This window comes from Pseudomonas sp. FME51, assembly GCF_014897305.1.
Window position 1 is genome coordinate 1 of record NZ_JABUYN010000012.1, and the last position, 115,343, is coordinate 115,343.

98 protein-coding genes, 3 tRNA genes and 4 pseudogenes (1 of these 105 running past the window's edge) are annotated in these 115,343 nt (G+C 56.3%); 65 read left to right on the forward strand and 40 right to left on the reverse strand.

The features are described 5' to 3' along the window. Positions 1-388 precede the first annotated feature (388 nt). Positions 389-691: a hypothetical protein gene (locus INT39_RS17800; protein WP_193075355.1), complete on the forward strand. Its 303-nt coding sequence runs from the start codon at positions 389-391 to the stop codon at positions 689-691. A 116-nt stretch (positions 692-807) separates the two neighbouring features. Further along, entirely contained in the window at positions 808-1,179 is a 372-nt protein-coding gene (locus INT39_RS17805) for a hypothetical protein (RefSeq protein ID WP_193075356.1), read from the forward strand. 478 nt (positions 1,180-1,657) lie between these two features. Here the strand turns inward: INT39_RS17805 and greB are convergent, their stop codons facing one another. From greB to gmtY, 4 genes are read right to left on the reverse strand one after another with little or no spacing between them, the layout of a single operon-like run. After that, positions 1,658-2,131: a transcription elongation factor GreB gene (gene greB, locus INT39_RS17810; RefSeq protein WP_193075357.1), complete on the reverse strand. Its 474-nt coding sequence runs from the start codon at positions 2,129-2,131 to the stop codon at positions 1,658-1,660. Further along, positions 2,128-2,733, reverse strand: a complete 606-nt coding sequence (gene gmtX / locus INT39_RS17815) for a gamma-mobile-trio protein GmtX (RefSeq protein ID WP_193075358.1) — start codon at positions 2,731-2,733, stop codon at positions 2,128-2,130. Before gmtX ends, greB begins: the two co-directional genes overlap by 4 nt. A gap of 13 nt (positions 2,734-2,746) precedes the next feature. Further along, positions 2,747-5,512: a VPA1269 family protein gene (locus INT39_RS17820; RefSeq protein WP_193075359.1), complete on the reverse strand. Its 2,766-nt coding sequence runs from the start codon at positions 5,510-5,512 to the stop codon at positions 2,747-2,749. Continuing rightward, positions 5,512-6,828, reverse strand: coding sequence for a gamma-mobile-trio recombinase GmtY (gmtY, locus tag INT39_RS17825; protein ID WP_193075360.1), 1,317 nt, complete (start codon positions 6,826-6,828; stop codon positions 5,512-5,514). Before gmtY ends, INT39_RS17820 begins: the two co-directional genes overlap by 1 nt. A 399-nt stretch (positions 6,829-7,227) precedes the next feature. Between gmtY and INT39_RS17830 the strand changes: the two are divergent. Further along, positions 7,228-7,563, forward strand: a pseudogene (locus INT39_RS17830) (GreA/GreB family elongation factor); the annotation flags it as partial. A 734-nt stretch (positions 7,564-8,297) separates the two neighbouring features. Here INT39_RS17830 and INT39_RS17835 read toward each other — a convergent pair. Together INT39_RS17835 and INT39_RS17840 are read right to left on the reverse strand one after the other, a co-directional pair. Then, positions 8,298-10,799 carry an ABC transporter permease gene (locus INT39_RS17835; protein WP_193075361.1) on the reverse strand — a complete coding sequence of 834 codons (2,502 nt, stop codon included), beginning with the start codon at positions 10,797-10,799 and terminating at the stop codon, positions 8,298-8,300. After that, a complete protein-coding gene (locus tag INT39_RS17840; RefSeq protein ID WP_193075362.1) occupies positions 10,796-11,476 on the reverse strand; it encodes an ABC transporter ATP-binding protein in 681 nt (226 codons plus the stop codon). The genes INT39_RS17835 and INT39_RS17840 overlap by 4 nt, the downstream gene beginning before the upstream one ends. 14 nt (positions 11,477-11,490) lie before the next feature. Here INT39_RS17840 and INT39_RS17845 point away from each other — a divergent pair, with 14 nt between their 5' ends. Genes INT39_RS17845 through INT39_RS17855 form a run of 3 tightly spaced genes read left to right on the forward strand, consistent with a single transcriptional unit; the run spans position 11,491 to position 13,399 of the window. Then, the gene (locus INT39_RS17845) at positions 11,491-12,105 is read left to right on the forward strand and encodes an arylesterase (RefSeq protein WP_193075363.1); all 615 of its coding nucleotides are present in this window, start codon (positions 11,491-11,493) and stop codon (positions 12,103-12,105) included. Between the two features lie 31 nt (positions 12,106-12,136). After that, positions 12,137-12,466, forward strand: a complete 330-nt coding sequence (locus tag INT39_RS17850) for a hypothetical protein (RefSeq protein WP_193075364.1) — start codon at positions 12,137-12,139, stop codon at positions 12,464-12,466. Positions 12,467-12,469: 3 nt separating this feature from the next. Beyond that, entirely contained in the window at positions 12,470-13,399 is a 930-nt protein-coding gene (locus tag INT39_RS17855) for a L,D-transpeptidase family protein (RefSeq protein WP_193075365.1), read from the forward strand. 58 nt (positions 13,400-13,457) lie between these two features. Here INT39_RS17855 and INT39_RS17860 read toward each other — a convergent pair whose 3' ends face one another. After that, the gene (locus INT39_RS17860) at positions 13,458-13,715 is read right to left on the reverse strand and encodes an Lpp/OprI family alanine-zipper lipoprotein (RefSeq protein WP_090272469.1); all 258 of its coding nucleotides are present in this window, start codon (positions 13,713-13,715) and stop codon (positions 13,458-13,460) included. A gap of 203 nt (positions 13,716-13,918) precedes the next feature. Here INT39_RS17860 and INT39_RS17865 point away from each other — a divergent pair, with 203 nt between their 5' ends. Both INT39_RS17865 and INT39_RS17870 read left to right on the forward strand, forming a co-directional pair. Next, positions 13,919-15,319 (forward strand): GntP family permease, encoded by a 1,401-nt coding sequence (locus INT39_RS17865; protein ID WP_193075366.1) that lies wholly within the window; start codon positions 13,919-13,921, stop codon positions 15,317-15,319. A gap of 85 nt (positions 15,320-15,404) precedes the next feature. Beyond that, on the forward strand, positions 15,405-15,677 hold the full coding sequence (locus INT39_RS17870; protein ID WP_193075367.1) for a GNAT family N-acetyltransferase: 273 nt from the start codon (positions 15,405-15,407) through the stop codon (positions 15,675-15,677). Between the two features lie 45 nt (positions 15,678-15,722). Here the strand turns inward: INT39_RS17870 and INT39_RS17875 are convergent, their stop codons facing one another. Beyond that, a complete protein-coding gene (locus INT39_RS17875; RefSeq protein WP_193075368.1) occupies positions 15,723-16,802 on the reverse strand; it encodes a 3-deoxy-7-phosphoheptulonate synthase in 1,080 nt (359 codons plus the stop codon). 250 nt (positions 16,803-17,052) lie between these two features. Here INT39_RS17875 and INT39_RS17880 point away from each other — a divergent pair, with 250 nt between their 5' ends. Continuing rightward, positions 17,053-18,012, forward strand: coding sequence for a putative 2-dehydropantoate 2-reductase (locus INT39_RS17880; RefSeq protein WP_193075369.1), 960 nt, complete (start codon positions 17,053-17,055; stop codon positions 18,010-18,012). A gap of 135 nt (positions 18,013-18,147) precedes the next feature. After that, positions 18,148-19,122, forward strand: a complete 975-nt coding sequence (gene cysB, locus INT39_RS17885; RefSeq protein ID WP_193075370.1) for an HTH-type transcriptional regulator CysB — start codon at positions 18,148-18,150, stop codon at positions 19,120-19,122. A gap of 32 nt (positions 19,123-19,154) precedes the next feature. Here the strand turns inward: cysB and INT39_RS17890 are convergent, their stop codons facing one another. Further along, complete coding sequence (locus tag INT39_RS17890) at positions 19,155-19,889, reverse strand: phosphoadenylyl-sulfate reductase (RefSeq protein ID WP_193075371.1); 735 nt, start codon at positions 19,887-19,889, stop codon at positions 19,155-19,157. 208 nt (positions 19,890-20,097) lie between these two features. On the opposite strand from INT39_RS17890, the gene thrH reads away from it, so the two are divergent. Next, positions 20,098-20,715 carry a bifunctional phosphoserine phosphatase/homoserine phosphotransferase ThrH gene (gene thrH, locus INT39_RS17895; protein ID WP_193075372.1) on the forward strand — a complete coding sequence of 206 codons (618 nt, stop codon included), beginning with the start codon at positions 20,098-20,100 and terminating at the stop codon, positions 20,713-20,715. Between the two features lie 183 nt (positions 20,716-20,898). On the opposite strand, the gene pabB is transcribed toward thrH, so the two are convergent. The 3 genes from pabB to INT39_RS17910 are packed head-to-tail and all read right to left on the reverse strand — an operon-like array spanning position 20,899 to position 24,785. Then, a complete protein-coding gene (pabB, locus tag INT39_RS17900; RefSeq protein ID WP_226944878.1) occupies positions 20,899-22,233 on the reverse strand; it encodes an aminodeoxychorismate synthase component I in 1,335 nt (444 codons plus the stop codon). Further along, the gene (locus INT39_RS17905) at positions 22,230-23,246 is read right to left on the reverse strand and encodes an alpha-L-glutamate ligase-like protein (protein ID WP_193075373.1); all 1,017 of its coding nucleotides are present in this window, start codon (positions 23,244-23,246) and stop codon (positions 22,230-22,232) included. Before INT39_RS17905 ends, pabB begins: the two co-directional genes overlap by 4 nt. 9 nt (positions 23,247-23,255) lie before the next feature. Further along, positions 23,256-24,785 carry an inactive transglutaminase family protein gene (locus INT39_RS17910; protein WP_193075374.1) on the reverse strand — a complete coding sequence of 510 codons (1,530 nt, stop codon included), beginning with the start codon at positions 24,783-24,785 and terminating at the stop codon, positions 23,256-23,258. 242 nt (positions 24,786-25,027) lie between these two features. On the opposite strand from INT39_RS17910, the gene INT39_RS17915 reads away from it, so the two are divergent. The 5 genes from INT39_RS17915 (at position 25,028) to prpF (ending at position 31,735) form a co-directional block, all read left to right on the forward strand. Beyond that, positions 25,028-25,738, forward strand: coding sequence for a GntR family transcriptional regulator (locus INT39_RS17915; RefSeq protein WP_193075375.1), 711 nt, complete (start codon positions 25,028-25,030; stop codon positions 25,736-25,738). Continuing rightward, positions 25,735-26,619 (forward strand): methylisocitrate lyase, encoded by an 885-nt coding sequence (gene prpB, locus INT39_RS17920; protein WP_193075376.1) that lies wholly within the window; start codon positions 25,735-25,737, stop codon positions 26,617-26,619. Before INT39_RS17915 ends, prpB begins: the two co-directional genes overlap by 4 nt. Positions 26,620-26,709: 90 nt before the next feature. Continuing rightward, entirely contained in the window at positions 26,710-27,870 is a 1,161-nt protein-coding gene (gene prpC / locus INT39_RS17925; RefSeq protein ID WP_193075377.1) for a 2-methylcitrate synthase, read from the forward strand. Beyond that, on the forward strand, positions 27,870-30,479 hold the full coding sequence (acnD, locus tag INT39_RS17930) for a Fe/S-dependent 2-methylisocitrate dehydratase AcnD (protein ID WP_193075378.1): 2,610 nt from the start codon (positions 27,870-27,872) through the stop codon (positions 30,477-30,479). The genes prpC and acnD overlap by 1 nt, the downstream gene beginning before the upstream one ends. A 56-nt stretch (positions 30,480-30,535) precedes the next feature. Continuing rightward, positions 30,536-31,735, forward strand: a complete 1,200-nt coding sequence (prpF, locus tag INT39_RS17935) for a 2-methylaconitate cis-trans isomerase PrpF (protein ID WP_193075379.1) — start codon at positions 30,536-30,538, stop codon at positions 31,733-31,735. A 321-nt stretch (positions 31,736-32,056) separates the two neighbouring features. Here prpF and INT39_RS17940 read toward each other — a convergent pair. Then, positions 32,057-33,516 (reverse strand): annotated as a pseudogene (locus tag INT39_RS17940) (catalase). Positions 33,517-33,671: 155 nt separating this feature from the next. On the opposite strand from INT39_RS17940, the gene INT39_RS17945 reads away from it, so the two are divergent. Continuing rightward, positions 33,672-34,460, forward strand: a complete 789-nt coding sequence (locus INT39_RS17945; RefSeq protein WP_193075380.1) for an SDR family oxidoreductase — start codon at positions 33,672-33,674, stop codon at positions 34,458-34,460. 45 nt (positions 34,461-34,505) lie between these two features. Here the strand turns inward: INT39_RS17945 and folD are convergent, their stop codons facing one another. Continuing rightward, positions 34,506-35,360, reverse strand: a complete 855-nt coding sequence (gene folD / locus INT39_RS17950; RefSeq protein ID WP_193075381.1) for a bifunctional methylenetetrahydrofolate dehydrogenase/methenyltetrahydrofolate cyclohydrolase FolD — start codon at positions 35,358-35,360, stop codon at positions 34,506-34,508. Positions 35,361-35,602: 242 nt separating this feature from the next. Here folD and INT39_RS17955 point away from each other — a divergent pair. From INT39_RS17955 to INT39_RS17970, 4 genes are all read left to right on the forward strand, one after another. Beyond that, a tRNA-Arg gene (locus INT39_RS17955) sits at positions 35,603-35,679 on the forward strand. A gap of 51 nt (positions 35,680-35,730) precedes the next feature. Next, positions 35,731-35,806, forward strand: a tRNA-His gene (locus INT39_RS17960). Positions 35,807-35,862: 56 nt separating this feature from the next. After that, positions 35,863-35,947: transfer RNA gene (locus tag INT39_RS17965), tRNA-Leu, on the forward strand. Positions 35,948-36,111: 164 nt separating this feature from the next. Further along, positions 36,112-36,549, forward strand: coding sequence for a YqaA family protein (locus tag INT39_RS17970; protein ID WP_193075382.1), 438 nt, complete (start codon positions 36,112-36,114; stop codon positions 36,547-36,549). A gap of 34 nt (positions 36,550-36,583) precedes the next feature. On the opposite strand, the gene INT39_RS17975 is transcribed toward INT39_RS17970, so the two are convergent. Continuing rightward, the gene (locus tag INT39_RS17975) at positions 36,584-37,978 is read right to left on the reverse strand and encodes an iron-containing redox enzyme family protein (RefSeq protein WP_193075383.1); all 1,395 of its coding nucleotides are present in this window, start codon (positions 37,976-37,978) and stop codon (positions 36,584-36,586) included. A 357-nt stretch (positions 37,979-38,335) separates the two neighbouring features. Here INT39_RS17975 and tig point away from each other — a divergent pair, with 357 nt between their 5' ends. The 6 genes from tig (at position 38,336) to INT39_RS18005 (ending at position 47,077) form a co-directional block, all read left to right on the forward strand. Further along, positions 38,336-39,679 (forward strand): trigger factor, encoded by a 1,344-nt coding sequence (gene tig / locus INT39_RS17980; RefSeq protein WP_193075384.1) that lies wholly within the window; start codon positions 38,336-38,338, stop codon positions 39,677-39,679. A gap of 135 nt (positions 39,680-39,814) precedes the next feature. Then, positions 39,815-40,456, forward strand: a complete 642-nt coding sequence (gene clpP / locus INT39_RS17985) for an ATP-dependent Clp endopeptidase proteolytic subunit ClpP (protein ID WP_193075385.1) — start codon at positions 39,815-39,817, stop codon at positions 40,454-40,456. A gap of 163 nt (positions 40,457-40,619) precedes the next feature. Then, positions 40,620-41,903 (forward strand): ATP-dependent Clp protease ATP-binding subunit ClpX, encoded by a 1,284-nt coding sequence (gene clpX, locus INT39_RS17990; protein WP_193075386.1) that lies wholly within the window; start codon positions 40,620-40,622, stop codon positions 41,901-41,903. A 179-nt stretch (positions 41,904-42,082) separates the two neighbouring features. Next, positions 42,083-44,482: an endopeptidase La gene (gene lon, locus INT39_RS17995; protein WP_193075387.1), complete on the forward strand. Its 2,400-nt coding sequence runs from the start codon at positions 42,083-42,085 to the stop codon at positions 44,480-44,482. Between the two features lie 212 nt (positions 44,483-44,694). After that, positions 44,695-44,967: a nucleoid-associated protein HU-beta gene (gene hupB / locus INT39_RS18000; protein WP_036992334.1), complete on the forward strand. Its 273-nt coding sequence runs from the start codon at positions 44,695-44,697 to the stop codon at positions 44,965-44,967. Between the two features lie 223 nt (positions 44,968-45,190). After that, on the forward strand, positions 45,191-47,077 hold the full coding sequence (locus tag INT39_RS18005; RefSeq protein WP_226944879.1) for a SurA N-terminal domain-containing protein: 1,887 nt from the start codon (positions 45,191-45,193) through the stop codon (positions 47,075-47,077). A gap of 88 nt (positions 47,078-47,165) precedes the next feature. Here INT39_RS18005 and fabI read toward each other — a convergent pair whose 3' ends face one another. The 8 genes from fabI to gloB all read right to left on the reverse strand — a co-directional run bounded on the left by fabI (position 47,166) and on the right by gloB (position 57,763). After that, complete coding sequence (fabI, locus tag INT39_RS18010) at positions 47,166-47,966, reverse strand: enoyl-ACP reductase FabI (protein WP_193075388.1); 801 nt, start codon at positions 47,964-47,966, stop codon at positions 47,166-47,168. Between the two features lie 24 nt (positions 47,967-47,990). Then, positions 47,991-49,616 (reverse strand): ABC transporter ATP-binding protein, encoded by a 1,626-nt coding sequence (locus tag INT39_RS18015; protein WP_193075389.1) that lies wholly within the window; start codon positions 49,614-49,616, stop codon positions 47,991-47,993. A gap of 1 nt (position 49,617) precedes the next feature. Next, positions 49,618-50,646 (reverse strand): ABC transporter permease, encoded by a 1,029-nt coding sequence (locus INT39_RS18020; RefSeq protein WP_193075390.1) that lies wholly within the window; start codon positions 50,644-50,646, stop codon positions 49,618-49,620. Positions 50,647-50,650: 4 nt separating this feature from the next. Further along, a complete protein-coding gene (locus tag INT39_RS18025) occupies positions 50,651-51,724 on the reverse strand; it encodes a microcin C ABC transporter permease YejB (RefSeq protein ID WP_193075391.1) in 1,074 nt (357 codons plus the stop codon). A 3-nt stretch (positions 51,725-51,727) separates the two neighbouring features. Continuing rightward, a complete protein-coding gene (locus INT39_RS18030; protein ID WP_193075392.1) occupies positions 51,728-53,551 on the reverse strand; it encodes an extracellular solute-binding protein in 1,824 nt (607 codons plus the stop codon). Between the two features lie 19 nt (positions 53,552-53,570). After that, positions 53,571-55,406, reverse strand: a complete 1,836-nt coding sequence (locus INT39_RS18035) for an extracellular solute-binding protein (protein WP_193075393.1) — start codon at positions 55,404-55,406, stop codon at positions 53,571-53,573. 94 nt (positions 55,407-55,500) lie between these two features. Continuing rightward, positions 55,501-56,838 carry a LysM peptidoglycan-binding domain-containing protein gene (locus tag INT39_RS18040; protein WP_193075394.1) on the reverse strand — a complete coding sequence of 446 codons (1,338 nt, stop codon included), beginning with the start codon at positions 56,836-56,838 and terminating at the stop codon, positions 55,501-55,503. Positions 56,839-56,983: 145 nt separating this feature from the next. Further along, a complete protein-coding gene (gene gloB, locus INT39_RS18045; protein ID WP_193075465.1) occupies positions 56,984-57,763 on the reverse strand; it encodes a hydroxyacylglutathione hydrolase in 780 nt (259 codons plus the stop codon). Positions 57,764-57,835: 72 nt separating this feature from the next. Between gloB and INT39_RS18050 the strand changes: the two genes are divergently transcribed. The 7 genes from INT39_RS18050 to INT39_RS18080 all read left to right on the forward strand — a co-directional run bounded on the left by INT39_RS18050 (position 57,836) and on the right by INT39_RS18080 (position 63,931). Continuing rightward, on the forward strand, positions 57,836-58,606 hold the full coding sequence (locus tag INT39_RS18050) for a class I SAM-dependent methyltransferase (protein ID WP_193075395.1): 771 nt from the start codon (positions 57,836-57,838) through the stop codon (positions 58,604-58,606). Beyond that, the gene (gene rnhA / locus INT39_RS18055; RefSeq protein ID WP_193075396.1) at positions 58,606-59,067 is read left to right on the forward strand and encodes a ribonuclease HI; all 462 of its coding nucleotides are present in this window, start codon (positions 58,606-58,608) and stop codon (positions 59,065-59,067) included. Before INT39_RS18050 ends, rnhA begins: the two co-directional genes overlap by 1 nt. Continuing rightward, a complete protein-coding gene (gene dnaQ, locus INT39_RS18060; protein WP_193075397.1) occupies positions 59,060-59,791 on the forward strand; it encodes a DNA polymerase III subunit epsilon in 732 nt (243 codons plus the stop codon). Before rnhA ends, dnaQ begins: the two co-directional genes overlap by 8 nt. Before the next feature lie 118 nt (positions 59,792-59,909). After that, complete coding sequence (locus tag INT39_RS18065) at positions 59,910-60,722, forward strand: crotonase/enoyl-CoA hydratase family protein (RefSeq protein WP_193075398.1); 813 nt, start codon at positions 59,910-59,912, stop codon at positions 60,720-60,722. Between the two features lie 40 nt (positions 60,723-60,762). Next, positions 60,763-62,415, forward strand: a complete 1,653-nt coding sequence (locus INT39_RS18070; RefSeq protein ID WP_193075399.1) for a ferrous iron transporter B — start codon at positions 60,763-60,765, stop codon at positions 62,413-62,415. Between the two features lie 4 nt (positions 62,416-62,419). Then, positions 62,420-63,253, forward strand: a complete 834-nt coding sequence (gene nudC, locus INT39_RS18075) for an NAD(+) diphosphatase (protein WP_193075400.1) — start codon at positions 62,420-62,422, stop codon at positions 63,251-63,253. A 30-nt stretch (positions 63,254-63,283) separates the two neighbouring features. Beyond that, a complete protein-coding gene (locus INT39_RS18080; protein WP_193075401.1) occupies positions 63,284-63,931 on the forward strand; it encodes a hypothetical protein in 648 nt (215 codons plus the stop codon). 31 nt (positions 63,932-63,962) lie between these two features. Here INT39_RS18080 and INT39_RS18085 read toward each other — a convergent pair whose 3' ends face one another. After that, positions 63,963-64,730, reverse strand: a complete 768-nt coding sequence (locus INT39_RS18085; RefSeq protein ID WP_193075402.1) for an SDR family oxidoreductase — start codon at positions 64,728-64,730, stop codon at positions 63,963-63,965. A 190-nt stretch (positions 64,731-64,920) separates the two neighbouring features. Next, on the reverse strand, positions 64,921-65,235 hold the full coding sequence (locus tag INT39_RS18090; RefSeq protein ID WP_193075403.1) for an SCP2 sterol-binding domain-containing protein: 315 nt from the start codon (positions 65,233-65,235) through the stop codon (positions 64,921-64,923). A gap of 204 nt (positions 65,236-65,439) precedes the next feature. Here INT39_RS18090 and sohB point away from each other — a divergent pair, with 204 nt between their 5' ends. From sohB to INT39_RS18170, 16 genes and pseudogenes are all read left to right on the forward strand, one after another. Next, a complete protein-coding gene (gene sohB / locus INT39_RS18095) occupies positions 65,440-66,459 on the forward strand; it encodes a protease SohB (protein WP_193075404.1) in 1,020 nt (339 codons plus the stop codon). A 9-nt stretch (positions 66,460-66,468) separates the two neighbouring features. After that, positions 66,469-67,455 carry a YhdH/YhfP family quinone oxidoreductase gene (locus INT39_RS18100; protein WP_193075405.1) on the forward strand — a complete coding sequence of 329 codons (987 nt, stop codon included), beginning with the start codon at positions 66,469-66,471 and terminating at the stop codon, positions 67,453-67,455. Between the two features lie 120 nt (positions 67,456-67,575). Further along, positions 67,576-68,232 carry a DNA oxidative demethylase AlkB gene (gene alkB / locus INT39_RS18105; protein WP_226944881.1) on the forward strand — a complete coding sequence of 219 codons (657 nt, stop codon included), beginning with the start codon at positions 67,576-67,578 and terminating at the stop codon, positions 68,230-68,232. Between the two features lie 426 nt (positions 68,233-68,658). Further along, positions 68,659-69,237: a lysozyme inhibitor LprI family protein gene (locus INT39_RS18110; protein ID WP_193075406.1), complete on the forward strand. Its 579-nt coding sequence runs from the start codon at positions 68,659-68,661 to the stop codon at positions 69,235-69,237. Between the two features lie 94 nt (positions 69,238-69,331). Further along, positions 69,332-69,790, forward strand: a complete 459-nt coding sequence (locus INT39_RS18115) for a hypothetical protein (protein WP_193075407.1) — start codon at positions 69,332-69,334, stop codon at positions 69,788-69,790. 100 nt (positions 69,791-69,890) lie between these two features. Further along, complete coding sequence (locus tag INT39_RS18120) at positions 69,891-70,385, forward strand: hypothetical protein (protein WP_193075408.1); 495 nt, start codon at positions 69,891-69,893, stop codon at positions 70,383-70,385. A 123-nt stretch (positions 70,386-70,508) separates the two neighbouring features. Further along, positions 70,509-71,495, forward strand: a complete 987-nt coding sequence (locus INT39_RS18125) for a hypothetical protein (RefSeq protein ID WP_193075409.1) — start codon at positions 70,509-70,511, stop codon at positions 71,493-71,495. A 104-nt stretch (positions 71,496-71,599) separates the two neighbouring features. Continuing rightward, a complete protein-coding gene (locus INT39_RS18130) occupies positions 71,600-71,965 on the forward strand; it encodes a hypothetical protein (protein WP_193075410.1) in 366 nt (121 codons plus the stop codon). Positions 71,966-72,066: 101 nt separating this feature from the next. Beyond that, a complete protein-coding gene (locus tag INT39_RS18135; protein ID WP_193075411.1) occupies positions 72,067-72,651 on the forward strand; it encodes a hypothetical protein in 585 nt (194 codons plus the stop codon). A gap of 38 nt (positions 72,652-72,689) precedes the next feature. Beyond that, positions 72,690-73,235 (forward strand): hypothetical protein, encoded by a 546-nt coding sequence (locus INT39_RS18140; RefSeq protein ID WP_193075412.1) that lies wholly within the window; start codon positions 72,690-72,692, stop codon positions 73,233-73,235. A 134-nt stretch (positions 73,236-73,369) separates the two neighbouring features. After that, a complete protein-coding gene (fosK, locus tag INT39_RS18145) occupies positions 73,370-73,768 on the forward strand; it encodes a fosfomycin resistance glutathione transferase FosK (RefSeq protein ID WP_193075413.1) in 399 nt (132 codons plus the stop codon). Between the two features lie 558 nt (positions 73,769-74,326). Continuing rightward, a pseudogene (locus INT39_RS18150) lies at positions 74,327-74,746 on the forward strand (TIR domain-containing protein); the annotation flags it as partial. Positions 74,747-74,835: 89 nt separating this feature from the next. Further along, complete coding sequence (locus INT39_RS18155) at positions 74,836-75,294, forward strand: hypothetical protein (protein WP_193075415.1); 459 nt, start codon at positions 74,836-74,838, stop codon at positions 75,292-75,294. 190 nt (positions 75,295-75,484) lie between these two features. After that, positions 75,485-76,660, forward strand: coding sequence for an IDC family class C beta-lactamase (gene blaIDC, locus INT39_RS18160; RefSeq protein WP_193075416.1), 1,176 nt, complete (start codon positions 75,485-75,487; stop codon positions 76,658-76,660). A 94-nt stretch (positions 76,661-76,754) separates the two neighbouring features. Next, the gene (locus INT39_RS18165) at positions 76,755-77,348 is read left to right on the forward strand and encodes a GNAT family N-acetyltransferase (RefSeq protein ID WP_193075417.1); all 594 of its coding nucleotides are present in this window, start codon (positions 76,755-76,757) and stop codon (positions 77,346-77,348) included. Between the two features lie 119 nt (positions 77,349-77,467). Continuing rightward, positions 77,468-78,319 carry a PhzF family phenazine biosynthesis protein gene (locus tag INT39_RS18170; protein WP_193075418.1) on the forward strand — a complete coding sequence of 284 codons (852 nt, stop codon included), beginning with the start codon at positions 77,468-77,470 and terminating at the stop codon, positions 78,317-78,319. 78 nt (positions 78,320-78,397) lie between these two features. On the opposite strand, the gene INT39_RS18175 is transcribed toward INT39_RS18170, so the two are convergent. Beyond that, positions 78,398-80,158, reverse strand: coding sequence for an alkaline phosphatase D family protein (locus INT39_RS18175; protein ID WP_193075419.1), 1,761 nt, complete (start codon positions 80,156-80,158; stop codon positions 78,398-78,400). Positions 80,159-80,426: 268 nt separating this feature from the next. Here INT39_RS18175 and INT39_RS18180 point away from each other — a divergent pair, with 268 nt between their 5' ends. Next, the gene (locus INT39_RS18180) at positions 80,427-81,029 is read left to right on the forward strand and encodes a TetR/AcrR family transcriptional regulator (RefSeq protein ID WP_193075420.1); all 603 of its coding nucleotides are present in this window, start codon (positions 80,427-80,429) and stop codon (positions 81,027-81,029) included. 132 nt (positions 81,030-81,161) lie between these two features. Further along, the gene (locus tag INT39_RS18185; RefSeq protein WP_193075421.1) at positions 81,162-82,316 is read left to right on the forward strand and encodes an MFS transporter; all 1,155 of its coding nucleotides are present in this window, start codon (positions 81,162-81,164) and stop codon (positions 82,314-82,316) included. Between the two features lie 73 nt (positions 82,317-82,389). On the opposite strand, the gene INT39_RS18190 is transcribed toward INT39_RS18185, so the two are convergent. The 7 genes from INT39_RS18190 to metH all read right to left on the reverse strand — a co-directional run bounded on the left by INT39_RS18190 (position 82,390) and on the right by metH (position 91,457). Continuing rightward, positions 82,390-82,884, reverse strand: a complete 495-nt coding sequence (locus INT39_RS18190; protein WP_193075422.1) for a DUF934 domain-containing protein — start codon at positions 82,882-82,884, stop codon at positions 82,390-82,392. Continuing rightward, positions 82,868-84,526 (reverse strand): nitrite/sulfite reductase, encoded by a 1,659-nt coding sequence (locus INT39_RS18195; RefSeq protein ID WP_193075423.1) that lies wholly within the window; start codon positions 84,524-84,526, stop codon positions 82,868-82,870. Before INT39_RS18195 ends, INT39_RS18190 begins: the two co-directional genes overlap by 17 nt. A 372-nt stretch (positions 84,527-84,898) precedes the next feature. After that, entirely contained in the window at positions 84,899-85,138 is a 240-nt protein-coding gene (locus INT39_RS18200) for a DUF2970 domain-containing protein (protein WP_193075424.1), read from the reverse strand. Positions 85,139-85,162: 24 nt separating this feature from the next. Further along, positions 85,163-86,512, reverse strand: coding sequence for an MATE family efflux transporter (locus tag INT39_RS18205; protein WP_226944882.1), 1,350 nt, complete (start codon positions 86,510-86,512; stop codon positions 85,163-85,165). A 94-nt stretch (positions 86,513-86,606) separates the two neighbouring features. Further along, entirely contained in the window at positions 86,607-87,131 is a 525-nt protein-coding gene (locus tag INT39_RS18210; protein WP_193075425.1) for an AAA family ATPase, read from the reverse strand. After that, entirely contained in the window at positions 87,128-87,691 is a 564-nt protein-coding gene (gene pnuC, locus INT39_RS18215) for a nicotinamide riboside transporter PnuC (protein ID WP_193075426.1), read from the reverse strand. The genes INT39_RS18210 and pnuC overlap by 4 nt, the downstream gene beginning before the upstream one ends. 73 nt (positions 87,692-87,764) lie before the next feature. After that, on the reverse strand, positions 87,765-91,457 hold the full coding sequence (gene metH, locus INT39_RS18220; RefSeq protein ID WP_193075427.1) for a methionine synthase: 3,693 nt from the start codon (positions 91,455-91,457) through the stop codon (positions 87,765-87,767). A gap of 206 nt (positions 91,458-91,663) precedes the next feature. Between metH and nfuA the strand changes: the two genes are divergently transcribed. Beyond that, a complete protein-coding gene (nfuA, locus tag INT39_RS18225; RefSeq protein ID WP_193075428.1) occupies positions 91,664-92,248 on the forward strand; it encodes a Fe-S biogenesis protein NfuA in 585 nt (194 codons plus the stop codon). 60 nt (positions 92,249-92,308) lie between these two features. On the opposite strand, the gene INT39_RS18230 is transcribed toward nfuA, so the two are convergent. Continuing rightward, positions 92,309-94,255 carry a transglycosylase SLT domain-containing protein gene (locus INT39_RS18230; RefSeq protein WP_193075429.1) on the reverse strand — a complete coding sequence of 649 codons (1,947 nt, stop codon included), beginning with the start codon at positions 94,253-94,255 and terminating at the stop codon, positions 92,309-92,311. 174 nt (positions 94,256-94,429) lie between these two features. Here INT39_RS18230 and INT39_RS18235 point away from each other — a divergent pair, with 174 nt between their 5' ends. After that, entirely contained in the window at positions 94,430-96,343 is a 1,914-nt protein-coding gene (locus INT39_RS18235; RefSeq protein WP_193075430.1) for an ATP-binding cassette domain-containing protein, read from the forward strand. A gap of 19 nt (positions 96,344-96,362) precedes the next feature. Here the strand turns inward: INT39_RS18235 and INT39_RS18240 are convergent, their stop codons facing one another. Beyond that, positions 96,363-96,806 (reverse strand): universal stress protein, encoded by a 444-nt coding sequence (locus tag INT39_RS18240; RefSeq protein ID WP_193075431.1) that lies wholly within the window; start codon positions 96,804-96,806, stop codon positions 96,363-96,365. 103 nt (positions 96,807-96,909) lie between these two features. Between INT39_RS18240 and INT39_RS18245 the strand changes: the two genes are divergently transcribed. The 4 genes from INT39_RS18245 to INT39_RS18260 all read left to right on the forward strand — a co-directional run bounded on the left by INT39_RS18245 (position 96,910) and on the right by INT39_RS18260 (position 102,503). After that, positions 96,910-97,344: a hypothetical protein gene (locus INT39_RS18245; protein WP_193075432.1), complete on the forward strand. Its 435-nt coding sequence runs from the start codon at positions 96,910-96,912 to the stop codon at positions 97,342-97,344. A gap of 232 nt (positions 97,345-97,576) precedes the next feature. After that, positions 97,577-99,724 carry a fatty acid oxidation complex subunit alpha FadB gene (fadB, locus tag INT39_RS18250; RefSeq protein WP_193075433.1) on the forward strand — a complete coding sequence of 716 codons (2,148 nt, stop codon included), beginning with the start codon at positions 97,577-97,579 and terminating at the stop codon, positions 99,722-99,724. Positions 99,725-99,754: 30 nt separating this feature from the next. Next, positions 99,755-100,930, forward strand: coding sequence for an acetyl-CoA C-acyltransferase FadA (gene fadA, locus INT39_RS18255; RefSeq protein WP_193075434.1), 1,176 nt, complete (start codon positions 99,755-99,757; stop codon positions 100,928-100,930). 97 nt (positions 100,931-101,027) lie between these two features. After that, positions 101,028-102,503, forward strand: coding sequence for a flavin-containing monooxygenase (locus INT39_RS18260; protein ID WP_193075435.1), 1,476 nt, complete (start codon positions 101,028-101,030; stop codon positions 102,501-102,503). Positions 102,504-102,565: 62 nt separating this feature from the next. Here INT39_RS18260 and INT39_RS18265 read toward each other — a convergent pair. The 3 genes and pseudogenes from INT39_RS18265 to INT39_RS18275 all read right to left on the reverse strand — a co-directional run. Next, a pseudogene (locus INT39_RS18265) lies at positions 102,566-103,168 on the reverse strand (MFS transporter); the annotation flags it as partial. 37 nt (positions 103,169-103,205) lie between these two features. Continuing rightward, positions 103,206-104,360 (reverse strand): acyl-CoA dehydrogenase family protein, encoded by a 1,155-nt coding sequence (locus INT39_RS18270; protein ID WP_193075436.1) that lies wholly within the window; start codon positions 104,358-104,360, stop codon positions 103,206-103,208. A 63-nt stretch (positions 104,361-104,423) separates the two neighbouring features. Beyond that, positions 104,424-105,287, reverse strand: a complete 864-nt coding sequence (locus INT39_RS18275) for an IclR family transcriptional regulator (protein ID WP_193075437.1) — start codon at positions 105,285-105,287, stop codon at positions 104,424-104,426. A 396-nt stretch (positions 105,288-105,683) separates the two neighbouring features. Between INT39_RS18275 and INT39_RS18280 the strand changes: the two genes are divergently transcribed. After that, entirely contained in the window at positions 105,684-106,919 is a 1,236-nt protein-coding gene (locus INT39_RS18280) for a CaiB/BaiF CoA transferase family protein (RefSeq protein WP_193075438.1), read from the forward strand. A gap of 58 nt (positions 106,920-106,977) precedes the next feature. Here INT39_RS18280 and INT39_RS18285 read toward each other — a convergent pair whose 3' ends face one another. Continuing rightward, positions 106,978-107,469: an Lrp/AsnC ligand binding domain-containing protein gene (locus INT39_RS18285; RefSeq protein WP_193075439.1), complete on the reverse strand. Its 492-nt coding sequence runs from the start codon at positions 107,467-107,469 to the stop codon at positions 106,978-106,980. Between the two features lie 138 nt (positions 107,470-107,607). Here INT39_RS18285 and INT39_RS18290 point away from each other — a divergent pair, with 138 nt between their 5' ends. The 3 genes from INT39_RS18290 to INT39_RS18300 are packed head-to-tail and all read left to right on the forward strand — an operon-like array spanning position 107,608 to position 110,393. Continuing rightward, a complete protein-coding gene (locus INT39_RS18290) occupies positions 107,608-108,870 on the forward strand; it encodes a D-amino acid dehydrogenase (protein WP_193075440.1) in 1,263 nt (420 codons plus the stop codon). Between the two features lie 10 nt (positions 108,871-108,880). Further along, on the forward strand, positions 108,881-109,240 hold the full coding sequence (locus INT39_RS18295; RefSeq protein WP_193075441.1) for a RidA family protein: 360 nt from the start codon (positions 108,881-108,883) through the stop codon (positions 109,238-109,240). A 46-nt stretch (positions 109,241-109,286) separates the two neighbouring features. Next, positions 109,287-110,393 (forward strand): hypothetical protein, encoded by a 1,107-nt coding sequence (locus tag INT39_RS18300; protein ID WP_193075442.1) that lies wholly within the window; start codon positions 109,287-109,289, stop codon positions 110,391-110,393. A gap of 66 nt (positions 110,394-110,459) precedes the next feature. On the opposite strand, the gene INT39_RS18305 is transcribed toward INT39_RS18300, so the two are convergent. Next, on the reverse strand, positions 110,460-110,927 hold the full coding sequence (locus INT39_RS18305) for a MaoC/PaaZ C-terminal domain-containing protein (RefSeq protein WP_193075443.1): 468 nt from the start codon (positions 110,925-110,927) through the stop codon (positions 110,460-110,462). Between the two features lie 202 nt (positions 110,928-111,129). Here INT39_RS18305 and INT39_RS18310 point away from each other — a divergent pair, with 202 nt between their 5' ends. The 3 genes from INT39_RS18310 to hrpA all read left to right on the forward strand — a co-directional run. Then, complete coding sequence (locus INT39_RS18310) at positions 111,130-112,815, forward strand: long-chain-fatty-acid--CoA ligase (RefSeq protein WP_193075444.1); 1,686 nt, start codon at positions 111,130-111,132, stop codon at positions 112,813-112,815. 247 nt (positions 112,816-113,062) lie between these two features. Then, complete coding sequence (gene fadD1, locus INT39_RS18315) at positions 113,063-114,751, forward strand: long-chain-fatty-acid--CoA ligase FadD1 (protein WP_193075445.1); 1,689 nt, start codon at positions 113,063-113,065, stop codon at positions 114,749-114,751. A 90-nt stretch (positions 114,752-114,841) separates the two neighbouring features. After that, positions 114,842-115,343: the start of an ATP-dependent RNA helicase HrpA gene (gene hrpA / locus INT39_RS18320; protein WP_193075446.1), read on the forward strand. The gene runs 3,395 nt beyond the window's last position; 502 of the gene's 3,897 nt are visible here — the first part of the coding sequence; the start codon lies at positions 114,842-114,844; the stop codon falls past the right edge of the window.

The window sequence follows — 115,343 nt, forward strand, 5'->3', positions numbered from 1 at the left end:
GGCCGTGGCGGCCTGACTTAAACGGAATGGCCTCCATAAAACCCGGTGTGATTCAGCCTTGTATAGGTGTGAATCGTGAGCAGTTTTTTGAGTGGACGACAGCGTGCAGGCGTCTATCTCAAAGGTTTTGATGAATTATACCCTGATTATCCAAAGAGGTATAATTGGCTCCTCACTCCAACCGGAGTAGGTGGGTTCGTTTCCGCGATATCTGGTAGATGTTGAAATTAACCACTGTCAGGGGTAGCTTCGACTGGGATAGGTCGTTAGTAATCTTGACGAGAAAAGGGGTAAGAGATAGGAGTCGGTATAAGGGAGCGCATAAACTGATAGATGTAGTCTAGGGCAGTATGCGGAGCTCTTAAAACTCATCTTTTGGAGAGCAGCGATGAAGATTCGTGGGCGAATCGATGTTGAGACTGTTACCGATGTTTTGTGTGATGTATGCGATAGCTCCACCCTGCATGAAAGCGGTGGTCTTCAATACGGATGCCTTGAGGCGCGCTGGGGTTATGGCGCTAAGCACGATAGTGAGCATTATGAGGTGCATCTCTGTGAGTACTGCTTCTTCAAAACGATTGCTTATCTCAAACAGGAGCGAAGGATCGAGAATGTATTTGATGACCAAGTGACAAACAGCAGTCAGCATTTAGGTTTGATCGTTAAGAATGAGTTTTATGGCAGCGAGTAGAACGGGAAGATGATCGTTTGTTGAAGTCCAGTACCAGTCACAATGAGTTCAACCTAGGTGGCCCAGAAAATTGTTACACCTAGAACCTTTAGTGTGCGCTGAGCCATCTCGCAATCTTGCTGAACCAGCCGAGCGTTGAATCATTGATCGCGCAGGCGCTAATAGGCAGTGACACCGGCTGGACAATTTCCGTACATCAAGCGCAGCTGAATCGCTATTACAGTAAGCGGCACACGAAGAATGGCATCAAAGCTCCACCCAACGTGGAAGCTTGCATGGGGCTCGCACTGGCGGAGCGGTGCCGCATAGCAGGTGATACCTCGGGTGTGCTGATGGCGTTAAGTGCAGCAGCAGAGGATTACCCGGAACTCAAACCGCTGCGCCAGATGAAGGAAGAATTCGACCTGAACACACCAATTGATTGGCTTTCAGCAATCTACCCCCGACTGGCGGCGCCGAGGCCGACCCTAGAACTCCATGGCCTTTGAACGCCTCTCTGTTTCAGGAAGTTGAACTGGGAGCTCGGCTACAGACGCGGTGCAGAGAGGTGCTGGCTCTAGTCGCTGAGAAGCATGGGCCATTACATCCAATATTGCGCAACGGCGCGACACACTGACGAGCGTGCTCAGCGGGCCACTCAACAACAACTGTACCACCGACACGAGGTATCTCTATGCAGTTGCTTTTTCCTATATTGGGGGTGCTCAGCTGCCCGGGTACGCAGCGATGGTGGGTATGTTGTGGAATAAGTGGAAACTATCCTGACGGTGTCAAAGGTGTGCTTGAGTTGGTATTACCAGACGGTAACCGTATACTATAACGCTAAATTTTAGCGGCCACCTTGTGTAAAACCTGGACGTATAATCTACGGTCAAGAAAAGATGGCGCTTCACAGACTAAGCTTCAGTGTGGCAAGATTAGAGAGTTATAAGGTGGCTTAGATTATCAGGGTGAGAAGCTAATTTATTAGTTGCAATAGCTAATACTTCTGATTACCCAGTAGGCATCCCCACTTGGTGTGTGAACACATACCTCATCATCAACTGACTTACCTAAGCACGATTTAGCCATCGGGGACCGTAAAGATATGTAATTTTTATTTCCGTAAACCTCCTCTTCACCAACAATTCGAAACCGAATGTGAGCTCCCCCTTCATTTTCAAGAGTGCACCAAGCACCAAAAAAAACTTTGCCCTCTTGTTGAGGGTGATAGTAAACTCTTTCGGCACTCTCTAATATTTTTATTAAGTATCTCGTCCTTCTATCGATTTCTCGTAGCTTTCGCTTGTTGTAAGTATAGTCAGCGTTCTCAGATCTATCTCCTAAGCTGGCAGCCCATGTTACGATTTTTGTGATCGCAGGCCTTTCTTGGCGTGTTAAATAATCAAGCTCATCCTTAAGCTTGTCATAGCCTTCAGGAGTTATTAGATTTCGTTTCATGCTAAATGCTCTAGAGCCTTTTTTAACGCATCAATTGTGGCCATCCTAAACACTACGGCCCCGTTACTATCCACAAGCTCACCAAATTCCGTTTCTTGCAAGTTCCATTTTAGACGAAACTCATTGGAGAGCAAATGCTTTAAAGCTTTGATCTCAAGATCAGAGAGGCGATGTTCGCTTGGTTGAGATGCACCGTAGTCATAAATGTCAACTCGTTGGTTTGGAGGGATTAACTCCGTTATCTTTAGTTTTGCTTCTTTAAGTTCTGATAGCATTATCTCGGTAAACAAGCGTTGCTTAGGATCTTTTATTTCATCAATCCATTCTAACTCGGAATTAGACGGTCTTTTGAGCTTTTTTTTGGGTGATGCGTCTGTAAACGCTTGCAATAGAGCTCTATAATTCACACCAGATCTGTTGCGAATGCTTTGAGCCTTTGGTACGCCTCTGTCTTCACCAAGCCTGGAGATTATGGTGGCCGAGAATTCATATACGCCCCGTTTACGTTGTTCATTACATATATCATAGATTGCTTGAAGCGTCGTTCGGGATTTAGGGGTGGCGGTCTGCATTAGTACTGAGAGGACATCTTCAGGTGTCATGTGTTGCCTATGATTAATCGATTATGTTGTAAGGGTTTGAAGTGTTAGATATGAGCTTTGTGGCTGTTCTCAGAATTATATCTATTTCAGATTTTTCAATGCTTTCCAGGCCGTGAAGCTCGTCCATTTTTATTTCACAGTTAACTAGCTTGTTTATTTGCTTCCATGACTTTAATCTGGTGGTGAGTAGTTTGTTGATTTGGTTTCCTGCAATAAGCTGTTGCTCTGGCGTGAGAAGAAATAGGCTGGGTCTTATATCATTGAAAAGGGCCATTTTATCTAACATTTGAGTGCGGGGGAGAATGGCATCAGTTGCGTTGCAGGATTTGTATATAGTTGCATTGCTGCATACCTCCTGCAGCTGCTGGTAATGGCTTATTTCTTCCAGTTCGAGCTTTAGTTCAGCTTCTTGCATCGAGATAAGTGATATTTCATTGTCAATATTTCCTTGTACTCCAAGGCTGAGAAGTTCTTGGCACTTGTTTATCAGGATGTAGGATGATTGAATGTCACAGAGAAACATGTCTAGTTTTTTTGCAGATAACTCATATTCTGATTCATAGCTTCTTAAGTCTCTTTCGAGGGTGGTTATCTGGCCGTCATATAAAAAAGGATCCTTTTTGAGGCTTGCTATGTACTTTTGTTTTTCAAGAGACCTTATTTGGGCGTTAATTTCATCGACTTGGAGTTGTAAATCTAGGCATAATCCTGATTGGGTGTTGGCTTGCAAGATTATCTCATTGACAATGGCTAAAAGACCGCCAATAAAAGCAGGGCCGGTAATAAAATGTCGGCAACGCAAACAGTTTTGAGTGCCGAGGTAACCATATGGTGTTTGTTCATAAAAGGAGCTGCTAGCTAGTTTGGCTCCCCCATCTTCACACCTCGATGCAGCATATGGGCATATTCCATAATCTCTGAAAATGTAATTTCCAACTGGCGTTGAGTTGTCAAAGGAGTTAAGTATCTCACTGTTCGAGCCTATTAATTTGTTTTTGACTTGATCTATTCTTTCGGATTCAATTATATCTTGTATTGAGGCGGCCTCATTCTTTAGTTTTATCTTTTCCGCATCTTCTAGTCGCTTTCTTATGTCTTGGGAAGTTATCTTGCAATAATATAATGTCATCATGGTTGAGCTGTGCCCGACGATTTTCATCATCATTTCAATAGGCATCCCTTTCTCAAAAACATATGCGGTAATAAGGCTGACGCGCATAGAGTGAGGAGTGTATTTGGTTTTGTAGTTAAATAAGCCGGCTGGGCTTCCTTCTAAAGTAGAGAGTCTTATGCCTGATGGTTGTATGTTGTATAGTGAAGCAGCAAGTCTAGGGGCTAAGGCGTTATGTACATCTCCTGGTTCGTGATCCATAAAGCGCCTAAATAAAAAGCAGTTACTACCTTTGGTCTTTAGTTGTGTTTGATTAAAATGAGTCCGAACGCAGTTCAGCCAAGGAGTTGGCTCAGCAATTGGGTTATATTTTTCCTGCCATTTCCTAAGCTTTATCAGCCAATATGTTAAATCCTCAGGTATCCAAGGTATGCTGTAGCCGCTACCGTTGCTATTTGTTTTGTTTGTGGTGGTGTAAATGCCAAACTCACCATCAGGGTATTTTTTTATAAAAGACTGCTCTTTGGTTTGGCCTGCGAAGATTGAATTGTTTTTTTTCCATACTATATTGTTCTTCTCGTCAAGGTCTGCTATGAACTCATCTGCCTCACCTGAATCATTGTAAGCAATTTGTTTCCCCCTAAGAGGTATCTTCACAAGAGTAAACAGTTGCACCCATTCTGCTGGACACCATATATAAGCCTGTTTGCTTATTATCTTGTATACACAGTCGGGGTCGTTTTTGTCTATCTGATGGATGCTAACCTTTTGCCAGTCCGTATCGTATTTATGTAGGTGCTTTAAGTCTCGAAAATTTTTAGCGTCTTTGGGTATTATCCAATCTTGAGTTTTTTTTACGTAAAAGTATTGAAGGCAAGGTTTCGTTGTCTCAGTTGGTTTGTATGATGTTGTTTTGTATAGACTTAGTGCATAGTGATCTAAAGGGTTTCGCACGTTCCCAATTCTTATGATCTCACCAGTATCTTCGTCTTCAACAGTTAATTCATTGTCGATAATAAACTGTAGAAACTCGTGCGAAGCCTTTATGAATCGTCTTTGAGCTTCATATTTCTCAAAGCTCATTGTGATTTTTTTGAGAGGCCTGATATCAAGTTTTTCTTGCAGCAAGAAATCGTGTGGCGAATTGCTTTTGTCATGCTCCATTATGAATAATCTAACAAATTTACATATGCTGGTTACTTTGGTGCCGCCTCCCTTAGCGGTTTTCATGAATTCTAATATTGCAAAAGTCCATTGTTTATACTGTTTCGGTAGGTACTCAGGCTTATATGGCTCCGGTTTGCCTAGGTAGACATACCAGTTCTCCCATTCGATGGGGTAAGTGTTTTCTGGAGATAAAGGAAGTCCTGAGTTTTCGTTTCTCATGCAATGTGAGCGATACTCCTTCGCATTTTTAAATTTAAATGTTTTAATTAGTTTAAGTGATTCTTTGTATGTGAGGAATGTTGGTATGTCGAAGAAGTCGATCCAGCTCGTCCATTGATCCCGATATAAACGGTTTGGGTTTGCAGGAAGCTTATATGATTTGTAGTTTTCCCTGTATAGCGTGCTGTTGGTTATATTAAGTTCTTTGCATTTTTGTTTCAGTTGGTCATATGTAAAATTCTTGGTTTTTTTATCAAGTGAGAAGGGGGGCTGCTTGATCATTATTCCGCGTCTCTTAACTTTTGTCGTATTTCATCTTGAGTTGGCTTGGTATAAACAACGCACGATAGGGGGTTTTTGTGATGCATTGCTTTCTGAATCTCAAAGTTATTTAGTCCAGACTCGCTTAGTCTGAATCCATATGCGTGTCTGTGCCCATGCTCCGAGGTTCCTTCGCTTAAAGAGCATGCCAATCCAATCCTCTCCACGGCATTTCTATATTGGCGTTGGAAGTTTTTTATAGTTTCAGGATCGCCTTTAGTATTAGTGAAAGCAAATGGGTGTTGGTTGTTTTTTGAGGGCTCAACTCTCTGGTGTTTTAGATAAAGAACCCATATCGAAAGAAATTCTTCTGCTTTTTGAGGAGGGTTGAATATGACCTCAAAATAACCTCTCTTTGAGTTCAATACAGGGTCTTTCCATCCGGCATAGAGCCTCTTGGTATGAAGGTAAAGGTTTCTTGGTACGTAATTTGTGTTGGTGGTTAGATACTCTCTTCTATTTTTTAGTGCTCGATCGGGAGATTCTCCTTCTTCAGGGTGATATATCCTAACCAAAGCTTCTTTTTTGTGATTCGGGTTCAATGTAATGTCAGAGGTGTAAATGTGAAATATTTCACTTTTCCTGAGTCCTCCATAGTTCATCAGCATGGTTATAGCTATCGATTTGTAGTCGATGATGCCGTTTCTTGTGAAGCCCTCATATAATAGTTTTTCTAAATATTTTTCAGGGAATCTGGTCGCGTACTCGTAGTCTATAACGCTTTCTTTGTATCGAGATATAACTCTTGTTTTCTTTAAATATTGCTCGGTTTCTGGTTTTTTTGTCAGGTGATTTAGAAAAACATTTGCTTGCTTATGGTAGTAAGCGCACCAATTGAGCCGCTCTTCATATGAGGTTGCTTTTCTAAAGGGGTTGATTTTGCTTGATCCTTCAGGGTTCGTAAATTCAATAAAGTCAGTGTAGGTTGTTATATGAAACAATAAGTTGTTCACATCTGTAGGCCTGCGTGTGCGCCAGTACAGTTGCAATGGGTCGTTAAGGTTTCTATCTATGGTTCCGATTAAAAGTGACTCAGTAAATGATTTTAGGGTTTTTGTAGCACTAAGGATTTCAGGGGTTGCATTTATGTAGCTTAAAAGAAGCCGTAATGCATAGCAGGAACGCTCTTGCCATGATCTGCTTTTGTATGAAAAGTGAGCCAGATACTTTACATGGGAAACTAGTATTCCTTTCTCTGTAAGAAGTGCAGGTAGCTCATATGACCTACCTGAGCTCACGTCTATATAGTTAACATAGATTTTGTGAACAAAAGCCATGTGAATTACGCAGCTCTCAGCAGGTCAATTTCTTTGCTATGCGCTGACGAAAACTTTAACGACACACTGGGCGCAGAGCTTCCGACAGACACAAACCGAGGTGCACGTTGGATATAGGCGCACCTTTTCAGGTAGCAAAATATGTTTGGGGTGCGCCGTGAGGCGTTCTTTCTTGGTCGATGAGTCACGTGGGCATTAGTCATCTGTGTAGGCTGATGCTTGTCAGAAAGACGCGCAACCGAAGTGCGTGCATTTGCTCGAAGCCACGGTAGTCGCTGGGCTGGGATCGAGGATTAGCGAAGGGCAAGGTAGGCTAAGAAGGGAGTGCCCACGTCGCAGGAGAGATGCGTGAGACACGGGCTTGGCGATAGGAATAGTACCTTTTGGGTGGGGTTATAATATCAATACAATAAGAAGCGCCTGCGGGAGATCGATCGCCGCGTGCGCTATCTGCGTAAATGCCTGGAATATCTCAAGGTCGTCGATTATCGCTCCGAGCAGGAGGGCAAGGTGTTCTTCGGCGCCTGGGTCGAAATCGAGAACGAAGAGGAAAAGCGCCTGCGGTTCCGGATCGTGGGTTATGACGAGATATTCAACCGCAAGGACTACATATCCATCGACTCCCCCATGGCCAGAGCGCTGTTGAAAAAGCAGGTCGATGACGAGGCAGAAGTGACAACCGACGCGGGCACCACGCTTTGGTATATCAATTCGATCGAGTATGAGAAGGGCTGAGCGGAGCCCGCGCTGCGGATGCTTCAGCGTCCGGGCTGGCCGGTCTGCGTGGCTGTGAATCGGGACGCAGAGCGTCCCTGCATGCATTCCCACGCTGGAGCGTGGGAACGATCTAGTGCTGCGGAGTGGGCCGTGAAGGGAGTGCCAGATGAGCGTGGAGCTTGCCCCCAAACCGATGGTCCCCACGCTCCAGCGTGGGAACCGGGCTGTGGACGCTCCAGCGTCCGATCCCACTGTTTGCACAATGCTGAAGCCGCGACGAAGCGTCCCTGCATGCATTCCCACGCTGGAGCGTGGGAACGATCTAGTGCTGCGGAGTGGGCCGTGAAGGGAGTGCCAGATGAGCGTGGAGCTTGCCCCCCAAACCGATGGTTCCCACGCTCCAGCGTGGGAACCGGGCTGTGGACGCTCCAGCGTCCGATCCCACTGTTTGCACAATGCTGAAGCCGCGACGCAGTGCGTCCCTGCATGTATTTCCACGCCGGAGCGTGGAACGATCTAACGGTCGCAGTCAGGCCACTCACGGCGCAGAGGTATGGAGTGGCTAAGGGTTTGAAAACCATCAGCCATACAAATGGTATGCGGAACAGGCTGGTCAATAGGGTGGTGCTGACCGTCGTGTCGCCATGGATGGCGACCGCGAGCTTACAGGGATGTACTTGCAGCGTGTCAGCACCACCCTATTGACCAACCTGTTCCCTACCCCCACCAGCCACAACAAGCTTCGCCTGTTATCACCCACCTCGATTGATCAGTTTCATCGGACTCTGGTTGACCACGGCGCGGGTGCCGAGGGCGCCGGCGATGCCGATCAGCAGTGCGCCGCCGACGGGTACCAGTAGCCAGAGCAGATAGTGCGGTTGCCAGTCCAGGTTCAGGGCGAAGCGGTACAGCAGCCAGGTGATGAGTTCGGCGGCGACGACGGCCAGCAGGCCGGCGAGGGCGCCGAGTAGACTGAATTCCAGGCGGTTGGCCTTGCGCAGGAGGTCTCGACGGGCGCCCAGGGTACGCAGCAATGCACCTTCGTAAAGGCGGCTGTCCAATGTGGATTGCAGCGAGGCGAACAGCACGGTGAAGCCGGCCAGCAGCACGAACACCAGTACATATTCCACTGCCAGGGTGACCTGATCGAGAATGTCGCGCAGCTGCTCCAGTATGGCTTCGACCTCCAGTAGTGTCATGGCGGGAAAAGCGCGGGTCAGTTCGCGCAGGCCATCGCGCTGATCTGCCGGTAGATTGAAGCTGGTCAGCAGGGTGCTGGGTTTGCCATCCAATGCGCCGGGTGAAAACACCATGTAGAAGTTGGGCGTGAAGTTGTCCCAGTTGACCTCACGTATGCTGCTGACCTCGGCTTCCAGTGTTGCGCCGCTGATGACGAAACTCAGTTGGTCGCCCAGGCTGACGCCAAGACTGTCGGCCAATTCCGCTTCCACCGATACCCGATGGCTTTCGCTGGCGGGAAGCTGCTCCCACCATTGACCTGCCCGCAGCTGATTGTCCGCGGGCAGGTCGGCCGCCCAGGTCAGGCTCAGGTCGCGGTTAATGGCGCGCTCACCAGGACTGTCCTTGGTCACGTGCTCACGCACTGCCTCGCCATTGATGGCGGTCAAGCGCCCCTGGGTGACCGGGTACAGCGGAGCGCTGCGGGCGCCGATATCAGCCAATGCCTGGCGGAACGCGGGTTCTTCCGTGGGCAGGATGTTCAGGGCGAAATGATTGGGAGCATCGTCCGGCAGTTGCGCCTGCCAGGTGTCCAGCAGTTCGGTGCGCAGGATGAAGATGACCACCATGGACATCAGGATCAGGCCGAAGGCCAGAATCTGACCGGCCGCGGCTGTCGGTTGTTTCAGCAATTGGCCGCTACCCAGGCGCCAGGCCAGTCCGGCATTGCGCAGGCGCTTCCCGCTGGCCTGTAACAGCAGCCAGGCGAGACTGCCGAGCAGCAGAGCTGCCAGCGCGCCGCCAAAAATCACCGCCAGGGTCATCGGCAGATTGCCGGTGAATTGCCACATCAACAGACTGAGGCCGCTCAGTGCCAAGCCGTAGATAACCCAGGCGCTGCCCGGCAGGGGCGTCAGTTCCCGGCGTAGCACGCGCAAGGGCGACACTCTGCCCAGGCGCAATAGCGGGGGCAGGGCAAAGCCGAGCAAACCTATCAGTCCAGTGGCCGAGCCGACCAGCAATGGCTTGATACCGGCCGGCGGTAAATCTGGCGGTAGCAGCTCGCGTAGCAGATGCACCAGTCCCCATTGCATGAGCCAGCCGAGCAGCAGGCCGAGCACCGTAGCAAGGATGCCCAGCCCCAGCAGCTGGATGAGAAACAGTCGCAAGGTACGTCGGCGGCTGGCTCCCAGGCAGCGCAGCAGTGCACTGGTGTCATAGTGGCGACCGGCAAAGCGGCTGGCGGATAGCGCCACAGCCACCCCCGCTAATACGACGGCGGCGATACTGGCCAATCCGAGGAACTGGTTGGCGCGCTCCAGCGCACTGCCGATCTGCCGATTGTCATCGGCAACGGAGGTCAGGCGCTGATGATCCTGGAGGCGTGGTTCCAGCCATTGGCGGTAGTTCTGCAGGTCCGCTTCGGCACCGCTGACCAGCAGCCGGTAGCGTACTCGGCTGCCCGGTTGCACCACGCGGGTGGCTGGCAGATCATTAAGATTCATCAGTATGCGCGGGGTGAGGCTATAGAAATCACCGGCGCGGTCCGGTTCGTGGGTCAGCAGGGCGGTAATCCGCAACTGGGCATAACCGATCTCCAGTTGATCGCCGACGTCCAGTCCGAGCACATTCAGCAGGCGTGGTTCGATCCACACGGTACCGCTGTCGGGGATGCCGCTGGCAACCTGCTCTACGCCGAAGGAGTGCTGGCTGGTGCGCACCTCTCCGCGAAGCGGATAGCCGGCCCCGACCGCCTTGATGCTGCTCAACTGCATCTCGGATTCGCTTGAGGTGACACTTGAAAAATCAACAATATCAGTGTGTTGAAGACTGTTGTTGATAGCTTCCTGGAGGAGTTCTACCGGCAGCGGCTCGCGCGATGAGATGCGCATGTCGGCGCCGAGAAACTCGGCGGCGCGCGTGGCCATGCCGCGTTGCAGGCGGTCGGTGAAGAAGCTGATTGCAGTGCTGACCAGTACTGCAATCACCAGTGCCAGCAGCATGACTCGCAGTTCGCCGGCGCGCCATTCGCGCAGCAACAGGCGCGAGGCCAGAGGCAGATCGCGACCTATCATGGCTGGTCTTCCTTGAGGCGCCCGGCGTCGAGATGCAGCGCACTTTCGCAGCGCAGTGCCAGGCGCTCATCATGGGTGACCATCACCAGGGTGGTACCTTGTTCGCGGTTGAGTTCGAACAGCAGGTCGGTGATGCGTGCCCCGGTAACCGCGTCGAGGTTACCGGTTGGTTCATCGGCAAACAGGATGGCGGGCTCGCTGGCGAAGGCTCGGGCGATGGCGACACGCTGTTGTTCGCCACCCGACAGCTGTCGGGGGTAATGGCTGGTGCGCTGATTCAGGCCAACGCGCTCCAGCAGTTGCCGGGCCCGTGCAGCAGCGTCCCGACGGCCATCAAGCTCCAGGGGCAACATGACATTTTCCAGGGCACTCAGACTGTCCAGCAGCTGGAAGGACTGGAACACAAAGCCGACATGTTCGGCGCGAAGAGCAGCGCGTTGGTCTTCATCGAGGGCGCTGAGCGATTCGCCAGCGAGAATGACCTCGCCACTGCTGGGCAGATCCAGTCCGGCCAGCAGGCTCAACAGGGTGGACTTGCCCGAGCCGGAAGCGCCGACAATGGCCACACTGCTGCCGCGCGCAATGCTCAGACTGACATCATCGAGGATGGTCAGCCTTGCTTCCGGGGCATCGACGACTTTGCTAAGGTGGCTGGCAATGATAACGCTGTCTGACATGGGTATCGGCCTTGATGAGTGTCTGGAAGAAATGCGCTGCATCCGTTCTGTTCTGCCTGCTGGCGATGCCTGCATCGGCACAGAATATTCTGCTGGTCGGCGATAGTATCAGTGCCGCTTTCGGTCTGGAAATCGAGCAGGGCTGGGTGACACTGCTGGAGCAGCGATTGGCCGAGGAGGATCACCCCCATGAGGTGATCAATGCCTCGGTGAGCGGCGACACCACCGCAGGTGGTCTGGCCCGGCTGCCCGCGCTGTTGGAGCAAGTGAAGCCGGCGCTGGTGGTGATCGAGCTGGGCGGTAATGATGGCCTGCGGGCGCTGCCGACGGCGAATATGCAACAGAATCTTTCTGCCATGGTCGCACTGGCCAGAAATGCCGATGCCGACGTCATACTGCTGGGTATGCGCATCCCGCCAAATTACGGCCCGCGTTACTCGGATGCCTTTGAAAAGGTGTTTATTGATGTTGCCGGTGAGCATGACGTGGCGCTGGTACCCTTCCTCCTGGATGGCGTGGGCGGAGTGGAAGGCCTGATGCAGGGCGATGGCGTGCATCCAACAGCTGCAGCCCAGTCGATTTTGCTGGATAATGCCTGGCCGTCCATCAAGCAGTGGCTTAAGCAGTGATGGCATTTATTCGGTGTGAGGAGCGGTTTGGGTGACGATGTCGTGGATTGCCAGGCGATGGTGTGTAGTTGAGCAGGATGAGCAACAGGACCTGTTTGTGGGAGACCCGTGGCATCACCATCTGGTTGACATCAATTTGCGGCTGGATGCACCTTTGGAACGGTCGCTGTGCGGTGATCTATTACCCTCCAGGCCGGTCTACCAGGAGCTGACCCGGCAATTGCTGAAAAATCTGTGCCCGCACTGCCGGGATACAGCGCAATCGCTGCGCGGCAACGGGCGGCGAGCGGCAACGCGTCGGGGGGCAGCCTTGCCTGCCATGGCGCAACAATTCGATCTGTATGCACCAGCCGGGAGCTGAATCATGAAATACCTGCCAGGCAAGATAGTGGTCGGTATGTTGTCTGCCAGTTTGAGCGCTGCGGTGATCGCGGCGGAATATGTGCTGGATTCGCCGGAACAGCAGATGATTGGGTCGGTGTATACCCTGGATGCGGTGTTCGAGGATACCTTTGCCGATCTGGGTGAAACGCATGGCTTCGGCTTTCTCGAGATGCAGGCGGCGAATCCCGGTGTGGATCCCTGGCTGCCGGGAGAGGGTACGTCGATTCGGATGCCCGGGCAGCAGATTCTGCCCGACACGCCGCACAGTGGCATCGTCATCAATCTGCCGGAGTACCGTCTTTATCATTATCCAGCGGCTGGCGGAGCTGTTAGTACCTGGCCTGTGGGCATAGGTCGCCAAGGCTGGTCATCACCAATAGGCGAGACCCGCGTTGCGCGCAAGGAGGCCAACCCGTCCTGGTACCCGCCGCAATCGATCCGCGAGGAACATGCAGCTGCGGGAGACCCGCTGCCAACGGTGGTGCCACCGGGCCCGGATAATCCCATGGGACCGTTCAAGATGAATCTGGCGATGAGCGGCTATGTGATCCACGGCACCAACAAGCTGTTCGGCATCGGCATGCGTGTCAGCCATGGCTGCTTTCGCATGAACAATCAGGATGTGACCGAACTCTTTCCCCAAGTGCCAATAGGCACCGCAGTTACCATCGTCAATCAGCCCTACAAGCTTGGCGTGCACGCAAACAAGCTGTATCTGGAAGTGCATACGCCGCTGGATGAGCATGGTTTTCCGTCGTCGCTGGACAAGCAGGCAGCGATTCAGGAACTGTTTCAGGCGCGCAGCGAGCTGGTGGCGGGGTACCGCTTGGATTGGCAGAAGATACGCGACATGGTGTATGCCGAAGATGGCGTGCCCGCAGTGATTGGTGAACCTTATGGTTCACTCTGAAGTGCACTGCGAAGGTATCGCAATTGGCGGCGAACCCCTTCGCAGTAACACAGCCTGCTTACTTGCGGCTGGCTTTTTCCAGCATGCGCAGGGCGCGCTCGTTGGCTTCGTCAGCCGTCTGCTGAGCGCGTTGTGCCGCGGCCAGGGCTTCGTCGGCCTTGCGATTCGCTTCGTCAGCGGTGGACTGCGCACGGGCTGCCGCATTCTCATTGGCGGATAGGCGCGTGCTGGTCTCTTCCTGATACTGATTGCTGCTGCAGCCAGCAATCAGCAGGCCGGCCAGAGACAACGCCGAAAGTTTCAGTGCAATGTTCATCGTGATACCCCTTCGTTTAACAATAATGTCGTTTTGCCGACCAGTTCATATTAGCAGTTCTCCCGACGGATGGTGATTGACCCGCGTCATAACCAGCAGGTCTTTGCCGACATTCAGCACATTGACTGAACAACGTCCCGGTTTGTTCCCCAGGGCATCTGAGTTACCGTATTCCCGATAAATATAAAAAGGAACTGCAGCATATGCTGGGATATATCGGGTTGTTTGCAGGGCTTATTCTGCTGATCGGATTTGCACTGCGAGGCGTGAATATCTTTCTTGCTTCGATTGTCTGCGCTTTGGTAGTCGCCATTCCCAATGGCATTCTGCTGCCCGCCGCTCTGCTGGAGCATTATCCCTTCGGTCCGCTGGGGGCCTTTACCTTCGCCGGCAAATTCTTTCTGCTATTTCTCTGTGGTGCCATTTTTGGTAAGGCCATGGCCACCAGCCAGGCAGCCAAGAGTATTGCTGTAGCGATTACCCGCGGGCTGGGCGTAAAACACACCTTGTTGGTCGGCATGGTGGTCTGCGCCTTGCTGACTTATGGCGGCGTCGTGGTTTTCGTGGTGGTCTTCACTATGTATCCACTGGGTATCACGCTGATGCGTGAGGCCAATCTGCCCAAACGGATTTGGTGCGCGGCGACTTCAGTGGGGGCCGGCACCTTTACCATGACCGCTTTGCCGGGTACACCTTCCATTCATAACGTGATTTCTGCCAGTTCTCTGGGCACCGATCTGTTCGCAGGCGGCTGGATTGGTCTGTTTGCGGCAGTGATCATGGCCGGGCTGGGTATGTGGTACGTGGAGCGCGAATGGCGACTGGCTCGAGCCAATGGTGAGGGCTTTGTGGAAAACGCCCAGGACCTGCGTATGGAGCAACTGATCGGTGATCCCAATGATGCGCCGCCCTGGGGCCTGGCGCTGGTGCCCTTGCTACTGGTGCTGGGTGTGATCATGCTGCCGCGATTAATTCTGGGCATGGCGGACTGGTCGGAAACACAAGGCGTATTCGCAGCCATTCTGCGCTTCAGTGCAGCCCAACCCATTATCTGGCCCAGCATTGCTCTGGTGATTGGTGCGCTGTCCTGTGGGGCGCTGTTTGTCAGCGCCCGCAGAAAGCTAGGGCAGGTATTCGGCCAGGGTGCGGAAGACTCGGTCATGCCGCTGCTGAATACCGCCGCGGTGATCGGGTTTGGCGGGGTAGTGACTCAGACGGCCGGTTTCGGTGAGTTTGCGCAGTGGATACTCGGCGTGGACATGCCGCCGCTGCTGTCGGTGTTTACCTCGGTCAGTACCCTGTCGGCGATTGTTGGCTCCTCCTCGGGTGGCCTGCAGATATTCATGCAGACGCTTGCGCCCAGTTATCTGGAGATGGGTATTCAGCCGGAAATCCTCCACCGTATCGCGGCGATCGCGGCCGGCGGTCTGGATTCGTTACCGCACTGCGGGGCGGTGATCGCCACCTTCATGATCATGGGTCTGTCACATAAGGAAGCCTACAAGGACATGTTTGCTGTTACCGTGGTCGTCCCGGTGATAGCCTGCCTTGCGTCCATCGCGTTACTGATGGCGTTGGGTATGGGTGTTACGCCGCCGGCGTAACGGGCTGCAGCAGTGATGGAATCTTATGGCGCTGTCGCAGGTCCATTGTATTCAATCATTTTCGATGCGTTAGAAGGAGGCTGTCATGACCGCCGATGCTCCGGTCCAGCACGACACCGAAGGCAAGCAGTTCTATATCTCCGCCGAGGGCGGGCGAGCCTATCTCGCCTATATGGATCTGGGCAAGCAGACCATGGATATCTATCGTACCTATGTGCCTGACGCCCTCCGTGGTCAGGGGCTGGCGGAAAAGCTGACCGTCGAGGCGCTGAAATATGCCGATGAGCATGGGTATACGGTCATTCCTTCATGCTCTTACGTTGAGCACTACATGCAGCGACAGCAACCCTCGAGCTGATATTAAAAAACCCGCTAAGCGGGTTTTTTAATGCTGCCTGTGACGCTACTGGCCGCGCTTGCGCGTGGGCAGCGTATCCTTGATCTTCGCGTGCATGCTGCGTACCGCCTGAACGGTGGTATCCCAGTCAATACAGGCATCGGTGATGGATACGCCGTATTCCAGCTGCGACAGATCCTTGTTGATGGCCTGGCTACCCCAGCCAATGTGGCTTTCGACCATCAGGCCGACAATCGAGGTGTTGCCTTCAGCGATCTGGTTGGCGACGTTGTCCATCACCAGGGGCTGCAGGGCAGGGTCCTTGTTGGAGTTGGCGTGGCTGCAGTCGATCATGATGTTCGGAGTGATTCCGGACTTTTCCAGTTCCTTTTCACACAGGGACACGCTGACCGAATCATAGTTTGGCTTGCCATTGCCGCCACGCAGTACCACGTGACCGTAACGGTTGCCGCGGGTGGTGACGATGGATACCTGACCTTCGTGGTTGATACCCATGAAACGGTGCGGGCTGGCAGTTGATTGCAGCGCGTTGATGGCGACGCCAAGATTGCCGTCAGTACCGTTCTTGAAACCGACCGCCGAGGATAGGCCGGAGGCCAGTTCACGGTGGGTCTGGGATTCGGTGGTGCGCGCGCCAATCGCTGACCAGGAAATCAGGTCCTGCAGATACTGCGGTGAAATAGGGTCCAGCGCCTCGGTGGCGGTAGGCAGGCCCATGTCGGTCAGATCACACAACAGCTGACGACCGATATGCAGTCCGTCTTCAATCTTGAAGCTGTCGTCCAGATAGGGGTCGTTGATCAGGCCTTTCCAGCCAACAGTAGTGCGCGGCTTCTCGAAATACACGCGCATCACCAGATACAGGGTGTCGCTGACTTCTTCAGCCAGAGCCTTGAGCCGGCGGGCGTAATCCTTGGCTGCTTCCACGTCATGGATGGAGCAGGGCCCGATAACGATGAACAGGCGGTGATCCTTGCCGTCCAGAATATCGCGAATGACCTGACGGCTTTCCACTATGGTGGCTTGCGCAGCGTCGCTCATGGGTATCCTGGCCTTGAGTTGGGCAGGGGTAATCATCACTTCGTTGGAAGCAACGTTAAGATCATTAATAGGTAAATCGGCCATTTTCCATCCCAGCGTGTCTTTCGGCCACCAACCGGTCGGCCTCTGAATAGTGGCCGACAGCTTAAAGCATGCACGGCGGCTACGGCTACCCTGTCGGCTCGGTATTGGTCTGATAGACCCTGTAAATCGCAAGGTTTGCGTCTGGGCTGCATTGTTGCGAATGGCTTTGTCACTTTGCCGACTGTTGCCGAGTGCGCTCAGCGACTAACATGGACGACACTTTCGCGCATCGTTAAAACAAGAGGTACACATGCAAAACGCAAAGCCGCGTATCGGCGTAATCGGCACGGGCGCCATTGGCGGATTCTACGGGTTGATGCTGGCCCGCGCGGGCCATGATGTTCATTTTCTGCTGCGCAGCGAATATCCAGCTGTCCGCGAGCACGGCATTACCGTGGAAAGCCGGGTGCACGGTGAGCTTAATCTCAATCCGGTACAGGCTTATGCCGACGTCGCCGATATGCCGCCCTGCGATTGGTTGCTGGTTGGTGCAAAGTCGACCACCAACGAGACACTCGCGCCCATCATTGCCAAGGCGGCTGCGTCGGGTGCCCGGGTAGTTTTGCTGCAGAACGGATTGAACAATGAACAGCAGCTGCGCCAGCTATTGCCGTCGGATCTGCATCTGATCGGTGGGCTGTGCTACGTCTGTCTGTATCGCAAGGCACCCGGTGTGGTGGTGCATCAGGACAACGGCATGATCGATCTGGCCTACCATTCCGGCCCGGCCGATGAGCAGCAGCAACAGGAGATTATTGCCGCTGGTGCAGCGATGTTCCGTGATGCAGGCCTGAAGGCCCGGGAAATGGGCAACCTGGACGGCGCCCGTTGGCAGAAGCTGGTATGGAACGCACCCTTCAACGGTGTCTCAGTCATTCTCAATGCCGGTACTCAGACGTTGCTCGACAACGTTGCAAGCCGCCAACTGGTCGGCGAGTTGATGCAAGAGGTCGTGGATGCGGCACAAGCTTGTGGCCACAAGATGCCCGAGTCGCTGGCAGAGAAGCTGCTGGCAGGCACTCAGCGCATGCCAGACTATCTGCCGAGCATGTATCACGACTGGTTGCATAAGCGGCCGATGGAGCTGGACAGTCTCTATGGCGAGGCGCTGAAGCTTGCTGCAGAGGCTGGCGTCGGCATGCCCAAGACCGAGGCGCTGCTGCAAATGCTGCAGTTCATTGAGGCAGGTTATTCCGCGCCTGCCGACTAACCGACAGGCGGTGGGACTGATTCCCGTTTTGGATCTTGCTGGTGGATATTCTGGTCTAACCTGAGTCATGTATCTATGAATCTGGTTATAAAGGGTCCATGATGTTTCGCTTGATCCAAGAGGGGGATGGTCTCAATGAAACTGCAGCAGCTGCGCTATATCTGGGAAGTGGCACATCATGATCTGAACGTGTCGGCGACAGCGCAAAGCCTTTATACCTCTCAACCGGGCATCAGCAAGCAGATTCGTTTGCTTGAGGATGAACTGGGCGTAGAGGTGTTTTCCCGCAGCGGAAAGCATCTGACGCGCATCACGCCTGCGGGTGTGAAGATCATTGAGACCGCGGGCGAGATTCTGCGCAAGTGCGAAAGCATCAAGCAGATAGCCCAGGAATTCAGCCATGAGCGCAAGGGCGTGCTGACGCTGTCCACCACGCATACTCAGGCACGTTATGCCTTGCCGCCGGTGATCAGTCGCTTCATGCAGCGCTACCCCGACGTCTCCCTGAACATGCATCAGGGAACACCCACCCAGATCAGTGAAATGGCCGTCAACGGCACCGCCGACTTCGCCATCGCTACAGAAGGGATGGAGCTGTTCAACGAGCTGATCATGATGCCGTGCTACCGCTGGAATCGCTGTGTGATTGTGCCGAAGGGGCATCCCCTGGCGGAGGCCGGCAAGCTGACCCTGGAGGCCCTCAGCGAGCAGCCGCTGGTGACCTATATATTCGGCTTTACCGGGCGCTCCAAACTGGATGATGCATTCAGCCACGAGGGGCTCTCACCCAAGGTGGTGTTCACCGCTGCGGATGCGGACGTGATCAAGACCTATGTGCGTTTGGGGCTGGGTGTTGGCATCGTGGCGAAAATGGCCGTTGACCCGAAGATCGATGACGACCTGGTGGTCATCGACGCCAGCCATCTGTTTGAATCCAGCGTGACCCATCTCGGCTTTCGCCGCGGTACCTTTCTGCGTGGCTTCATGTATGACTTCATCGAGGCCTTCGCGCCACATCTGACGCGCGAGCGTATCGAGGAAGTGCTGAAGTGTCAGAACCGGCAGGAGATCGAAGCGCTGTTCGAGGCGGTAGAGCTGCCGGTGTATTGAGTGGTCGGCCTGATAGGCCGACACCGCATAACTCAATTCTTTGCGATCAGGTTCCCTGCATGCAGCCCGCATTCCTTCTGCGTGGCTTCCTCCCACCACCAACGACCTTCGCGCTCGTGCTGGTTGGGCAGGACTGCACGGGTGCAGGGTTCGCAGCCGATGCTGACGAAGCCGCGTTCGTGCAGACTGTTGTAAGGAATCTCCAGCATGCGGATGTAGTTCCACACATCCTCGCTGCTGTAGTTGGCCAGCGGGTTGAACTTGATCAACGATTTTCCCGGACTGGAAAATGCCCCGTCGACCTCGACTACCGGGACATTGCTACGGGTGCCAGGGCTCTGGTCGCGACGCTGACCGGTGATCCAGGCATCGACGCCGGCCAGTTTGCGGCGTAGCGGGGCGATCTTGCGGATACCGCAGCATTCGCCATGGCCGCTTTCATAGAAGTCGAACAATCCTTTCTCTCTGACATAGGCTTCCAGGGCCTGCTGGTCGGGCGATAATACGTCCAGCTGAATGCCATAGTGCTTTCTGACTTCTTCCAGAAAGCGGTAGGTTTCCGGGTGCAGGCGTCCGGTATCCAGGGTGAAGACCTTGATGTCGGGATTGATCTTCCACGCCATGTCGAGAACGACGATATCGTCTGCGCCGCTGAAAGACAGCCACAGGTCATCGAAATGCTGGATGGCCAGCTTGAGAATATCTTGCGGCGATTTGGTCGCATATTCTGCGGCCAGGGTTTCTACATCGAACAGGTTGGTGGACATCAGGCTCTCCCGCTATGCGGCCCGTGCACGCGGGCCATCTGTAATCGCGGCATTTTAACAAGGGTTGCTTAGTACTTCTGCTTTTGTTTAGTTATAGTTTTATGCTCTGGCGTTATTAAAAAGGCCGCCCGGTCAGCTCGGCGTTGCGCCTGGCTAGCGGACCCGGTAGATTACGGCGCCAGTTCATTCACTGCTTCAGGAGTACTCTGTGGAAATCGCCTGCCTTGACCTCGAAGGTGTTCTGGTCCCCGAAATCTGGATTGCCTTTGCCGAGAAAACCGGTATCGCCGAGTTGCGCGCGACCACACGGGATATCCCGGATTACGATGTACTGATGAAGCAGCGTCTGCGCATTCTCGATGAGCATGGTCTGAAGCTGTCGGATATTCAGGAAGTGATCGGTACGCTGACGCCGTTGGATGGCGCGGTGGAATTCGTCAACTGGCTGCGCGAGCGTTTCCAGGTGGTGATTCTGTCCGATACCTTTTATGAGTTCTCCCAGCCGCTGATGCGTCAACTGGGCTTCCCGACGCTGCTGTGCCACAAGCTGGTCATTGACGAAAATGACCGGGTGGTGGATTACCAGTTGCGCCAGAAAGACCCCAAGCGCCAGTCGGTACTGGGCTTCAAGAGCCTGTACTACCGGGTGATTGCCGCTGGTGACTCCTACAACGACACCACCATGCTGTCCGAAGCCCACGCCGGCATTCTGTTCCACGCCCCGGACAATGTCATCGCCGAATTCCCGCAGTTCCCTGCAGTGCATACCTTCGAGGATCTGAAGAAGGAATTCATCAAAGCCTCGAATCGTCCGCTGAGCCTGTAAGGCTGGTTGCTGGTTTTGGTCTTTGCCCTCCGCAGCTCAAAAGCCTCTGACGGAGCTTGTGGGGCGGGCTAGCGCGACCGTCGTGTCGCCAGGGATGGCGACCGCGAGCTTACAGGGATGTACTTGCAGCGTGTCGAGATAGCCCGCCCCATAAGCGAAGTCCCACACCAGTCCAGCAGCCAGCTACCCCAGGCTCTCCATCAATACCCGCACCTTGGTCAGGCTTTCCTGATATTCCGCTTCACCCTCCGAATCGGCGACTATACCGCCGCCGCCCCAGCAGTACATGCGATCATCCTGATGCACCAGAGAGCGGATGGCGATGTTCAGGTCCATCTGTCCCTCACACCCTATGTAGCCGATGCTGCCGCAATACAGGCTGCGTCGTACCGGTTCCAGTTCCTCGATGATCTGCATGGCGCGGATTTTCGGGGCGCCGGTGATCGAGCCGCCGGGAAAGGCGCCAGTCAGCAGACTCAGGGCATCCTGCCCACTGGCCAGCTGGCCGGTGATACTGCTGACCAGATGATGCACATTGGGGTAGCTTTCGATGCTGAACAACTTGGGCACCTTGACGCTGCCGAAGCGGCAGGCACGTCCCAGATCGTTGCGCAGCAGGTCGACGATCATCAGGTTCTCCGCGCGATCCTTGAGGCTATGTCGCAGTTCTGTGGCAAGCGCCAGATCCTCTTCTGGGGTGTGACCGCGTGGGCGGGTGCCTTTGATGGGTCTGGTTTCCACCTGGCCATCCTGCACTTTCAGAAAGCGTTCTGGAGACAGACACAGCAAGGCGTGTTCAGCGGACTCCAGATAGCCTGCAAAGGGTGTCGGGCATGCTTCGCGCAACCGCTGATAGGCGTTCAGGGGGTCGCCCTGGCAGGGTGCGGAGAAACGCTGGGCCAGGTTCACCTGGTAGCAGTCGCCGGCCTGGATGTAATCCTGGATACGGGCAAAGGCCTGCAGGTAGGCTGGCTGGGACTGCTCTGCGGTGAAGGGGTTGCGCAGGGTGAACGCATCCGGCTCGAGTGCTGAGCTGGCCAGGCGGGCCAGTAGTTCGGCCTGATCGCTTTTGTCGACAATCGGGTGACATACCAGCCAGCGGCGGCGCAGCTGGTTATCGCTGATCAGACTCCAGGGGTAAATACCCATCTGCAGGGCGGGCAGGGAAATATCCGCGCGAGCATGGGTTGGCATCTGTTCCAGGGAGCGCCCAAAGTCATAGCTGATGAATCCGAGCGCGCCGGCGCCAAAGGGCAGCTGCAGGTCTTCAGGCCAGGAGGCGGGGCCAAGCAGCTGAAGCGCATGACGTAGGCGGTCGATGGTTTGGGCGCCGGTTTCATTGTCCTGCGGGGTGATCAGTTGCAGCGGGGCGGCAGCGAGGATGCTGTAGCGACCCAGTGGATCACCGCTGGCAGCGGAGTCGAGCAGGACTGGATTGCCCATGTCGCGAAAGGCAAAAAGCCCTGGCAGCGGGTCGGCTTGCCAGGGCAGTTCGGTCATCTGGTAGGGCGAGGTCATTCGGTCGGTTCAGGCTCGACAGGCGCTTCATCCGCACTCAGGAAGACCGGTTTGCCGAAATGCTTCTGGGAGAATGCCATGCGTTCTTCCACGGTCTCGGTCTTGCCGGCTTTCTTCAGTTCGGCGATATGTTTTTCTACCTTGTGGCAGCGATGCGTCAGCCCGGCGTCGTTGGCAATCTGAATGTTCAGGCCGGGACGGGCGTTAAGCTCGAGAATCAACGGGCCTTTCTTTTCATCCAGCACAAGATCCACACCGATATAGCCCAGACCAGACAGCTCATAGCAGGAAGTGGCCAGACGCATGAAGCCGTCCCAGTCGGGCAGTTGCACACCGTCCACCGGGTTCGCGGTGTCCGGGTGCTTGCTGATCTTGTTGTTCAGCCAGGTGCCCTTGAGGGTGATGCCGGTGGTCAGATCCACACCCACGCCGATGGCACCCTGATGCAGGTTGGCCTTGCCGCCGGACTGGCGGGTTGGCAGACGCAACATGGCCATGACCGGATAACCCATCAGCAGAATGACGCGGATATCCGGCACACCTTCGTAACTGATGCTCTTGAAAATAGGGTCGGGTTTGACCCGGTATTCGATCAGTGCCCGGTCGCGATGGCCCCCGAGCGAGTACAAACCGGAAATGATGTTGGAGAGATGATGCTCGATCTCGTCGTGGCTGATGATCTTGCCGGAGACAGTGCGATAGCGGCCTTCATAGCGATCACCGATCACCAGAATACCGTCACCACCTGCGCCTTGCGCAGGCTTGATGACGAAATCCTTGTGGTTCTCCACCAGCTTGGCGAACTGGCTGATGCCCTTTTCCGTATCAATGATGCCGTACAGATCAGGCACGTTGATCTCGGCGGCGATGGCGCGTTCCTTGGTCAGGATCTTGTCATCCACCACCGGATACAGGCTGCGCTTGTTGTACTTGAGTACATAGTCCGCGTTGCGTCGGTTGATGCCCATGACGCCGTTGTCACTGAGGGCTTTCCAGATGTTCCAGAAAAACATGGTCTCTCCTCAGCCCTGTTTGGTCAGCGCTTTGAAGCGCATCAGTTCGGTGAGACGGTAGCCGCGGTAGCGTCCCATGGCCAACATGAAGCCCACCAGCACCAGCAGGATGGCCGGGAAGGTGAAGACGAAATAGGTCAGCTCAGGGATGCTCATCAGCATGTGCGACAGGGTGGCCGCTATCAGCGTGCCCAGGGCGACCTTGAATGAATGACCGCCGCCACGCTCTTCCCAGTTGATCGACAGGCGCTCGATGGTCATGGTCAGAATCACCATGGGGAACAGGGATACCGACAGTGCGCGCTCGATGCCCAGCTTGTGGCTGAACAGGCTGATAGCGGCAATCACCAGTACCACGAAGGTGAGTACGATCGACAACCGTGGCAGCATCTGCAGTTTCAGATGTTCCAGGTAGGAACGCAGCGACAGCCCCAGCGCGGTGATCAGGGTGAATAGCAGAATACCCCAGCCGACCTGGGTTTCACGGAAGGCGAGGGCGATCAGTACCGGAGTGAAAGTCCCCAGTGTCTGAATGCCGATCAGATTGCGCAGCACCAGGATCACCAGGACGCCGATTGGAATCATGATCATCACCTGATACACCTGCTGCGCCTGCAGCGGCAGACCGTACAGGGAATACTCCAGCAACGCGGAGGGGCTGTTTTCAGTGGTCATCTTGGCCAGTCGCAGCGCATTCATTTCGCTGTTGCTGACAGTGAAGTTGATATTGCCGCCACTGCCGCCTTCCAGGCTCAGCAGTGGCGTGGTGCCGGTCCACCAGACCAGGCGGTTATCGGGTATACCCTGCTGTCCGGTTTCCGGATGAAAGTACAGCCAGCGCTCACCGTTATAGCTGCGCAGCCAGAGTTCAGGTTGCTGGTTGGGGGTGGCCTCAAGGCGGATGGTGTGTACCAGTTCCAGCGGGATGCGTGCGTTGGACAGCAGCACATCGATCACCCGGGCCTTGCTCAGAGCGCTGCTATCACCGCCGAGCAACAGGCGAACGTTGTCATCGGTAATGTCATTCACTCGGCGAATGGTTTCGCTGATGAAGGTCTCGATATCCGCCGAATGCTGGCGTATCGGGTTGATCAGGGCGTCAGCGGCAATCTGCTCCGGGCCATCCAGCGGGATCGGCTGACGGGGCGCGGGCGGTTGAGCTGCGGCGGGTTCGGTGCCATAGCGATTGGTCAGTACCAGGCGGTAATACAGCGTTTGCGTGCCGCTGGCGCGGCGTGCGGACCAGGTCACCCGGCGATTGCCGTCCTGCTGGTTGACGCTCACGCCATAGTTGTTGGAAATGAAGCTCTCATTGAGGCTGACGAACTTCTGATTCAGCGGCGGAATGAATAACTGAGCCTTGACGGGTACGCCGCTGCTGGCGCGGAACTCGATCTTCGCATCCAGGCTCCAGATATCATCGGTTTCATCTTCGCGAACGGGGATGTCGAGTACATATATCTGGTATCCCGTGATCAGCAGGCCCAAGCTGACCAGAAGGGCGATCATAATCTTCAGATGGGTATTGATCGATTGCATAGTGTTCTCAGCTGCAGTGTTGGATTGCTGCTTCGCTCCGTGAACAGGGAGGTAGAGGCAGCGTGAGGCAGGCGGCATATTAGCATGCCAAGCAGACCGGTACCCATAAGCATAAGTTCCCTGGGCCTTTTCCCGTGTAATTGGGTTTTTAATCCAGATTGTTGACAATCCTATTCGGTGGAAGGCATTATTCGTCTCAATAGCGGCTTTCTGGCGATATATTCTAATGAGGTTGTCAACAATTGGCTGGTTTCGAGAGTGTCATCCCCGCTGCAACTTTGTCTGACGGTGCCTTTCAGCGCTTGCAGACAGCTATTGTTAAAGGTGAGATCCCGCCGGGTACGCGCATCAGCGAACAGTTTCTTTCTACTACCTTCGGCATCAGTCGCGGCCCATTGCGCGAAGCCATTCGCCGCCTGGAAGGGCGCCGCCTGGTAGTGCGTATCCCGCATGCCGGAGTGCGCGTGGTGTCGCTGAGCTATGAAGAGTTGATCGAGCTGTACCATGTGCGTGAAGCGCTGGAAGGCATGGCCTGCCGGCTGGCCGCACAGAACATGACAGCCGAGGAAATCGCCAACCTGCGTGATGTGTTGGCCACCCACGAGCGTCACTCCGGGCTCAAGGCCAACGAGTCCTACTATCAGCAGGAAGGTGACCTGGATATTCACTATGTGATCATCCAGGGCAGCAAGAATCGCACATTGAGCGACATGCTCTGCGCCGATCTCTACCACTTGGTGCGCATGTACCGTTACAAATTCTCTTCCACACCGAAACGCCCACAACAGGCGTTCGCTGAACACCACAGAATCATCGAAGCCATCGCCGATCGTGATGGTGAGCTCGCGGAAATGCTGATGCGCCGACATATCAGCGCATCTCGCCGCAACATTGAGCGCCGCATGCTGGAGCAGCGCGACGCCACCATATCCTCAGGAGGGAACACTCAATGAACAAGACCCCAGGCCAACGTTTTCGTCAGGCACTAGCTGAAGAGCAACCGCTTCAGGTTATTGGCGCGATCAACGCCAACCACGCTCTGCTGGCCAAGCGTGCCGGCTTCAAAGCCATCTATCTCTCTGGTGGCGGCGTGGCAGCGGGCTCGCTGGGCCTGCCGGATCTGGGTATCAACACCCTTGAGGATGTGCTGATCGACGTGCGTCGGATCACCGACGTGTGCGACCTGCCGCTGATGGTGGATATCGATACCGGTTTTGGTCCCAGCGCCTTCAATATCGAGCGTACGGTCAAGAGCCTGATCAAGGCCGGGGCTGCGGCTGCCCACATCGAAGATCAGGTCGGTGCCAAGCGTTGCGGCCACCGCCCGGGCAAGGAAATTGTCTCCACCGAGGAGATGGTTGACCGGGTTCGCGCCGCTGCCGATGCCAAGACCGATCCGGACTTTTTCCTGATCGCCCGTACCGATGCCATTCAGGCCGAAGGTGTCGAGGCGGCTCTTGAGCGCTGCAAGCGCTACGTGGAAGCGGGTGCCGACGCCATCTTCGCCGAAGCGGCCTATGACCTGCCGACCTACGAGCGCTTCGTCAAGGAGCTGAATGTACCCGTGCTGGCTAATATCACCGAGTTCGGCGCCACGCCGCTGTTCACCCGTGAAGAACTGGCCTCGGTGGGTGTTGCTATCCAGCTGTACCCGCTGTCGGCCTTCCGCGCGGCGAACAAAGCTGCCGAGAATGTCTACAACGCCATTCGTACCGAAGGTCATCAGCAGAATGTCATCGAGACCATGCAGACTCGCATGGAGCTGTACGATCGCATCGGTTACCACGCTTTCGAGCAGAAGCTGGATGTGCTGTTTGCTGCCGGAAAGAAGTGATTTCGTGACGCCGCCCGGTTATCGGGCGGCGCCATATAAAGACAATAAATGTATGAGCCTGCCCAGCAGGATGATTGAGGAGAACACGCCATGAGCGCCAACGAATCGACCACCCCGACCTTCAAGCCGAAAAAATCCGTCGCCCTGAGCGGCACCGCTGCCGGTAACACCGCGCTGTGCACCGTCGGCCGCAGCGGTAACGACCTGCACTACCGTGGCTACGACATTCTGGATATCGCCACCACCTGCGAGTTCGAGGAAATCGCCCACCTGCTGGTCCATGGCAAGCTGCCCACCGAGGCCGAGTTACGCGCTTACAAGGCCAAGCTGAAAGCCCTGCGCGGCCTGCCGGCGGCGGTGATGACTGCCCTGGAGCAACTGCCACCGTCGGCCCACCCGATGGACGTGATGCGTACCGGTGTGTCGGTTCTCGGTTGCCTGACCCCGGAAAAGGACGATCACAACCATCCGGGCGCACGGGACATTGCCGACAAGCTGATGGCGTCGTTGGGCTCCATGTTGCTGTACTGGTATCACTACAGCCACAACGGCAAGTGCATTGAGGTGGAAACTGACGACGATTCCATCGGCGGTCATTTCCTGCACCTGCTGCACGGCGAGAAGCCGCAGGAGTCCTGGGTGCGTGCCATGCACACCTCGCTGAACCTGTATGCCGAACATGAGTTCAACGCTTCCACCTTTACCAGCCGCGTTATCGCTGGTACCGGTTCCGACATGTTCTCTGCCATCGCCGGGGCTATTGGCGCACTGCGTGGTCCGAAACACGGCGGTGCGAACGAAGTGGCCTTTGAAATCCAGAAGCGCTATGACAATCCGGACGAAGCGGAAGCCGACATCCGTGAACGGGTAGGGCGCAAGGAAGTGGTCATCGGCTTCGGTCACCCGGTCTACACCGTCTCCGATCCGCGCAACGAGGTGATCAAGAAGGTCGCTGCTGAGCTGTCCGACGAGCAGGAAAACCGCAAGATGTACGACATTGCCGAGCGCCTGGAAAGTGTCATGTGGGAAGCCAAGAAGATGTTCCCCAACCTCGACTGGTTCAGCGCCGTCAGCTACCACATGATGGGCGTACCTACCGCGATGTTTACCCCGCTGTTCGTGATCGCCCGTACTGCCGGCTGGTCGGCTCACGTCATCGAGCAGCGCATCGACGGCAAGATCATCCGTCCGAGCGCCAACTATGTCGGTCCGGAAGATCTGCAGTTTGTGGCGCTGAAGGATCGCAAGTGATGAACACCCAATACCGTGAAAACCTGCCAGGCTCCGACCTGGACTACTACAACGCCCCGGCCGCCGTGGACGCCATCGAGTCCGGCGCCTGGGCCAGGCTGCCCTATACCTCGCGGGTGCTGGCTGAACAGCTGGTGCGCCGCTGCGAGCCGGAAGCACTGACCGACTCGCTGAAGCAACTGATCGAGCGCAAGCGTGATCTGGACTTCCCCTGGTATCCGGCTCGGGTGGTCTGCCACGACATTCTTGGTCAGACCGCGCTGGTCGACCTGGCGGGTCTGCGTGACGCCATTGCCGAGCAGGGTGGCGACCCCTCGCTGGTCAACCCGGTTGTGCCGACCCAGTTGATCGTCGACCACTCGCTGGCTGTTGAACATGCAGGTTTCGATCCCGAGGCCTTCGACAAGAACCGCGCCATCGAGGATCGCCGCAACGAGGATCGCTTCCATTTCATCGAGTGGACCAAGACCGCGTTCAAGAACGTCGATGTGATTCCCGCCGGGAACGGCATCATGCACCAGATCAACCTGGAGAAGATGAGCCCGGTGGTGCAGGCCCGTGATGGCGTCGCCTTCCCGGATACCTGCGTGGGCACCGACTCGCATACGCCGCACGTTGATGCGCTGGGTGTGATTGCTATTGGTGTCGGTGGTCTCGAAGCGGAAACCGTGATGCTCGGTCGCCCATCGATGATGCGCCTGCCTGACATCGTCGGCGTCAAACTCACCGGCAAGCGTCAGCCCGGCATTACCGCCACCGATATCGTTCTGGCGCTGACCGAGTTTCTGCGTGCCGAGCGGGTCGTCGGTGCTTATGTCGAGTTCTTCGGTGAGGGCGCTGACAGCCTGACCATCGGCGACCGCGCAACCATCTCCAACATGTGCCCGGAGTACGGCGCCACGGCATCGATGTTCTACATCGACCAGCAGACCATCGACTATCTGAAACTGACCGGTCGCGAGCCGGAGCAGGTCGCTCTGGTCGAGAATTACGCCAAGAAACTGGGTCTGTGGAGCGATGCGCTGACCACAGCCGAGTACGAGCGAGTGCTGGAGTTTGATCTGTCCAGCGTGGTTCGCAACATGGCTGGTCCGTCCAACCCGCATCGCCGTCTGCCGACCTCTGCCTTGGCTGAGCGCGGTATCGCTGACGAAGCCAAACTGGAGTCGGGCAAGGCCGAGGAAAAGGGCGGGCTGATGCCTGACGGCGCGGTGATCATCGCGGCGATCACCAGCTGTACCAATACCTCCAACCCGCGCAACGTGGTCGCTGCCGGTCTGGTAGCGAAAAAAGCCAATGAGCTGGGCCTGGTACGCAAGCCTTGGGTGAAAACCTCCTTTGCACCGGGCTCCAAGGTTGCCAGGTTGTATCTGGAGGAGTCCGGTCTGTTGCCGGAGCTGGAGCAGCTCGGCTTTGGCATCGTCGGCTATGCCTGCACCACCTGTAACGGCATGTCCGGTGCGCTGGACCCGAAAATCCAGCAGGAAATCATCGACCGCGATCTGTATGCCACGGCGGTGCTGTCCGGTAACCGCAACTTCGATGGCCGTATACATCCCTATGCCAAGCAGGCCTTCCTCGCATCGCCACCGCTGGTCGTGGCCTACGCCATCGCCGGTACCATGCGGTTTGATATCGAGCAGGACGTGCTGGGTCATGACCAGCAGGGCAACCCGATCACACTGAAAGAGCTGTGGCCGAGTGACGAGGAAATCGACGCCATCGTCGCTTCCAGCGTCAAGCCGGAGCAGTTCAAGCAGGTGTACATTCCGATGTTCGATCTGGGTGCCATCCAGGAATCGGAAAGCCCGCTGTATGACTGGCGCGAGATGTCCACCTATATCCGCCGTCCGCCGTACTGGGAAGGTGCGCTGGCCGGTGAGCGGACGATGACAGGTATGCGCCCACTGGCGATCCTGCCGGACAACATCACCACCGACCACCTCTCGCCGTCCAATGCCATCATGATGGACAGTGCTGCTGGTGAATATCTGCACAAAATGGGCCTGCCGGAGGAAGACTTCAACTCCTACGCGACCCACCGCGGCGATCACCTGACCGCACAGCGTGCCACCTTCGCCAACCCGAAACTGTTCAACGAGATGGTGCTGAGCGACGACGGCAGCGTGAAGCAGGGCTCGCTGGCCCGGGTTGAGCCGGAAGGCAAGGTCATGCGCATGTGGGAAGCGATTGAAACCTACATGAACCGCAAACAGCCGCTGATCATCGTTGCTGGCGCGGATTATGGTCAGGGCTCCAGCCGTGACTGGGCTGCCAAGGGCGTGCGTCTGGCGGGTGTCGAAGCCATTGCTGCCGAAGGCTTCGAACGCATCCACCGCACCAACCTGGTCGGCATGGGCGTGTTGCCACTGGAGTTCAAGCCGGGCACCACGCGCAAGACGCTGGAACTGGATGGTACCGAGACCTACGACGTAGTAGGTACACCGGCGCCGCGCGCTGAATTGACGTTGGTGATCAGCCGGCAGAATGGCGAGCGGGTCGAGGTACCGATGGTCTGCCGTCTTGATAGTCACGAGGAAGCGCGCATCTATGAAGCAGGTGGCGTGCTGCAGCGGTTTGCTCAGGACTTTTTGGAAGGGAAGGTATAAAGCTTCTCTCCCCCTCTCTCGAGAGGGGGAGAGCTGTTCTTCAGGAGTACTACTGCATGACCCAAGCAACACAAATCAAAGTCCCCGCCACCTACATGCGTGGCGGTACCAGCAAGGGCGTGTTCTTTCGCCTGAATGACCTTCCGGAATCCTGTCAGGTGCCGGGTGAGGCGCGGGATCGGCTGTTCATGCGGGTGATCGGCAGCCCGGACCCGTACTCGGCGCATATCGACGGCATGGGCGGCGCCACCTCCAGTACCAGCAAGTGCGTGATTCTGTCGAAGAGCAGTCAGCCGGAGCACGACGTCGATTACCTTTATGGCCAGGTATCCATCGACAGCCCCTTCGTCGACTGGAGTGGTAACTGCGGCAACCTGTCCACAGCCGCCGGCGCTTTCGCCATTCATGCCGGGCTGGTTGATCCGGCGCGGATTCCCGATAACGGGATGTGCACCGTGCGGGTCTGGCAGGCCAATATCGGCAAGACCATCATTGCGCAGGTGCCGGTGACCAATGGTCAGGTGCAGGAGCTGGGTGACTTCGAGCTGGACGGGGTGACCTTTCCGGCGGCCGAAATCGTGCTGGAGTTCCTCGACCCGTCGGATGACGGGGAAGAGGGCGGCAGCATGTTCCCCACCGGTAATCTGGTCGATGATCTGGACGTGCCCACTGATGTTGTAGAGAGCGGCACTCTCAAGGCGACTATGATCACCGCAGGCATCCCGACGGTATTCGTCAATGCCGAGGATATCGGTTATCAGGGCACTGAGCTGCGTGAGGATATCAATGGTAATCCGGAGGCGCTGGCGCGTTTTGAGGCCATCCGCGTGGCGGGTGCGCTGCGTATGGGGTTGATCAAAACCCCGGAAGAGGCCCTCAAGCGGCAGCATACGCCGAAGATTGCTTTCGTCAGCAAGCCCAAGACCTATCAGGCTTCCAGCGGCAAGACCATCGAGGCGGGTGAGGTTGATCTGCTGGTGCGTGCGTTGTCCATGGGCAAACTGCACCACGCGATGATGGGTACCTGTGCGGTGGCTATCGGTACGGCTGCGGCGGTGCCAGGTACGCTGGTGAACCTGGCGGCCGGTGGTGGTGAGCGTGAGGCAGTGCGCTTTGGCCATCCTTCCGGCACCTTGCGGGTCGGCGCCGAGGCTTGTCAGGTCGGTGGTGAGTGGATAGTGACCAAGGCGATCATGAGCCGCAGTGCGCGTATCCTGATGGAAGGTTGGGTGCGGGTGCCTGCTGATACTGTTTAAGGTTTCTGCGTGAAGAGAGGCTGGCTGTTTTGTGCAAGGCGGCGCAGGCCTGGAGGGCTGTGCCGACACGCCGCAAGTACTTCCCTGTAGGCTCGCGGTCGCCATCCATGGCGACACGACGGTCGGCCCAACCCTCCAGGGCTCCTCCACCGTGAAGCCTCAGTGCTGGAAGGTTTTAAACCATCACCGGCTGCCAGATTGATTGCCGTCACACCGGCGTGGAGGTCTGCACTCAAGCGACCAGCACCATTCGATACTCAAGCGGCGATAAAAAAGCCCCGCCAGACAATCAGCCTGGCGGGGCTTTTTCAATACAACTGCTTAGCCTTTCATTTCCTCATCAGTCAGGCCCAGCGCGGCGGCAATGCCGGCACCATAGGCTGGATCAGCCAGGGCGCAGTGTTTGGCGTGGCGGATCAGGATGTGACGCTCGGCGCCGTTCATGGCGCGGGCGGTGTTGGCGAACAGGCGTTGCTGCTCGTCAGCGGACATCAGGCGGAACAGGTTGCCTGGCTGGGTGAAATAATCGCTGTCGTCCGCACGGAAATCGTAACGGCCGGCAACGCCTTCCAATGCCATTGGCGGCTCGCTGAAATCAGGCTGCTCCTGCCATTCACCGTAGGTGTTCGGCTCGTAGTGCAGACGGCTCCCCTGGTTGCCATCGACCCGCATCGTACCGTCCCGATGGTAGCTGTGTACCGGGCAACGCGGCGCGTTGACCGGGATCTGGTGGTGATTCACGCCAAGGCGGTAGCGTGCGGCATCACCATAGGAGAACAGCCGGCCTTGCAGCATGCGGTCAGGCGAGAAGCTGATGCCCGGTACCACGTTGGCCGGCGTGAAAGCGGCTTGCTCCACGTCCTGGAAATAGTTGTCCGGGTTGCGGTTCAACTCCATGTAACCCACTTCAATCAGCGGATAATCCTGCTTCGACCAGATCTTGGTCAGATCGAACGGATGGAAGCGGTAATTCTCAGCCTCGGTTTCCGGCATGATCTGTACGTACATGGTCCAGCGCGGAAAATCCTGCCGCTCGATGGCTTCGTACAGGTCGCGCTGAGAGCTTTCGCGGTCATTGGCAACGATGGCGGCGGCTTCTTCGTCGGTCAGGTTCTTGATGCCTTGTTGAGTCTTGAAGTGGAACTTGACCCAGTAACGCTGATTGTCGGCACTGATGAAGCTGTAAGTGTGCGAGCCGAACAGATGCATATGGCGGTAACCGTCAGGAATACCCCGGTCGCCCATCACATAAGTCACCTGATGCAGTGATTCGGGCAGGCCGGTCAGAAGTCCCAGTTGTTGTTGGCGCTGCGCATGTTGGTGCGCGGGTCGCGTTTGACAGCGTGGTTCAGGTCGGGGAACTTCAGTGGGTCGCGGAAGAAAAATACCGGGGTATTGTTGCCAACCAGATCCCAGTTGCCCTGCTCGGTATAGAACTTGAGAGCCGCACCACGGATGTCTCGCTCAGCATCAGCTGCACCGCGCTCACCGGCGACGGTGGAGAAGCGAGCGAACATCGGCGTTTTCTTGCCGATATCGGAGAAAATGCGCGCCTTGGTATAGTGCGTTATGTCATGGGTGATCACTAGTTCGCCGAAAGCGCCGGAGCCTTTGGCGTGCATGCGGCGCTCGGGAATGACTTCCCGGTCGAAGTGCGCGAGTTTCTCCAGAAACCAGACGTCCTGCAGCAACATAGGGCCGCGTGGGCCGGCGGTGGCTGCGTCCTGGTTGTCGGTAACGGGCGCTCCGGCAACCGTAGTAAGCTTTGGTTTGTCGCTCATTTTATGCTTTCCTCATGATGATAATTCGGGTTTGCTGCCCGACGGCAGTAATCCAAGTGAGGCAGCATTATGGCACTGGAATGTTACTTTTAATTAAATAATACAAGCTATATCAAACCCTTAAGGTGGGTTTGTTACATTGATTGGAGTCAATGATGGATCTGAATCTAACGGGAAAGCGTGCCCTTGTCGGTGGGGCCAGTCAGGGTTTGGGCGCAGCATGCGCGCGACAATTGGCGTTGCAGGGGGCGGAAGTCATTGTGCTTGCACGCAGCAAAGACAAGCTGTCAGAAGTGGTTCGCCAACTACCTGCCGCTGAAGGGCAGAAGCATGGCTATATCTGTGTGGACTCTGGCGACCTGCCGGCGTTGTCGATAGCGGTTCAGGATGAAGTGGAGCAGGGTGGGCCGATCTCTATCTGGGTCAACAATACCGGCGGGCCGGCACCGGGGCTGGCGCATCAGGCCACACCGGATAGCTATGCGGCAGCTTTCAATCAGCACCTGCTTAGCAGTCAGACCTTGCTGGAGCTATTGCTGCCTGGGATGCGCGAGGGTAGTTATGGTCGGATCATCAATGTGCTGTCGACCTCGGTGAAAACCCCTATCCCCAATCTGGGCGTATCCAACGCCATTCGGGCAGCCATGGCCAACTGGGCGAAAACCCTGGCTTCGGAGCTGGCGGCTGATGGCATCACGGTCAACAACGTACTGCCAGGATTGACCCGCACGGCGCGGTTGGAAAGCCTGTTTGCCCATCGGGCTTCTGTCAGTGGCAAGACGGAGCAGGAAGTGGAACGGGATCTGCTGCAGAGCATTCCGGCCAGGCGTTTCGCCGAGCCAGAGGAGTTTGCCGATGCGGTGGGGTTTCTGGCGTCACCGGCGGCGGCATTCATCAACGGCATCAATCTGCCGGTGGATGGGGGTGCTACCGCCAGTTTGTAGGCAGTGAGAAGCAGCAGTCAGTGATGAGGCTGCTGCTTCGACAGATCAGCTATGCAGCTTTTCGCAGGCGGTGAGCGTATTTTCCAGCAGGCAGGCACGGGTCATCGGACCGACCCCGCCGGGCACTGGCGTAATCCAGGCGGCGCGTTCAGCTGCGGCGTCGAAGTCCACGTCACCGCGCAGGCGACCATCTTCCATGCGGTTGATGCCTACATCGATCACGATGGCGCCCGGCTTGATCCACTCACCTTTGACCAGACCGGGTTTGCCCACGGCCACGACCACCAGGTCGGAGCGGCGAACATGATCTTCCAGATCGTTGGTGAAACGGTGGGCAATGGTGGTGGTGCAACCGGCCAACAAGAGCTCCAGAGCCATTGGGCGACCGACGATATTGGACGCACCCACCACGGTGGCATTCAATCCATAGGGACTGACGCCGGTGCTTTTCAGCAGGCGGATGATGCCCAGTGGGGTGCATGGGCGCAGCAGCGGCATGCGTTGGGCAAGGCGGCCGATGTTATAGGGGTGAAAGCCGTCGACATCCTTGTCTGGACGGATGCGCTCCAGCAACAGGGAGGAGTCGAGGTGCGTCGGCAACGGCAGCTGAACCAGAATGCCATCAATCTCCGGGTCTGCATTAAGGGTGTCGATCAGTGCCAGCAGTTCTTCCTGCTTGGTATCGGCCGGCAGGTCATGGGAGCGGGAAATGAAACCCACTTCCTCGCAGTCCTTGCGCTTGTGCGCAACATATACCTGGGAGGCGGGATCGCTGCCGACCAGAATGACGGCGAGGCCGGGTATGCGCAGGCCTTGCTCTTTACGCAGGCTGACCTTGTCGGCGATCTCGCGCCGGAGATTGGCGGCAATCTGTTTGCCATCGATCAATTGGGCTTTCATGATGTTCCTGGGGGAGTGCATAGAATGCCCGCGATTGTCGCATGCGAGGGGGGCTCGGCAAAAGGGTTCGCTCGTCTGGATTCTTAACTTACTCAAATATTTGAAGAAAATGTGAATTCATCGTTGACGGGAGGGTGGGGGCTGAGTATTATTCGCCCCGCTTCACAAACACAACGAAGTCGGTTTGGAAGGCGATTCAGGCTCCAGCATTTCAAGCCTTCGGGGTTGATTATGTGCATGCGGCGCCCGTAGCTCAGTTGGATAGAGCACCCGCCTTCTAAGCGGGTGGTCGCAGGTTCGAATCCTGCCGGGCGCGCCAAGCGCACATGGTAAGGTCCTGCAGAGTTGTGTTAGTGTTGTTGCTGTAATGGTGGGCGTAGCTCAGTTGGTAGAGCACAGGATTGTGACTCCTGTTGTCGTGGGTTCGATCCCCATCGTCCACCCCATTTCAGCAAAAACGCCAGGCAATCAGCCTGGCGTTTTTGTATCTGTAGCCTGTTTTGCGGATGTGGTGGAATTGGTAGACACACCAGATTTAGGTTCTGGCGCCGCAAGGTGTGGGAGTTCGAGTCTCCCCATCCGCACCATGGATATCGTGAAGTACCCAGAAAGCCCCGTTATTCGGGGCTTTTCTGTATCTGGCTTTCAGGTTTTCCATTCGCCAGCCTGCCCTGATGTACTAGATTCATCTACTCAAGCCGATGCTGCATGCGCCAAGCGGTGGGGGTGAGATTGAAAGATGAGGTGATTGATGTGGGAGATATCGGGCTATCTCGGCCTCTTTCTGGCGGCTCTCGTCGCGGCGACTGTTCTGCCGCTGCAGTCGGAGGTGGTGCTGGTGGGGCTGCAGCTGGCTGGGCAGCATTCGCTCGCGCTGCTGATGCTGTTTGCCACGGTGGGCAATGTGCTTGGCTCGGTGATCAACTGGCTGCTTGGTCGATATATTGAACGCTGGCGGGAGCGGCGCTGGTTTCCGGTGCCGCCGGATAAGCTGGCCAGGGCGCAGGGGGTTTACCAGCGTTACGGCTACTGGTCGCTCTTGTTGAGCTGGGCGCCGTTCATTGGTGATCCCCTGACCTTGATGGCAGGTGTCCTTCGTGAGCCGCTCTGGCGATTCGTACTGATAGTCACGATAGCGAAGGCCGGGCGCTATCTGCTGCTGATGGCTGTCACCGCGCAGCTGATTTAAGGTGCTTTTGGCGCCAAAATCGGGTGCGCCTCTGTCAATGGCCAGTGCCCGGTTGGCCCATCACTCGTGCGAATAGCCGGGTTGCAAGCAGGCCGGCTGGTGTGAAGTGACTGGATGGCGACATCAGCTTGATCAATTCCTCCGTTAAGTCGCACGCCGGCAGCTTGCGCAGCTGCTGCTCCAGAGCGGCTTGGTCTGCATCGAAATTGTCCGGATCGACAGGTTCGGCGGCCATTTTTGAAGCCACGTAGCGCCGCGGTTGCCGTTGGGAGTGGGGTGCAGACCATTCTCCGGCTATCCAGTCATGCAGCAGCTGCAACTCATAAGCGCTGAACACGCCGAACATGGGTGCCCGGTTACCCTGAATCAGCTGCCAGAACCGGCTTTCTGTTGGATCGGTATCGCGGTGAATCCAGCCGCGTTTTTCCAGTGCCGCAAGAAAATCACCGGTGCGCCCGGGCTGGCTGAGCCATTCATTCACGGTGCGGCCTTCAATACGGCAGAAGTCCGAGTGCATGTTGCGGGCGACCAAGGCTTTCTGTTCCAGTACGCGATGCACTTCGGCTTCCAGGTCGAAGCCTTCTATGGCGTCCATGGAGGATATGCCCAGCTCGTTCAGCATGTAACCGCGCTTCACTCGCTGGTAGAAAACATCTGCGTCACCTGAGATCGGCAGGTTGTCCAGTACGGCCTGGGCTGCTTTCTGTGCGTGGCCGGTATCGGCGTTGTCGATGGTCACATGCAGCTGAAAATAATAGGGGTCGACGCCCAGTTCATTCAGCTCGTAGGTGGTGATCAGCAGGTGCAGGGGCAGCTGTTCATAGCCCAGATTGTAGCCGATCAGTTCAGGCAGGAATTCGTTGGCAAGATAGGCCAGTGCGAGCTGCTGAGCGCCCTGTACGTAATGTCCGGCGGACAGCGCGCCTGCGTTGTCCAATTCATGGGTGTTGAGCAATTGTTTATACAGAACGACATGGTTCTGCAGTGATTCACCGTCGCCCAGCTCTTCAAGATATGTGCGTACCAGTGTATGGAAGCGCCAGTCCTGCCATTGCGAAAGTACGCCATAGAGCCAGGCGCCATCCACCATCTTGGTGGGTGCTACGCTACGCAGAAAATACAGGGCGTGCGCGCGATTGGTAAAAAAGCGTCGGGGCTGGCCTTGCTTGCGGGCGTTCAGGTAGTCGCGGTAGGCGCAGGTAGTGCGTACGCTGCCAGCCCTGATCCACTCATTCAGCTGGTGTGGGGCGTCGGGAAGGTCGCATGGCTGGAGGCTGGCTTGGCGCAACTGGGCCTGCAGAAATTGACGGGCAGAGGCAAGGTGTTCCTGCGGTTGCTGCAGCAGGTTCTGGTACAGCGCATTGGCGGCTGGTTGCTCGGTTGGAGGGCTGTACGTGTGTTGCCGGATGGGCGTACTCAACGTTGGCATCACTGAATCCTCGCTGGGTTTTCCGGGGTTCTCACGACGGGCGGGCAGTGGCACTGCTGTTTCGTCGTGCTTGGAAATAGGTCGTCACTGATGATTTCGAGCCGGTACGGTTGGAATGATTCAATGAATCTGTCCGCCGGGCGATGAAGTGAAAAGCCGACAAGAACGAAAAATATTTTGTGGTCGGTGGTTTGCGGCCTTGTAGCCGCGTATGCTGCGTGGCAGATCGAGATGTGCTTCGCTTGCCAGTATGGATAGCGGCGGCGGATGCATCGTCAAGGATGACTTCTGCCGCACAAGCGACTAGAATGTCCGCCTTTTATTCATTCATCATTGTCTGTTCAACGAGGACTCTACATGCAAGTTTCGGTTGAAACCATCTCCGGCCTTGAGCGCCGCATGACTGTTGGCATCCCTGCCGAGCGCATCGAAAACGAAGTCAACAAGCGCCTGCAGCAGACCGCTGGCCGTGCACGTGTTGATGGTTTCCGTCCGGGCAAGGTGCCGATGAGCGTAATTCGCAAGCGCTTTGGTGCATCTGCACGTCAGGAAGTCATCGGTGAAGTGATCCAGTCTTCCTTCTATGAAGCTATCGTTCAGGAGAAACTCAACCCCGCCGGTGCGCCGAATGTTGAGCCCAAGTCTCTGGACGAAGGCAAGGATTTCGAATACATCGCCACTTTCGAGGTTTACCCCGAAGTGACCCTGGGTGATTTCGCCGGGATCGAAGTAGAGCGCATCGACTCCGAAGTAACCGATGCCGATCTGGAAAACATGCTGGAAATCCTGCGCAAGCAGCACACCAACTACGAGACCGTAGAGCGTGCCGCTGAAGATGGCGACCAGTTGACCATCGACTTCACCGGTCGCGTTGATGGCGAAACCTTCCAGGGCGGCACTGCCAGTAATACCAATCTGGTGCTGGGCTCCGGTCGCATGATCCCCGGTTTCGAAGACGGTCTGGTCGGTGCCAAGGCGGGTGAGACGCGTACTGTCAGCGTCACCTTCCCTGAGGACTACCAGAACCTGGATCTGGCCGGCAAGGCTGCCGAGTTCGAAATCATCGTGCACAGCGTTGCCGCTGCTGCGCTGCCTGAGCTGGACGACGAGTTCTTCGCACGTTTCGGCGTGGAAGAGGGTGGTATCGAAGGTTTCCGCACCGAGGTTCGCAAGAACATGGAGCGTGAGCTGCGTCAGGCGATCAAGACCAAGACCAAGAATCAGGTTATGGACGGTCTGCTGAACAGCAACAGCATCGAGGTGCCCAAGGCACTGATCAGCAGCGAGATTGATCGTCTGCGTGAGCAGGCCGTACAGCAGTTCGGTGGTGCCAACATCGATCCGAGCCAGCTGCCGGCAGAGCTGTTTGAAGAGCAGGCCAAGCGCCGCGTCAGCCTCGGTCTGATCGTCGCTGAAGTCGTCAAGCAGAACGAAATCAAGCCGGACAACGATCGCGTTCGCGCCATGATCGAAGACTTGGCTTCTGCCTATCAGGAGCCGGAGCAGGTGGTGAACTGGTACATGCAGAACGAGCAGCAGCTTGCCGAGATTCAGTCTGTTGTGCTGGAAGAGCAAGTCGTGGATACTGTGTTGCAGAAGGCCAAGGTGACCGACAAGCAGGTCGCCTACGAAGATGCCGTCAAGCCCGCTCAGCCTGCACAGGTTGAAGCCGACGAAACGGACAGCAGCGCGGACGAATAATTCGTCATTGTTCTCATGCAGTGCATTGAGCCAGCCTTCGGGCTGGCTCATGTGTTTATGGAAGCCCCGAAAGATAAAGCAGCGGCAGTGTTTCGGGGTTTTACGCGACAAGCTAAATCGGAGTGACACCAGCCCATGATTCATAACAGCTATACCGGGTTACCGCCGGAAATTCAGGCCGCAGGCGGTCTGGTACCCATGGTTGTCGAACAGTCGGCACGGGGCGAACGTTCCTATGACATCTATTCCCGTCTGCTCAAGGAACGGGTGATTTTCCTGGTCGGTCAGGTTGAAGATTACATGGCCAACCTGGTGGTGGCGCAGCTGCTGTTCCTGGAGTCGGAAAACCCCGACAAGGACATCCACCTGTACATCAACTCGCCCGGCGGGTCGGTGACTGCAGGCATGGCGATCTACGACACCATGCAATTCATCAAGCCGAACGTCAGCACTCTGTGCATCGGTCAGGCTTGCAGCATGGGTGCCTTCCTGTTGGCTGGCGGCGCTGAAGGCAAACGTTTCGCATTGCCCCATTCGCGTGTGATGATCCATCAGCCACTCGGCGGTTTTCAGGGTCAGGCATCGGATATAGAAATCCACGCTCGTGAAATTCTTTATATTCGTGAGCGCCTGAACAAGGTGTTGGCGCATCACACCGGCCAGCCGCTGGATGTGATTGCCCGTGATACCGATCGTGATCGCTTCATGAGTGCCGCCGAGGCAGTTGAGTATGGTCTGATCGATCAGATGCTGGAGAGCCGTCCTGTCGTTGAATGATGACAGGGCGCACCGGTTTAACGGCCTGGGCGAGTAGCCCGGGCCTTTCAATGTTCCGCCTGCCTGACCGGCGTACCGGTACGGGTTGATCGGATTGCACTTGCAAAGAGACGTGGCTGCCCCCATCTTTGTTACAAGAGTGATCCGCAAGCAGGGGTTTTAGATGACAGATATGACTGGGAAGGGTGACGACAACGGCAAGCTGCTGTATTGCTCCTTCTGTGGCAAAAGCCAGCATGAAGTGCGCAAGCTGATTGCCGGCCCCTCCGTATTTATTTGTGACGAGTGTGTCGATCTATGTAACGACATCATTCGTGAAGAGGTGCAGGAAAGCCAGAACGACAGCGGCGAGCAGAAGCTGCCTTCGCCCATGGAGATTTGTGGCATCCTCGACCAGTACGTGATTGGTCAGCAACAGGCCAAGAAGGTGCTGTCGGTAGCGGTATACAACCACTACAAACGACTTCATCAACGCGAAGGCAAGGATGATGTCGAGCTGGGCAAGAGCAACATCCTGGTCATCGGTCCAACCGGTTCGGGCAAGACCCTGCTGGCAGAAACGCTGGCACGCCTGTTGAATGTGCCCTTCACCATCGCCGATGCAACCACGCTGACAGAAGCCGGTTATGTGGGCGAGGATGTTGAAAACATCATTCAGAAGTTGTTGCAGAAATGCGATTACGATGTGGAAAAGGCCCAGATGGGCATCGTCTACATTGATGAGATCGACAAGATCTCGCGCAAGTCGGACAACCCATCGATTACTCGGGATGTCTCGGGTGAAGGCGTGCAGCAGGCACTGCTCAAGCTGATCGAGGGCACGGTGGCCTCTGTGCCGCCTCAGGGTGGGCGTAAGCATCCGCAGCAGGAATTCCTGCAGGTGGATACACGCAATATCCTGTTTATCTGTGGTGGCGCTTTTGCTGGCCTGGAGAAAGTCATCCGCGATCGTTCCGAGAAGAGCGGCATCGGCTTCAATGCCAGTGTACGCAGCAAGGAAGGTGGCAAGAAAGTTGGCGAGACATTGCTTGAAGTCGAGCCGGATGATCTGGTGCGTTTTGGCCTGATTCCCGAGTTCGTCGGTCGTTTGCCGGTTATTGCTACGCTGACCGAGCTGGACGAAGAAGCGCTGATCCAGATTCTCACCGAGCCTAAGAACTCGTTGACCAGGCAGTATGCACGCCTGTTCGAGATGGAAGATGTGGAGCTGGAGTTCCGAACCGATGCCTTGAAGGCTGTCGCTCAGCGCGCATTGAAGCGCAAGACCGGTGCCCGTGGTCTGCGTTCGATTCTGGAAAGCGTGCTGCTGGATACGATGTACGAGATTCCTTCTGCCGAGCACGTCAGCAAGGTGGTCATTGATGAGAACGTCATCAATGGCAACGCCAAGCCGCTGTTGATCTACGAATCCGCCGAGCAGCCGCCCAAGGCGATGCCCGAGGAGTGAGTGATTCCCACGCCGCCGCTCTGGCGGCGTGGTTCTTTTTGGTCCTGGAATATGCATTCGACAGATTTGTGCGCCACGCACATCTTGTAATCTGCTCCATGCGCCCTCATCTTGAATTCATGAGTCTTTTCAATTCCGGGTGCAAGTCTGCTTCACCCCACTGCGAGCGAGCCTAAGTCATGACGACTCCCAGCGATTTTCCATTACTGCCACTACGTGACGTGGTGGTGTACCCCAACATGGTCATCCCCCTGTTCGTGGGCCGTGATAAATCCATTGAGGCTCTGGAGGCAGCGATGGTTGCCGACAAGCAGGTATTGCTGCTTGCCCAGCGCAATCCGGCGGATGACGATCCGTCCCACGAAGGTTTGTATGACCTGGGCACCGTCGCCACCATCCTGCAGCTGCTGAAACTGCCTGACGGTACCATCAAGGTATTGGTTGAAGGCGAGCAGCGCGCGCGGGTCGAACGTATTGAAGAGCTTGATGGCTACCAGCAGGCGAGCGTCACCTTGATCGATGAGGCTGAGCTGGATGAGCGTGAAGCCGAAGTGCTGATACGCAGCCTGATGAGTCAGTTCGAGCAGTTCGTCAATCTTGGTAAGAAGATTCCCACCGAGGCAGTCAGCTCGTTGTCCGGCATTGATGACCCGCGACGTCTGGTCGATACGATGGCTGCGCAGCTCAATCTGAAGCTCGAACAGAAGCAGGCCATCCTGGAAATCATCTCCCTGCGTGAGCGGGTAGAGCATGTGCTGGGAGTGCTGGATAGCGAAATCGATCTGTTGCAGGTGGAAAAACGCATCCGCGGGCGGGTCAAGAAACAGATGGAGCGCAGCCAGCGCGAGTATTACCTCAACGAGCAGATGAAGGCCATCCAGAAGGAAATGGGTGGTTCCGATGAGGGCCATGGCGAACTGGAAGAGCTCAAGCAGCGCATCGACAACGCCGGCATGACCAAAGAGGCGTTGGAGAAGGCCAATACGGAGCTCAACAAGCTGAAAATGATGTCGCCGATGTCCGCTGAGGCGACCGTGGTGCGCTCCTACATCGAGTGGCTGTGCAATGTACCCTGGGCAAGCTCCAGTCGCGTGCGGCATGATCTCAAGCACGCAGAGAAGGTCCTCGAAACCGATCACTACGGCCTTGAAGAGGTGAAAGAGCGCATCCTCGAGTATCTTGCCGTGCAGAAGCGCGTACGCAAGCTCAAGGGGCCGGTCCTGTGTCTGGTGGGGCCGCCCGGGGTGGGCAAGACCTCGTTGGGTGAGTCTCTGGCGCGGGCAACCAATCGCAAGTTTGTGCGCATGGCCTTGGGTGGCGTACGCGATGAAGCCGAGATCCGGGGGCACCGCCGCACCTACATCGGGTCGATGCCGGGTAAGCTGATCCAGAAGATGAGCAAGGCGGGCGTAAAGAACCCGTTGTTCCTGCTCGATGAAATCGACAAGATGGGCCAGGATATGCGCGGTGATCCGTCATCAGCGCTGCTTGAGGTGCTCGATCCGGAACAGAATCACGCATTCAGCGACCATTATCTGGAAGTGGATTACGATCTGAGCGACGTCATGTTCATCTGTACTTCCAACTCGATGAATATTCCGGCGCCGCTGCTTGATCGGATGGAGGTCATCCGTATCCCGGGTTACACCGAAGACGAAAAGATCAATATCGCCCAGCGCTATCTGGTGCCCAAACAGGTCAAGAACAACGGCTTGAAGAAGGACGAAATCACCTTCACCACCGAGTCACTGCGCGATCTGGTTCGCTATTACACCCGCGAAGCCGGTGTGCGTGGGCTGGAGCGCCAGATTGCCAAAGTCTGCCGCAAGGTAGTGCGTGAACAGCCCGAAAAGTCCGCGCGTAACGTGGTGACGGTGGACGGCGCGCTGCTGGAGCATCATCTGGGCGTACACAAGTTCAAGTACGGCTTGGCCGAGGAAGCCGATCAGATCGGCCAGGTCACCGGGCTGGCCTGGACCCAGGTGGGTGGTGAGTTGCTGAGTATTGAAGCTGCTGTGATGCCCGGTAAGGGCCGCCAGATCAAGACCGGCTCTCTGGGTGATGTGATGCAGGAGTCCATCAGCGCGGCGCTGACGGTGGTGCGCAGCCGGGCTGCAAGCCTGGGCATCAGCAATGACTTTCACGAGAAGCATGATATTCACATCCACGTTCCCGAAGGAGCGACCCCGAAGGATGGCCCCAGCGCCGGTATAGGCATGTGTACTGCACTGGTGTCCGCGCTGAGCAAGATTCCGGTACGGGCTGAAGTGGCCATGACCGGTGAGATAACCTTGCGCGGTCAGGTGTTGCCGATTGGTGGATTGAAGGAGAAATTACTGGCGGCGCACCGTGGCGGAATCCGCACGGTGGTCATCCCTCACGACAATATCAAGGATCTCAAAGAGATTCCGGACAATATTAAGCAAGATATTGAAGTTATCCCGGTAAAATGGATTGACGAGGTGCTGCAGATTGCGCTGCAATACATGCCGGAGCCCTTGAAGGAAGAAGGGGATGAAATCGTCGCCAAGGAGGAGCCTCATAATGCTGACGCGAAAGGCCGCATCAGCACTCATTGATGTTAAGCTAGCCGGCATTGGGCCAAGGATCTGAGATCCTGGCCCGACAGCCATGCTGCCATGACGGCAAGCATTCCTTGACATGGTTTTTGACCGCTTGTTATAAAGCGTGCTTCGACTCAAGCAGGTATGCTGACTGGCTACAGCGTTGCTAGAACCACAAGCTTACATAACGACTAAACAACTCATTGAAATAGATAAGGGGACTTAGAGTGAACAAGTCTGAACTGATCGATGCCATTGCGGCATCTGCCGATATTCCGAAAGCTGCTGCCGGTCGTGCTCTGGACGCCGTCATTGAGTCCGTCACTGGTGCTCTGAAAGAAGGTGATTCAGTTGTTCTGGTAGGCTTTGGTACCTTTGCTGTCAAGGAGCGCGCTGCCCGTACTGGTCGCAACCCGCAAACTGGCGAGCCGATTGAAATCAGCGCTGCCAAGATTCCCGGCTTCAAGGCTGGTAAAGCACTCAAGGACGCCGTCAACTGATAGCGTCCTGTAACTGACAGAACATACCGACACGCACACCGTGCGGTATGCTTTTGGACTGCTGGTCAGCAGGAAGACACAGAGGTTCAGTCAGTTCCCGAAAGGCGCATCAATCTGGTGCGCCTTTTTTTGTTATACAGAATAAGGATGGACCGGCAGGTCCGCAGGGCCTGCCGGTTCTGTCGTCTGGCACCACCGGCGACTGACAAGAAGATTTGGGGGCATGATGCTGCAGAATATGAGGGACAAGTCGCAAAGCTGGATCGCGAAAGTGATCGTCGGCGTCATTGTGCTTGTTTTTGCGTTGACCGGTTGGGAATCCATCAGCCGTTTCACCAGCAATGACGATAAAGCGGCTGAGGTCAATGGGACTGTTATCAGCACGGCTGAATTCGAGCAGGCTGTTTCCTTGCAGCGCCGCCAATTAGCTCAGCAACTGCAGCAGCTGGGTGACCAGTTTGATCCGGACATGATTGATGAGCAATTGCTGCGCGATTCGGTTTTGCAGGGGCTGATTCAGCGTGCTGTGCTGTTGGAAGGCGCGCAAGATGCTGATCTGCGTATCTCCGATCAGATGGTTGATCAGATGCTGCTGAACACCCCGGACTTCCAGACCAATGGCCAGTTTGATGCCAACCGTTTCGATATCGTGATCCGCAATATGGGTCTGAGTTCGCGCATGGCCTTCCGTGATCTGATGCGCCAGGAGCTGATGCTTGCACAGTTGCGAAATGCCTACCAGGCCACATCTTTTGCCACACCGGCCGAGCGCCAGAGGTTGGCTCTTCTGGAAAACCAGAGCCGTGACTTCGCGGTGATCGAACTGGACGCCGATGCGAGCGGTATCGAGATTGGCGATGCGGACGTGGAGCAGTACTACAGCGATAACCAGGCCGATTTCCTCAGTCCTGAACAGGTCGTGCTGGAAACTCTGACCTTGTCGCGCAGCGACTTCTTTGATGATGCCAAAGTGGATGAGGCCGCCCTCGAATCGCTGTATCTGCGCGAGACCGGCAATCTGACTGAGCAGCGTCGCGCTGCGCACATCCTGTTCGAAGTGGAAGGCGACGATGAAGCTGCCGCCCTCGAACAGGCGGAAGCCGTCAAGGCACGACTTGATGCCGGTGAAGATTTCGCTGCATTGGCTCGTGAAGTGTCGGATGACCCAGGTACCGTGAACAACGGTGGTGATATGGGTTATGTCGAGCATGGCAGTTTTGATCCGGCCTTTGACGACGCGCTGTTTGCCTTGCAGGAAAACGAGGTATCCGAGCCTGTACGCAGTGGTTTCGGTATCCACCTGATCAAGCTTACCGATCTGCAGTCGCCGGAAGTGCCCTCGCTGGAGTCCATGCGTCCAACCCTGGAGCAGGAGCTGAAGGCCGAGCTGGTGGAGCGCCGCTTTGTCGAGGTGTCGCAGGAGCTGGCCAACCTTGCCTATGAGTCCGAGGACCTAGCCGAGCCGGCCCGCGTATTGAACGCTCAGGTCGAAACCCATGGCCCGCTGGAACGGTCGGGGGGAGAAGGTCTGACTGCCAACCCGAAAATCATCGCCGCTGCATTTTCCGAAGAGGTACTGCTTGATCGGCGTAACAGCCAATTGATCGAACTGGACGCCGACACGGTGGCTGTGGTCAGGGTCAAGGAGCATCTGCTTCCGGAGCAGCGGCCACTGGAAGAGGTGCGTGCCGAGATTGCTGATCTGCTGCAGTTCCGCCAGTCTACCGAGCGAGCCGCTGAGCAGGCGGAGAGCTGGGTGAAGCAACTGCAGCAGGGCGAGCTGGAAAGCGAGGCGCTGGCCGAGGAGTTGGGCCAGGAGTGGCTGATTCATGAGGCCGCCAGCCGTTCTGATCGGGACATCGCTCAGGCGCTGCTGCGCAATGTATTCACCATGCCCAAGCCTGAGGAAGGACCTCTCTACGGCCACTTCCGTCAGCCTGACGGCAGCCAGTGGATCGTTGCGCTGCGTGGAGTATCCACGCCTGAAGAAGCGTTGGAGCAGGCTGAGTCACCTATGTATGGCGAATACATAGCTGGCCAGACCGGTGAGCAGGATTTTGCGAGTGTGCAGCAGCACCTGCAATCTGAGGCTGATATCGAGCGCTTCTGATAGCGTCCGCGCCGGATACTTTTCTCCAGCAATAAAAAAACCGCATGCCATAACAGGCATGCGGTTTTTTTGTGTCGCTTGAGGAGTGTTACTCCTGATCGACGCTGCCCATGGCGGTGATGTTGAAGCCACCGTCCACGTACAGGATCTCACCGGAAATACCCGAAGCCAGGTCGGAACACAGGAAGGCGCCGGCGTTGCCGACTTCTTCGATGGTCACGTTACGGCGCAGGGGAGTGCGCGCTTCGTTGTAGGCGAGCATTTTGCGGAAGCTCTTGATGCCGGAGGCCGCCAGGGTGCGGATCGGGCCTGCGGAAACCGCGTTCACGCGGATGCCGTCCTGACCCAGGCTGTTGGCCAGATAACGAACGCTGGCTTCCAGGCTGGCCTTGGCCATGCCCATGACGTTGTAGTTTGGCATGGTGCGCACGGCGCCGAGGTAGGTCAGGGTCAGCAGGCTGCCGTTACGCTTTTTCAGTGCTTCGCGACTGGCCTTGGCCAAAGCGATAAAGCTGTAGGCGCTGATGTCGTGGGCGATCTTGAAGCCCTCACGGGTGGTGACCTCGGTGAAGTCGCCGTCCAGTTGATCGCCGGGGGCAAAGCCGACCGAGTGGACGACACAGTCGATACCCTCAGGCCATTTCTGGTTCAGTTCGGAAAATACCTGATCGATTTGCGCGTCATCGGCTACGTCACAGGGAAAACACATATCCGCACTGGAGCCCCAATCGGCGGCGAAGCCTTCGACACGGCCCTTGAGCTTCTCGTTCTGGTAGGTGAAGGCCAGCTCAGCGCCTTCGCGGTGCATTGCTGCAGCAATACCCGAGGCGATGGACAGTTTGCTGGCTACGCCAACGATAAGTACGCGCTTTCCGCTTAGAAATCCCATGTTTTTTTCCTGTTTGCTATGGCCTCAAACTGTGGCCGACTTATCGGATACCGGGTGAGCAAACGCTGCCTCGAGCAGCTGACGGGTATAGTCATGCTGCGGTGCGGCAAAGATCTGCTCGGCCGGTCCCTGTTCTACAATTTCGCCCTGGCGTATGACCATCAGCTGATGACTGAGGGCCTTGACCACCGCCAGGTCGTGGCTTATGAATAGATAGCTCAGATTGTGCTTGCGTTGCAGCTCGCGCAGTAGCTCGACCACCTGGCTCTGCACCGTTCTATCCAGTGCCGAGGTCGGCTCGTCGAGCAGAATCAGCGACGGTTTCAGTACCAGCGCCCGGGCGATGGCAACACGTTGCCGTTGACCACCCGAAAATTCGTGCGGATAGCGATGCCGACTATCGGGATCCAGACCAACTTCCTGCATGGCCTGAATCACCATCTGCTCACGCTCCGGCACGCTGCCGATGCGGTGGATATCCAGCCCTTCGCTGATGATCTGCGCGATAGACATGCGCGGACTCAAGCTACCGAAAGGGTCCTGAAACACCACCTGAAACTGCCTGCGTACCGGACGCACCGTATTCTGGTCGAGTCCATCCAGCCGCTGACCGTTGCATTCTATCAGGCCTTGGCTTTCGGTGAGCCGCAACAGTGCCATACCCAGTGTGGTCTTGCCCGAGCCGCTTTCGCCGACGATGCCCAGCGTCTGCCCGCGTTGCAGGCTGAAGCTGGCATCGGTTACCGCTTTGACATGATCCACGGTGCGCCGGAATACACCCTGGCGAATCGGAAACCATACCCGCAGTTGTTCAGCGCGCATGACCACCGGCGCCTGCGGGTCAATGCTGACCGGCCGGCCTGATGGGTCGGCGGCCAGCAGCCGCTGGGTATATTCGTGCTGCGGTCGGGCAAACAATTCTGCACAATCATTCTCTTCGACGACCTGACCCTGATACATGACACATACTCGGTGAGCGATTCTGCGCACCAGGTTGAGATCGTGGCTGATCAACAACAGCGCCATGCCGAGTTTCTGCTGCAGCGACTTCAGCAGTTCGAGGATCTTCAGCTGGACGGTAACGTCCAGTGCCGTGGTTGGTTCGTCGGCGATCAGCAGCTCCGGCTCGTTGGCCAGCGCCATGGCAATCATTACCCGTTGCCGTTGGCCACCGGACAGTTCGTGAGGGTAGGCGCTGAGGCGCTTGGCGGGCTCGGGAATGCCGACCAGCTCGAGCAATTCCAGGGTACGGGCGCGCGCCGCCTTTTTATCCAGACCTTTGTGTAGGAACAGTACTTCGTTGATCTGCCGTTCTACCGTATGCAGCGGGTTCAACGAGCTCATCGGCTCCTGAAAGATCATCGAGATACGGTTTCCGCGCACTTTGCGCAGCTGTTTTTCCGATGCGGCGAGCAGATCCTGGTCCCGATACAGAATACGGCCACTCGGGTGCCTGGCTTGGGGGTAGGGCAGCAGGCGCAGGATGGAGTGCGCTGTCACCGATTTGCCCGAGCCACTTTCGCCGACCAGGGCCAGTGTCTGGCCCGGCCGGATATCGAAGCTCACTCCGCGTACGGCTTGAATTTCCTGCTTTTCACTGGCGAACGCGACGCTGAGATTGTCGATCCGTATCAATGGCTGTTCGGTCATGTCATTTCCTCGGGTCGAAAGCATCGCGCAGGGCTTCGCCAATGAATACCAGCAGTGACAGCATGACTGACAACACCACGAAGGCGGTCAGACCCAGCCAGGGCGCCTGCAGGTTAGCTTTACCCTGGGCAATCAGTTCACCCAGCGACGGCGAGCCGGGCGGCAGTCCGAAACCGAGAAAGTCCAGCGAGGTCAGGGTGATCACGCCGCCGGTCAGGATGAACGGAAAGAAGGTCAGGGTGGCGACCATGGCGTTGGGCAGAATATGCCGGAACATGATGCTGCCATTGCTGGCCCCCAGCGCGCGGGCGGCACGTACATACTCCAGATTGCGTCCGCGCAGAAACTCGGCGCGGACCACATCTACCAGAGCCATCCAGGAAAACAGCAGCATGATCCCCAGCAGCCACCAGAAATTCGGCTGCACGAAACTGGCCAGGATGATCAGCAGATAGAGCACCGGCAGGCCCGACCAGACTTCGATGAAACGCTGGCCAAACAGATCGATACGGCCGCCATAGAAGCCCTGAATGGCGCCGGCAATGACGCCGATGATGGAGCTTAAGATGGTCAGCGTCAGGGCAAACAGCACCGAGATGCGAAAGCCGTAGATGACGCGCGCCATGACATCCCGTGCCTGGTCGTCAGTGCCAAGCCAGTTGTCCGACGACGGCGGTGCGGGGGCTGGCAGTTGCAGGTCATAGTTGATGGTTTCATAGCTGTAGGGGATGGGCGGCCAGAGCATCCAGCCGCCTGACTCCTCGATCAGCTCGCGTACATAGGGACTGCGATAATCGGCCTCGATGGGAAATTCGCCGCCAAATTCGGTTTCGGCGTAACGGTTGAGTACCGGAAAATACAGTTCATCCTGATAGCTCAGCAGCAGTGGCTTGTCGTTGGCCAGAAACTCGGCCCCCAAGCTCAGCACGAACAGCACCATGAATACATGCAGTGACCACCAGCCCCGGCGGTTGGCGCGGAAGCGGGCGAAGCGGCGACGGTTGAGCGGTGATAACTGAAAACGTGACATCGACTCAACCCTCCCGGCTTTCGAAGTCGATGCGAGGATCGACCAGGGTGTAGGCGATGTCGCCGATCAGCTTCACCACCAGGCCGAGCAGTGTGAAGATGTACAGAGTGCCGAACATCAAGGGGTAGTCCCGGTTGATGGCCGCTTCAAAGCCGAGCAGGCCGAGGCCGTCCAGAGAGAAGATCACTTCGATCAGCAAGGCGCCGGTGAAGAACACGCTGATCAGGGCCGAGGGAAAGCCGGCGATGATCAGCAGCATGGCGTTGCGAAATACATGACCGTAGAGCACGCGATTCTCGGACAATCCCTTGGAGCGCGCAGTGGTGACGTACTGCTTGCCGATTTCATCGAGAAAACAGTTCTTGGTGAGCATGGTCAGGGTGGCGAAACTGCCGATCACCATGGCCGTGATCGGCAGCACCAGATGCCAGAGGTAGTCGGTGATCTTGCCCCAGGTGTCCAGCTCTTCCCAATTGTTTGAGGTCAGTCCGCGCAGCGGAAACCAGTCGAAGTAGCTGCCGCCGGCGAACATCACGATCAGCAGTATCGCCAACAGAAAGCCAGGGATGGCGTAACCGACAATGATCAGCGAACTGGTCCATACATCGAATGCCGAACCGTGACGGATGGCCTTGCGGATGCCCAATGGGATGGAGATCAGATAAGTGAGCAGGGTGGTCCATAATCCGAGTGAGATGGACACGGGCATCTTCTCGATGATCAGGTCGATCACGCTGGCATCGCGGAAGAAGCTGTCACCGAAGTCGAAGGTCAGGTAACCCTTGATCATCAGCCAGAAGCGTTCATGGGCCGGCTTGTCGAAGCCGTACATCTTTTCGATCTCGGCGATGATTTCCGGATCCAGGCCCTGGGCTCCGCGGTAGTTACCGCCACTGGAGACCTCGCCCTGCGCGCTGCCGCCAATGCGGCTGGTAGCCCCTTCAAAGCCTTCGAGGTTGGCAATCATCTGCTCCACCGGACCGCCTGGGGCGGCCTGGATGATCAGAAAGTTGATCAGCAGAATGCCAAACAGGGTCGGGATGATCAGCAGCAGGCGACGGATTATGTAGGAGAGCATGGCTCAGGGCTCCTGCTCTGGGGTGGGTAGCGCCGGTACCGGCTCTGGCGCACCGGGCTTGACCCACCAGGTATACATGCCCAGATCGTATTTGGGTGCCTGCGCGGGGTGATCGAACTTGTTCCAGTAGGCTACGCGGTAGACCGGCGTGTGGTAATTGGGAATCAGGTAGTGGCCGGCCCGCAGCACACGATCGAGCGCGCGGGTATGGGTAACCAGTTCAGCGCGTGAGTCGGCCACGATCAGGCCTTCCACCAACTGGTCGACAGCCGGGTCGCGCAGCCCCATCAGGTTGCGACTGCCAGGGTTGTCGGCACTGGCGGAATGCCAATATTCACGTTGTTCGTTACCCGGCGAGTTGGACTGCGGGAAGCTGGTGACGACCATGTCGAAATCTCTCGAGCGCAGGCGGTTGATGTACTGGGACACGTCGATACGCCGTAATTGCATGTCGATACCCAGGGAGGCCAGATTGCGCTTGAACGGCAGCAGAACGCGTTCGAAGTCAGCCTGTATCAGTAGAAACTCGAAGCTCAGCGGCACGCCATCGGCATTGATCAGCTGATCATTCTCGATCCTCCAGCCGGCTTCCTGCAGCAGGGCGTAGGCCTGACGGCGTTGGTCGCGGATACTGCCGCTGCCATCGGTCTTGGGAGGCAGGTAGGTGCTATCGAACACGCTTTTGGACAATTGTTCGCGCAGGGGTTCCAGCAGCGCCAGTTCATCTTCCCCCGGTAGCCCCTTGGCCTCCAGTTCAGAGTTGCCGAAGTAGCTCGAGCTGCGTGTGTAAGCGTCATGGAACAAGCGCTGATTGGCCCATTCGAAATCAAACAGCAGAGCGATGGCCTCGCGTACGCGAATATCCTGGAAATGCGCTTTGCGCAGATTGAAGACGAAGCCCTGCATGCCCTGGGTATTTTGGTTGGGAATCTCTTCCTTGATGATATGACCTTCGCTCAGCGCGGGGCTGTCATAACCGGTAGCCCAGTTCTTGGCACTGACCTCCAGGTTGAAGTCGAACTGGCCTGCCTTGAAAGCCTCCAGAGCTACACCGGTATCGCGGTAGTAATCCACCATCACGCGGTCGAAGTTATAGAAGCCCTTGCGTACCGGAAGATCGGCTGCCCAGTAATCGGTGACCCGCTCGTAGGTCACGGAGCGGCCGGGGCGGACCTGGCCGATGCGATAGGGGCCGCTGCCCAAAGGTGGCTCCAGACCGTTCCGGGTGAAGTCCCGTTCGGCCCAGTAATGTTCCGGGAATACCGGCAGCTGACCCAAAACCATGGGCAGCTCCCGATTGCGTCCATGCTGAAAGTGGAATGTCACGCTGCGTTCATCCTCGGCCACCACTTCCTTCACGTCTGCGTAATAAGCCTTGTAGAAGGGGGCACCCTGGTCACGCAGGATATTGAACGTGAATACGACGTCGCTGGCGGTCACTGGCTGGCCGTCATGGAAGCGGGCTTCAGGGCGCAGATAAAAGCGCACCCAGGTATTGTCTGGTGCCTGTTCTATACGCTCGGCGAGCAAGCCGTATTCCGAGAACGGCTCATCCATGGATTGCACGGTCAGCGTGTCGTACAGCAAGCCGAGCTCATCGGCTGCGGTTCCGCGGCTGATGAAACCGTTGAAGGAATCAAAACTGCCGAACCCCGAGAGCCTCAGTGTTCCACCCTTGGGCGCTTCGGGGTTGACGTAATCGAAGTGGGTGAAGTCTTCAGGATATTTTGGCGGTTCGCCGTACAGGGTCAGTGCATGCCCGCCGACTGCGGTCGTTGCGGCTGCCAGCAGCAGGCATCCCAGACAGGTTTTTAGCATATCGAGCATCGAGGTAGCCTTTCCTTGTTCAGTCGGTCTTGTTATCTATCCACCAACTGCGGATGGACAATGAATAGGGTGGTGTCGTCAATGACCGCAGCGTACTTCGATGGGCAATGCGGTGGTAGTTTATATACCAGTTCGGGATTGTATAGTGCTCCCATAACAACACCCTATCTATCGCCTTGGCGGCAGCAATCTGCTTGGTGCGCGTGTCGGCGGCCTGCAGGATGTCCAACAGGTCATCCACTACCGGGTTGCTGACGCCGGCATAGTTGCGGCTGCCCTGGACATCCCGCTGCGATGAATGGAAATAGATGTGCTGTTCCTGCCCTGGTGACAGGCCCTGCGGCAGGGTGGTGAGAATCATGTCGAAATCGAACTGGTCGAGACGTGCCTTGTACTGCGCCCGGTCCACGGTGCGGATACGCAAGTCGATACCGAGGCGCGCAAGACTGGTGCGATAAGGCAGCAGAATGCGTTCCAGGCTCGGATTGACCAGCAACACTTCGAATGCCAGGGAACGGCCTTCGCTGTTTTGCACACGGCCGTTCTTCAAGTTCCAGCCGGCCTCGGCGAACAGCGCCACCGCCTCGCGTAGCGTTGTTCGCGGAATGCCGCGGCCATCGGTTGTCGGCAGGCTGAAGGGTTGTAGAAAAAGAGCTTTCGGCAGTTGTTCGCGATAGGGCTCCAGGTACAGGAACTCCTGACCCGAGGGCAGCTCCGTGGCGCTGAAGGGGCTGTTCGGGTAATAACTCAGAGAGCGCCGGTAGGCGTCATAGAATAGCACTCGATTCGACCACTCGAAATCAAACAGCATACCCAGAGCCTGACGCACCAATCGTTGATCGAAGGGGGTGCGCCGGGTATTGAAAAATAACGCCTGAGTCGATGCCGGAATGTCATGTTCAATCGCCCGCTTGACGACGGCCCCTGACTCCACTGCAGGAAAATCATAAGCATTGGCCCAGTTGCTGGCCTTGTGGTCCAGATAGATGTCGAACTCGCCGGCCTTGAAGGCTTCGAAAGCGACGTTGTTATCGCGATAGAACTCCACGTCCATGCGGTCGACGTTGTACTTTCCGCGGTTGATCGGCAGGTCTTTGCCCCAGTAATCCTTGACCCGCTGGTAAACCAATCGCCGGCCCGGTGTCACCTGTGTGATCCGATAGGGGCCGCTGTTCAACGCCGGCTCGAAGGTGGTGTCGCCGAAGCTGCGGTCGCGCCAATAATGCTCAGGTAGCACTGGTAGCTCACCGAGGCGCAGAATGAGCAGCGGGTTATTCGCCCGCTTGAATATGAAGCGGATACGGTGCGTGCCGAGCAGATCGATACGTTCGATGTCCTGCAACATGGCGCGGTAGTTCGGATGGCCTTCCTTGCTCAATAAACGGTAGCTGAAGGCAACGTCATAGGCGGTAATCGGGCGGCCATCATGAAAGCGCGCTTCCGGTCTGAGATTGAAGACCACCCAGCTGCGATCATCGGAGAACTCCAGGGTCTCGGCAATCAGCCCATACGCGGAATAGGGCTCATCGCCCGAAGGATCATAGATGCCGCTGCCGGCCATCAATGGCTCGTTCAGCTCGCTGATGCCGTACTGATAGAAGTTGCCGGTACTGATCGGGCTGGTGCCCTTGAGGGTATAGGGATTGACCGTGTCGAAGGTGCCGCTACCCATGATCCGCAGCGTGCCGCCCTTGGGGGCGTCCGGGTTTACGTAATCGAGGTGGGTGAAGTCTTTAGGGTATTTGGGTTGGCCGAATACCGCATAGCCGTGCTGTTTATAGACGGTCGCGCTTGCCGCGGGGCAGAGCAGGATGGTCAGCAGAAGGGTGTAAAGCAATTTCAACGGCAAGGTCATGGACTATCGCGTAACCGGGAGGGGCTTAGAGTCGACAGGCTCTAAGCTAACATCCCCCGGCTATAAGCGAAAGCGCTGGACCGACCGAACCCGCTCAGGGCATGTGCAGGGTCAGCTGCTGGCCTGGTCGCAGGTGGGTGTCGACACCATTCCAAGCACGCAACTGCTTGATTTCCACATTGAAACGCCGCGCGATGCTGTACAGGGAATCGCCGGATTTGACGGTATAAACGCGCTTCTTGCGCTCCGCCGGGGGACTCGCCAGCTGGGTCGAGCCATTAGGCACGACCAGCTTTTGGCCGACATTGATCAGGCTACCCCGAATATTGTTGGCTTGGCGCAGCATATTCACGCTCAGGTTGTGCTGTCTGGCAATTTGCGTGAGGCTGTCGCCGCGGCGCACGGTATAGCGGATAAAGGGAATGCGCTCGCTGTCCGGCAGGCTGGCCAGTGCAGAGCTGAATTGTTCCGCCTGGTCTATCGGTATCAGCAACTGGTATGGGCCTGATGGTGTGGCTACGCGATGTTTGAATGCCGGGTTGAGATATTTCATCTCATCGCTGGAGATACTTGCCAGCTCCGCTGCCTTGATCAGGTCCAGCGGTCGCTTGATGGTGATCTGGGCGAAGTAGGGCTGATCATGCAGGGAAGGTAACACGGTGTCGTATTGCTCCGGGCTGCTGATGATCTGGCTGAGCGCCAACAGCTTGGGTACGTAATTCATGGTTTCGTGCGGCAGCTGCAGATTCCAGTAGTCGGCAGGCAGACCGAGGCTCTGGTTGCGCTTGACTGCGCGACCGACACAGCCTTCTCCACAGTTGTAGGCAGCGACCGCCAGCAACCAGTCACCGTCGAACATGTCGTTCAACTTGCTGAGGTAATCCAGCGCGGCAGTGGTAGAGGCGGTGATGTCCCGTCGTCCGTCGTACAAGTCATCCTGACGCAGGGCGAACACCCGACCGGTGGACGGGATGAACTGCCATATACCGGCTGCATGGGAGGTGGAATAGGCCATGGGGTTATAGCCGCTTTCTACGAACGGCAGCAGGGCCAGCTCCAGAGGCATGTCACGCTTGTCGAGCTCTTCCACTACATAATGCAGATACCGCTGAGCGCGCTTCGAGGTGATTTCGAAATAGCGGGGCTGAGAGGCGAAGAGCAGGCGTTGCTGATCGATTCTCGGATTGTCGATGACCGCCGGCTCGAGCATGAAACCGTCACGGATACGTGTCCAGAGGGTGCGCGGTTCTTCGATACGCTGCGGTGGACGCCAGCGAGGCGCAGGGGCTTTTGGAGTATGTGACGCGCGGGTCGAATGTTCGCTTGTGGTGGGGGATTGGCCTACCGGGCCGGTGGTGGTCTGGCAGCCGAAAAGTACGACGAGCCACAGCGTCAGGAATCCGTTTCTGAGTGCGTTGGGCGATAAATACATGAGCTGGTCCGTTGAAATTTGCTCGATTCTAGGGAGTCACTTCCCCAGGGTCAAGAAAGCCGGGCGGGACCTCTTGCCGCACCGGCGTGGGGTGGTATGCATGGAGCGGGAATTCAACGGCGCTGCGCTGTATGACGGGACTGTTTCAGAATGTGTCTTTCCAGGATCTGATAGCGGCAAATGTCTGTACGCCAGTGGTTGGCATAGTGCCACTCTGGGCAGCCGCCGCTGCACGCACATGTGCGTCCTCGCAGCGCAGAAAGGGGTTGGTGCGCTTTTCCAGCGCCAGGGTGGTGGGCAGAGTGATATTGCCGCCACTGCGCAGATCCTCCACCACTTCCAGACGTATCTTTATATCCAGATTATCCGGCTCGACCGCCCGGGCAAATTGCAGGTTGGCCTGAGTGTATTCATGGGTGCAATATATAGTCGTGTTATCCGGCAGGCTTGCCAAGCGTTGCAGCGAGGCGTGCATCTGCTCGGCAGTACCTTCGAACAGCCTGCCGCAGCCACCGGCGAACAGTGTGTCGCCGCTCAGTAACCAGGGTTCTTGCGGGTGATTGCAGAAGTAGGCGATATGATCCAGTGTATGACCGGGCACGCTGATGACTTCAATCTCATGGTCAAACAGGCATAACTGGAAGCCGTCTTCGAGCTGACGATCGATGCCTCTGATATTGTCGTTTGCTGGTCCCCAGACCTTGCAACCGGTGGCTCCCTTGAGCGTCATCACGCCGCCGGTGTGGTCCTGGTGGTGGTGAGTGAGCAGAATGGTGCTCAACTGATACTCCGGATGACGACTCAGCCAGGTGATAACCGGCTGAGCGTCGCCCGGATCAACCGCAGCTACTTGCAGGGTGGCTTCGTCCAGCAACAGCCAGATGTAGTTATCCTGAAACGCTGGTAACGCAATGAACTGTGGCATGGGCATGTACCTTCCTGGAGTAATGATTTCCATCTTAGGGGGTAATATGGTTCAGGCCAACCCGGAGGCACCATGGTGATACCAGAACTGTCGCGTTCCATCAGTCAGGACGACCTCCTAAAGCTGCTGGGTGTCGCACGGAAATGGCTGGACAGTGCACCGGGGCTACGGCTGTTGGAGACCGAGCGTGACGTTATGCGTCGGGAGATGACCGCCTGCTTCGGTCAGCATCTGGTGCAATATGGGCTGGCCGCCGAACTGCTCGACAATGAGCGCTCCATATTGCGTCACCACTGGCAACTGGATCTTCTGGCCGGACCCTCTGCACTACCAACAGAAGAGACGCAGTGGCCGTTCGCGCCGCACTCGCTGGATGCGGTGGTGCTTCACCACGGGCTGGATTTCTGCCTGTCCCCCCGCAGCCTGCTGCGCGAAGCCAGCCAGGCTGTGCGCGCTGGCGGGCATCTGCTGATATTCGGTTTCAACCCATGGAGTAGCTGGGGGCTCAAGCATTTTACCGGGTGTGAGTGGTTCAGCGAGGCTGGATTCGTCAGTCCGGGACGATTGAGCGACTGGCTGGAACTGCTGGGTTTTGCGGTGGAGAAACGCGTTGATGGATGTTATCTTCCGCCCTTCAAATCGCAGGCATGGCTGGACCGGCTCAGGCGCATCGATGCGCTGGGCCAACGGCATCAGTTACCAGGCGGCGGTTTCTATTTTCTGCTTGCGCGGCGGCAGACGCTGGGCGTCACACCGCGTAGGCAGCGGGGAATGAGCTTCCCTGCACTGAGTCTCCCGCCGCTGGTTGCCGGCAACCGGCGGACACATAAACGGAACAAGTAATGAGTCATGTAATCGAGATATTTACCGACGGCGCCTGCAAGGGGAATCCGGGGCCGGGCGGCTGGGGCGTATTGTTGCGCCTGGGAGAGCACCAGAAGACCCTGTTTGGTGGCGAACTCAATACCACTAACAATCGCATGGAGTTGACCGCAGCGATTCGCGGGTTGGAAGCATTGAAGAAGCCGGCTCAGGTGATGCTGACCACGGACTCGGAATATGTCATGAAGGGCATCCGCGAGTGGATGCCGAACTGGAAGAAGCGCGGCTGGAAGACTGCCAGTCGCCAGCCGGTCAAGAACGCCGATCTATGGCAGGAACTCGATGCTCTGGTGAATCAGCATCAAGTCGATTGGCGCTGGGTCAAAGGGCACAGCGGACACCCGGAAAACGATCTGGCCGACGAGCTGGCCAACCGTGGTGTAGACCAGGTGCTGGGTAGAGGGAGTGCGCTGGATGCGTGAAGTCGTACTGGACACCGAAACCACGGGCATCGAAGTCCGCGAAGGTCACCGCATCATCGAAATCGGTTGCGTCGAACTGATCGACCGACGGCTGACCGGTCGCCACTATCATGTGTATATCAACCCTGAACGTGAAGTGGAAGAGGGCGCTTTCGCCGTTCACGGCATCAGCGACGAATTTCTGGCGGACAAGCCACTGTTCGGCGAGATTGCCGATGGTTTCATGGAGTTCATCACGGGCGCGCGTCTGGTCATCCATAACGCACCCTTCGACGTCGGTTTCATCGACGCGGAGTTGCAACGGCTGGGCGCCGGACATGGTCAGATAGCTGATCATTGCTCTGTAGTGGACACACTGCGTACCGCCCGGGATAAGCATCCCGGCCAGCGCAACAGTCTGGACGCCTTGTGCAAGCGCTACGGCGTGGACAACTCCCAGCGTGATCTGCACGGCGCCTTGCTGGATGCCGAGATTCTGGCTGACGTCTATCTGATCATGACGGGCGGTCAGACTGCATTGCTGTTGTCCAATCAGGGTTCCGGCGATGCCAGTGCTATAGATGCAGGCACCATCCGCAGACTCGATCCAGCGACCCGGCCACCTTTATTAGTGGTTCACGCCAGCGACGCCGAGCTGGCGGCTCACCAGGAACGATTGGCTGCGATTGAGAAAGCAGCCGGCTTCGTGGCTTGGCAGTCTGCAGCAGAGTTGGTGGCAGAGTAGGGCAAGGAGCCTTATTGCCAGCGTGCGAAGCGGTATGCGACCGAGCCATAGGCTTGATATGATTGACGCTATTGTCTCACTCCAGCTGGTCAAAAGAATAATCAGGGAGCCGTAACAGATGCATGAATATCAGTCGTTGAAAGTCGAGCAGCAGGGCGCGATAGCCCACATCCAGATCAATCGGCCGGCGAAGGCCAATGCCATGGATGAGGCATTCTGGACCGAGATGGTCGAGATATTCGACTGGATTGATCAGACCGACAGCGTACGTGTCGCAGTGATTTCCGGGGCAGGTGATCACTTTTCTGCTGGCATCGATCTGGCCATGCTGGCCCAGGCGGCTGGTAGCCTGACCCAGGATATCGGACGTAATGCCGAGCGTATCCGTCGCAATATTCTTCGTCTGCAGGGCGCTTTCAATGCAATTGATGAGTGCCGAAAGCCCGTCATTGCTGCCATTCATGGCTATTGCATCGGCGGTGCGATAGATCTGATTTCTGCTTGCGACATGCGTTATGCTACGGCCAATGCGCACTTTTCGATCAAGGAAATCGATATGGGCATGGCGGCAGACGTAGGCACACTGCAACGATTGCCGCACCTTATCGGGGATGGCATGATGCGTGAACTGGCCTATACCGGCCGCGCCATGCACGGTGATGAAGCCAAGCAGCTTGGCTTGGTCAACAAGGTCTATGCCGAGCATGCCGAAATGATCGAAGGCGTGATGGCCATTGCCGGTCAGATTGCCGCCAAGTCACCGCTGGCCATCCGCGGGACCAAGGAAATGATTCGCTACAGCCGTGATCACAGCGTTGCAGAGGGGTTGAACTATATCGCCACTTGGAACGCGGCCATGCTTCAATCGGAAGACCTCAAGCTGGCCATGGCGGCACATATGAGCAAAAAGCCAGCCGAGTTCGCCGATTGAGCGTACCAGTCTGACTGCAGGGACGAAGGAGACTGAAGCGATGTTAACCGGTGCCACATCACTTGATCTTGTCAGGGACGAACTCTTCGCCAGTGTGGCCGGCGTGGAAGATCTGCTGCAGCAATTTCTCGAAGAACGACAGAATGGCAGCCTGTTACAGCGGGCTATCGAAGGTTTGCAACAGCTGCGCGGGACGCTGAACCTGATCGAGTTGAGTGGCGCTGCGCTGCTGCTCGAAGAGATGATCGCCCTGGCGACCGACATACCGGTGCACGATGGGGAGGGCAGAAATGCCCCCCTGACTGCCTTGTGTAACAGCCTGTTCCAGTTGCAGCGTTATCTGCATCTCTGTCGTCAGCAGGGCGCCGAGCGCCCTGAATTGCTGCTGCCTACCATCAACGACTTGCGTTCGCACAGGTCGGATACGCCCCCGTTACCCGAAAGCCATTTCTACCCGTTGGAGTTGCAGCGCGTACCGATGGCGCTGCGTGACGGTGCGCGTCAGCCACTGGATAGCAAAAGCTTCGTCCGGTTGCGCCAGATGTACCAGCTTGGACTGCTGGGCATCATTCGGGATGAGCGTCCTGCGGCCGGCATTTCACTGATGCAGCGTGCTCTGCAGCGCTGGGAAACCCGCCTGGATGATCGAGCAGCGACATTGTGTTGGGTGGCGTCTGCCTCGCTTGAGGCCGTTGAAAGCGTGCCACTGATATTGACGCCGGAACGCAAGCGCTTGTATTCGCGTCTGGATCGAGAAGTCAAACGTCTGGCTGGAGGTCATCCGGACGCTGGCACGGCGCCCCAGCTGCTCCGTGAATTACTGTATCTGGTGGCGCTGGGAGATAGCGGGTGCGTGTTGTGTGAAGAAGTTCGCCGCGCGGTCAACCTGCCTGATCCGGGATATACCGAAGCGGCTTTGCAACAGGCGTTCGACAGTCTGCGTGGGCCTGGCGCGGATGTCATGCGCTCGGTTGCCGATGCGTTGCATGAAGAAATTTCCACAATCAAGGATCTGCTTGACCTGCTGGCGCGCAACGCCGGCGATGCCGAGCAGTCGCTGGACACGCTGGACGTGGCGTTGCAGCGGCTATGGAAGACCCTGGGCATGCTGGATATGCCGGGAGTTTCCGACCAGATTCGCAGCGCAGCCGGACAACTGGGACAATGGCATCCGGGCAGCAATGCCGTCCTCGAACAGGTAGCCGACGCGGTTCTGCATGCAGAACTGGTGGTCAATCGGTTGGAGAGTGAAGGCGAATCGGTAGGCGCGTTCGGCGATGACCAACAACCCGGTCCGGTTGAGTTGAAGGAAGCCCATATCGTGCTGGTGGAGGAATCCCAGGCGGGGCTGGCATTGGCCAGACGGGCTGTGACGGCCTATATCGAATCAGACAATGACCGCATGCATCTGCTGAATGTGCCAGCGACGCTTGAAACCGCTCGCGGTGGCTTGATCTTCCTCGGTATGACCCGCGCCGCCGATATCATTCTTACCGCCTCGCGCTTCATTCGTGAGTCGATGCTGGAGGGGCAGGCAGCGCCGGGCACCCAGCAACTTGAAGTGCTCGCCGATGCCTTGACGAGTATTGAATTCTATCTGGAGTCGGCGGAGCGCTCCTCGGTGGGCACGGGTGATGTACTGGCTCTTGCCGAGGACAGTCTGGCTGAACTTGGATACAACGTGGGAGCCTGACGCAATGCAGAAGTTTGCCCGGTTCACTGCCTCCTTCTCGGCCGACAGCCGGTCGGATGGGTGGGTATTGATTCGCCATGAGCAGTCCTTCGCCATGTATCAGGGCAACCTGTTGCATGACCCGGACATGGCGCGCTATCTGGGCGATGCTGAGTATCAACTGACCCTGGGTCTGCTGGATGATCAGCCGTGCCGGCTGGTGCGCGTCAAAGAGCAAGTCGATCTGCCGGGGTTGACCTGGCATGGCTTGCGCGGCTTGCTAGGGCAGGTAGATGATTCAACCTTCCGTCTGCTCGGGGTGGCTCAGCAACTGGACATCTGGCATGACACCCATCGTTTCTGTGGGCGTTGCGGGCAACCCACCCAGATCCGGCTTGATGAGCGGGCGATGGAATGCGGCCGTTGTGGCAATCGCGAGTATCCCAAGCTGGCACCGTGCATCATTGTGCTGATTACCCGTGGCGAGGAAGTGCTACTGGCACGCTCGGCCAACTTTCGTGCCGGGTTCTTCAGCACTCTGGCGGGCTTCATCGAGCCCGGTGAATCTGCGGAAGAGGCTCTGCGCCGCGAAGTAATGGAAGAGGTCGGTGTTACGGTCGATCATATTGAATATCTCGGCAGCCAGAATTGGCCGTTTCCGAATTCGCTGATGCTGGGTTTCCATGCGAACTATGCGGGCGGTGAGATTGTGCCGCAGCCAGACGAAATTGAAGAAGCGCACTGGTGGAACGTCAATCAGTTGCCATCCATTCCTCCACAGGGAACCATTTCCCGTTGGTTGATTGACTGTTATCTGGCACGGCTGGCCGGACAGCCACAACCCCCCGTTCCAGCTTGAAATCAGGGAAACGCTGAACAAGGAGTTCACATGCAATATGCTGGTCTGGCAGGGCTGATGGGATGTCTTGCGCTGTTGTTGTTGTATCTGACGTGGCGCTTCGGTTGGCGGCTTGATTGGTTGTTTGGCTGGCTGAAGGGGTCACTGTTGTTGCTGCTTCTGCTGTGCTGCGCAACAGCAGCGGTCGCGGCCTGGGAGCTGTATCAATTTCGGCCCATTGTCGACGGAGAGCGCATAGCCACCCTGGAGCTGCATGAGACTGCGCCCCAGCGCTATGAAGCAACGCTGGATGCGTCGGCGGGTAGCCAGCAGCTGTCCCTGGAAGGTGATCTCTGGGAGTTGGAAGTGCAGGTGTTACGGTGGCGGGGGCTGTTGCAGGTTCTCGGACTGGAGGACGGCTATCGGCTGGACAGTCTTAATGGACGCTACCTAGCGCTTGAGCAGCAACGCGAGCCGGGCACGACATTGGTCCATCCACTGCATGCGACGCCGCACTGGCGTGATGCGTGGCGTTGGCTGGATCGACTGGATCTGGGCTGGCTGTACGCCGATGCCTTTGCCATACGCTTCATGCCGGCGGCGGATGGCGCACGCTTCGCCATTGAAATTGGTGCTACCGGGCTATCACCTGTTGCCATGAATCCGCAGGCGCTCGAGGCGTTGAAAGGATTCGAATGAAAATGCCGGCCGCGAGGCCGGCATTTGCGTATCAGGACAGCATGCCGCCATCAACGTTGATCGCAGTACCTGTGGTGTAGCTGGAGGCATCGCTTACCAGATACAACACGGTGCCAGCCATCTCGGTAGGGTCAGCGGGGCGAGCCAGCGGGATACGCTGCAGGGCGGGTTTGAGGATGCTGTCATTCTTGACCAGTGCCGAGGCGAACTTGGTGTCCGTCAGGCCCGGTAGCAACGCATTGCAGCGGATACCGAACTGCGCACACTCCTTGGCGAATACCTTGGTCATGTTGATGACCGCCGCCTTGGTGATCGAATAGATACCCTGCATCATGCCCGGCACCAAGCCGTTGACCGAGGCGACGTTAAGAATAGCGCCGCCACCGTTCTCGCGCATCAGCTTGCCGGCCTCGACCGACATGAAGAAGTAGCCACGGATGTTCACGTCCATGGTCTTCTGGAAGGCGTCCACATCAGTATCCAGCACGTTGCCGAAGTAGGGGTTGGTGGCCGCATTGTTGACCAGGATATCCAGCTTGCCGAACTGGCTGCGGATGGCCTCGATGGTGGCATTGATCTGTTCCATCTCGCCGATATGGCAGGCCATGGCGGTGGCTTTTCCACCTGCGGCAACGATGGCATCGGCCACTTCCTGGCAGCCATTGATCTTGCGGCTGGAGACGATGACATGAGCGCCCTGTTGAGCCAGCAGCTTGGCAATGGCTTCACCGATACCACGACTGGCGCCGGTTACCAGCGCAATTTTTCCGTCCAGGTCGAACAGTTGGGTCTTCTGCATGGGTCTTGTCCTTGTTGAGATCGGTACTATCGGCAGTCAATCTACTGTAGCGCCCGAGGTCTGCCAATATGAACGCGGGTCTATCAGAAACCGTGTTGGTAGGGGATTGCTTATATCTATGTGCCGGGCTGGCAATGGCCAGGCATAAAAAAACCGGAGCCAGGCTCCGGTTTTTTTGGTGTTCCGTCGATCAGACCGGAAACAGCTCGCCCAGCTTCAGCGCCAACATCATGTCACCTTCAGCGCGCAGCTTGCCGCCCATGAAGGCCTGCATGCCGTCGGTCTCTCCGGAAATGACGCCGTTCAGGGTCTCGGAGTCCATGATCAGGGTAACGTTCGGGTCATCCGCTTCGCCCTGGCTAACAGAGCAGGTACCGTCCTTGATCACGGTGTAGAAGTTGGAATCATCTTCGATGTTGAATTGGAAAACCAGGTCCAGGCCAGCAGCGGCCGACGGGTTGAACTTGCCTTCCATGTTTTTAATGATGTCAGCAACGGTAGTCATGGATTCTTCCTTTATCGGATGTTTCATTGGGCAACGGCAAACGCTGCGGTCATTAAGAGTGCAACTTGTCAGAGGGTAGGGTGGGGCAAACGGCCTGTCAACAAAAATCATACGATCGTTTGAATTCGCCTCGCGCAGCGCTGTGATCAGGGAGTTGATCATGGGGTATGCTTGGCGACAAGTGAATCAATTGGGGAGATATGTGTGGACTGGCTTGCAGAGTATGGAATGTTCGTGGCGAAGGTGCTGACCGCGTTGGTAGCAATATTTATTGTGTTGGTCATGCTGGCCTCACTCAAGGGCCGTCAGCGCAAGGGCGAGGGTGTATTGCATGTCACTCGGTTGAATGACCAGCTCGCCCGCATGACTGAGCGTCTGGGGCAGGCCGTGCTCGACAAATCGGCGCTGAAGGCGCTGCACAAGACCCGTAAGCAGGAGGCCAAGGCTCGCAGCAAAGGCAACGCTGAGCGGGACAAGGTCTTTGTGTTGAATTTTCACGGCGACATTAAGGCCAGCGCGCTGGAGTCGCTGCGCCATGAAGTGACCGCAGTGCTGGAGCTGGCGACGCCGACGGATGAGATCGTGGTCAAGTTGGAAAGTGGCGGTGGCATGGTGCACGCCTACGGCCTGGCCGCCTCGCAACTGGCCCGTATCCGTGAAGCGGGCGTGCCGCTGACGGTGTGTGTGGACAAGGTAGCGGCCAGCGGCGGTTACATGATGGCCTGCATCGCTGATCGCGTACTGGCAGCGCCCTTTGCCATGCTAGGCTCTATTGGAGTAGTGGCGCAGCTGCCCAACTTCCATCAGGTATTGAAAAAGCACGATATCGAGTATGAAATGCTCACCGCTGGCGAGTACAAGCGTACTCTGACACTCTTTGGTGAAAATACTGAAAAGGGTCGGGAAAAGTTTCAGGAAGATCTCGAGAACATCCATCGTCTATTCAAGCAGTTTGTTGCCCGTTATCGTCCGGTGCTGGATATCGATAGCGTGGCCACCGGTGAGGTCTGGTTTGGTAGCGAGGCGCTGGAGAATGCACTGGCCGATGAGCTGAAGACCAGCGATGAGTACATCAGTCAGCGTATCCGCCAGGCGGATGTATTTGAAGTGCATTTCAACCGTCCGAAGCGGCTGCAGGACAAGTTGAGCTCCAGCGTGTCCGCCGCGCTTGATCGACTGCTGCTGACCTGGGTGTCACGTTTTAATAATCAGCGTTTCTGGTAGGAGGTTGTCATGTCCGAGTTCAAGGCGTTGCTGGTCAGTGAAGAGCAGGGGCAGTTTGTTCGCCGTGTAGTGAGCCGTCATGTTGATGAGTTACCGGCGGGTGAGGTGCTGATCCGCGTGCGCTGGTCATCGCTCAATTACAAGGACGCGATGTCCGCCAGCGGTAACCGGGGCATCACCCGTAACTTTCCGCACACACCCGGCATCGATGCGGCCGGTGTAGTGGAAGCCAGCTCGGTGTCAGAACTGGCGGTGGGCGATGAGGTTATCGTCACCGGCTACGATCTGGGCATGAACACCCCCGGCGGCTTTGGCCAATACATACGCGTGCCAGCGGCCTGGGTCCTCAAACGACCAGGGGGGCTGACGCTGCGTGAGAGCATGGTATTGGGCACCGCCGGACTGACCGCGGCACTCTGTATCGATAAGCTGGAGTGTGCCGGGCTGACGCCTGACGATGGCCCAGTGCTAGTGACCGGTGCGACTGGCGGCGTGGGCAGTATTGCCGTGGCCATGCTGGCCGCACAAGGGTATGAGGTAGTGGCAGTGACCGGCAAGGCAGAGCAGAGCGACTTCCTGCGTCGCCTCGGTGCCAGCGAGGTGCTGAGCCGCGAAGAGCTGCAGGCCGGTACCGGAAAGATATTGCTGAACGAGCGCTGGGCTGGTGCAGTGGATACCGTCGGCGGCGATATCCTGTTCAACGTGGTGAAATCCCTGCGCTATGACGCCAGTGTGGCTTGCTGTGGGCTGACTGCCGGCGTCCAGTTCCAGGCCAGCGTGTTTCCGTTCATCCTGCGCAACGTCAACCTGCTGGGCATCGACTCGGTGGAGCAACCGCTGGTCGCCAAAGCGTCCATGTGGGATCGCCTATCGCTACAGTGGAAAACCGACCTCAGCCAGCTGGAGCAGGAAATCACCCTGGAGCAACTGCCAGAGCGCATTGACACTATTCTGGCTGGCGGTATGGTCGGTCGTACGGTGCTTAACCTGGGCTGAGCCCTGAGCTCCGTCATGATCGACAGCGCCAACCAACCATCAGCAACTCAATGCCGCCTATTTGATGAGAGATTCGGGCAGACCATGGTTGTAGAAATGACAGAAGGTGCAGGAATCTGAATGTGTGATGACATTCCCCGGGATCTGTTCGAGGCTGAACAGGGCCAACGGGTGTCCATGGGCGCCCAAGCATTCATTCTTCCAGGGTTTGCCCGGCCCTGGATGGATCAATTGCTTGAGGCGCTGAAGGGCATTCAGACGCAGGCACCGTTTCGTCAGATGCTTACGCCAGGCGGCCGACGCATGTCAGTGCAGACCACCGCCTGCGGCAACCTGGGCTGGGTCTCCAATGAATACGGCTACCGTTACAGCCCCATCGACCCGGCCAGCGGCCAACCCTGGCCGGCAATGCCAGACTGTCTGCTCGAGCTAGCCCAGAGCGCAGCCCGCGAAGCGGGCTTCAACCACTTCGACCCAGACACCTGCCTGATCAACCGCTACCTGCCAGGCGCCCGCATGGGGCTGCATCAGGACAAGGACGAACGGGATTTCACTGCACCCATCGTCTCGGTATCACTGGGTATGCCAGCCACCTTCCTGTTTGGTGGCTTCAATCGCTCGGATCGACCAGCAAGAACCATCCTGAATCACGGCGACGTAGTCGTCTGGGGCGGGGAAGACAGGCTGCGCTTTCACGGTGTGCTTCCGCTCGCAGATATACCCCATCCGCAGCTGGGAAGTCAGCGAATCAACCTGACGCTACGCAAGGCCGGCTAATAGCACTGGGGCGCATCAAGCACGGCCCACGAACCTGCCGGACTAATACCTTCGTGAGGTGGCAACAGGCCACAATCTTGGGTATGTTGTGTATCAAGCAATGGAGTGCAGACATCCCTCTCCCAGAGAGCATGGACAGCCTTCATTTGACATTCATCCTGGACAACACCGGCATTGCCCGCCTACAAGGGGCGGGCGGTAGCGTGCCTGGGGCTGATTTTTATACAGTAGTAATGATTCACAAAAAGACGCAGTCAAGCGAATACGGAATGGGCTGTGGTGCGATCTATAAGTTATTGTTTTTTAAGTGTATTTATGGCGGCGTAATTTCAGTGAAGCGGAGTTATACCGCAGTCACTGTTATGTATTAGTGCCGTGTGCGGTCTAATCACTGTTAGGGCAAAACCAAAAATCGAAGCCATACTTATGATCGAGAAAATTGGATTAATACTACTTGGCGTAATCATTAGCGGCATTGGCTATCTGATTAAGCGAAGAATCGAGAGCAAGCCTCAAATAGAATCCCTCGACAAACATAAGAAATTGCTTGATATACACAAGCAAATGAATGAACAAGGTATAGATATTGAGGGGCTCCGGGAATTAGAAGCAAAGCTAACCGGCAAAGCTGCAGCCATTCATAGCAAGGCCATGATTCTGCAATCAGAGGCGGCACCGCTTATAGGTGAAAATCAGTCGGAAGACCTAACTCAGACAGAGTTAAACTCCCGAGCAGCACAGAGTCTTGAAAAGGCAAAACTCAAAATGCAGGAAGCACTTGCTGGAATAGATAGCCGAGTGGGTGACTTTGAAAGCCAATCACTGATGAATAGTCAAACAGAGTGGGAGCGCTACAGTGTAAGTCAAGCTGAGGCTGCCGCTGCCAGTTACCGAGATGGCAGTATTTATCCCCTGATATATTTCTCAGAGCTAGAGTCGCTAACCAATGAAAGAACCGCACGGCTACAAGCCGAACTAGATGAGCTTATTAAGCTTGGCAACTAATGCCCTAACAAGTGGTTTAAATCGCTCGCTCCGCTCGCTGGGACGGGCTAAAGCCCGCCCCTTAACCAAACGTTATGTTTCTTAGGAGATTGAGATGGCCTACTGGAGGATGCAATTACATCCTGATGATTCTGGCAATTCAGCGGCGCATTCAGCTGAGAGCCTGTCGGCAGGGTTTATCGGTTTGGACTTCGCCGTACCAGTCGGAGACCTGGAGCTTCATGATGTTGCGAGCATCCCTGCACATCAAAGGGACTATGTGGCATTTGCAAACAAAATGGACATTGGTGATCGTGTCTTAATCATCTCGCACCATTTCCCTTTCGCTGTGTGTACGGTTGCTGGACCTTATAACTATATCAAGCGTCCTGTACCCCAGCTTGGAGTATGGTTCAGGCATTTTCGAGCTGTGCAGGATGTCAAATACTTCGCGGATTTCAAGACAAACGCGCGTAGCTGGGACCAAATCAAGATGACAGATACGATATCGCCGTTGGTTAATGAGGGCACGGCATCACTGGCCCTGATACGGGAAATGTATGGTGAAACATAACAATCGCGTCAAAAGCGACGCTCGTACCTCGCGCGCTTTACGCGGGCGTTAGCCAATAAAGACAAAAAAATTCACACATATAGACCAAGAAGCGATCACGATGCTTGAAACAATCATAGAAAACTCATCAATGCTGGTCGCTATCTTGGCTCTAATTGCAAGCCTCGCAGCTAATAGAACCGCTCATAAGGCCCATCATTTAAATGAGAGAAGCGCAGCCTCTGCTGCTCGACTGTTAGTCTTTGAGCGCAAGAGAGAACTACTTATGGAGTCTGATAGGCAGCGCGCTACTCTAGAGCGGTTGAAGTTTGTAATGGAATGTGAAGAAGTAATCATGAGTTCCAATCCATTACTTCAAGAAATCATCCCCGATGAACTTGATCGTCTTGCCAACAATATCGGCATGGTAAATCACTTTTTGTCTGCATATGAAAGCCAGCGAACCGTGATAGAAGCACTTTCAGAAAAAAGCGATGCTGGTGAGTTAGACATGAAGTTGGCTGACTTGCGACGTCTAACAGTGCACTTTGAAAAAGACATAGAACAAGAGAAGTCTCTTCTTGAACAGCGCAAAAGCTTAGAGCGCGGAGAGTAGGGGGTCTACACATAACTACGCTACAGGCCAACAAATGGTTCAAAACGTTCGCTTTGCTCACTGGGACGGGCTAAAGCCCGCCCCTTAACCAAACGTTATATTTCTTGCGTATAGGGAGCCACCTTGAAAGACAAACCGTCAGATTTAGAGAGGCTTATTCATGAATCTCTAGAACAGCTAGGCTGGACGGCTGACGCTGCAAGCATTGCTGATAGAGTGCATAGATTAAATATAGGCCTTCCATTAGAAGACGAGTTTTCGATTATCTGCGGCTGGCTTGGTCAATGTGATTTGATCCATAAATTGGATCAACAGCAGTATCCAGCTTCTTCGAAAAATACCTTTCAAGTTCCGGATTTACTAGCAAGATTTAATGTGCGCGGTGCAGGAGAAACTACCGTCCTGATTGAGGTTAAGTCTTGTGAGAAAAATGTTTTGTCTCTTAGGCCTGATTACGTTTCTAAATTAAAGGCCTATGGCAAATTATTAGGGTTGCCTGTTTTAATCGCCTGGAGAAAGTATGGTATTTGGAGTTTGGTGCATTTGGACGTTTTTTCAAAAGCCAAGAAGAATTTCAATCTTAACTTCAATGATGCAATGCGGAATAGCTTAATGAGTAAGTTTTTGGGTGACTTCTCATACACTCCACAAGTTGATTCGGGAGTTCATATTAGTTTTAAAAAAGAAAAACTTATAGAAGTCATCGAAACATATGAAGGGCTTCAAGAAAATTGGCACATGGTGATCGATGATGTGTATTTTACTAACGGGAAGCGTGAGAGGTTAAGAGAGCTATCGCCAATTGCTCAGCAGTTATTTCACTCTTGGGATCTTGTTACAACAGAAGCACATACTGACTCTCACGTGGTTATGCATAATACTATTGATGAGGAATCTGGAATGTTCGCGCATATGGCGTTAACTAGGTTGCTCTCTTTTTACGGTCGAGAGGACGAGGTTCATTGGAGGCGTCACCTGCAACATGATGCTGCAATCTCGAGTGTCTTAGACTTCAGGAGCGGGATTGAGGAAAACCTAAAAGCGGGCATTGTTAAATACATTTTTGACATTGAGCCAGCAAATATCCCGGAGTTCCTCAATGAAATATAACAAGCGCATGTTGTCGGACTTGCTTTCCGCTGCGCTCCAAACCAGCCGCAAATGAGGGCGTTATTAATCATAGAAAGGCTATTAGTTCAGTAGGGAGGTTCAAGATGCTTGGAATGTATATATTGGGATTTCTTTCTTCAATTTTTATAATTACATTCGCAACATACATGAAGGTTTTTGGGTTTATAACTGAGCCGTCATTTGTGGTTTTTGTTTTGGCTGGATTGGTCATTGGACTATTCATAGCATTTTCAGACAGAGTTGAATCGGTAAGCTTAAAAGGGAAATTGGTTTTATCAAAGATTGAAAAGAAGCATGAAGACATATTGAATATTGAGAGCTCTATAAAAGAAATCTCAAGATCTACCATGGAATTGGTCGAGGTAGTGAAAGCAGGAAGCTGGGCGGTTTCCAAGGAAGAGGATGATAGTTTTGATAATGCGAAGCAAAGACTTAATAAGTATTTATGAGTAATGAGTGATAACAAGGCATTCAAGATCGCTCGTTTCACTCGCTGGGACTGGCGTACCGCCAGCCACTTAATTTCGCGTTATCTTCCTAGAGGAGAGGTATGAGTGAATTTAAAGTAATAGTCGATGTTCTTAGTTCGGTCGCATCGTTTATTGCCATTACAACAGTTCTTTTTTCTTGGTATAGGAGCGCTCAAAAGCCATTATCTATACAAAGAGTCGTTGTCCACAATAAAAAAGAATCTAAGAGATTCATACTCGTAGTGAAGAATCATAAAAGCTATCCAGTTACCATCAAAGGTATAAATGGATTCTTAAAATCAAAAGCTCAAGTTGAAAAATTTAACGGCTATGAGCCTGAATACAGAGAAATACTATTTCTACATGACTGCATTTTTATCAGTAATGAAGTGTTTGAGATTGCAGCCAATGGGCATACAGATATTAAGGTTGAAGATTCATCTCATATGCGGACAGGTGAAGAGTTTGTGTTTTCGACAAATACATCTCATGGCTATCATAAGCTTAAGTGTAAAAATATTACAAACGTCGAAATGACGGGTGGCGCTAAAGCTTACGGAGTGGAATTCACAAAAGAGTATGATTCTAAGTTTAAGGCAAAACTTAAGTATTTAAGCCTTAAAATTGGTCATAGCATTCGGAAGATAACAAGCAAAGGCATCTGACGCGTACCGCGCAGCTGCTTTGAGCGTTAGGCATCTCAATGAGCGATCTCGACTCCGACATTGACGAAGTATCCGATCAGGTAAAAGAAGTCTACGCATACTACGGTCTTGCCATGTACTGGGCTCAATGCCTCGAACAGTCGATTTTCCAACATCTGCTTTTCTTTGATCATTTCCCGCAGGCTATCAAAGCATATAAAGATCCTCAGCAGTGGGCGAATGAATTTGATGAATATGAGTCCCGTGAGATGAAGCAGACTATGGGCAAGCTAATTCGGCGCCTACGCGAAGCTGGCCAGCCTACGAAAGAAATTGAGGCGGCTCTTGAAGAAGCGTTGAGGGTGCGGAATTGGCTGGCGCACGGCTATTTTTCTGACCGTGCTATTCAGTTCACTGTTTCTAGCGGTCGGCAAGAAATGTTAATCGAGCTAAAGTCGCTCTACGGCGTAATGAAAAGCTGTGCAGCTCTAATTGACGCTGTGACACAGCCGGTCATTGAAAAGATGGGTCTAACCGAAGAAATGATGAAAGACATTGAGAAGCAACTTGTCCGTGAATACTATCCGGGTGAGTCAAATGCCTAACCAGGCGTTCAACGCGGACAGTTTGTCCGCGGGGCATTTTCTTCGAAAATTTTACGCCCCGCTGCAAACCACTCCGCCGGCAAACCGGCTCCGTTCTGCCGATTAACTTGGCGTTACGTTTTAGGATCAACCGTATGATCACTGGTATCAATCACATCACCTTTTCCGTCAGAGACTTGAGCTCTTCAATCGAGTTCTATTGTGACTTGCTGGGAATGAGGCTGCATGTGACCTGGGAAGCAGGTGCTTATTTAACAGCGGGCGATACGTGGATATGTCTGAGTGTCGGGGAACCTAAACCCGCCAACGACTACACGCATGTGGCATTCAGTGTTGGCGAAAGAGAGCTTGTTGAGCTGCACGCTAGGCTAAAACAAGCCGGGGTTGAGGAATGGAAGCAGAATACAAGTGAGGGTAACTCCGTGTATCTGCTTGATCCAAACGGCCATCGCATTGAGCTTCACTGCGGAACGTTGGCAACCCGCTTAGCTGAGTTGGAGAAGTCGCCCTATAAAGGGTTGGTCTGGTGCTGAAACGTAACAAGCGGCTGTTGTCGCCCCTTCGGGGCTGGGATGGCCTTTCCGCCGCTTCGCGGCTACAAGTCCGCCCCAAAGCCGGGCGTTATGTTTCCGCGTTACAGAAAGCTATGCCAGATATCTAAAGGAATATTATGAGATTTTTCCATATTGTTGTTGAAACTAATGATAAGGATAAAAATGGGCATTTATTAAGGTTATTGAGTGTGACCGCACGGACCTTGAAGAAATTAAGAATGAGGTGATTCGACCTTACGTTTTAAGAGACGAGATCCTCGTTGATGGTGCCTATCTTGAGTTTAGTAAGATTCGCTCGCTTAAGATTAAGGAAACAGAGAGAGATGCTTCAAAAACCGTTGATGCTGCGAACAATAACATCTCTCCCAATGTCATTGTATTTCTTTCAATCGAAAATGTAATAAGTGGTGATGGGTATACCACTGACCTGACACGTAGTTTAATAAAGGAAGTGAGGGAGTCTATCTCTGACGAGTCCAAAAAAGAAGCTCCGCCGGTAAAGCTAGCTTCGGATAATAAGAAAGTTTTGTTGTTCATGGTCACGATGACGCAGCTAAATCAGAAATGGCTCGTTTTCTCGAAAAGGCTGGATTGGAACCAATTGTGCTACACGAGAAAGCAAGTTCAAGCCGAACGATTATTGAAAAAATCGAGGCAAATAGTGATGTTGGATATGCGGTTGTTTTGTACACGCCTTGTGACATAGGAGCTAAAAAATCCGAATCGCCCGAATTAAAATCTAGAGCCAGGCAAAATGTTGTATTTGAGCATGGATACTTTATCGGTCGGCTCGGGCGCCCAAGAGTTTCGGCTTTGTTGGTAGACGGTGTTGAAGCGCCCAATGATATAAGCGGTGTTGTCTACATTGATCTCGATCTTAGAGGCGCTTGGAAGCTCGATCTAGCCAAGGAGTTGAAGGAAGCAGGCTATAGAGTTGAGCCTTCTGCTCTGTTGTAAACATAACAAGTCGCTGTTTCCGGACAATTTTTACACCGATTCGCGGCTCCAAAATTGCCGCAAAGCTGAGCGTTAGCCTAAAGAGCCACATGACTATTACTCTAGCAGCGATACTCTCACTCATTTCAGGCCTCATAGGTGCGGTCTTCGGCCATGTTCTGTCCGAGAAAAAGAGCCGGAATGATGAGTTGGCGAAGATGCGCTTGGACGCCTATACGGACTTTTTGAAAGCCACTTCACTGCTAGTGTCTGCTAGAAGGTCCGGTCGAACCCAGGATGAGATCACTGAGCTTGGGGCGCTCAACGATGCCAAGGCTCGGATCTGCGTATGTGCCGATGTGGGCGTAGTGGAGGCCTTGGAAAGCTTTTGGTTGCAAGGCGGTACCCTTGAGAAGGAGCAAGAGATTCTTGCCTACACACAATTGTGCAGAGCGATGCGTGAAAGCTTGGGGAGAGACCGTCTTTCATACCAAATCCGTTTATCCGACGTACTTTTTAGGCTTGAGCCCTCCACCTACTCGTATAGGGGAAAGGTTGGTCAGGGCTAACAAGGCAATCAAATTCGCTCCCTGCGGTCGCCGGACGCTCGTTCCTCGCGCCGTTTATTGTAGGCGTTAGACTGCACAAGCCCCTGCCGTCACTCAGCGAAACCACAAAACTTCGAGAGCTGAACCTCATGATGCCCCAAGCACAATCGATCTCACATCACCCAAGGCAGCCACAGAGTGGGAGCACACAATGAGCGTGTCGTCCAAGTCCCTTGTCGTTAGGACGCTGCTGCTCGTCTTCGTTTGCTTCTTTCCTATGGCAGTTCCAGCCGTCGAAGACACCTTCCGTGTCCGCACCGCCGTCGACGCTGCGATCCTTCCCCTAATGTCCCAGCATGACATCCCCGGCATGGCTGTCGGGCTGATCCTCGATGGCCAGCCCTATGTTGTTACGTATGGCGTCGCCTCGAAGGAAACCAACGTACCGGTAGCGGAGGCAACACTATTCGAGATCGGCTCCGTCAGCAAAGTCTTCACCACAACGCTGGCCGCCTACGCGCAAGCCATCGGCAAATTGTCGCTGGACGACCATCCGGGCAAGCACCTGCCGCATTTGAAAGGCGCGCCGATCGACCAAACCACGTTACTTCACCTGGGAACCTACACCGCCGGCGGACTGCCGTTGCAGTTCCCTGATGAGGTGACGGGAGAGGCGGCGGTGATGAACTACTTCCGCAACTGGACGCCGCTGGCTCCCCCGGGCACACGGCGCGAATACTCCAACGCAAGCCTGGGCTTGCTCGGGGTTGTTGCGGCCAGCGCGCTGGATGATGATTTCGCGACGTTGATGCAAACGGCGGTATTTCCCGCATTCGGCATGACGGATAGCTTCATTCACGTGCCGGACCGCAAGATGCCGGACTACGCATGGGGCTATCGCAAGGACAGACCGGTCCGTGTGAACGAGGGGCCGCTTGACGAGCAGGCTTACGGTGTCAAGACGACGGTGTCGGACTTGCTCCGCTTCGTGCAGGCGAACATCGATCCGAACTCGCTCCAGCCGTCGATGCGCCGCGCCGTCGAAGCCACGCAGGTCGGATACTTCCGCGCGGGGACTCTGGTGCAGGGCCTTGGGTGGGAAAAGTATCCGTACCCTGTCTCACGCGAATGGCTGCTCGGTGGCAACGCCAAGGAGATGCTTCTCGATCCACAGCCTGCTTATCGGCTGACGAACCAAACCGCAGGCGAGCAACATCTCTTTAATAAGACCGGATCAACTGGCGGCTTCGCCACTTACGTGGCGTTCGTGCCCGCTAGGAAGATCGGAATCGTCATGCTGGCAAACCGGAGCTATCCAATTCCGGATCGCGTTGAGGCCGCCTGGATGATCCTGGAAAAACTTGCATCGGGGACCGACCCAAGTTAAGTCGCGCGGTAGTGGATTGGGGGCACATGGGTACCACAGTCGCTTTGCAAGCCCGTGCGGCCTAACTCAGGTGTTAAGCCGCAAAGGAGACTACATGAAAGTATCACCTGTCACATTGAAGGGAAAGTATGTCGAACTCTTGCCCTTGAAAGCGTCGCATCGCGATGCGCTTTTTGCGGCGGCAGCGGATGGTGAACTGTGGACATCTGATTTGACCATTGTGCCTGCGAGCCTTGAAGCAACAGAGCGGTACATTCGGGAAGCCATTGAAGGCCAGGAAAATGGCATCTACCTGCCGTTTGTTATCATTCATCGTCCTACTGACTGCATTGTCGGAACAACACGCTACCGTGCCATTAACCCACAGCACCGTCGGCTGGAGATAGGCTCTACTTGGTTAGCAAAAGGTGCTCAGAGGACAGCCGTAAATACGGAGTCAAAACTTTTACTCCTTCAGCATGCCTTCGAACGACTGAACTGTCTGCGAGTGGAATTCCTCACTGATGCGCTCAACCAGCAATCGAGGACGGCTATTGAACGATTGGGTGCAACATTGGAGGGAATATTGAGAAGGCATATGGTCATGCCAAATGGCCGGTTTCGAGACTCTGCGTGTTTCAGCATCGTTGAGAGTGAGTGGCCCGCAACCAAGAACCGGCTTGAGTCTAAGCTTCGGGAACGGAGCTGAAGTTGCTTCACAATCGGCCGCATGGCGACCGATTTTACGCCGCTTTGCGGCTCCAAACCGGCATATGGGCCGCGCGGTATCCGTGGACGAAGATTTCAGGAATCAAGGGGAACTGACTGATGAAACGACGCTTTCAACAAATTGATGTCTTCGGGGCACAGCCGTTTTTTGGAAATCCGCTCGCCGTTGTGCTGGATGCCGAAGGGCTCTCTACCGAGGAGATGCAGCGTATTACGCGCTGGATGAACCTGTCTGAGACGGCATTTATCTTGCCGCCAGATGATGCATCGGCTGACTATCAGGTTCGCATCTTCACGCTGACGCACGAGTTGCCATTCGCAGGGCATCCGACGCTCGGTAGTTGTCACGCGTGGCTCAGTTCCGGAGCCGAGCCGAAGCAGCAGGATCTGATTGTTCAGGAATGCGGAGCTGGCCTGGTACCGATCAAACGCGGTGCAGAAGGACTGGCTTTTGCTGCACCACCGCTTTTGCGTTCGGGACAGGTTGATGCTGCCTATACAGAACAGCTGGCTGCCGTCCTGGGTATTGATCGCAGCCAAATTGTCGATACCGCGTGGGCTGACAATGGGCCAGGGTGGGTTGGGGTTTTGCTTGAGGATGCCGCTACCGTTCTGGCCATCGAGGCGGATTTCAGCCGGTACTCCGGTAACGAGAGTCTGGACATTGGCCTTGTTGGTCCTTATCCGCCGGGCTCGGAGTGTGCCTTCGAGGTGCGCGCACTTTTCAGGAATCAGCAGGGCAGTATGGTAGAAGATCCCGTGACGGGCAGTCTCAATGCCTCACTCGCTGAATGGCTCATCGCGACTGGACGTGCGACCGCGCCGTATATGGTAAGCCAAGGAACCCGGCTTGATTGTGAAGGGCGACTGAGTATCCAGCAAAGCGCAGATGGCACGGTTTGGGTGGGAGGAGCCACTGTGACCTGCATTACCGGTGAAATTCAGATATAGGTGAGAATCATCAATACAACGAGACGCGGCAGTTGACCGTCCAACCCGCTGATGCGGGTTGGGTTCCCTATGCTTCGATCAGCGTAGTCCCTGCAAATGTCGTTGTCCGGTACCGGGCAGGGTTTGCAATGAGTGGCTGCGGTCGGTATCCATTCGATAGTCAGGCTGTTTGATCGTATCGACGAAGTGCCAGTCAGCGCGGGCCTGTTCCTGCGTCAAGGTGACAACCATGAAGCCGCGCTGGTTGACGTTGAGGTAATGCAGATCGTCGACCAGCATGGTGATGGCCTGTTCAGCTGGCTGGATCATTTCAGGTGGCAAGTTCAGATAGGCTTCCAGCCCCGGTGAACTCACCGCCGCGGTCGCGAATTCGACACCTACTTGTTTGCCATCAACCGTCTTCAGGTTACTGGCCCAGGCGTTGTGCGTGTCGCCTGCCAGCACCACCAGGTTCTTGTTCAGGCTGGCACAGGTTTCCAGAAGGACTTCACGCTCGTAGGCGTAGCCGTCCCAGGCATCCAGGTTATAAGGGATGAGCGTCGTGATCCGGGCAAGCTCCTGGGGCGTCAGCGTAGGATCATTGTTCTGCTGGCGTAGCTTGAGCGTGACCAGTTCGGTCAGCAGGGTTGTTATGTCGGTGGAGCCCGGGTCGGTCATGGTGGCGAGTATGGCTGCCAGCATTTCCGCGGGCACCAGAATGCGGCCCATCAGCACCTGCTGACCTAGTACCTGCCAGGTGGCAGTCGAGGTGGCCAGCTGGGTCTGTAGCCAATCCAGTTGCTGCAACCCCAGCATGGTTCGGTCGGTGTCGGCCAGATCCGCCGCCAGGCGCGTGCCGTCCATGCCACCGGCGGTCAGGTAGTTGGTGAAGTCGAGCTGTTCGTCGCGCCCGATGATGCGGGTATCGAGCATGTGCAGGCTGACCAGGTCGGAAAAATCGAAGCGCCGGTACAGGGTTTCCTCGTCATGCTCGGAGGCCGGGCGTATCGGTTGCCATTCGAAGTAGGCCTGCAGCGCCGCCAGCTTGCGCTCGGCGAAGTCGCCTTCACCCTCGTTGTGGTTTTCCGCACCCTCGCGCCAGGTATCGTTGGCCACTTCATGGTCATCCCAGACCAGAATCCACGGTACGCTGGCATGCAGACGCTGCAGGTCAGGATCGGTGCGATACAGCGCATAGCGGCGTCGATAGTCCGTCAGGGTCAGGAGTTCGCCTGTATTGTCTGCCGGCAGTTGGCGACCAAGGGCCTGAGCATCTTCGCTGGCATAGCCACCGGCCGCATACTCATAAATGTAGTCGCCCAGATGCACCACAGCGTCAAGCTGCTCGACCTTGGCCGCTTCGGCGTACACATGGAAATAGCCGGCGGGGAAATTGGAGCAGGACAAGACGGCCAGACGCACCTGATCAACCCTGGCTGCGGGCAGGGTACGCATGCTGCCGGTAGGCGAGGTGGCTCCCGCGCAATGGAAACGGTAGTAATAGGGTTGACCGGGAAGCAGGTTGAGTACGTCGACCTTGAGGGTGAAGTCGCGCTCGGCCCCAGTGGTGAAACTCCCGTCATGCAGCAAGTCAGTAAACTCGGCGTCACTGGCAACTTCCCAACTGATCTCTATATCGCTCTGATCAGTGTCCTGAGGAGTGACCCTGGTCCAGATCATGATCCGATCCTGAAGCGGGTCACCACTGGCAACACCATGCAGGAAGGCGGCCTGCCGAGCCTGCTCATCGGCTCGACTGCTGCTACTGCTGAAGCAGCCTTGCAGCCCTGTGGAAATGGCAACTGTGCCCACGGTCGCCAGAGAAAGACGCAGAAAGTCACGACGAGTAAAACGAGACATGGTACATCCTGTACTATCGGCTGGGTGATGCTTGCCGATGATCGCTGCTAATCATTTCATCTTCATGTACGTTTGAGTGCAATGCAGCGAAGCCCACAATTCACATAAATCGGGTCACAAGAATGTTAACGCAGGCTTATCAGGGCTTTGCCCTCGGGCCGGGTACCGGAGAGCTGCTGGCGGGGGAGACGCCGACGATTTACATGTTGACTGATCGTTACAGAATGGATATTATGCGTCCCAGAGTCACTCCAAGGGTCCCCAGAATATGAGCAAGGAGAAGCTACTGAATCAGGGCCGTCCTCGGCAATTTGAGGACGACGAGGTCATAGATGCTGCGGTGGCCGTTTTCAGTGAGAATGGCTTTGCCGGTACCTCTGCTCAGGATTTATGCGACGGTACCGGTTTAGGTCGGGGCAGCCTCTATAACGCCTTTGGTAGTAAGCAGGGACTATACGAGCAAGCCTTGTTGCGTAGTCATGAAAAAAGCATGTCTGCGCAGTTGGCTATTCTTAAACAGTCAGGCTCTGCAAAAGAGCGGCTGCGCATCTTATTGTTTTGGGGAATTGCTGAAGACCTGGAGCAACCAGAACAACATGATGCCATGGTTCTGTTCTCGGCCCTGGAGCGCGGCAGCAAAGATGAAGCCGTGGCGAGTCTGAATAAAGAATACAGGCAGCGCCTGGAAAAAGCGTTGGTTTCTGTATTCACAGAGGGCCAGGAGAATAAAGAGTTTGCTAAGAAAGCTTCTGCTATCCAAATGGCAAGAGGGTTTTTGGCCGGATATTATGGGTTACGTGTTCTTAATAAAAACATCACAGATAAGGATGTTCTGGATGATGTTGTGGCTGGTTTGCTGGCCAATTTGTAGTTCGTACTCGTCACGTCGTTTTCGCAGTAATCATACCTGTCTATAGATAATGCCTCATGAGCAAGTAGCGCTGATGCATGCTTGTCTATTCATTTCTGTAATGTTTGTTCAATAACTATGAGGAAATAGTGAATGCCTGTGGTCGTTTATATTTTAGGGTTGGCCATTTTCTCGATTGGTACCTCTGAGCTGATGGTGGCAGGGATGATGACCACCTTGTCCGAGGCTTTTCATATTACCATCGGTGAAGTCGGTCACCTGATCTCGTATTTTGCTTTTGGAGTCATGGTGGGAGGCCCGGTGCTTACCTATCTGTTTCTCAGGCTGAAAGCACCCTACCGACCAACGCTATTGGTGATGATGGCGCTGTATGTGGTGGTACAAGGTGCCAGTGCTTTTATCTCTGATCATTCCATCCTGATAGCTGTGCGCGTGATTACCGGTGTGTTATGTGCTGGCTGTCTCAGCTTGTCATTGGCCATCAGTATGGCGCTGGTATCCAACGAAAACCGGCCCCGTGCTGCGGCGGTGATTATTGGCGGCTTTATGGTGTCCACCGTCTTTGGTGTTCCGCTGGCGACTATCATCAATCAACACTGGGGCTGGCGCATCACTTTTGGATTGGTGGCGGTGCTGGTACTGCTCTGTTTAATCGCGTTGATCCGTGCACTACCAAGCACCGCTGGTCAGTGCAGCCTGAAAGTGGCGGAAGAGTTCAGGGCATTTAAAAACATGGCGTATTGGAAGGCCTGTGCTACCAGTTGTTTGATCCTGGGTGCCAGCTTTGCGGCCTTCAGTTACTTCGTGCCTGTTCTAACCACAGTGACTGGCTTTACCATGCAGGTGATTCCTTTCATATTGATGCTCTATGGGGCCGCAAATATAGTAGGAAACATCATTGTCGGGCGTCTGGCCTATCGGCATAGTTTAATCATCATGGTTGTAGGGCTGACAGTGCTGAGCGTGTCGTTAACCGGTATGGCGTTGTTGGCGCAATACCAGTGGTTCGCTGTGGCTTTTGTTATTCTGATTGGCTTGTCTGGCGTACCCATGAACCCTGCGATGATGGCACGTATCGTCAGCGTGGCTCACCCCGGCCCTATGGTGAACGCGGTACATACCTCTGTTATCAATATCGGCTTGGGCGGGGGGACCTTCCTGGCTGGCTTGGCGATCTCCGCAGGCTATGATGTTCGCGCTGCATTGTGGATAGGTGCTGGCCTGGCGGTGCTGGGGCTATTTTCGGTGCTGCCTTACCTGCGTCGGGGAAGAGTAGGCTGGAGTTGAAATCAGCCGGTGCTCTATTTCAGGCTTAAAAAAACCGGGCGCTCAGGCGTCCGGTTTTTTTTAACTCACCAACTCACCGCCGTCTGAATAGCGGCAGTGGCTGATCAGTAGACGCCTGATAGACCTCGGAGAAGTCATTCAGACTGGCCAGCGCCGCATGCGGATCATGATCTTCGCGCAGGGCATAGGCATCAAAGCCGCAGCGGTGCATGAAGAACAACTGGTCGCGCAGTACATCGCCGATGGCCCGCAACTCGCCCTCATAGCCATAACGGTCACGCAGCAGACGAGCATTGGAGTAACTGCGGCCGTCACTGAATACCGGGAAGTTCAGCGCGATGACCTGAAAGTGCCGCAGATCATCAGCGATCCCTTCGGCTTCTTCATCAGCATCCAGCCATACACCAAGACCACCGTCGCGCGCTTTGAGTGCATGTGCATGCTCAAACCACAGGGCCAGCGGCACTATGATGTTGCCGGTATTGGTCAGGTCGTCGGTGTTGGTGTCCTTGGGCAGCAGTTGCCAGGCGTCTTCAACGACCTGATTACCCTTAATTATTTGCTGCATACACTTGCTCCTTGAACGGGGCCATGCCGATACGCTCGAATGTATCGATGAAACGCTCTTCCGGGGTGCGGTTGTCCACATAGACGTCAATCAGCTTCTGTACCACGGTTGGCATCTGGTCGGCTGCGAAGGAGGGGCCGAGGATCTTGCCAATGGCCGAGTCACGACCTGACTTGCCGCCAAGCGACACCTGATAGAATTCCTGACCTTTCTTGTCGACGCCGAGAATACCGATATGGCCGACGTGGTGGTGACCACAGGCGTTCATGCAGCCGGAGATATTCAGTTCCAGCTCGCCGATATCATGCAGGTAGTCCAGGTTATCGAACTGACGCTGGATGGATTCGGCAATCGGAATCGATTTGGCATTGGCCAGCGAGCAATAATCGCCGCCAGGGCAGCAGATGATGTCGGTCAGCAGGCCGATGGTCGGAGTGGCGAAACCCAGTTCGCGGCACTGCAGCCACAGCTCGTGGAGGTCGCTCTGCTTGATGTAGGGCAGTACGAGGTTCTGGTAGTGCGTTGAGCGAATCTCGCCCAGGCTGTAACGATCAGCCAGGTCAGCGGCGGCGTCCAGCTGCTCGGCGGTGATGTCACCGGGAGAGATGGAGGTCGCTTTCAGTGACAGGGTGACTGCGGCGTAGCCCGGCACCTTGTGGGGCTGAACGTTACGCATGGCCCAGTTGTTGAAGCCCTTGTCGGTTTCGCGCTTGCTCAGGTAGCCGGCATCATCACCGTCCAGCGTTTCATACTGTGGCGGTATAAAATATTTGCTGACGCGCTGCAGCTCGGAATCGGTCAGGGTCGCGCTACCATCCTTGAGATTCTGCCATTCGGCTTCGACTTTTTCGGCAAATACCGCCGGTGTCAGCGCCTTGACCAGAATCTTGATCCGCGCCTTGAACTTGTTGTCCCGGCGACCGTAGCGGTTGTACACACGCAGGATAGCTTCCAGATAGGTCAGCAGGTGCTTCCACGGCAGGAATTCGCGGATTTCGGCACCGACCATGGGGGTGCGACCAAGGCCGCCGCCAACCAGAACCTGGAAACCGAGTTCGCCTTGTTCATTGCGTACCGCATTCAGCCCGATATCGTGAATGCCAATTGCCGCGCGGTCTTGTTCAGCGCCGTTGATGGCGATCTTGAACTTGCGCGGCAGGAAGGCGAATTCGGGGTGAAAGGTAGACCATTGGCGGATGATTTCACACCAGGGGCGCGGGTCGATCAACTCGTCTGCAGCAACCCCGGCGAACTGGTCGGTGGTGGTGTTGCGAATGCAGTTGCCGCTGGTCTGGATGGCATGCATCTGAACCTGGGTCAGCTCTTCGAGAATGTCCGGCACTTCTTCCAGATTCGGCCAGTTCAGCTGAATATTCTGACGAGTCGTGATGTGCGCATAACCCTTGTCGTAACGACGGGTGATGTAGGCCAGCTTGCGCAGCCGCTCGGCAGACAGCACGCCATAAGGTACCGCGATACGCAGCATGGGCGCGTAGCGCTGAACATACAGGCCATTCTGCAGGCGCAGCGGGAGAAATTCCGCTTCGGAAAATTCGCCTGCGAGGTAGCGGCGTACCTGGTCGCGGAACTGCTTGGCGCGGTCCTCTACGATGCGTTGATCATACTCGTCGTAAATATACATTCTGACAACCTGTTGTTGGGCGTTCATTGCCCGTGACTACGGAAGCTCAGCCCTGCGGGGCTCAGGAAGCGCGGAGACAATATCAGTTTTGCTTTATGCTTAAAAGGAATGTTTATCTATATGCTTAGATCGAATAAAGATGTTCCAGCACAAGGTAACTTGTGCATTTGGCTGGTCTGGGCTTAACTGTACCGGCAGTACATTCCCATTTCAAAAACAACAGGAATCCTATCATGAGCGACGACGAAATTCACACTGGCGGGGACCATAACAGCGGTCTCGACGCTTTTGCCGCAGTCACATTGATTCTGATTGCGGTATTGACGGCCGTGTTCTGGGTCAGCCAGCACTAAGTGACAGGGCAGGGACTGACTACCCTGCCAGGTGCGTTACCAGTTTCACGATACCTACCAATCCCAGAATGAACACCAGCATGAAACCAAGCCCGAAGTAGATGAAGTGGCTTGGTTTTCCCTGGCTGAAATCCCGCTCTCTGGCCTTGTTGCTCTGTACCCCCAATGCACCGAACAGAATGGTGCTGAACATGTCTCGCAAGCGCATCTTGCGCGGGCTGCTGGACTCGTTCCTTTCGTTATTTTTTTTATCCGTCATCACTGTTCGCTCCCCGGTGGTCTGTCAGATCTGAATATCAGTCCAGTGCTTGCGTCTCCACATTATGGCAAAGATAACAGAAGCCATAGTCCGATACAGACTCTGTAGCAACCAGACCGCAAGCAGACCACCACCGAGCACCGGACCGGCCAGGTAGGCGCAGGGCAGGAAGATCAGCCATTGGCTACCCAGATTCACGCTCATGACGGTACGGCTGGCTCCAGCGCCGAGCAGCGCCTGAGTCAGTACCAGGGCGGTGGCATCCAGCGTCATGCCGAGTCCGGTAATGCGCAGCGGCCATTCACCCAGGGCCAGCAGATGTGGATCCTGGGTGAACACTTGCAATACCAGCTGCGGCGCCAGCCAGAAGGGTAGCCCCATGACGAACAAGGTTACGACAGCGACGCGAACCACGTCCCAGCCCCAGCGGTACGCCTCCTGAGGGTTCTTCTCGCCCAAGCTGTGACTGACCAGCGTGGTAGCTGCCATGCCCAGCCCGACACCCGGCAGTATCAGCAGCAGCGCGAGATTCACCAGTACATGGGCAATGGCCAGTTCAGAGGTGCCGATCTGCCCGACTATCCAGAACAGCACGGTAACCCCGGTGGCGAAAAAGAACTGTTGCATGGAGTTGGGCAGGGAAAGGCGCAGCATGAAGCGGATATCCGCGAGGCTCGGCAGGCTGTGCATGAAGCCATGCTCACGCCCGGTGCGCCAGGTCAGCAGGAAGTACATGCCGGCACCCATGAACATGGCGATGCTGGTACCCAGCCCGGAGCCGGCAGCGCCCATTTCCGGCAGGCCGAAATGACCGAAGATCAAGCCGTAACTGATGATGATATTGAACACATGCATGGCCACCAGTATCTGCAGATAGCGGCCGGTCTGACGTATGCCGTTCCAGTAACCTCTATAGGCAAAGTTGCAGCCCACGGCAATGATGGCCAGTGCCCGCCAACGCAGGTATTCGCTACCGATATCGATGACCTCGGTATCGGTGCTGAGCAGGCTGATGATATTCGCGGCGTTGAACCAGCAGAGCAGCATCAACGGCAGGGCCAGCAGCGCGGCGAGGAACAGTCCATGGTTGAGCGGGGCAGCGATCTGTTCGTTGCGGCCTTCACCACGACGGCGGGCCACGGTGGCCTGAACGCCGACGCCCAATCCCATGACCAGTGCAATGGCCATGAAGTTGGCGTATCCACCCAGCCCGACACCTGCCAATGCTGCTTCGCCGAGGGACCCCACCATGGCGGCGTCCACCAGATTCAGCAGGCTCTGACTGAGCATGCCGCCCATGATCGGCAAGCCCAACAAAGTGATGCTCTTGAGGCGCTCGGAACTGGGTAGCAGGTGAAATCGACGTTTGCTCAAAATAGCGGTGTACCGGTTGCAGATGACTGTATAGCGGCCTGCATCGCAGGCGTTGCTGACGAGGCGGCTGACTATAACAGATGCCGACAGGCGGCTAGCTGTTGAGCAGCTTCTCCACCTCGGCAAAGGAGGCGGTCTGACGCTCGGACCAGTTGCCACCCAGCTCGATCATTGGCTGGTCGTGGGCAATCAGCCATTGCCGGCAGGCGGCGTGAAACGCCATCCGCTCGGCCAGCTCCGGCTGGCAGCGCTGGCCGTCGCCGACCCAGGGCACGCCTTCCGGTGACAACAGCAGATAGCTGTCGTAGCGGCGCTCCAGCAATGCAGCGCCCAGCCAGTTGGGCACATCGCCAAACAGAGTCCGGCTCCATAGCAGGTTGCTCAGCAAGTTGGTGTCGAGAATCAGCAATGCCGGCTGTTGCTGACGGGCGGTGTCTTCCCTGTGCAATTGCTCGCGGGCGATCAGCGGCACGTCATCGTAACGGGTGTCGCGCTGGATATGATCAACGTATTCACGCACATATTCGCTGACCCGCTGGCCGCCAAAATGCTGTTGCAGACTGGCGGCCAGCCAGCTCTTGCCGGTGGATTCGGGGCCGGTCAAAACCACCACCTTCATGACGCCGCCGCCTGTGCCGAGCGCCATTCCCGCCAGCCCAGTGCAGCCAGTAGTACAAACACGCAGTACAGCGCTGCGGTGGGGTAGTAACCCTGATACAGAAACAGCGCCACATAGGCGATGTCCAGTACCAACCACAACAACCAGCACTGGACGCGCTTGAGTGCCATCCAGAATTGGGCCAGCAGGCTGAAGGCGACCAGAGTGGCATCCAGCCGTGGATACACGGCCTCGGTAAAGCCTGCCATGGCCGAACCCAGCGCGATGCTTGTCAGGATGGCGATGCTGCAGCCGATCAGCAGCTCACGTCGGGAGGCTGAGGTCACCCGCAGTGGCTGTTGCTGGGGGCCGCCGCGTGTCCATTGCCACCAGCCGTAGACTTGCACGGCGGCATACACAAGATGCAGCAGCACCTGGGAATAGAGCCCGGTGGACTGGAAGAACCAGGCGTACATCAGCACCATGCCGAGCCCGACCGGCCAGCACAATGGATTCTGCCGTACCGTCAGCCATACCGACACAACACCCAGCAGGGCAGCAGTGATTTCAAATAGGGTCATGGAAGTCGAAGCGGCAAAGAGGAAAGGATGGGCCGGTGGCTGCAACGGATTCGCAGACCACCGGCATTCAGGATCAGACGTCGTAACCCAGGTTCGGCATCAGCCAGCGTTCGGTTGTATCGAGGTCCTGGGCCTTGCGCTTGCTGTAGCTTTCAACCTGATCCTTGTCGATCTTGCCCACGGCAAAATACTGCGCCTTGGGATGGGCGAAATACCAGCCGCTGACGGCAGCGGTGGGGAACATGGCGTAGTGCTCGGTGATCGTCACGCCGCAGTCACCCTGGGGGTCGAGCAAGTCGAACAAGGTGCCTTTCTCGGTGTGATCCGGGCAGGCGGGATAGCCGGGGGCAGGGCGGATGCCCTTGTACTGCTCCTTGATCAGCTCTTCATTGCTCAGGCTTTCTTCCGGGTCGTAGCCCCAGTACTCCCGACGCACCTGCTGGTGCAGCCACTCGGCGCAGGCTTCGGCGAGACGGTCGGCCAGTGCCTTGACCATAATCGAGTTGTAATCATCGCCAGCGTCCTGATACGCCTTGGCTACTTCTTCGGCCCCGATACCGGCAGTGGTGATGAAGCCCCCCACGTAGTCGGTAATGCCGCTGTCCTTGGGCGCGACGAAGTCCGCCAGTGAGAAGTTCGGTTTACCATCGGTCTTGACGATCTGCTGGCGCAGGTGGTGCAGTCGGCTGAACGGCTGGCCCTGCTCGTCGTAGAGCTCGATGTCGTCATGATCAACCTGATTGGCTGGCCAGAAGCCGAAGATGGCCTTGGCGCGGATCAGTTTTTCATCGATCAGCTTGCGCAAGATGTCCTGTGCATCCTTGAACAGGGAGGTCGCTGCTTCGCCGACGACCTTATCATCGAAGATGCGCGGGTACTTGCCCACCAGGTTCCAGGAGATGAAGAATGGGGTCCAATCGATATAGTCTTCAAGAACACGGAGATCGATATCGTCGAGAACCTTGCGACCCAGAAAACTCGGTGTGACCGGCGTATGCTCGGTCCAGTCAAACTGCGGGCCGGCCGCCAAGGCCTGCTCATAGCTCAGGCGTTTGGTACGCCCGGCACGGTTGGCGGTACGCTCGCGGATCACGGCGTATTCTTCGCGGATCTTGCTGGCGTAGTCGGGCTTCAGTTCCTTGGACAGCAGAGTGGTGGCCACGCCTACGGCACGCGAGGCGTCGGTCACGTAGACTACGGCATCGTTCTTGTAGTGCGGGTCGATCTTTACGGCAGTGTGCGCCTTGGACGTGGTCGCACCACCGATCATCAGCGGCAGATGGAAGTCCTGACGCTGCATTTCCCGGGCGACGTGCACCATCTCGTCCAGCGAGGGGGTGATCAGGCCGGACAGGCCGATGATGTCGCATTTCTCTTCGATGGCAGTTTTCAGAATCTTGTCCGCCGGCACCATCACGCCCAGGTCGACAATGTCGTAGCCGTTACAGCCCAGTACCACGGCGACGATGTTCTTGCCGATGTCGTGGACGTCGCCCTTGACCGTGGCCATGAGGATCTTGCCCTTGGCCTCCGGTTTGTCGCCTTTTTCTTCCTCGATAAAAGGAATCAGGTGGGCAACGGCTTGCTTCATTACCCGGGCGGATTTGACTACCTGGGGCAGGAACATCTTGCCCGAGCCGAACAGATCGCCGACCACGTTCATGCCGGACATCAGCGGACCTTCGATAACCTCGATCGGGCGCGCTACTTGCTGACGGCACTCCTCGGTGTCTTCAACGATGAACGCGGTGATGCCCTTGACCAATGCGTGCTCCAGCCGCTTGTCCACCGGCAGGGAGCGCCATTCCTCGTTCTCCACTTCCTTGACCGAGCCGTCGCCGCGATAGTCTTCGGCAATGGCCAGCAGCGCTTCAGTGGCCCCGGGATGGCGGTTGAGAATGACGTCCTCGACCTTATTCCGCAGGTCCAGCGGAATCTGGTCATAGATCTCCAGCTGGCCGGCGTTGACGATGCCCATCTTCAGGCCGTTCTGAATCGCGTAGTACAGGAACACCGAGTGAATCGCTTCCCGTACCGGGTTGTTGCCGCGGAACGAGAAGGACACGTTGGATACGCCGCCCGACGTCAGCGCATAGGGCAGGTGGTCACGGATGAAGGCGCAGGCTTCGATGAAGTCCACTGCGTAGTTGTTGTGTTCCTCGATGCCAGTGGCCACGGCAAAGATGTTCGGGTCGAAGATGATGTCTTCCGGCGGGAAGCCGACTTCGTTGACCAGAATGTCGTAGGAGCGCTGGCAGATGTCGCGTTTGCGGGCGGCGGTGTCAGCCTGGCCGGTTTCGTCAAAGGCCATGACCACGACCGCAGCGCCGTAGCGCTTGCACAGCCGCGCGTGTGCCTTGAACTCTTCAACGCCTTCTTTCATCGAGATGGAGTTGACGATGCCCTTGCCCTGGATGCACTTGAGGCCGGCTTCGATGATCTCCCACTTCGAGGAGTCGAGCATGATCGGCACCCGGGAAATATCCGGTTCGCCTGCAATCAGATTGAGGAAGGTCACCATGGCCTTCTTCGAATCCAGCATGCCCTCATCCATGTTGATGTCGATTACCTGGGCGCCGGCCTCGACCTGCTGCAGGGCGACTTCCAGTGCCTCTGTGTAGTTGTCCTCACGGATCAGGCGGGCAAACTTGGCGCTACCGGTGATGTTGGTGCGCTCACCGACGTTCACAAACAGCGAGTTGCGGTCGATGGTGAAGGGTTCCAGACCGGACAGGCGGCAAGCGCGCGGAATATCCGGAATCGGCCGTGGCGGGTAGCTGCTTACTGCTTCGGCAATCTGCTTGATATGCTCCGGGGTGGTGCCGCAGCAACCGCCAACGATGTTCAGAAACCCGGCGGCGGCAAATTCGCCGACGATCTTTGCCATGTCTTCGGGCGATTCGTCGTACTCACCAAACGCATTCGGCAGGCCGGCGTTGGGGTGAGCGGATATATAGGTGGCGGCCTTGCCTGACAGTTCTTCCAGGTAAGGACGCAGCTCCTTGGGTCCCAGCGCGCAGTTCAGGCCGACAGAAATCGGATTGGCATGACGCACCGAGTTCCAGAAGGCTTCGGTGGTCTGGCCGGACAGGGTGCGACCGGAGGCGTCGGTGATGGTGCCGGAGATCATGATCGGCAGTTCGACACCCAGTTCTTCAAATACGCCCTGCACGGCAAAGATTGCAGCCTTGGCGTTGAGCGTGTCGAAGATGGTTTCGATCATGATCAGGTCGGCGCCGCCTTCGATCAGGCCACGGGTAGCTTCGCTGTAGTTGTCCACCAGCTCATCAAAGGTGACGTTGCGGTAGCCGGGGTTGTTGACGTCAGGTGACAGCGAGCAGGTACGGCTGGTCGGCCCCAGTACGCCGGCAACAAAGCGCGGACGATCCGGGGTTTCAGCAGTTTTTTCATCGCAGACGCGGCGAGCCAAGCGTGCGCCTTCCAGGTTCAACTCATAGGCCAGCTCTTCCATGCCGTAGTCGCCTTGGGAGACACGGGTGGAGTTGAAGGTGTTGGTTTCGATGATATCTGCGCCGGCATCCAGATAGGCCTTCTCCATGGCGGCGATGGCGTCGGGGCGGGTCAGAATCAACAGGTCGTTGTTACCCTTGAGGTCTCGGTGCCAGTCGGCGAAACGTTCGCCGCGAAAATCCGCTTCTTCGAGCCGGTAGCTCTGGATCATGGTGCCCATGCCCCCGTCGAGTATCAGGATGCGCTGGCGCAGAGCCTCATTCAGAGCGGTCAAGCGGGTGGTCAGGTCAGACATGGAAACTCCAGAATCAATGATGTACACAACAGTGCAGTTTACCAGAAGCCGTCCGGCGCTGAATGAAAGCTATTCAAGGGCATCATGGATTTCATTCAAGCGGAACATCTGGGCATGATAATAACCAAGTGAAACGGTGGGACTTTATTCGCGGGCGCGTATCCCGTACACTATCTGGCATCAAGACATCGAACACGAGGCATTTCATGGCAGGCATTCACTTTACCGAGGCGGCCCAGAATTATCTGGCGGACTTGTTATCCAAGCAGGACACCGACGGCATCGGTATTCGTGTGTTCATTACCCAGCCCGGCACGCCCTACGCCGAGACTTGTATTGCCTATTGCAAGCCAGGTGAAGAGAAGCCCGAAGATACGGTTATCAGCCTGCCGGTGCTCCGCGTCTGGCTGGACGCCACCAGCGAACCCTTTCTGGAAGATGCCGTTGTTGACTACGCCACTGATCGTATGGGTGGTCAGCTGACCATCAAAGCACCCAACGCCAAGGTACCCATGGTCAACGATGACAGCCCGTTGAACGACCGCATCAACTACCTGCTGCAGACCGAGATCAACCCCGGTCTGGCCAGTCATGGCGGTGAGATCAAGCTGATTGATGTTGTCGAGGACGGTATTGCCGTGCTGCAGTTCGGTGGTGGTTGTCAGGGGTGCGGCATGGTCGATGTGACGCTGAAGGAAGGTATCGAAAAGACGCTGGTAGCGCGCATTCCCGAGCTTAACGGCGTGCGTGATGTGACGGACCATACCGTCAAGGAAAACGCCTACTACTGAGTAGCGTAGGGCGTCTTCGAGGTGTGGCGCGCCGGCGCTGCACCTCGAAGGTCAATCGAATCACTCCACGTAACGCTCATGCTGTTCCATCACCGATTGCTTGATTCCCAGTTTTTCTCCGTAGATCACCCCGTAGGTCAACACCGCCTGGACGTAGGCTCTTGTCTCGTCGAAGGGGATTGTCTCTATCCATATGTCCGACGGTAATGCCGGCATGTCTCTGGTCCACTGGCGTACCCGACCGGGGCCGGCATTGTAGGCGGCGGAAGCGAGTACCCGGTTGCCATGGAACTGGCTGTACAGCTGCGACAGATAGGCTGTGCCGAGGGCAATGTTGCGTTCGGGCAGCAGAACGTCATGGGTATTGCCCAGCGGAATGTCAAAGCGACGCGCGGTTTCCCGGGCGGTGGCGGGCATCAGTTGCATCAATCCCAGGGCGCCGGCGTGCGACCGGGCATCCGTCATGAAGCCACTCTCCTGTCGGGTGATGGCGTAGACCCAGGTCGAATTCAACTGGCGTAGCCGTGCCTGCTCGACGATGGGCTCGCGGTAGGCCAGGGGGAAGCGGATATCCAGATCATCCCAGTGCTGCGCCTTGCTGATGCCACGAATCGCCGGGAAGTACCAGTCCATTTGACGGGCCAGGCTGGCCTGGGCGATCAACTCTTCGCGGCTGAACAGACGCTCGACGTGATACCACTCGCGGCGGGCATTGACGTACTCGCCACGGGCAAAGAATTCCCGGGCGCGGATGATGCCTGCCGTATTCTGCACACGGGCTGCAGCGCGCGGATCAATGGGTACGGGCTGGTGGTTGGTCGCATAGGGTTGACCGCTACGCTCAGCTGCCAGAAAGCCATAAAAGTCCCGCTCCCCGGCCAACTGAGCATATTCACTCTGCAGCTCGCCGGCCTTGGTATCGGTTAATTGACTGCTGCGCAGGCGCCAGTAACGCCAGCGGCTCTGCTCACGCAGGTGCTCGGGCATAGTGCGTGTCAGATCTTGCACGCTATGCCAGTGCCCGGTACGCAACGCAAGCCGGCCACGCCACTCGGTAATGGTGTCGTCCTGCATGTGCGGATCATTGGCGGCCATGAAAGCAAGTGCCTCCGGCTGATAACGACGGGCCAGGCGCACACCGATATCACGGGTCAGGGCAAGACGTTCCTCGTCAGTAAAGGGCAGATGCTGGTAATGCGGCCACAGGGCGAGGGCGGCGTTGGTGTCATCCCGTCCCAGGCGGCGCAGGGATACGGTTACCATGTCCGTGAGTTTTTCCAACGGCTGGCTGGCGTTGGGCTGGTAATGGCTGAATTGATTGAGCAGCTTGGGATCGCTGGCCGTGGCCACAAAGCGTTCGGCGAGTACCGATGAGCCCCGCATCTGCCGAGTCAGGTATTTTGCCAAGCCATCCTGACGATGCAGTAGTGACAGGCGAATACGCTCCCAGACGAGGTCGTCGGTCAGCCCGCCAGCCGCGATCCAGCGTTTGAAGAGCGGGTCGCAGGCATCAGGCTGCGATTGGCCGACGGTCCAGAGCTCTGCCGCGCGCTGCATGGCCTGCTCGGATTTCCCCTCATTCCAGGTGTGCATCACCAGGGGGCATTCCAGCTCGGCCGTCAGCGTCTCGGTATCCACGTGGCGGCGTAGTCGCGGCCAGTCCTGTTCTTCTGCCAGACGCTTGAGCCAACTCTGCTTCAAGCTGCCGGCAGTGGGCAGGTCGCCATGGGCGGTGAGAAACTGTTCGATCTCCTGATGCGGCGCATACTCCAGCCGCTTGCGCAGGGAGGCCAACTCCAGATAAGGCTGCAGCGGATAGTCAGCCAGGCCAGCCTTGAGCGTTTCGAAGCGGGAGAGGTCACCCGTTGCCAGGGCGCTCTGTGCTTGATTGTACTGAATGCGCTGTTCGCTGAGTCGGTCAGCCTGGGCTGGCAAGCTCGACAGTATAAGCGCTGCGCATAGCAGGCGAGGTATTCTGGTCAGTTGTCGTTTTATTAACCGCGGCATGATTATCCTGCCCGGGAGGGCGTAAGACGTTGTTCCGAGAGGGCTTCCATGCCTGAGGTTCATAGGGCACAGCTTAGCTGTTTGAGCTTGGCCTTCAAAGCCGTGGCCGCAATAAACATGCAGCTGCAACGGCCTGCAGGTAGAATGCGGGCCTGAATGATCAAAAGGTGTGATATGGCTCTGCTTTCCTTTACCGATGTTTCCCTGGCCTACGGTCTGAACCCACTGCTCGACAAAGTCAGCTTTCAACTTGATCGAGGCGAGCGTGTCTGCCTGATCGGTCGTAATGGCGCCGGCAAATCCAGCCTGTTCCGACTGGTCTCCGGTGAGCAGCCGGCGGACGAGGGCGAATTGTGGCTTGCCCCGGGGCTGAAAATCGGCCAACTGCCTCAGGAGCTCCCTGAAGCGGGGGACATGAAGGTGTATGACGTAGTCGCCGCTGGCCTTGATGGCGTCGGGGAATTGCTTGCCGAGTACCACAGCCTGGTACATGGCGAGATGGGCGAGGCGGAGCTGGCGCGACTGGAAAAGGTGCAGGACCGCCTGGAATCGAAGGACGGCTGGCGTTTGAATCAGCTGGTCGAGACCACGCTGACTCGTCTGGGGCTGCCGGCGGAGAAAACCATGGCCGAGCTGTCCGGTGGCTGGCGTCGCCGGGTATTGCTGGCGCAGGCGCTGGTAGGCGAACCCGATGTATTGCTGCTTGACGAGCCGACCAACCATTTGGATATCCATACCATCGCCTGGCTGGAACAGGTGTTGCTGGAGTTTCGCGGTGCGGTGTTGTTCATCACCCACGACCGTGCATTCCTGCAGGCATTGGCCACACGCATCATGGAGCTGGATCGTGGGCAGCTGATTGATTGGCAGGGAGACTACCGCAGCTTCCTTGAGCACAAGGAGCAGCAGGTGGCGGCGGAAGCCACCGCCAATGCCCTGTTCGACAAAAAGCTGGCGCAGGAAGAAGTATGGATTCGTCAGGGTATCAAGGCTCGACGCACTCGTAACGAGGGTCGGGTCAGAGCGCTCAAGGCGATGCGTGAGGAGCGTGTCAGGCGCATAGAACGTCAGGGCAAGGCCAGCTTCCAGATGGAAACAGCGGACTCCTCGGGCAAGCGCGTTATTGAGCTGGACAAGGTCAGCTTCGCCTGGCCGGGCCAGCGTCCGCTGGTACGCAACCTTACCGCTAACGTGCTGCGCGGTGATCGTATCGGCCTGATCGGCAATAATGGATCGGGTAAAAGTACGCTGTTGAAGTTGATGCTCGGGCAGCTCGAGCCCACCAGTGGCACCATCAAGCATGGTACCAAGCTGGAAGTGGCTTATTTCGATCAGTTGCGCGGCCAGCTGGATCTGGAAAAAACCGTTATTGACAACCTGTCCGAAGGCCGGGATTTCATCGAGATCAACGGTGCACAGCGGCATGTGATCAGCTATCTGGGCGATTTCCTGTTTTCCCCCGAGCGTACCCGCACGCCGGTCAAGGCATTGTCCGGCGGCGAGCGCGCACGTCTATTGCTGGCACGGCTGTTCAGCAAGCCAGCCAACGTGCTGGTGCTGGATGAGCCGACCAACGACCTGGATGTGGAAACCCTCGAGCTGCTGGAAGAAGTGCTCGATGGTTTTGACGGCACTGTGCTGCTGGTCAGTCACGACCGGGCATTTCTGGATAACGTGGTCACCAGCAGTCTGGTGTTTGAAGGGGACGGCAATGTGCGCGAGTACATTGGCGGTTATGCCGACTGGCTGCGCCAGGGTGGCAAGATCGAGTCGCTGGCGGAGTGGGGCGATGATGCGGCGAAACCTGCAGCCTCAGCGCAACCCGAGGCGGAGCCGGTCAAGGCCGCGCCAGCGGTGGCTAAGGTCAAACTGAGTTACAAGCTGCAGCGGGAGCTCGACGAACTGCCGGTGCTGTTGGAAAAACTCGAAGCTGAACTGCAGACGCTGCAACAGCAGGTCAGTGATCCGCAGTTCTATCTGCAGGATCATGCTCAGACAGCACCGGTTATTACTGCTCTGGAAAACAAGCAGGCTGAGCTGGACCAGGCGCTGGAGCGCTGGGCCGAGCTGGAAGATATGGAAGGTTAAAGGGGCGCTCGCCAGCGTTTCAGCTGGCGGCGGTCTTATGCAGGCGTACCGCGATCACATCGCAGGGTGCGCCGTGCAAGAGGTCATTGGCAGTGGATCCCAGCAGCAACGCCAGCCCGTGGCGGCCATGACTGCCGACGACGATCAGGTCACAGCCGTACTCGGTTGCTACACGGTGAATTTCCTGGCGGGGATGACCGAAGGCGATCTGCAATTGCTCCTCGGGTAGGCCGTACTCCCCGGCGAACAGTTGCATGCGTTCGCGTGCCTGATCGAACTGTTGTTGCTGCAACATGGATAGATCCATGGGGACGTCTCCGCCATAGGCCATGGCCAGGGGTTCGACAACATGGACAATAGTCAGTCGGGCATCCAGTGCCTGGGCCAGCTGTCGGGCATGTTCTGCCACGGCACGGCATTCATCGATCAGGTCGATCGCGACCAGCACATGTGAATAGAGCATGTGGGTTCTCTCCTTGCTTTTCGCTGATCTTAGCAGTCTTTGGCAAGAGGTCTACAGTGGCATCCATTCAGTTACATTATTTCCAGCTAAACGGGGTAAGAAAATGATCACCTGGATCATAGTCGGCGTGGTAGCGGCCATACTGATTTCCAACCTGGCGAAGTTGATGCCGCGCGGTCGTGAGCGCCATCTGCACCGTCTGCGCGAAGAGGCCAGACGTTGTGGATTCGCGGTGGAGTGGCTGCGCGAGGCGCAGCGGGTGAACCAACTGGCGGGTTGTATTGCCTACCGTATGCCCTTGGAACGCGCGCCGCTGGCGCAGGAGTTCAGTTGCCGTCGCAGCGCGGAAGGCTGGCTGTGGTTGAGTGGCTCGGCGGCGACACAAGGTTGTGTCGAGGTGCTGGAACGGCTGCCAGAGCAAGTGCGGGGGATTGATCGCCAAAGCCTGTCGGTCGTCATATATTGGCGAGAGCCGGATGATGTCGCGGTGGTGACTGAGCTGGTAACCGCGTTGGCGCCATTGAAGCACCACCCTTGAACTGATGCTCCGCCCGAGGTGGCCTGCACGGGTTTTTTGGGGGGCATCTGATGTCGCGGATTGACAATAGCGCGGTTTTCCATGAAGGTGTGCGTACCCGAATCAAACGAGCGTATGAATTTTGCCGGGCCAGGCATTATTCCATTGTAGTCGGGAACTATCATGACATTGTCCGACAGCATGGTTGGGCAGTGTTTTTTCTCATCTGCTTTCACAGCATGGAGATCAGTTGATGATTTACGAAGGTAAAGCCATCACGGTTCAAATTCTTGAAGACGGCATCGCCGACCTCAGATTCGATCTGCAGGGCGAGTCGGTCAACAAGTTCAATCAGGCTACTCTGGCCGAACTCAAGGCGGCCGTTGACAAGATCCAGTCCGACAGCAGCATCAAGGGCGTCATTGTTACCAGCGGCAAGGACGTTTTCATCGTCGGCGCCGATATCACCGAATTCGTGCAGGCATTCAAGCTGTCCGAAGAAGAGCTGGTGACTGCCAACCTGGAAACCAACCGCATTTTCAACGCGTTTGAAGACCTGAATGTACCGACGGTTGCTGCGATCAATGGTCTGGCACTGGGCGGCGGTCTGGAAATGTGTCTGGCGTGTGACTTCCGTGTCATGGCTCAGAGCACCAAGATCGGTCTGCCGGAAACCAAGCTGGGCATCTACCCGGGTTTCGGTGGCACAGTTCGTCTGCCGCGTCTGATCGGTGTCGACAACGCCGTCGAGTGGATTGCCGGCGGTACTGAGCAGCGCGCCGACAACGCACTGAAAGTACGTGCCGTGGACGCTGTGGTAGCTGATGACAAGCTGCGTGATGCCGCTCTGGACCTGGTGCGTCGCGCCATCTCCGGTGAGCTGGACTTCCGCGCCAAGCGTCAGCCCAAGCTGGAAAAGATCAAGCTCAACACCATCGAGCAGATGATGGCGTTTGAAACTACCAAGGGTTTCGTCGCCGGTCAGGCCGGTCCGAACTACCCGGCCCCGGTTGAAGCGATCAAGACTATCCAGAAAGCCGCCAACCATGGTCGCGACAAGGCGCTGGAAATCGAGGCTGCCGGTTTTGCCAAGCTGGCCAAGACCACGGTGGCTGCATCGCTGGTGGGTCTGTTCCTGAATGATCAGGCACTCAAATCCAAAGCCAAGAAATACGACAAGCAAGCCGGTGAAGTGAAGCTGGCTGCGGTACTGGGCGCCGGTATCATGGGTGGCGGTATCGCCTATCAGTCTGCCTCCAAAGGCACGCCGATCCTGATGAAGGATATCCGTGAAGAGGGTATTCAGCTGGGTCTGGACGAAGCCGCCAAGCTGCTCGGCAAGCGCGTTGCCAAGGGCCGCATGAAGCCGGAGCAGATGGCAGCAGCGTTGAACGCCATCCGTCCGACCATGTCCTACGGCGATTTCGGTAACGTCGATATCGTGGTGGAAGCGGTCGTTGAGAACCCCAAGGTCAAGCACGCCGTGCTGGCTGAGGTAGAGCAGCATGTGAAGGAAGACGCGATCATTGCTTCCAACACCTCGACCATCTCCATCAGCTACCTGGCCCAGGCGCTGAAGCGCCCGGAAAACTTCGTCGGCATGCACTTCTTCAACCCGGTACACATGATGCCGCTGGTGGAAGTGATCCGTGGCGAGAAGTCCAGCGAGAAGGCTGTGGCCACCACCGTCGCCTATGCCAAGAAGATGGGCAAGACGCCGATCGTGGTCAACGACTGCCCGGGTTTCCTGGTCAACCGCGTACTCTTCCCTTACTTCGGCGGCTTTGCCCGTCTGATCGGTATGGGTGCTGACTTCCAGCGCGTTGACAAGATCATGGAGAAATTCGGCTGGCCGATGGGCCCGGCCTACCTGATGGACGTGGTTGGCATGGATACCGGTCACCACGGTCGCGATGTGATGGCTGAAGGCTATCCGGATCGTATGGCTGACAAGACCAAGACCGCGGTCGATGTCATGTATGAAGCCAATCGTCTGGGCCAGAAGACCGGCAAAGGCTTCTATGCCTATGAGCTGGACAAGAAGGGCAAGACCAAGAAGGTTGTCGATCCGCAGGCCTATGAACTGCTCAAGCCAGTGGTGCTGGAACAGCGTGAGTTCAGCGATGAAGAAATCATGGAAATCATGATGGTGCCGCTGTGCCTGGAAACCGTGCGCTGCCTGGAAGATGGCGTCGTCGAAAGTGCCGCAGATGCCGACATGGGTCTGATCTACGGTATTGGTTTCCCTCCTTTCCGGGGCGGCGCACTGCGCTATATCGACACCATCGGAGTGGCTGAATTCGTGGCCATTGCAGACAAATACGCCGAGTTCGGCCCGATGTATCACCCGACTGAAAAGTTGCGTGAAATGGCTGCCAACGGCAAGAAATTCTTCGGTTAACCGCGGAACGTACAGAGCGAGAGTGAATTTATGAGCCTCAATCCGAGAGACGTTGTTATTGTCGACTTCGGCCGGACCCCGATGGGCCGATCCAAGGGTGGTATGTACCGCAATGTCCGTGCCGAGACCATGTCTGCCAAGTTGATTACCGGTGTGCTGGAACGCAACCCGAAAATCGACCCCGCAGAAGTGGAAGATGTCATCTGGGGCTGCGTCAACCAGACCCTGGAGCAGGGCTGGAACATCGCCCGCATGGCGTCGCTGATGACACCGATCCCGCACACTGCTGCTGCGCAGACGGTCAGCCGTCTGTGTGGTTCGTCCATGAGCGCGCTGCACACTGCCGCCCAGGCGATCATGACCGGCAACGGTGATGTGTTCGTCATCGGTGGTGTCGAGCACATGGGCCACGTCAGCATGATGCACGGTGTTGATCCGAACCCGGCGTTGTCCCTGTATGCGGCCAAGGCGGCGGGCATGATGGGTCTGACTGCGGAAATGCTGGGCAAGATGCATGGCATTACCCGTGAGCAGCAGGACCAGTTCGGTGTGCGTTCGCATCAGCTGGCGCACAAGGCGACCGTCGAAGGCAACTTCAAGGATGAAATCATCCCGATGGAAGGTCACGACGAGAACGGCTTCCTGCGTGTGTTCACCGAGGATGAAACCATCCGTCCGGAAACTACTCTGGAAAGTCTGGCCGCACTGCGTCCGGCATTCAACCCCAAGGGGGGTACTGTGACTGCCGGTACGTCTTCGCAGATCACTGACGGTGCTTCCTGCATGATCGTCATGTCTGCCGAACGTGCCAAGGCGCTGGGTCTGGAGCCGTTGGCGGTGATCCGTTCCATGGCAGTGGCTGGTTGTGATCCGTCGATCATGGGCTATGGCCCGGTCCCGGCTACCAAGAAAGCGCTCAAACGTGCTGGTCTGAGCATCGCTGACATCGACCATGTCGAGCTGAACGAAGCCTTCGCTGCCCAGGCACTGCCTGTGTTGAAGGATCTGAAGCTGCTGGACCAGATGGACCAGAAGGTCAACCTGCACGGCGGCGCCATCGCTCTGGGTCACCCGTTCGGCTGTTCCGGTGCACGTATCTCCGGCACCCTGCTGAACGTGATGAAGCAGAACGGTGGCACCATTGGCATGTCGACCATGTGTATCGGTCTGGGTCAGGGCATCACAACCGTTTTCGAACGGGTCTGATATCCGACCAGTAGTCGAGAAGCCCCGGTAGAGTAATCTACCGGGGCTTTTTTTTTGTCGATAGTATGGTTATCCATTGGTTTCAGGGATGGCAGGCATGCAAAACCAACAAGAACAATTCGGGTCGACACCGCTGGATGTACTGATCATTGGCGCCGGCCTCTCCGGTATCGGCGCGGCTCGGGCGCTAGCCGACAAGTGTCCGGACAAGCGCTATCTGATTCTCGAACGGCGACAGGCCATTGGTGGCACCTGGGATCTGTTCCGTTATCCGGGTATTCGCTCGGACTCGGATATGTATACCCTGGGTTACAGCTATAAGCCCTGGGTCGGGCGCAAGGCGATTGCCGATGGGCCGGATATCAAGCGCTATATCGAGGAGATCGCTGACGAGGCGGGCATCACCCATAACATCCGCTTCGGCCATCAGGTGATCTCCGCCAGTTGGTGCAGTGAGCAGGCGTTGTGGACGGTGGTGGTCCGGGTAGCCGATGCGGTTGGTAGCGAGCACGATGAGCAGTTGCAGGCGCGCTTCATGTCCTTCTGCTCGGGGTATTACAGCTACGACGAGGGCTACCGTCCTGAGTTTCCGAACGAGGCGGACTTTACCGGGCAGATCATCCATCCGCAGTTCTGGCCGGAAGATCTGGATTGCCGGGGTAAGCGCGTGGTGCTTATCGGGAGCGGCGCCACGGCGGTAACCCTGGTGCCGGCGTTGGCCGAGCAGGGCGCGCAGGTGACCATGCTGCAACGCTCACCCAGCTATGTGGTCTCACGGCCATTGGTGGACCGGATTGCCCAGCGCTTGCAACGTTGGTTACCCCTGCCGCTGGCCTACCACCTGACCCGCTGGAAGAATATATTGCTGGGCCAGTACTTCTATCGGGTTGCTCGCCAGAAACCCGAGCGAGCGCGCCGCTATCTACTGCACCTGGCGCGGCGTCAGCTTGGGCCAGCGATCGACATCAGGCACTTCTCGCCCAGCTACAATCCATGGGACCAGCGGGTATGTGCCATACCGGACGGTGACCTCTTCGAGATGTTGCGCGCCGGAGAGATCGACATCATTACCGATACCATCGAAAGCTTTACCGCCTACGGCATCCGCCTCAGTTCCGGACAGGAGCTGGAGGCGGACATCATCGTGACCGCGACGGGATTGAAGCTGAACAGTTTCGGTGACGCGCAGCTCAAGGTGGACGGCCAGATCATCAATCCGGCTGATTGCATGGCGTACAAGGGCATGATGCTCAGCGATGTGCCGAATCTGGTGCTCACTTTCGGCTACACCAATGCATCCTGGACCCTGAAAGCAGAGCTGACGGCCAACTATCTGGCCCGGCTATTGCGCTACATGGACCAGAAGGGCGCTCACACGGTGTTGGCCCGGCGTGACCCTATGGTGACGGAGCTGCCGTTTCTGAATTTCACCTCGGGCTATGTGCAGCGCGCGGCAGGGGTATTGCCTAAACAGGGCGATCAGGCGTGCTGGCAGGTAAGCCAGAACTATCTCGCGGACAAGTACGTGATTCAGTTTGGCAAGCTGGATGATGGTGTACTGCAGTTCCAATAGGGAAGGGGTGAATAAAAAACCGGAGCCAGGCTCCGGTTTTTTATTGCTATTGCAGCTTACTGTTACTGACTCTGCGGGTCGTACTGTTTGTCCTTGATGAACAAGGTAGGAATGACGCCACAGATGAAGTAGGCGGCGCCCATCACCAGAAAGCCCAGGCCGATGGAATACTGCGTCGCCAGGAAACCGATGGCAGCGGGTGCAATGGCAGCACCGATGCGACCGATGTTGTACGCCCCGCCGACGGCAGTACCGCGGTATTGCGCGGCGAAGCTCTCGGTCATGTAGGTGGCGTTGACACCGTAGGGGATGCCATACAGGAAGCCGAATACCACCAGCATCCACAGAATGTGCTCCGGGCTGTGGAACAGCACAATGACCGGCAGGAACAGGGCAGTACCCAGCGCACCGAAGGCATAGACGATGCGGCGACCGAAACGATCAGCGGCCATGCCGGCCAGCACCTTGCCCAGAATCATCGCGGTATAGGTGCCCACAAGATAGGCTGTCATGGACTTGAAATTCATGGCCAGCTCGGTTTCCAGGTAGGCCGGCAGCTAGTTGTTCACACCGTAGTAGCCGAACTGCAGGAAGCCTGCGGTCAGGCACCAGAAGATGAACATGCTGCGCGCACGCGGATCGCCGAAAATCATCTTGTAAGCGCTTTCATGCTGTTGCGGTTGCTTGATGTTGTCGAGCAGCTCAGCCCTGGACTTCACGAATCATGTTGCGGGCGATGATCACCTGTTGGATCTGCGTGGTGCCTTCATACAGGCGGAATAGACGCACGTCGCGGTAGAAACGCTCGATGGCGTACTCGCTGATGTAACCGGCACCACCATGAATCTGCACGCCCCGGTCGGCGACGCGGCCGCACATTTCGGTGGAGAACATCTTGGCGCAGGAGGCTTCGGTACTGATGTTCAGTCCCTCGTCGCGCTTGCGGGCAGCATCCAGCACCATGCAGCGAGCAGCGTAGATCTCTGCCTTGCTGTCAGCGAGCATGGCCTGGATCAGCTGGAAGTCGGCGATACGCTGACCGAATTGCTTGCGCTCCACGGCATATTGCAGTGAATCCGCCAGCATGCGTTCGGCGGCGCCGACGGCCAGAGCAGCAATGTGCAGGCGGCCCTTGTCGAGCACCTTCATGGCGGTCTTGAAGCCGACGCCTTCCTTGCCACCGATCAGATTGTCAGCCGGTACGCGGACATTCTCGAAGATCACATCAGCGGTATGCGCACCTTTCTGGCCCATCTTCTGATCAGGCTTGCCGATGCTCAGACCTGGTGTACCGCGTTCGACGATAAAGGAGCTGATGCCGCCTGCGCCCTTGATTTCGGAACTGGTGCGGGCCATCACGGTGAAGATACCAGCATGGGGAGCGTTGGTGATGAAGCGCTTGGTGCCATTGATCACATAGAAATCATCATCGCGTACAGCGGTGGTCTTCAGTGACGCGGCATCGGAACCGGAGTCGGGCTCGGTCAGGCAGAAGGAGCTGAGATACTCACCAGCGGCCAGCTTCGGCAGATAGTGGGCTTTCTGCTCTTCGGTGCCATCGAGCAGGATGCCGATGGAGCCGATGCCATTGTTCGTGCCGATGTAGGAGCGGAAGGCGGGGGAGGTGCGACCCAGCTCGAAGGCGATGTTCACCTCTTCTTCCATGGTCACGCCCAAACCGTCGTATTCCTCGGGAATGGTCAGACCGAACAGGCCCATTTCCTTCATCTGCTCGACGATGTCCGCGGGAACGTTGTCGCTTTCGGCGACCTCATGTTCCCGGGGGATCAATTCCTGACTGACAAACTGATGGATGGAATCCAGCAGAATCTGCAGTGTTTCCGGATCACGAATCATATGCTCTCCTGAGTAGCCCGCCAGGCAGGCCAGTTGTACATAGATCCATCACCCGGACCTACGTCAGCGGGTGGCAGCTTCTATGTTGTTTACCATGTTCACCAGACGCGGTCCGATGTCGTCTTCGAGCTTCTCTCGCGGGAGATGAAAGCTCGGGCCGCCGCAGTTGAATGCGAGCAAGCCGTGTTGTGGATGCACCATGGGCACCGCAGCGGAATTGATATCCCGCTGCCATTCCCCAATCGACATGCAATAGCCGAAGTCGGCGTAATCCCTGAATGCTCTTTCCATCCCTCTGCGAATCATCGGCCAGTCGTCCTGATGCGTCGCACGCAGATGGTTAAGAATGAAATCCCGTTCACTCTCCGGCATCGCCGCCAGGCAGGCTCGGCCCATGGATGTCAAATGCATGGGCAGGTAGGTGCCTATGTGGCGCCGGGTGCTCATGTTGGCCTTGCCGTAGGCCACATCCAGATAAACCATCTGCAACCTATCCCTGGCAGCCATGGCCACTGACGCCTGAGCATAGGCGGCCATGGCTTCCATCAACGGATGACAGGTGGCGCGCACCGACAGATTCGATAACAGTGCATAACCAAAGCCCATCACCCCGACATCCAGCTGATACTTGCCGGTCTGTGCTTGCCGCTTCAGACAGCCCAGCCGGGTCAGCGTATGGGTCAGCCGCGTTACGGTTGCCTTGGGCAAGCCGGTCTTGCTGGCCAGATCCTGGTTGCCCAGCATGGTTTCCCGCGGCGAAAAACACCGCAGAATCTCTACTCCCCGCGCCAGCGCCGTGACGAAATGACGGTCCTTGGGAGCATCCTCGAACGCACTCATCGGATCGAGCATCTGCGCATCGAATGTGTCTGGGTCGAGTATCTGGTCACTCGAACTGCCTTTTGGCTGGTTCAGATTGGTGCGCATGGTATCTCCAGTTTTCATTAAATATCAACAAAACAAAACCAAGTACTGCAGTGCGAAACATTGATCGGTTTTTCTATAAAGAGAATAACCATCTGATAACGCCACAATATCTTGTTTTAGACGTACTATGGTCTGGCTACTTTACTCAGCCTTCTACCGTAACTATGATTATCTCGTAATATGAAATCTTATACTGCATAGCGGAACATGATTCAATCTGCAGCCCTTGGCAGTTCACAAGCGGCTGGTAGTGAAACCATGCTTCAAGAGCGGAGCCGTTTGCCGCTGCGCAATGCTAGAGTCTGGATCGAATAGAACAATCAAGCCCGCAACCTGCTGCGGGGTCGCTGGGAACGAAGCTGCTTTTGGGTCGCTTCATGGCAACGGGAAAATTGAATGGGTGCGCTGACTGGAATACGGGTATTGGATTTGAGCCGAGTGCTGGCTGGGCCATGGTGTGGCCAGACCCTGGCTGATCTGGGAGCTGAAGTGATCAAAGTCGAGCGCCCCGAGAGCGGCGATGACACCCGTGGCTGGGGGCCGCCCTGGATGAAGAACCCCGAAGGCGAATGGACTGCTGAAACTTCGTATTACCAATCGGCCAATCGCGGCAAGCTGTCGGTGGCGATCAACCTGGCCAGTGCCGAAGGCCAGGAGTTGGTGAGGGCACTGGTGGCTGATTGCGACGTGCTGATCGAGAACTACAAGGCCGGTTCACTCGAGAAGTACGGATTGGATTATGCGACCCTGGCAGAGATCAATCCGCGTCTGGTGTACTGCTCCATCACCGGCTTCGGCCAGACCGGGCCGCGTGCTGCAGAGCCGGGCTACGATTTCATCATCCAGGGGCTGGGTGGGTTGATGAGCATTACTGGCGAGCGCGACGACCTGCCCGGTGGCGGGCCACAGAAAACCGGAGTGGCCTTTTCTGATCTGATGACCGGGCTGTATTCCACCATCGCCATCCAGGCGGCATTGATCAACCGGGAGAAGACCGGACGCGGTCAGCATTGTGATATGGCACTGCTGGATGTCCAGGTGGCGACTCTGGCCAATCAAAGCTTGAACTATCTGGCATCCGGTAAAGTGCCGGGGCGCTATGGCAACGCCCATGCCAACATAGTGCCGTACCAGGTGTTCCACGCAGCTGATCGTGATTTCATTATTGCCTGTGGCAACGACACTCAATTTGTGGCGCTATGTAATGCCATAGATCTGCCCGAGCTGCCGAGCGACTCGCGCTTTTCCCGTAATGCGGACCGAGTGAAAAATCGTGAAGAGATAATCGAGATTCTGGCCGCGCATTTTCTCGGTGCGACCGCTGATGAGTGGGTGAGCAAGATTCACGCGGTGAAGGTGCCGGTAGGCGCCATCAATAATATTGCTCAGGCATTGGAAGAGCCACAGGTTCAGGCGCGTGACATGCTGGTCAATCTGCCGCACCCGCTCAATCCCGCGTTCACCATGGTAGGCAGTCCGATCAAGCTGTCGGGTTCCCCGGTCGAGTATCGCGGGCCGGCACCGATGCTGGGTCAGGACACCGATGAGGTATTGCGTGCGCGGCTAGATCTGACTGACGAGCAGCTGACGGCGCTCAAGGAGCAGGGCATCATCGAGCAATCGCCGCGCTGAACATTCCTTCCTTTATATACGTCTTCCGTCATAGGGTCGCTGCCATAAGGCAACGATCCTATTGCTCCGGTACCGGCAGCGTCAGTGATTCCTTCACTTCTTCCATGACGATATAGCTTTTCGATTCGCGCACGTGGGGCAGCTTGAGCAGGATGTCGCCGAGCAGCTTGCGGTACGAGGCCATCTCGTTGATGCGCGCCTTGATCAGGTAATCGAAATCACCTGATACCAGATGACATTCCAGCACATGGGGCAATTTGAGTACCGCGCGGCGGAATTCCTCGAAGATGTCACCGGACTTGTAGGACAGGTTGATTTCGACGAAAACCAGCAGACCTGCTTGCAGGTGTTCAGGGTTGAGGCGGGCACTGTAGCCCATGATCACCCCCTCGCGCTCGAGGCGGCGGACGCGTTCTGTGCAGGGTGTCGTGGATAATCCGACTCGCTCGCCCAGCTCAGTGAAGGCCAGTCGACCTTCCTCTTGCAGCTCTCGCAAGATCTGCCGATCGATACGGTCGAGCTCTCTTTGGGCGCGGTGTTTGGTTCTCATGAGGATGTATTAGACCTTTGGCTAGTTGAACGGAAATTACCGCTGAATATAGCGGATTAAATAGTGAATTCAACTGGTAATGCTCTCCTATAATCCGGGGCCAAAGCGATTGGCTCATCAGTGGCGAGGGGTTTCATCATGCGTGTTCTGGTTCTTGGTAGTGGTGTTGTCGGCACCACCAGTGCTTATTATCTGGCCAGGGAGGGGTTTGAAGTTACTGTGATCGATCGTCAGCCTGATGTGGCTGAAGAGACCAGTCACGCCAACGCCGGTCAGATATCTCCTGGTTACGCGTCACCTTGGGCAGCGCCGGGTGTGCCGCTGAAGGCCATCAAGTGGATGATGCAGAAGCATGCCCCGCTGAGCATCAAGCCGACAGCCGATATCAATCAGTATCTGTTCATGGCGCGCATGCTGCGCAATTGCACCGCTGCACGTTATGCCGTGAACAAGGAGCGCATGGTACGTCTGTCCGAATACAGCCGTGACTGCCTGGATGAGCTGCGTATCGAGACCGGCATCGAGTATGAAGGTCGCCAGCGTGGAACCACCCAGTTGTTCCGCACGCAGGCGCAACTGGACGGTGCGGCCAAGGATATTGCGGTGCTGGAACAGATGGGGGTTCCGTACGAATTGCTGGACCGCAATACACTGGCTACTGCCGAGCCGGCGCTGGCCAAGGTCGCGCACAAGCTGACCGGTGGGCTGCGTCTGCCCAATGACCAGACCGGTGACTGTCTGATGTTCACTCGCCGGATCGCCGAGATGGCGCGGGAGCTGGGCGTCGAGTTCCGCTTCAATCAGAATATCGAACGCCTGGACTACGCCGGTGATCGTCTCAATGGCGTCTGGATCGATGGCAAACTGGAAACCGCCGACAGCTATGTATTGGCGCTGGGCAGTTTCAGTCCGCACATGCTGGCGCCACTGGGTATCACTGCGCCGATCTATCCGCTCAAGGGCTACTCCATCACAGTGCCGATCACCAATCCGGACATGGCACCGGTTTCCACCATGCTGGATGAAACCTACAAGGTGGCGATCACCCGTTTTGACAACCGCATCCGTGTTGGTGGCATGGCGGAAATTCGCGGCTATGATCTGAAGATCGATCCGCGCAAAGGGCAGACACTGAAGATGATTGTCGAGGATCTGTTCCCGGAAGGAAGTGATACATCCACCATCGACCTGTGGACCGGTCTGCGCCCGGCAACCCCGGATGGCACGCCAATCATCGGCAAGACTCGCTATCGAAATCTGTTCCTCAACACCGGTCACGGCACCCTGGGTTGGACCATGTCCTGCGGCTCGGCGCGTCTGTTAGCAGATATAATGGCGCAGAAGACCTCGGCCATCAGCATCGCTGGTTTTGATATATCCCGCTATGGCGACAGCAAATAGGTGAACACGCATGCACATTCGGCGACTGAGTACTGATAACCGTATGAGTCAGGCTGTCATCCACCGAGATACCGTCTATCTGGCGGGGCAGGTGGGAGAGAGCATGGAGGCGGGCATTGAACAGCAGACGCTGGAGACCCTGCAGGAGATTGAACGGCTGCTCGTTGATGCGGGCAGTAATAAAGAGCATATTCTTTCGGTAACCATTTACCTGAAAGATATCGAACGCGATTTCGCCGGCATGAATGCCGTGTGGGATCGCTGGCTGTCCGCGGGTGTTGCCCCGGCACGAGCCACTGTAGAGGCCGGGATGTGCGAATCGGATATCCTGGTGGAAATGTCAGTTATTGCTGCTGTAGCTGAACAGTAAGACGCAGCGCGACTATAACGATAAAATTAAAAAGTAGAGCTTAAAAATGAACAAACACTCTTTGCAGATTGCCCTGGCCTACATGTCGGTAGTTATTGGTGGTGGCTTTGCCTCGGGTAATGAAGTCCTGCAATTCTTCAGTGGTTATGGCCTCGCCGGCATAGCTGGGTCGGTGATCAGTGCCGTGCTGTTTGCCTTTTTGGGCATGCAGATTGCCCGCATCAGTTCGGTGATGCAGGCTGCCTCGCACAAGCAGGTGCTCTATATAATGTTCGGAAAGCAGGCTGGCCTGGTGGTTGACCTGATTCTTTCATTCTTCCTGTACGGTGTGGGTGTGGTCATGCTTGCTGGTGCCGGCTCGACCCTTGCTCAACAGTTTGGGCTGGCCCCCTTGGTCGGCTCCATCCTCATGACCGCCTTGGTGATCGGCACGCTTTGTCTGAACGTCAGAGGCATCATCAACCTGATCAGTGTCGTCATGCCGTTCCTGTTGGTTCTGGTGCTGGCCATCATGGTGTATTCCATCTATACCAGCACAGCTTCCGTCGAGGAGCTGAGTCAGGTGGCGACAGAAGTGACAGTGATCACGTTCCTGGGTGCAGATGTGCCGCACTGGGCTTTGAGTGGTTTGCTCTATGCTTCTTTCAATATCGCGGTGGGCTTTCCCATGTTGGCGGTTATTGGCGGATTGACCCAATCGCCCAAAGCAGCGGGACGGGGCGGCGTGGCCGGCGGTCTGGGTCTGGGCTTTCTGATCATTCTGTTGAACATCGGCCTGTTTTCGAACCTGGACAAGCTACAAGGTGTTGAGATCCCGACCCTGATGCTGGCGCAGAATATTCACCCCTGGTTGGCTGTGCTGCTGTCCATCGCTCTGGTCTGCATGATCTACAGTACCGCGGTTGGCATGTTCTTCGCCTTCAGCGCACGCTTTGCGGCCCCCGAAACCAGTCGTTTCAAGGCGTTGAGCGCGGTGTTTGCGGTAGTGGGGTTGGGCCTGAGCCAAGTTGGCTTCACCAAGCTGGTCGGTACCGTCTATCCAATGCTGGGTGTGGTCGGGCTGGTTCTGATCATTGCCATCGCTGCCAGTTGGATACGTACACGCAATCGTAGTGCAGAGGATCTGGCAACCGAGGCTAAACGCCGTATCTGAACCGCTGTCTGTTTGATTGACAAGGCCGCCATCTATTGATGGCGGCCTTGTCGTTTGAGGCAAAGCTCAGTAGCTGACCTCAGGCAGTTGTATCCTTTCCAGGCGTACCTTCTCGGTCGGCGCCATCACAGTCGCTGCGCCATCCACTACCTTCTTGCCATCCTGATTGATTACCCGTGTGGCTATCTTCAGCCGGTTTTTCGGCAGCTTTTCCAGCACTTCCAATTCAATGCGGATTTCGTCGCCAAGGCGCACCGGACGCAGGAAGCTCAACTCCTGGCCGATATAGATGGTTCCCGGCCCCGGCAGTTCGCAGGCGATGGCTGCGGAAATCAAGGCGCCCGACAGCATGCCATGGGCGATGCGACCCTTGAAAGGGGTGGTTTCGGCGAACTGCTGGTCGAGGTGAACCGGATTCACGTCGCCTGATACAGTGGCAAACAGAACCAGATCGCGCTCGGATACGGTATGGCTGACACTGGCGGTGTCACCTATATTGACTTCTTCGTAGGTGCGGCTTTCTAGCATGGACATTGGCTGACTCCGATAGCGTCTGAACCCGGCATGCAACCGTATTCAGACAAGTGATGAAACAGAACCGTGTTTTGTGTTTTTCGGCATTACTGGTAGTTTTGCTCAGTACGCTGGTACCTCATGAATAATAACAGCGCAAGTGTCTGGGGTCTGTTGATGCAATGCCCGGCACCTGGCGATTCCAACGGGAGAGAAGGATCAAATGGAAGCAACGTTCTGGAACGACAAACGCCCACCGGGGGTTCCCCACGATATCGACTTGAGCCAGTTCAATTCAATCATTGACGTGTTTGAATCGTCCTGTGCACAACATGCCGATAATCCTGCATTCACCAATATGGGCGTAACCCTGAGTTACGGGGAGCTTGAGCGTTATTCGGCGGCATTTGCCAGCTACATCCAGAACTACACTGATCTGAAACCCGGTGATCGTATCGCTATTCAGATGCCCAACGTACTGCAGTTTCCCATCGCCGTATTCGGCGCCATGCGCGCTGGCCTGGTTGTCGTCAATACCAACCCCTTGTACACCGCGCGGGAAATGCGTCACCAGTTCAGCGATTCAGGTGCGCGCGCGTTGATCTACATGAACCTGTTCGGCCATCTGGTGCAGGAAGTGCTTCCGGACACCGATATCAAGTACCTGTTCGAGGCGCGCATGGGCGACATGCTGCCTCCCATCAAGGGATTGTTGATCAATGCGGCCGTCAAGCATGTGAAGAAAATGGTACCGGCCTACCGGTTGCCCCAAGCGGTGTCATTCAAGAGCGCACTGGCGCGTTGCCGGGATGCCGTGCCCCTGCCTGTGTCGCGCACTCTGGATGATATCGCCGTGTTGCAGTACACCGGCGGTACCACCGGTTTAGCCAAGGGCGCCATGCTGACGCACGGTAACCTGGTGGCCAACATGCTGCAGGTACACGCCAACCTGCAGCAGGTCGACAAGGATGGCCAGCGATTGATGGGTGATGGTGGAGAAGTCATCATTGCGCCGCTGCCGCTGTATCACATTTTCGCGTTCACGGTGAATTGCATGTGCATGCTGCTGGCTGGGCATCACAACGTGTTGATCAGCAACCCGCGTGATATTCCCGGTTTCATCAAAGAACTGAAAAAATGGCAATTTTCCTCGATTGTTGGTCTCAACACGCTGTTCGTGGCGCTCCTGGAACACCCTGAGTTCCAGGAGCTGGATTTCTCTCGATTGAAGAGCACTACCTCCGGCGGCACGGCGTTGGTCAAGGCGACCGCTGAGCGCTGGCAAAGCAAAACCGGTAGCGGTATCGGCGAAGGCTATGGTTTGACCGAGTGCTCGCCGGTGGTTTGTTCCAGTCCGGGTGACGGCCTTGCCAGACTTGGCAGCGTAGGTCTGGCAGTACCCGGCACCGCGCTGAAGGTGATTGATGAAGAGGGCAATGAGCTGCCGCTGGGTCAACGAGGTGAACTCTGCGTCAAGGGGCCTCAGGTGATGAAAGGCTATTGGCAGCAGCCCGATGCCACTGTCGAGGCGATGGATGCGGATGGCTGGTTCAAGACCGGTGACGTGGCCATTATCGATGAAGATGGTTTTGTCAGCATTGTTGATCGCATCAAGGATCTGATCATCGTATCTGGTTTCAACGTGTATCCGAACGAAATCGAAGATGTGGTCGCAGCCCATCCCAAAGTCGCCAACGCGGCAGTTATTGGTGTGCCGGATGAGAAATCCGGTGAAGCGGTGAAGCTGTTTGTGGTGCCGTCTGCTGCCGATCTGACGGTGGATGAGCTGAAAGCCTATTGTCGATCAAACTTCACTGGTTACAAGGTGCCTAAATACTACGAGATTCGTAAGTCGCTGCCCATGACGCCGGTTGGCAAGATATTGCGTCGCGAATTACGCGATGAGTAATTGCTGACTCTCAAAACACAGAAATCGGCTGACTGATCAGTCGGTTTCTGTCTTCCTCGTCCTGCTTTTTTTCATGCCCGGATTAGCCCTTGATCTATGGCTTGGCCAGAAAAAAGCTGTTAGGCTTCGGGCCACTTTTCGACCAGAATCGATGAAATATTCACGGAAGGGTCGAAACGAATTTCTGCCTTAATTAAAAGACAATAGCAGCGCGGTATTGCAACCGGACGCATTACAGGGGGTATCCATGCACGAGAGTTTTTGGACTGACAAATATCCGGAGGGGATCCCTACCGAGATCAACCCTGACCAATACCCCAATGTTCTGGCTGTGCTGAAGGAATCCTGTCAACGCTTCGCTGACAAGCCTGCTTTCACCAATCTCGGTAAGACCATTACCTATAGTGAACTGTACCAATTGTCTGGCGAGTTTGCGGCTTACCTGCAGAACCATGCTGGACTGCAGCCGGGTGATCGTATCGCGGTGCAGCTGCCCAACGTGCTGCAGTATCCGGTAGTGGTGTTCGGCGCCATGCGCGCTGGCTATGTGGTGGTCAACACCAACCCTTTGTATACCGCGCGGGAAATGGAGCATCAGTTCAACGATTCCGGAGCCAAGGCACTGGTTTGCCTGGCCAACATGGCGCATCTGGCTGAGGAAGTTGTACCAAAGACCGGTGTGAAACACGTTATCGTGACCGAGGTCGCGGATATGTTGCCACCGCTCAAGCGAGTGCTGGTGAATGCCGTGGTCAAGTATGTGAAGAAGATGGTGCCTGCGTGGTCCATCCCGGGCTCGGTGCCTTTTACCCAGACCATGAAGATCGGCGCCAAGGCCAGCTTCCGTGAAGCCAATCCGAGTGCCGAAGACACCGCAGTGCTGCAATATACCGGTGGCACCACTGGTGTGGCCAAAGGCGCAATGCTGACTCACCGCAACCTGATTGCCAACATGTTGCAATGCAAGGTGATGATGCCGGACAACATGAACGACGGTGAAGAAACCATCATCTGTCCGCTGCCGCTGTACCACATCTACGCATTCACCTTTCATTGCATGTCGGTCATGGTCACCGGCAATCACAACATCCTGATCACCAACCCCCGGGATATTCCCGCGACGGTGAAGGAGATGGGACAGTTCCGCTTCAGCGCCTTTGTCGGTCTTAACACCCTGTTTGCCGCACTGTGCAACAACGAGCAGTTCCGCCAACTGGACTTCAGCAGCATGAAGCTGACGCTCTCAGGTGGCATGGCGCTGCAACAGGCCACGGCCGAGCGTTGGAGCAAGGTAACCGGCTGCGACGTGTCCGAAGGCTATGGCATGACCGAAACCAGTCCGGTGGTGTCGGTGAACCCGGCTAACGCTATTCAGCTGGGCACTATCGGTATCCCGGTACCCTCGACCCTGTGCAAGGTGATTGATGATGAGGGTCAGGAATTGCCATTGGGCGAGCGGGGCGAGTTGTGCGTCAAGGGCCCGCAGGTGATGAAGGGCTACTGGCAGCGTCAGGAAGCCACAGACGAGATACTCAGTGCAGACGGCTGGCTGCAGACAGGTGATATTGCCATCATCCAGGAAGACGGCTATATGCGCATCGTCGACCGGAAGAAGGACATGATCGTGGTGTCCGGCTTCAATGTGTACCCCAATGAGCTGGAAGATGTCATGGCGGCGATACCGGGCGTGCTGCAATGCGCGGCCATTGGCATCCCCAACGAGAACTCCGGTGAGACAATCAAGGTGTTTGTAGTCCGGGAGCCGGGCGCACAATTGACCGCAGAGCAGGTCAGAACGCACATGCGCGAGAAGCTGACTGCGTACAAGGTGCCGAAGGAAGTCGAGTTCCGTGACAGCCTGCCGACCACCAACGTAGGCAAGATCCTGCGGCGCGAGCTGCGTGACGAGGAAATGAAGAAACTCGGCGCGGCATAACACCCGCCCTCGGTTCTTTGCGACAATAAGCCCCGCCCGGGTTATCCGGCCGGGGCTTTTTCGTGGCCCACCTCAGACAGACAGGAAAGCATGACCGATCTTCGTACCCTTGCAGCCAATCTCGACCAAGCCATGTCCGCCGACCAGCCTCGCCTGCAGCGCCAGTTGCGCGCGCTGGGCAAACAGCCTGAACCAGAGCGGCTGGATCAATGGTTGGCGCGACTGTCGAAGTCCTGTGCCAGGGTTGCGGCGCGACGGGCCAGCGTGCCGCAGGTACGTTATGACGACAGCTTGCCGATTGCCGCCAAGCGCGAGGAAATCAAACGTGCCATCGCGGGCAGTCAGGTGGTGGTGATCGCTGGTGAGACCGGATCCGGCAAGACTACGCAGCTGCCGAAGATCTGCCTGGAGCTCGGGCGCGGCGCCCATGGCCTGATTGGTCATACGCAGCCGCGACGGCTAGCTGCCCGTAGTGTTGCCAGTCGGGTCGCCGAGGAACTGGGCACGCCGCTGGGCGAGCTGGTGGGGTTCCAGGTGCGCTTCACCGACCAGAGCAATGAGCGCACCTTGGTCAAGCTGATGACCGACGGCA

What these genes read in the sequence shown, in the direction of transcription:
- INT39_RS17880 (WP_193075369.1), top strand. Translation starts at nt 17,053, where the DNA reads ATGCAAAACGCAAAGCCGCGTATCGGCGTAATCGGCACGGGCGCCATT.
- INT39_RS17855 (WP_193075365.1), top strand. Translation starts at nt 12,470, where the DNA reads ATGAAATACCTGCCAGGCAAGATAGTGGTCGGTATGTTGTCTGCCAGT.
- fadB (WP_193075433.1), top strand. Translation starts at nt 97,577, where the DNA reads ATGATTTACGAAGGTAAAGCCATCACGGTTCAAATTCTTGAAGACGGC.
- INT39_RS18090 (WP_193075403.1), bottom strand. Translation starts at nt 65,235, where the DNA reads ATGACTACCGTTGCTGACATCATTAAAAACATGGAAGGCAAGTTCAAC.
- INT39_RS18305 (WP_193075443.1), bottom strand. Translation starts at nt 110,927, where the DNA reads ATGTCCATGCTAGAAAGCCGCACCTACGAAGAAGTCAATATAGGTGAC.
- prpC (WP_193075377.1), top strand. Translation starts at nt 26,710, where the DNA reads ATGAGCGCCAACGAATCGACCACCCCGACCTTCAAGCCGAAAAAATCC.
- INT39_RS18155 (WP_193075415.1), top strand. Translation starts at nt 74,836, where the DNA reads ATGACTATTACTCTAGCAGCGATACTCTCACTCATTTCAGGCCTCATA.
- INT39_RS17865 (WP_193075366.1), top strand. Translation starts at nt 13,919, where the DNA reads ATGCTGGGATATATCGGGTTGTTTGCAGGGCTTATTCTGCTGATCGGA.
- INT39_RS17970 (WP_193075382.1), top strand. Translation starts at nt 36,112, where the DNA reads ATGTGGGAGATATCGGGCTATCTCGGCCTCTTTCTGGCGGCTCTCGTC.
- INT39_RS18275 (WP_193075437.1), bottom strand. Translation starts at nt 105,287, where the DNA reads ATGCGCACCAATCTGAACCAGCCAAAAGGCAGTTCGAGTGACCAGATA.
- acnD (WP_193075378.1), top strand. Translation starts at nt 27,870, where the DNA reads ATGAACACCCAATACCGTGAAAACCTGCCAGGCTCCGACCTGGACTAC.
- INT39_RS18165 (WP_193075417.1), top strand. Translation starts at nt 76,755, where the DNA reads ATGAAAGTATCACCTGTCACATTGAAGGGAAAGTATGTCGAACTCTTG.
- INT39_RS17870 (WP_193075367.1), top strand. Translation starts at nt 15,405, where the DNA reads ATGACCGCCGATGCTCCGGTCCAGCACGACACCGAAGGCAAGCAGTTC.
- INT39_RS18185 (WP_193075421.1), top strand. Translation starts at nt 81,162, where the DNA reads ATGCCTGTGGTCGTTTATATTTTAGGGTTGGCCATTTTCTCGATTGGT.
- tig (WP_193075384.1), top strand. Translation starts at nt 38,336, where the DNA reads ATGCAAGTTTCGGTTGAAACCATCTCCGGCCTTGAGCGCCGCATGACT.
- INT39_RS18260 (WP_193075435.1), top strand. Translation starts at nt 101,028, where the DNA reads ATGCAAAACCAACAAGAACAATTCGGGTCGACACCGCTGGATGTACTG.
- rnhA (WP_193075396.1), top strand. Translation starts at nt 58,606, where the DNA reads ATGAGTCATGTAATCGAGATATTTACCGACGGCGCCTGCAAGGGGAAT.
- INT39_RS17945 (WP_193075380.1), top strand. Translation starts at nt 33,672, where the DNA reads ATGGATCTGAATCTAACGGGAAAGCGTGCCCTTGTCGGTGGGGCCAGT.
- INT39_RS18130 (WP_193075410.1), top strand. Translation starts at nt 71,600, where the DNA reads ATGCTTGGAATGTATATATTGGGATTTCTTTCTTCAATTTTTATAATT.
- cysB (WP_193075370.1), top strand. Translation starts at nt 18,148, where the DNA reads ATGAAACTGCAGCAGCTGCGCTATATCTGGGAAGTGGCACATCATGAT.
- INT39_RS18180 (WP_193075420.1), top strand. Translation starts at nt 80,427, where the DNA reads ATGAGCAAGGAGAAGCTACTGAATCAGGGCCGTCCTCGGCAATTTGAG.
- INT39_RS17820 (WP_193075359.1), bottom strand. Translation starts at nt 5,512, where the DNA reads ATGATCAAGCAGCCCCCCTTCTCACTTGATAAAAAAACCAAGAATTTT.
- INT39_RS18025 (WP_193075391.1), bottom strand. Translation starts at nt 51,724, where the DNA reads ATGCTCTCCTACATAATCCGTCGCCTGCTGCTGATCATCCCGACCCTG.
- INT39_RS18240 (WP_193075431.1), bottom strand. Translation starts at nt 96,806, where the DNA reads ATGCTCTATTCACATGTGCTGGTCGCGATCGACCTGATCGATGAATGC.
- INT39_RS18210 (WP_193075425.1), bottom strand. Translation starts at nt 87,131, where the DNA reads ATGAAGGTGGTGGTTTTGACCGGCCCCGAATCCACCGGCAAGAGCTGG.
- INT39_RS18190 (WP_193075422.1), bottom strand. Translation starts at nt 82,884, where the DNA reads ATGCAGCAAATAATTAAGGGTAATCAGGTCGTTGAAGACGCCTGGCAA.
- INT39_RS18040 (WP_193075394.1), bottom strand. Translation starts at nt 56,838, where the DNA reads ATGTATTTATCGCCCAACGCACTCAGAAACGGATTCCTGACGCTGTGG.
- nfuA (WP_193075428.1), top strand. Translation starts at nt 91,664, where the DNA reads ATGGCAGGCATTCACTTTACCGAGGCGGCCCAGAATTATCTGGCGGAC.
- gloB (WP_193075465.1), bottom strand. Translation starts at nt 57,763, where the DNA reads ATGCCACAGTTCATTGCGTTACCAGCGTTTCAGGATAACTACATCTGG.
- INT39_RS17840 (WP_193075362.1), bottom strand. Translation starts at nt 11,476, where the DNA reads ATGTCAGACAGCGTTATCATTGCCAGCCACCTTAGCAAAGTCGTCGAT.
- INT39_RS18110 (WP_193075406.1), top strand. Translation starts at nt 68,659, where the DNA reads ATGATCGAGAAAATTGGATTAATACTACTTGGCGTAATCATTAGCGGC.
- metH (WP_193075427.1), bottom strand. Translation starts at nt 91,457, where the DNA reads ATGTCTGACCTGACCACCCGCTTGACCGCTCTGAATGAGGCTCTGCGC.
- INT39_RS18295 (WP_193075441.1), top strand. Translation starts at nt 108,881, where the DNA reads ATGCACATTCGGCGACTGAGTACTGATAACCGTATGAGTCAGGCTGTC.
- INT39_RS18270 (WP_193075436.1), bottom strand. Translation starts at nt 104,360, where the DNA reads ATGATTCGTGATCCGGAAACACTGCAGATTCTGCTGGATTCCATCCAT.
- INT39_RS17975 (WP_193075383.1), bottom strand. Translation starts at nt 37,978, where the DNA reads ATGCCAACGTTGAGTACGCCCATCCGGCAACACACGTACAGCCCTCCA.
- fadD1 (WP_193075445.1), top strand. Translation starts at nt 113,063, where the DNA reads ATGCACGAGAGTTTTTGGACTGACAAATATCCGGAGGGGATCCCTACC.
- lon (WP_193075387.1), top strand. Translation starts at nt 42,083, where the DNA reads ATGACGACTCCCAGCGATTTTCCATTACTGCCACTACGTGACGTGGTG.
- INT39_RS18030 (WP_193075392.1), bottom strand. Translation starts at nt 53,551, where the DNA reads ATGCTCGATATGCTAAAAACCTGTCTGGGATGCCTGCTGCTGGCAGCC.
- clpX (WP_193075386.1), top strand. Translation starts at nt 40,620, where the DNA reads ATGACAGATATGACTGGGAAGGGTGACGACAACGGCAAGCTGCTGTAT.
- gmtX (WP_193075358.1), bottom strand. Translation starts at nt 2,733, where the DNA reads ATGACACCTGAAGATGTCCTCTCAGTACTAATGCAGACCGCCACCCCT.
- INT39_RS18195 (WP_193075423.1), bottom strand. Translation starts at nt 84,526, where the DNA reads ATGTATATTTACGACGAGTATGATCAACGCATCGTAGAGGACCGCGCC.
- prpB (WP_193075376.1), top strand. Translation starts at nt 25,735, where the DNA reads ATGAACAAGACCCCAGGCCAACGTTTTCGTCAGGCACTAGCTGAAGAG.
- INT39_RS18035 (WP_193075393.1), bottom strand. Translation starts at nt 55,406, where the DNA reads ATGACCTTGCCGTTGAAATTGCTTTACACCCTTCTGCTGACCATCCTG.
- folD (WP_193075381.1), bottom strand. Translation starts at nt 35,360, where the DNA reads ATGAAAGCCCAATTGATCGATGGCAAACAGATTGCCGCCAATCTCCGG.
- INT39_RS18080 (WP_193075401.1), top strand. Translation starts at nt 63,284, where the DNA reads ATGCAATATGCTGGTCTGGCAGGGCTGATGGGATGTCTTGCGCTGTTG.
- fabI (WP_193075388.1), bottom strand. Translation starts at nt 47,966, where the DNA reads ATGGGATTTCTAAGCGGAAAGCGCGTACTTATCGTTGGCGTAGCCAGC.
- INT39_RS18300 (WP_193075442.1), top strand. Translation starts at nt 109,287, where the DNA reads ATGAACAAACACTCTTTGCAGATTGCCCTGGCCTACATGTCGGTAGTT.
- INT39_RS18020 (WP_193075390.1), bottom strand. Translation starts at nt 50,646, where the DNA reads ATGTCACGTTTTCAGTTATCACCGCTCAACCGTCGCCGCTTCGCCCGC.
- INT39_RS17800 (WP_193075355.1), top strand. Translation starts at nt 389, where the DNA reads ATGAAGATTCGTGGGCGAATCGATGTTGAGACTGTTACCGATGTTTTG.
- INT39_RS18235 (WP_193075430.1), top strand. Translation starts at nt 94,430, where the DNA reads ATGGCTCTGCTTTCCTTTACCGATGTTTCCCTGGCCTACGGTCTGAAC.
- greB (WP_193075357.1), bottom strand. Translation starts at nt 2,131, where the DNA reads ATGAAACGAAATCTAATAACTCCTGAAGGCTATGACAAGCTTAAGGAT.
- INT39_RS17875 (WP_193075368.1), bottom strand. Translation starts at nt 16,802, where the DNA reads ATGGCCGATTTACCTATTAATGATCTTAACGTTGCTTCCAACGAAGTG.
- alkB (WP_226944881.1), top strand. Translation starts at nt 67,576, where the DNA reads ATGTGTGATGACATTCCCCGGGATCTGTTCGAGGCTGAACAGGGCCAA.
- INT39_RS17890 (WP_193075371.1), bottom strand. Translation starts at nt 19,889, where the DNA reads ATGTCCACCAACCTGTTCGATGTAGAAACCCTGGCCGCAGAATATGCG.
- INT39_RS17910 (WP_193075374.1), bottom strand. Translation starts at nt 24,785, where the DNA reads ATGCAATCGATCAATACCCATCTGAAGATTATGATCGCCCTTCTGGTC.
- dnaQ (WP_193075397.1), top strand. Translation starts at nt 59,060, where the DNA reads ATGCGTGAAGTCGTACTGGACACCGAAACCACGGGCATCGAAGTCCGC.
- fadA (WP_193075434.1), top strand. Translation starts at nt 99,755, where the DNA reads ATGAGCCTCAATCCGAGAGACGTTGTTATTGTCGACTTCGGCCGGACC.
- INT39_RS18175 (WP_193075419.1), bottom strand. Translation starts at nt 80,158, where the DNA reads ATGTCTCGTTTTACTCGTCGTGACTTTCTGCGTCTTTCTCTGGCGACC.
- blaIDC (WP_193075416.1), top strand. Translation starts at nt 75,485, where the DNA reads ATGAGCGTGTCGTCCAAGTCCCTTGTCGTTAGGACGCTGCTGCTCGTC.
- INT39_RS18065 (WP_193075398.1), top strand. Translation starts at nt 59,910, where the DNA reads ATGCATGAATATCAGTCGTTGAAAGTCGAGCAGCAGGGCGCGATAGCC.
- INT39_RS18170 (WP_193075418.1), top strand. Translation starts at nt 77,468, where the DNA reads ATGAAACGACGCTTTCAACAAATTGATGTCTTCGGGGCACAGCCGTTT.
- INT39_RS18115 (WP_193075407.1), top strand. Translation starts at nt 69,332, where the DNA reads ATGGCCTACTGGAGGATGCAATTACATCCTGATGATTCTGGCAATTCA.
- INT39_RS18135 (WP_193075411.1), top strand. Translation starts at nt 72,067, where the DNA reads ATGAGTGAATTTAAAGTAATAGTCGATGTTCTTAGTTCGGTCGCATCG.
- INT39_RS18290 (WP_193075440.1), top strand. Translation starts at nt 107,608, where the DNA reads ATGCGTGTTCTGGTTCTTGGTAGTGGTGTTGTCGGCACCACCAGTGCT.
- pabB (WP_226944878.1), bottom strand. Translation starts at nt 22,233, where the DNA reads ATGACCTCGCCCTACCAGATGACCGAACTGCCCTGGCAAGCCGACCCG.
- INT39_RS18230 (WP_193075429.1), bottom strand. Translation starts at nt 94,255, where the DNA reads ATGCCGCGGTTAATAAAACGACAACTGACCAGAATACCTCGCCTGCTA.
- INT39_RS18285 (WP_193075439.1), bottom strand. Translation starts at nt 107,469, where the DNA reads ATGAGAACCAAACACCGCGCCCAAAGAGAGCTCGACCGTATCGATCGG.
- clpP (WP_193075385.1), top strand. Translation starts at nt 39,815, where the DNA reads ATGATTCATAACAGCTATACCGGGTTACCGCCGGAAATTCAGGCCGCA.
- INT39_RS17845 (WP_193075363.1), top strand. Translation starts at nt 11,491, where the DNA reads ATGAGTGTCTGGAAGAAATGCGCTGCATCCGTTCTGTTCTGCCTGCTG.
- INT39_RS18280 (WP_193075438.1), top strand. Translation starts at nt 105,684, where the DNA reads ATGGGTGCGCTGACTGGAATACGGGTATTGGATTTGAGCCGAGTGCTG.
- INT39_RS18140 (WP_193075412.1), top strand. Translation starts at nt 72,690, where the DNA reads ATGAGCGATCTCGACTCCGACATTGACGAAGTATCCGATCAGGTAAAA.
- INT39_RS17860 (WP_090272469.1), bottom strand. Translation starts at nt 13,715, where the DNA reads ATGAACATTGCACTGAAACTTTCGGCGTTGTCTCTGGCCGGCCTGCTG.
- gmtY (WP_193075360.1), bottom strand. Translation starts at nt 6,828, where the DNA reads ATGGCTTTTGTTCACAAAATCTATGTTAACTATATAGACGTGAGCTCA.
- pnuC (WP_193075426.1), bottom strand. Translation starts at nt 87,691, where the DNA reads ATGACCCTATTTGAAATCACTGCTGCCCTGCTGGGTGTTGTGTCGGTA.
- INT39_RS18005 (WP_226944879.1), top strand. Translation starts at nt 45,191, where the DNA reads ATGATGCTGCAGAATATGAGGGACAAGTCGCAAAGCTGGATCGCGAAA.
- INT39_RS18085 (WP_193075402.1), bottom strand. Translation starts at nt 64,730, where the DNA reads ATGCAGAAGACCCAACTGTTCGACCTGGACGGAAAAATTGCGCTGGTA.
- nudC (WP_193075400.1), top strand. Translation starts at nt 62,420, where the DNA reads ATGCAGAAGTTTGCCCGGTTCACTGCCTCCTTCTCGGCCGACAGCCGG.
- INT39_RS17905 (WP_193075373.1), bottom strand. Translation starts at nt 23,246, where the DNA reads ATGTTTTTCTGGAACATCTGGAAAGCCCTCAGTGACAACGGCGTCATG.
- INT39_RS18120 (WP_193075408.1), top strand. Translation starts at nt 69,891, where the DNA reads ATGCTTGAAACAATCATAGAAAACTCATCAATGCTGGTCGCTATCTTG.
- INT39_RS18245 (WP_193075432.1), top strand. Translation starts at nt 96,910, where the DNA reads ATGATCACCTGGATCATAGTCGGCGTGGTAGCGGCCATACTGATTTCC.
- INT39_RS18310 (WP_193075444.1), top strand. Translation starts at nt 111,130, where the DNA reads ATGGAAGCAACGTTCTGGAACGACAAACGCCCACCGGGGGTTCCCCAC.
- INT39_RS18070 (WP_193075399.1), top strand. Translation starts at nt 60,763, where the DNA reads ATGTTAACCGGTGCCACATCACTTGATCTTGTCAGGGACGAACTCTTC.
- fosK (WP_193075413.1), top strand. Translation starts at nt 73,370, where the DNA reads ATGATCACTGGTATCAATCACATCACCTTTTCCGTCAGAGACTTGAGC.
- INT39_RS17835 (WP_193075361.1), bottom strand. Translation starts at nt 10,799, where the DNA reads ATGATAGGTCGCGATCTGCCTCTGGCCTCGCGCCTGTTGCTGCGCGAA.
- INT39_RS18100 (WP_193075405.1), top strand. Translation starts at nt 66,469, where the DNA reads ATGTCCGAGTTCAAGGCGTTGCTGGTCAGTGAAGAGCAGGGGCAGTTT.
- prpF (WP_193075379.1), top strand. Translation starts at nt 30,536, where the DNA reads ATGACCCAAGCAACACAAATCAAAGTCCCCGCCACCTACATGCGTGGC.
- INT39_RS18200 (WP_193075424.1), bottom strand. Translation starts at nt 85,138, where the DNA reads ATGACGGATAAAAAAAATAACGAAAGGAACGAGTCCAGCAGCCCGCGC.
- INT39_RS18015 (WP_193075389.1), bottom strand. Translation starts at nt 49,616, where the DNA reads ATGACCGAACAGCCATTGATACGGATCGACAATCTCAGCGTCGCGTTC.
- INT39_RS18050 (WP_193075395.1), top strand. Translation starts at nt 57,836, where the DNA reads ATGGTGATACCAGAACTGTCGCGTTCCATCAGTCAGGACGACCTCCTA.